This is a genomic window from Bacillus thuringiensis (assembly GCF_001182785.1).
GTDB classification, from domain to species: Bacteria; Bacillota; Bacilli; order Bacillales; family Bacillaceae_G; genus Bacillus_A; species Bacillus_A thuringiensis_S.
The window spans coordinates 1,720,720-1,836,062 of record NZ_CP012099.1; the positions used below are offsets into that span (position 1 = coordinate 1,720,720).

Below are 115,343 nucleotides of genomic sequence, written 5' to 3' on the forward strand. Positions count from 1 at the left end.
GTTAAGTTTTTAACAAAAATTTCACTTTCTTATTTAATAAAAAATCGGTGGAGTAACAGAAAATAAAACTACCGCATTTTTCTCAAAATGATTCACCCATTTATGCTTTAAATAAGCAGGTATTTTTACACTATCGCCAGTTTCTAATATGTATTCTTCCTCGTTTAAATATAATGTGATTTTCCCATCTAAGACAAATGCTAATTCTTCTCCTTTATGTTCTAGTACATTTTCTGATGAAGCTGTATTAGGCGGGATAGTCATAATTGCTGTTGCTAAATTTCCAGTAAAATCAGGTGAAAGCATTTCATATGATAAATTATCGATAATCATTTTCTTTCGTTTATGGGAACGTACAATTAAATCGTCTGTATTTGTTTCTTCCAGTAAAAAACTAAATGTTGGAACATCAAGAGCTTTAGCAAGTACTTTTAATGTTTGAATAGAAGGGTTAGCAGACCCGCGCTCAATTTGACTTAACATAGATGGTGTAATATCGGCCATCTTTGCTAGTTCTTTACTAGTTAAACCCTTTTCTTTTCTTTGTTTTTCAATCTTTTTACCAATATCTATATTTTCCATAATGAAAATCTCCTTAATGATTATTAAATTATATTTAAATAAATTAAACTAAAATTAATTTTTATGTTAAACTATATTAAAATTAATTTAATTATAATTTATTAAATCGCAAGCTACAAGGTGATGAGGAGGAAGAGGAATGAAGGAAATAGAGAAATTAAAAGAACAATATCCACTATTAAATAAGCTAATCGCAACGGAAGAAGTCTTTTGGATGAATCCGAATACGAAAAAGTATGAGACGGCAATAAAAGACTCGCCACTGAATGAAGGAAAGGTAAAAGACGCGGAAGAGAGATTAAAGCGTTTTGCACCATATATTGCGAAAGTTTTTCCTGAAACGAAAGAGACGAACGGCATAATTGAATCACCTTTAGTGAAAATACCTTCTATGAAAGAAGCTTTAGAGAAAAATTACGAGCAACCTATTTTAGGGGAATTATTATTAAAATGTGATAGTCATCTTCCGATATCAGGATCAATAAAAGCTAGGGGCGGCATTTATGAAGTATTGAAACATGCTGAACAACTAGCATTGCAGCATGGAATGTTAACAGAAGAAGATGATTATTCTATTTTAGATAGTGATACATGTAGGGAGTTTTTCGCGAAATATTCAATTGCGGTAGGTTCTACAGGTAATTTAGGATTGAGTATTGGGATTATGAGTGCAAAACTAGGTTTTAATGTCACTGTTCATATGTCAGCAGATGCGAAACAATGGAAAAAAGATTTATTAAGAAGTAAAGGTGTAAATGTTATTGAATATGAAGATGATTATAGTAAAGCTGTAGAAGAAGGAAGAAGGCAAGCTGATGCTGATCCTAGCTGTTATTTTGTAGATGATGAAAATTCACATGATTTATTTTTAGGATACGCAGTAGCGGCATCACGATTACAAAAGCAATTAGAAAAGTTAGAGATTGTAGTAGATGAAGAACATCCTCTATTCGTTTATTTACCATGTGGTGTCGGGGGCGGACCTGGCGGAGTAGCATTTGGTTTAAAGTTATTGTATAAAGACAACGTTCATTGTTTCTTTGCAGAGCCAACACATTCTCCATGTATGTTACTCGGCTTAATGACAGGCCTTCATGACAAAATTGCTGTTCAAGATATCGGAATTGATAATGTAACAGATGCGGATGGACTTGCGGTAGGAAGACCGTCTGGATTTGTTGGGAAAACGATGGAACCATTTTTAAGTGGAAATTATACAGTAAGCGATGAAGAGTTATATAGATTGTTAAAAGAACTGGCTGATACGGAGAATATTTATTTAGAGCCTTCTGCACTAGCAGGTATGATAGGGCCAGTGAAAGTATGTAAAGAAGATGAGTATTTACAAAAGCAACAGTTAACAGAGAAGGTGACAAAAGGTACTCATATTGTGTGGGGAACGGGTGGAAGTATGGTTCCACAAGATGTAATGAGTGATTATTATAAGAAAGGTTTAGAATTAACAATATAAGAAAAATGAGGCTAGTTGTAGCCTCATTTTTTTCATGTACATAAAAATCTTTGTTATTTTCATAATAGTTCTTTATAGTATATATAAAGGATAACTAATATTGAATAAATACAACAAAAAGCTTTATTTTACATAATAAGAGGATGTGTATACGATGTCATTACAGACTAAATATATAGCGGGTATTTCGCTTGGGGTTATGGGTGTCGGTTTTGCGGCTTCTATCCCTTTTCAAGGAACGGTAGCAGGGGAGATTATACAAGGGGGATTTGAAGCTGGATTGGTTGGTGGACTTGCGGATTGGTTCGCGGTTACAGCATTGTTCCGTCATCCGATGGGGATCCCAATTCCGCATACCGCATTGCTACCTAAAAATCGTAAACGGGTAACGAAAGGGCTTATTCATACGTTAGAAAATGAATGGCTGACGAAAGAAAGTATTACGAATAAAGTAAAAGAGATGCAGTTAGCACAAATGGTGCTGCAAATTGCTGAAAGAGAAATACAGTCTGATGCTGTGAAAAAAGGGATTGTAACGATTGCAGAGAAAGCGATTGTAACAATAGATACAGAAAAGCTAGCTGTTATTATTGAAAAAGAATTAAAAACATATTTACATACAATTAATACAAGTAACATTTTACAAGTGCTTGTTGATCAATTAGTTGTGCAAGAATATGATGAAAAGACACTTGATCACATATTAGTAAAAGTGAAAGATTGGACAGCGCAAGATGAAGCTCGTTACCAACTCGGAAGCTTAGGTATGAAGGCAATGGAAAATATAAAAGTAGATGGGTTCTTGCAGTTTACTTTGAAATCATTTATGAATATTGTAGATGAAGATAAAATTGGTGGCATTTTGCAGAAGTTTATCATTAGTAATATTAACAGCTTACAAGATGCGGATAATAGCACAAGACAACTTATATTGGCGAAGATTCGTCAAGAAATTATAAATGTAAAAGAAAATGAAGCTTTATTACAGGAATTAGAAAATTGGAAAGAAAAGTGGATTGCGAATTGGAATGCTACTGACAAAATAAAAGAGATGCTGGAGCAAGTGCAACAAAGAGCAGTTACTTTTGTAAAAAATGAAGAATTTGCTGATAAATATGTTATTCCATTTTTACAAAAACAAATGAATCAAATAAAAGAAGACGAAATGACTGTTCAAAAAATAGAAGATTGGTTACAAAAACAAGTTGTGAATCTTGTTGAGAAGAACCATTCGAAAATCGGTAAGCTTGTACAAGAAAACCTGGATAAGTTAGATGATAAAACATTAATCGAAATGATTGAAAATAATGTCGGTAAAGATTTGCAGTGGATCCGTGTGAACGGTGCTGTGTGTGGATTTATGATTGGATTAATTTTAGAAGGAATTAAAGCGATTATATAAGAAAAACCTTCCACAATTGTGGAAGGTTTTTCTTATTTTTCGATAACGCTCATATTCAAATTATAAGCTTTCTCAATATTTAACTTGTACGTCCCATTTCCAGTTTTAATCGAATTTTTATACCAATGTTCTTGCTCGTTTAATTCTGGATGTTCTTCTGAAGAATTATTTTCTTTTTTCGTTAAATCTTCTACTTGCTCCCAAGGTGTGTTTCCGTGTGTTTCTCTTTGATTTGTTATTGCTGTTAAAGAAACATCACTTTCTTTAGCTAAATGAACAGATACACTTGAGTTGTTTTGTACAAACCAATTATTTTGTAATTGGCCAGGATAAAGAGATAGCTCGTTATTTGAAGCGCGAATTTCCACATTTTTATTTTGCGGAAGAACAAGCGTTGGTTTCACCTGTGGTGCTGAGTTAAATAACGTATGCTGAACAGGTAATGATTTTAAAGTGATGTACATCGTTTCTCCAGCCGTTTGAACCGAAAGGAAATCATCTCGTTTTAAATTGAGTTTTTCATTTGCTTTCGTCGTCATTTCATAAGTTCCCAAAAGATGAATTTGATTTGTATTATTTCCCTCTATCGTTAGAGGTTGATGTCCCGCATCTACTACGATTTTTTTGATAGATTCAGGTATATCAAATTGTCCGTCTGGAATATTACTCGTTTGCCTCGTTGTGTTAATAGAATGACGAACTTCTTCTAGTAATCCAGTTGATAATAAACAGTAAAAAGCAATTCCGACACTTCCTAAAACACCGATAAAGAAAATACTAAAAATATCATATTTAATAAATGATTGTTCCTTCTTAGAAAATAGAAGGTATAGTAAAACTTCAGCTCCAAGTATGATAAGTAAAACTGGCCACCATGCAGTTAATGTATCTAATACTTGAATTCCTTTTACGACTGAAAATAGTAAAAAGCATCCTAACGATATAATAGAAAGCCCCATTGAGAATGTTCCAACACGCCAAGTCCTCATTCGCTTGTCCCACCTTTGTTTTCTTTATTTCCAAGTAACAATTTAAAGCCGCCGCCAATTAAAAGGAGCGCAACGATAGATGTCTGGAAATAGCGATAATATAGTTCACTAAGATGAATATTAAATATAGTTACAAAATAATCATTCAAAATAGGAAGGACTGTTTGATTTAATAAATAATAACCACCGAGCGTAATTAATCCGATACCAATCCATCTTTGATGATTTATAAAATAATCGATAATGGGTTCGTCTTGTACTCGTTCTTTTCCGTATTTTGCTGTTTGCTGTAACGCATCAAAAAAGCTATAGAACCAAATGATTGGTACTAAAAATAAAAACGCAGAAAGTCTTAATAAGTCGAGTAAATAAATAGATAGTAAAAAGGCTGCCATAAGTTGAAGACCACGGCGTTGTAAACCTAAATACATATGACCTGCTCCAGGGAACATCGCTAAAATAGAAGCAAATGTTTTACTTTTCTTTCCTTGCTCTCGATGTTCTTCAAAATCTTCGAAAATAGTACGGTCAATTAATTGCTCGTCGCGTTCTTTTTTCTGTAGTTGCTGAACAACGTCAAAGAAATTATAAATCCATAAAACAGGTAACGTAATAAGAAAGATAAGGAAACTTCCTTGAGATGTTAATAATGTTACAAATATAATCATGCTGCCTAAGCCAGCGCAAGCGACTAAAAACGTAAGGCCGCGTTGCATAAGTCCTAATTGGAAATGGCCAAGTCCAGGGATGATGGATAGGAGAATGATATAAAATCGTTCGCTCTCTTTAGAAGAATTTATCAATTCTCCAGCTTCTTGTTTTTTCGTTTGTTTTATAATGGTGATAACTAAATCTAGTAAGTTAATTACCCATAGAACAGCTAGTAAAAATAGAGAAAGAAAAGCAATATCACGTCCTCTTACTACTATGGTACAAAATACTGCAAAGGAGAATAGAAATAAAGATCCTCCGCTATATAGAATAAACCGTCCTAGCTTTTTTAAGTATAAATGTCCAAGCCCAGGAATTAGCCCTAATACAAGTGCTAAAAAGGGGTTTTTATTCATGCTTTAAACCTCCGTCCTTTTTTGATGTATCTACCGATTTGTTTACAATTTGTTGTGAGATAGAAGACTCGCTATGTTTTGAAGATTTCTCGAAATTTGATGTCGCTGTAAAAATATATTGGAATAAACCACTTACCATAAAAATAATTGTAGCTGCAGTCGCAATTATGTAGTGAATAATTGTGCGTTTTAGTGAGTTTGTTTTTATATTTTCATTAGGTTGTAGCGTTTCAAAATTAATTTGCGTCATAACTTCGTTCGTAAATGAATCATCATTTATCATTGGAAGGTTTTCATGTTGTTCATCAATACTTTCCATATAAAGTGCTAAACAATGATCACATTCATAAAGGTGTTCTTCCATAGATTCACGTTCATTGTTTTCTATAAAATCTAATGTATAATTGCGCCAATCTTCTTTTGAATAATGCATCATAGAAACTCTTCCTCCTTCCAATGTTTTTTTATCCATTTTCTTGCCCGATACAGTTTCATTTCTACTGTTTTCACTTCGATGTTTTCTTGGAAAGCAATTTCTTGATAACTTTTTTCCTCTAAGTAATGCGCGAGAACAACGTCACGGTAATTTTCCGGAAGTTCTCTCAGTTTTTGAGCAATGAGTAATTTTTGCTCTTTCGTCAATAGTAAAGCTTCAATGTTATGAGAGGATTTTATATTTTCCTCTGTTTCTTTACATAAGGAGAGTTCTTCGTGTTCTCTAGCTTTCTTTCTCTTATAATCAATAGCGTGATTGGTGGCAATACGTGCCATCCACGTTTTTAATCCGCGAAATTGATAATTTGGGAGAGAGGTATGAATTTTTACGAATACTTCTTGTGTAACATCTTTAGCATCTTCTTCATGTCTTAAAATAGAAAAGATAACTTGAAAAATATAATGACGATATGTTTGTACAAGGATACGAAAAGCATGCTCGCTTCCTTGCTGTGCTTTTTCAATTAATTGTTTTTCCTCAATCGGTCTCTCCCTCCTTTTTGACGCATTCTATTATATAGACGTAAAGAATGATAAGTCACCCTACACATTTTATAAAAAAAGAATAATATATTTTTTGCAGGAGAGCTAGATGAAAAAAGGTGTGAAAAAATGGTAAAGAGAAGTATATAATGAGCAAGTAGGAAATGTTACGGGAAGAAAGGATGTGAATGTTAGTAGGGATGGTCCATACTAACAAACATGAAAATTAAAATATTAATAGCAGATGATAACTCTTTTATTAGAGAAGGCATGAAAATTATTTTAAATACATATGAAGAGTTTGAAGTTGTAGATACAGTAAATGATGGGAAAGAAGCAGTGGAGTATTGCAAAAAGAACGACGTTGATATCGCTCTATTAGATGTTCGTATGCCAAATATGAACGGGGTAGAGGCGACGAAATTCATTTGTGAAGAGACGAAAACAAAACCGCTTATTTTAACGACGTTTGATGATGATGAATATATTTTGGATGCAGTAAAAAACGGAGCGAAAGGTTATTTATTAAAAAATAACGATCCGGAGCGGATTCGTGATGCGATAAAAGGAGTATATAACGGTCAAACTGTTATGCAAGATGTTGTCCTCGATAAAATTAAGTCTAATTTAATGGAAAGTAAAGGGGGAGAATGTAAAATTGATAAGAGCCTTTTCACAGAAAGGGAGCTTAGTATTATCGCATTAATTGCAAAAGGTTTCTCAAATAAAGAAATTTCGAAACAGCTTTTTATATCTGAAGGAACAATCGCAAATTATATTACATCAGTTTTAGGGAAAACTGGACTTGAACATCGCACACAAATTGCGATTTATTACTTAACAGGGAAAGTAGATTAATGATATGGAATTTTGGTTAACTGTAAGTAAATTAATTGTCTTTTTATATATTGTGTTTAGTTATATTTACGCAAATGTAGCAAATTTACCGTGGGTTATATTTACTTTACTTATTTACCTCTCTGTAAATGTAATGATTTCTATATTTAAAAAAGATACGTATAAAAAAATATTAATCTGTATGTCAATTGGTGTAGTTATGTTATTTACATGGAGGGTTCATCCATTTTTTATGTTGTTTTTACCGTTGAATTCATACGAAATTACATTCTATTACATAGAAAAGAATTGGCCACGCTTTGTCATTATGATGCTCCCAATTACGATTGCAGATGAAAGTATTCGAATGACTTATGGATTAATTGCTGCATTTTCTTTTCTCGTTTTAACTATTGCAGATCGATATATATCGCGTGTAGTAAAGCTTGAATCACAAAATGATAAGATGCGAAAAGATATGCAGCGATTGACGAAAAGCTTACATGAAAATAAAGAGTACATAAGACAATCAGAATACACGTTTAAGCTAGAAGAGAGAAATCGGTTATCACAAGAAATTCATGATAAAATTGGCCACTCGATGACGGGTGCATTAATTCAAATGGAAGCAGCAAAAAGGTTAATGGAAATAGATAAAGAAAAATCTGCGGAGTTATTACAAAATGCAATTCACATTTCAAAAGATGGAATTGAAAGTATTCGCATTACATTAAAAAATATGAAGCCACCAACTGAGCAAATTGGCATTCATCGTATGAAATTATTCATAGAGGAATTTGCCGGTAAGAATGATGTGAATATTCCTTTCGTGTACAAAGGGAACTTAGATATGATTTCTCCCATTCAGTGGAAAATTATCGGTGAGAATGTTACAGAAGCACTAACAAATGCAATGAAATATGCTGATGCGACAGTCATTTCTATAGATATTCATGTACTTAACAAGATGGTAAAGGTACAAGTGAAGGATAACGGAAAAGGGGTAGCTCTTGTTAAAAAAGGTCTCGGTATTATGGGGATGGAGGAGCGAACGGCGTCTGTAAACGGAAAAATTATTGTAGATGGGACAAGTGGTTTTTCAGTAACGATGTTGTTGCCAATATAAAGAGAATGGTACGAGGATGAACCATCTCATATGAAAAAAGTGAATATTCTCATGTGAAAAGAATGAACTTCTGCACTGAGCAGGTTCATTCTTTTTGTTTATACTAAAAGCAGAGAAACCGAAATAGGGGTGAAAATGATGAATACATTAGAAATTAAAAATTTAACGAAAAAATTTGGTGATTTCATCGCAGTTGATAATATGTCTTTATCTATTAAAGAAGGAGAAATATTTGGCTTTTTAGGATCAAATGGTGCTGGTAAGAGTACAACGATAAATATGATTGCTGGTTTGTTAAGAAGTAATGAAGGTGAAATTAGCATACTAGGAAAAAATATAAAGAAACATAATCGATTTGCGAAAATGAACATCGGCATTGTTCCGCAAGATATTGCGATTTATGAAGAGCTAACTGCCTATGAAAATGTGAAATTTTTTGCTGGATTGTACGGATTACGAGGAGCCGAATTAAAAGCTAGGGTAGAGGAAGCTCTTCAATTTGTAGGACTTAGTGATAAACAGAAAAGCTATCCGAAGAATTTTTCTGGTGGGATGAAGCGAAGACTGAATATCGCTTGTGCAATTGCTCATAGACCGAAGTTAATTATTATGGATGAGCCGACAGTTGGAATTGATCCGCAGTCAAGAAACTACATTTTGCAGTCAGTACGTAAATTGAATGAAATGGGAAGTACAATTATTTATACGAGTCACTACATGGAAGAGGTAGAAGAGATTTGTACGAAAATAGCAATAGTAGATCACGGTAAAGTAATTGCAGAAGGAACGAAAGAACAGTTAAAAGCGATTATTACTGATACGAAAGATATTTGGATTGAAGTGAAGTCAGTAGAAAATTTAGATGTAGAAAAGTTAAAAGAGATCAACGGTGTGAAAGCAGTTCAAATTGAAGAAAACGTAATTAAAGTGAATTCTGATGCGGGATTAAATAATTTAAATAAAATCATTCAACACTGTATCAATCATGATATTGAAATTCGTTCATTAGAGGAGCAGGCTCCCAACTTAGAAACAGTATTCCTTACATTGACGGGAAGAAACTTACGAGATAAATAAAAAGTAAATGAAGAAAAGGTAAAGGGAGGTTCATCAATTGAACATCTTCAATATTGCAATTATGCATATTAAAAGAGATTTCAGAGACGTAAGAACTTTAGTTTTTATGTTAGCATTTCCGATTGTACTTATGCTTGTGTTAGGAACAGCGTTAAGTAATGCATTTAATAGCGATAGTCAATCGATTAAGGATATACAAGTGCTATATAAAGATGAAGCGAGTAGCACGTTTTCTCAATCATTTGAAGCATTTACGAAAGAAGTGGATAAATCAGGTATTCATTTTAAAAAAGCTTCCAGCAGTATAGATGGGAAAGAAGAAGTGAAGCAAAATAAATATGCTGCTTATGTAGAGTTAAATAAAGATGGTGCAAAATTTTATGGAAGTGACAAAAGTAGTATTGAGGGAAGTATTGTGGAAGGAATGCTTACAACATTTGTTGATAAGTACAATGTAGCGGTCGAAGTTGCAAAAGTAAATCCTACTAAGGTTAGTACGGTTATTTCAAACGGAAATCATAATGATTATATAAAAGAAACATCCTTACAAGCTGCGAAAAAACCAGGTTCTATGGATTACTATGCGGTTGTAATGACAACGATGATTGCACTATATGCTGCGATGGGGGCGAGTTCTTTAATTCGAGGAGAACGAATACGTAAAACAGGAGATCGTCTCATTGCTGCACCTATAAGTAAAGCTGAAATATTCATTGGAAAAGTACTTGGTAGCCTAGTAGCAAATGCCCTGTGCATATTACTCGTCATGTTATTTAGTAAATTTGTTTTTCAAGCGAATTGGGGCGACCATCTTGGAATCATATTTCTTATTTTATTAACACAAGTTTTTCTAGCAATTAGCTTCGGTTTAGGAATCGGATATATTACGAAAACAGCTGAAGCGTCTAGGGCAATTATTATGGTTGTTGTGCAATTGGCTTCTATTTTTGGTGGTGCATATTTCGTAGTAGAAGAAAATTTCGTTACGAATTTATCACCATTAACGTGGGCAAATACAGCTGTTATGAAAATTATTTATGCGAATGATGTAGGGGCAGCGCTACCAGTCATTTCTTTAAACCTTGGAATATCAGCACTCTTTTTATTAATTGCAATTATTGCATTACGTAGACGGGAGGGGCTATAGTATGAAGGATATTTTATGGCTCATACAAAAAACGTTATCTGTGCTTTTGAAAAATAAAAAAAGTTTACTCATTATAATTAGCTTGCCGATAATAGGGACGCTCATTTCCTTCTCGATATACGGAAATGCAGGGCAAGGAACGTTAAATATTGGGATTGTAAATAAAGAAAATGAGCCGATAGCAAATGATACGATAAAGTTTTTAGAAGGATTAAATCATGTGAATGTGAGTAAGGTTAAGGAGTCTGAAGTAGAAGATAAACTCACTTCCAAAAAACTTGATGGAGTTATTACGTTAGATTCTGGGTTTTCAAAAAGTGTTCGAGAAGGGAAACCAGATCATATTGAAATTTCATCGATTAAAGGTGATCAAGTAACAGGATTTATAAAAACATATTTATATAATTATATTGATAATATAGCAGCTATTAGTAAAGTAGCAGGAACAGATCAAAGTATATTTGATAATATGTACGCAGGATATCAAAAAGGTTCATTTAAAATGAAAACTGAGACGCTAGAAGATACTTCGAAAAATAAAGATATGACAAATCAAACGATGGGTTACCTTATTATGTTTATGCTGTTTTCAGCAGCGAACTTATCAGGTCATATTTTAAAAGAAAAAGAGAATAGAACGTACTTTAGACTATTATCAACGCCGATAGATGGGAAGAAATTCATATTATCTAATGTCGGGGTAAATATGATAATACTAACAGTACAAATTTTGATTACAATCCTATTCCTAACGAATGTTTTTCATACGAATATCAATATGCCTTTCATAGTGATGATGGGCGTACTAATGCTATTTGCATTAATCGCAATTGGAATATCATTAGTCCTTGTAGCTTTTTCGAAAAACTCAGCATCGGCAAATGCGATGCAAAACATGGTCATTGTACCAACATGCTTACTTGCTGGATGTTATTTCCCATATGACATTATGCCAAATGCAGTACAAAAAGTAGCTAATTTTCTTCCGCAGCGCTGGTTGTTAGATACAGTATCAAAACTACAACAAGGAATGCCGTTCTCGGAGTTGTATTTAAACATTTTAATTTTATTTGCCTTTGCAATTGCGTTCTTCTTAATTGCGATTTATAAGTTTGGAAGAAATAATGATGCGAGGAATTTTGTTTAATGTGAAAAGGTGTGGCTTAATGCCATACCTTTTTTGTTTGTAATTTAGAGTATCTTTTGTAATATAGGAATGCTTTTGTAGAGCACTTCATTATGTGAAGCATGCACAACATATTTATTTCCCTCTAGAAGAAAAACGCTATGTAAAACAGCGTTACCGTCACCATGTTTTGTAAGTAAATCACCGACGACTTTGCCGTCTGTCCATTTCAGTTTGGAGTGTGAAGGGATAACTTGTAAATATTGAATTGTTTCCTCTTCATCTCCGGCAATGAGTGTAGTTTCAATATTTCTTTTTTGTATAATAAATCTATTTTCATTTAATGTATCGAGGAAAGGGTTTTTCGTTTGCATATTACTATAAGGAAGAAATATAAGAGAAGAGTCAGATCTTATAAATAAATAATTTCCGTAATCTTTACAAGGAATAACATCTTGTAATCCTGGAAAGTAAAGATGTATCGCCTCAACCTTATTCATTTTATGTAAGATGCTTAAGTAACGAATATATTGTTCCATATAAAAATGAACGATATTTATTTTAGAAGAGGCATGGATAGGGAGACTACCTCCAGTCCAATAACTATAATTTGGTGGAGATCCAGCGTTTGGTGTGCAGAGTATTATAAGTTGATTCACATCATTTTTATATGTTTCACTTTGAACGTAAGAACGTCCAAGAAGCCCGCCCATACTATGACACATTAGATTTAGTTTATCGCACCCTGTAATTTTTTTAGCATAGGCAATCGTTTGTAATAAATATTTTTGTGTAGAAAAAACAATGCGCTGCCGCCAGTCATAAAAACAGATGAACAAGTCTTTATTTCGTTCGTACCCCATACTTTCTAACATCATGATGAATGGTTCGTAAACAAATGCAGAAAGTCCAAAACTCCAATCACCAGTACCTGGAATAATAATATTACTCATTGAACCGAAAAGACCTGGGATAAAAACAATAGGGATTTTTCCTCTTTTCATATTTCTCTCTCCTTTAATCGTTTGGTATCAATAGAAATACATTTCGTATGAAAACATATTTAAATGAAACACTACAGAGTAGAAAGTAATTTGATCGGAAGGAAATCAAAATGATTAAAAAAATATTGCGAGTTACTTCTATTATTATTGCTATTTTTGTTTTTATTTTAATTTGGATGCATATCGATGTTACCTTAGGTAGGAAAATGGAAGCTGGGAAAAACATGCCGACAGAGTATGCATCTCACTATAGTGACTTTCAATTATATGTAGAAGGAAAATCATTATATGAGCAGCTATTTGAAGATATAAAAAAAGCGAAAAGCTCCATCTACACTTATTTCTTCATTTTGTCGGATGATAAAAGTAGCCATACTTTTTTAAACTTATTAAAAGAGAAGGCAAAAGAAGGAGTAAACGTTTATTTATCAGTTGATCGCATTAATGATTTATCATTTGAAAGGAAGATGATAAATGAATTGCGGGAAAGTGGTGTACATTTTACATATAGTAGAAAACCTGCATTGCCATTCGGATTTTATTCACTTCATCATCGGAATCATCGCCGTATTACGACAATTGATGGAGAAATTGGCTATACAGGCGGATTTAATATAGGAGATGAGTACTTAGGGAAAGATAAGCGATTTGGATATTGGCGTGATTATCATTTGCGGCTTAAAGGAGAAGGAGCAAAAGATTTAGAACAGCAATTCGCTTTAGATTGGAAACGAGATACGAAAGAAGAGATAAAGAGGAGTACGAATAACGCTAGTAAAGGGAATACATTACATACTATGACTAGTTACAATGGGCATTACGTCGCTGAAACATATATACAGTTAATAAAGCAAGCGAAGCATTCAATCGTCATTACAACACCTTATTTTATAGCGAAAAATAAAGAATTAATGAATGCTTTAATTGAAGCGCAAAAACGTGGTGTTACAGTAAAAATACTTTGGTCATATAAACCAGATATCCCCCTTATTAAAGAGGCGGCATATCCGTACATACGTCAAGCTGTTAATAACGGGATTACGGTATATGGTTATAAAAAAGGGATGTTTCATGGAAAGTTAATGCTAATTGATAATGAGTTAACTGTTATAGGTACAACAAACTTTACTGCCCGTAGCTTCTATATAAATGATGAGATGAATTTGTATATTCATGGCGGGACTATCGTATCGGACGTGAATAAGGCATTAACAGAGGATTTTCGTGATTCAAAAGAAATGACGAAAGAGTTTTTTGAGAAGTTATCTTTTTGGGAACGTTGTAAGGAAAAAGTGGCGGGATTGGTTGATTTTTATTTGTAACGATGAATTAGGAAAGGGTGCCTACAAAAGGCACCCTTTTTGGTGGGAAATCATTATTTCTCATGCACCAGCATCGTAACATCATCATTAATCAACGTCCCCACATGTTCGCCTAAACATATTTTCTTCATGACTCCAGGCTCATCAAAGTTAAAGACGTGTGCTGGTAAATTGTAGTCCCGGGCAAGCAGTAATGCCGCTTGATCCATAACTTGTATATTTTGTCTAACGACATCATTATAGTTTAGTTTGCTGTACATTTTTGCTGATTTATTATACTTTGGATCACTTGTAAAGACGCCATCGACACCTTGTTTTGCGACTAATATGGCATCACTATTCATCTCAATGGCTCTTTGTACGCTTGGATAATCTGTCGTCACGAACGGTTGCCCGTTTCCGCCTCCAAAGATAACGATATAACCGTTATCTAAATGGTGGACTGCACGCAAGCGAATGTATGGTTCAGCTACTGCATTAAATGGAATGGAAGTCATAACGCGTACTTCTCTATTTGTTTTACTTGTTAAAACACCGCGAAGCATTAAGCTGTTAATGATTGTACCTAACGTACCGATATTATCAGCTTCTACGCGATCGATTCCCCATTCTTCAGCTAGATGCCCCCTAAAAATGTTACCGCCACCGATGACGATGGATACTTCGATACCTAAATCAACAATGGATAAAATTTCGTTTGCGATATGTTCTAATCGTTTGGAGTTAAAGCTATTTCCAGTTTGATCGGCAAGTGCACCGCCGCTTAATTTAATTAAGACACGTTTATATGGTCTCATAACAATTCCCCCTATATAGATCGCAATAAAAAAGGAACAAAGGCGAATGCCTTTGTTCCTTTTTAAGAAAATGAAAAAGAAAAGAAGAAGATAGGACGAATTGCTTTGTATAGTTTTTCATAACATCCACTCCTTTTCATTTTGATTTGTTGTAAGTATATATCTTTTTGATTATACGAAACAATCTGATTACTTATCAAGTTTATTTTATCGTTTTTTAACAAAATGGTGTCAATGAAAAAAAGAAGAAAAATATTCGAATTTTTTGTGACAAACTTGTAGGTTTTTGTATGATTTTGTAGGTTCGCTTATAAGATGTGTGAGTAGCTTTTATAAATTCAAATTGAAAGCGTTCGCATGAAGGGGATGAACATAAATGAAAAAATTCGGATTGGCAACACAAATTTTTGTCGCGCTTGTTTTAGGGATTGTAGTAGGGGCAGTCTTTTATGGCAATAAAACGGCGATTTCTTATATCACACCAATTGGGGATATATTTATTCACTTAATTAAGATGATTGTAGTACCAATTGTTATTTCAGCATTAATTGTTGCAGTAGCTGGTGTAGGAGATATGAAAAAGCTTGGGAAACTGGGCGGTAAGACAATTCTTTATTTCGAAATTATTACGACGATTGCTATTTTAATGGGATTACTTGCAGCGAATATATTCCAACCAGGTACTGGTGTTGATATGAGTAATTTACAGCAAAGTGATATTTCTTCTTATAAACAAACAGCAGATGCAACGGAGAAGAAAGGTTTTGCTGAGACAATTGTTCACATTGTACCAAAAAACGTATTTGAATCGATTGCACAAGGTGACCTATTACCGATTATATTCTTCTCAGTATTATTCGGCTTAGGAGTTGCGGCAATTGGGGAAAAAGGAAAGCCTGTTTTTAACTTCTTTGAAGGTGTACTCGAAGCAATGTTTTGGGTTACAAATCAAGTTATGAAATTTGCACCATTTGGTGTATTCGCATTAATTGCCGTTACGGTTGCAAAATTTGGTGTAGCAACATTACTTCCGCTAGGAAAACTAGTGCTAGCTGTATACGTAACTGTTATACTATTCGTTGTGATTGTATTAGGTATTAATGCACGAATGGTTGGAGTAAACATTTTTACATTAATAAAAATTTTAAAAGAAGAACTGATTCTTTCGTTTACGACAGCAAGTTCAGAAGCTGTTTTACCTAATATAATGAGAAAAATGGAAGAGTTCGGTTGTCCAAAGGCAGTTGCCTCTTTCGTAATTCCGACAGGTTATACATTTAACTTGACTGGATCGGCTATTTATCAAGCGTTAGCGGCATTGTTTGTTGCACAAATGTACGGTGTGCACATGTCACTAACGGAGCAAATAACGTTATTATTCGTTCTCATGTTAACATCCAAAGGTATGGCGGGAGTTCCAGGTGCATCGTTCGTTGTTGTATTAGCAACGTTAGGTTCAATGGGGCTACCACTAGAAGGTATCGCATTAATTGCGGGAATTGACCGCATTTTAGATATGATTCGCTCATCTGTCAATGTATTAGGAAATGCATTAGCGGCCATTGTTATGTCGAAGTGGGAAGGCGAATTCGATAATGAGAAAGCAAAACAATATGTAGAAACAGTCAAAGAAACAAAAGCAGCATAAGAAATCGTTAAGGAGTGAATAATCATGGCAACATTAACTGAAGTTAAAAATGGTGTTCGAATTGAAAAAGATTTTTTAGGTGAAAAAGAAGTACCAAACTATGCATACTATGGCGTACAAACAATGCGTGCAGTTGAAAACTTCCCAATTACAGGATACAAAATCCATGAAGGTTTAATTAGAGCATTCGCAATTGTAAAAAAAGCAGCAGCACTTGCTAATACAGATGTAGGAAGATTGGAATTGAACAAGGGTGGCGTGATCGCAGAAGCTGCTCAAGAGATTCTTGATGGAAAATGGCATGATCATTTCATCGTAGATCCAATTCAAGGCGGAGCAGGTACTTCAATGAACATGAATGCAAATGAAGTCATTGCCAATCGTGCTCTTGAATTATTAGGAATGGAAAAGGGAGACTATCACTATATTAGTCCAAATAGTCATGTAAACATGGCGCAATCAACAAATGATGCATTCCCAACGGCGATTCATATCGCAACGTTAAATGCATTAGAAGGCTTATTACAAACGATGGGTTATATGCATGATGTATTTGAATTAAAAGCAGAACAATTTGACCATGTTATTAAAATGGGTCGTACACATTTACAAGATGCTGTGCCAATTCGTCTTGGACAAGAGTTTAAAGCATACTCTCGCGTACTTGAACGTGATATGAAACGAATTCAACAATCGCGTCAACATTTATATGAAGTAAATATGGGGGCAACTGCAGTTGGTACAGGCTTAAATGCAGATCCAGAATATATTGAAGCAGTTGTAAAACATTTAGCTGCAATCAGTGAATTACCGCTTGTTGGTGCAGAAGATTTAGTAGATGCGACACAAAATACGGATGCTTATACTGAAGTATCTGCAGCACTTAAAGTATGTATGATGAATATGTCTAAAATTGCGAATGACCTTCGCTTAATGGCATCAGGTCCACGTGTTGGTTTAGCAGAAATTATGTTACCAGCTCGTCAACCAGGTTCATCTATTATGCCAGGGAAAGTAAACCCTGTTATGCCAGAAGTTATTAATCAAATTGCGTTCCAAGTAATTGGTAATGACCATACAATTTGCCTTGCTTCAGAAGCAGGACAATTAGAATTAAACGTTATGGAACCAGTACTTGTTTTCAACTTACTGCAATCAATTAGCATTATGAATAACGGTTTCCGTGCCTTTACAGATAATTGCTTAAAAGGAATTGAAGCGAATGAAGATCGCTTAAAAGAGTATGTTGAGAAAAGTGTAGGAATTATTACAGCCGTGAACCCTCATATCGGTTATGAAGCTGCAGCTCGCGTTGCGAAAGAAGCAATCGCGACAGGGCAATCCGTTCGAGAACTTTGTGTTAAAAATGGTGTACTGTCACAAGAAGACTTAGAGTTAATTCTAGATCCATTCGAAATGACACATCCGGGGATTGCAGGAGCAACTCTTTTAAAGAAAAATTAAAAGAAGAGGGGGGACAAGCCCCTCTTTTTTGTTTACAATATAGAAATGCTATATATGAATAGAGGTAGGGATGTTATGAGCAAGTTTACAGTAGCTTCTAATGGTGCATTAGAAACAACATTAAGAGGAGCAGAAGTATTATCAACACCACTTTTAAATAAAGGGGTAGCTTTCACACAAAATGAAAGAGAAGAGTTAGGTTTAAAAGGGTTATTACCGCCAGCGGTTTTAACGTTAGAAGAACAGGAACGCCGAGCATACGAACAATTTAGTTCTCAGCCGGATGATTTATTAAAGAATGTATACTTAACTGCGTTACATGATCGAAATGAAGTATTATTTTATCGTATATTAACAGATCATTTACGTGAAATGTTACCGATTGTATATACACCAACTGTCGGTGTAGCAATTCAAAGATATAGTCATGAATATCGTAAACCACGTGGTGTTTATTTATCGATTAACGATCCATCAGGTATTGAAGAAGCATTCACCAATATTGGTGCAACAGCTGAGAACATTGATTTAGTCGTTGTAACAGATGGAGAAGGCATATTAGGAATTGGTGACTGGGGCGTTGGTGGTATTAACATTGCAATCGGAAAATTAGCTGTTTATACGGCAGCAGTTGGAATCGATCCTAGCCGCGTATTACCGGTAATTTTAGATGTAGGTACAAACCGTGAGGAACTATTAAACAATCCATTTTATATTGGAAATCGTCATCCTCGTATAACAGGTGAAGCTTACGATGAATTTATTGATACGTTTGTACAAGCAGTAAATAAACAATTCCCGAAAGCACTTTTACATTGGGAAGACTTTAGCTCTCGTAACGCACGAAAAATTTTAGATAAATACCGTCATGACGTTTGTACGTTTAATGATGATATTCAAGGTACAGGTGCAGTTTCACTTGCCGCAGTATTATCGGCAGTGAAAGCTTCTGGTGTACCATTAAGTGAACACCGCGTTGTTGTATTTGGTGCTGGTACGGCTGGAATCGGTATCGCAGATCAAGTTAGAGATGCGATGGTCCGCGTAGGCGTATCTGAAGAAGAATCATATAAGCGTTTCTGGTGTATTGATCGTAACGGGTTAGTTACAGATAATATGGAAGATCTTCTTGATTTCCAAATTCCGTACGCAAGACAAGAAGCGGAAGTAAGTGAGTGGAAGCAAAATGATGTGATCGGACTTGCTGAAGTTGTGAAACATGTAAAACCGACAATTTTAATTGGTACATCAACTGTTGCAGGCGCATTTAAAGAAGAGATTATTAAAGAAATGGCTTCTCACGTAGAAAGACCAATCATTTTACCAATGTCGAATCCAACACCGCTTGCTGAAGCAAAACCAGCAGATGTAATCGAGTGGACAGAAGGAAGAGCGTTAGTTGCAACAGGAAGTCCATTTGAACCAGTTACATATAACGGTGTAACGTATGTGATTGGACAATCAAATAATGCACTTATTTTCCCGGGGCTTGGTCTTGGAACAATTGTAGTACGTGCAAGCATTATGACAGATGGAATGTTCGCAGCAGCTGCTGAAGCAGTTGCAAGTATGGTAGATACAAGTCAGCCAGGAGCACCTATTTTACCAGAGGTCGAAGAATTACGTAATATCTCAGAAATGGTTGCAATTGAAGTAGCGAAAGTTGCAGTTGCAGAAGGTGTTGCAAGAGTGAACTTAAGTGATAACGATATCAAGATGGCAGTGAAAGAAGCAATGTGGAAGCCAGAGTATCGCCAAATAAAAGCGGTAGAAAAGGTTAGAATATAGAAACGAAGCCCGTTTATAACAATAAGCGGGCTTTCGCTTTTACTACTGAAAAAAGTATAGGAAGTGGCACCTTTGAATTGGAATCAATTATGGAAGAAAGATATGTCCCTTTTAATTATATTAATGGTCGTTGTTCCGATTGCTGGGGAGCTGAACTTTCATCCCTTTAATGATACGTTTCGAGTTAGCTTCGGTACACCGCTATTCTTCTTTTTATTATTATTTTTAAGAAGAGTACCAGCAGGAGTTGCAGGTATTCTTGTTGGTATATCTGTAGTCTTATTCCGAGTATGTCTTGACTGGATTATGCAAGGTTCATTTTATATGACAGAATCATTTTATTTGCGTTATCCTGTGTTCTTCTATTATTTTATTTATGGCAGTCTTTTTTCGCTTTGCAGGGTAAATAAGTTCCATCAGAAACCAATCATTATTGGATGCCTTGGAATTTCAATTGAAATTGTTGCAAGTATGTCAGAACTTGCGTTTTATCACATGTTAGTACTCGGTACAACAATAACGATTTCTGAAGTAAATAAACTTATTATTATTGCTATTTTTCGTAGTTTCTTTGCACTTGGTTTTTTAAATATGATGAATTTATATGAAACGAAATTAAAAGAATCGCAAGTTCGAAAAGAAAATGAAAATATGTTAATGCATCTTTCTAATTTATATGTGGAATCTGTTCATTTGAAAAAGACGTTACAAAATGCGGAGTTAATTACACAAGAAGCATATCAACTATATCGAAATTTACAAGTAAGCGCTGATTCAAATAGTAAAACAGCATTGAAAATAGCAGGGGAAGTGCATGAAATAAAAAAGGATAATCAAAGGATATTTGCAGGATTATCTAAACTGTTATTAGATAAAAATGTGGCTGAATATGTAGAAGGACATGAGTTAGCAGAGATGATTGTTAGAATAAATGAGAAGTATGCTGAAATGCTAGAAAAGGATATACGTTTTTCTAAACATATAGAAGGTGAGCATGCTGCATACCATGTGTATACAGTGCTATCAATTTTTAATAACTTAGTTGCGAATGCTGTTGAAGCAATTGAAGATAAAGGTTTCGTTATTATTAAGCTATATAAAAGAAATCAGCATATATTTTTTGAAGTAATTGACGATGGGCCTGGTATTACACAAAAGTATAAGAAATTAGTATTTAAGCCAGGATTTACTTCCAAGTATGATCAAACGGGAACACCGTCAACTGGTATTGGGCTTTCTTACATAAATGAAATGGTAACAGAGCTAGGCGGAGAAGTGAAATTAGAAGACCGAGAAAATAAAAGAGGATGTAAGTTTATCGTTTGTTTACCGGAGGATAGTTTAAAGCGGGAAGGGGAATAGATTTGTTTTATTATATCGTAGACGATGATGAAGTTTTTCGTTCGATGCTTTCGCAAATTATTGAAGATGGAGATCTTGGAGAAGTAATTGGTGAGGCGGATGACGGAGCTTTTATTGAAGCCGATCAACTAAATTTTAAAAAAGTAGATATTTTATTTATTGATTTGTTGATGCCGATGAGGGACGGAATTGAAACAGTTCGTCACATTGCATCAACTTTTACGGGGAAAATCATTATGATTTCTCAGGTGGAATCGAAGCAGCTTATAGGTGAGGCATATACACTTGGTGTAGAATATTATATTACAAAACCATTAAATAAAATCGAAGTTGTATCTGTTGTACGCAAAGTGATGGAGCGTATTAGATTGGAGCGTTCTATACATGATATTCAAAAATCATTGAATAACGTGTTTCAGTGGGAAACACCGCAATTGCGTACTGAATCAGTGCAAGAAGGAAAAAAGATAGGGGATTTAGGGCGCTTTTTACTATCAGAACTCGGTATTGCGGGAGAGAATGGAAGTAAAGATTTACTTAGTATGCTGGAATATTTATATGGTCAAGAAAAGGCACAGGCATTTGAGTTTGGCTTTCCTGCGTTAAAAGAAATTTTTCATCATATTACGATAAGGAAATTAGGGGATATAGCTTTAGATGCGGATATTGATAAAGAGAAAAAAGCGTCTGAACAAAGAGTACGTCGAGCTATTTATCAGTCGTTAAATCATTTGGCTTCTTTAGGATTAACAGACTTTTCAAATCCAAAATTTGAAAGCTATGCTCCAAAATTTTTCGATTTCACTGTAGTTAGAAAACGGATGACAGAAATGACGAAAGATGAACTCGCACCTTCTGGTCATACGCGAATTAATACGAAGAAGTTTATTCAAGTGTTGTATTTTGAGGCGAAGAGGTTGATGGAGATAGAGTGAAAAAGATGCTTATAAATAAGCATCTTTTTTGTTAAATCAACATTTTATATTTTCTCGTGGAGCATGTAAAATGTTAAGTAAGAGAAAATGGTTTTATATTAAGGAAGTGTCAAAGCGATGAGTTTCACATTGAATAAATCGATTATTAAAGAAGTGTGCGGAGAGACCTCATATAAAAGAGGTGAAGCCTATTATAAATCAAATAAAGTGATAATAAATCATTATGATGAAAATAAAGAAATTTGCGAGGCGACAGTAAAAGGGAACGAGGATTTCCATGTTACAGTAGAAAAAGCTAAAAAGGGTGATGTTGTTGCGAAATGTAGTTGTCCTTCATTAGCGTCTTTTCAAACGTACTGTCAACATGTTGCAGCAGTATTAATACAAATAAACTATAATCAACAAACAGGTGGAATGAGTTCCGCTAGTAACAGAAGCGATCAATTGACAAGTGGTATGTTTCAGCTGTTTGCGGACAAACCACTGAGGCCAAAAAGTAAACAACACCGTTTTGATACACGTGAAATATTAGATGTTGAGTTTATATGTACACCAGTAGCTACGAGAAGTGGTGGGGCTCTACTTGGAATTCAATTGAAACTTGCCAAAGTGTATTTCATAAATCATATTAGAGAATTTCTTTCTAAGGTGGAGAAAAGAGAGTTTTTTCATTGTTCAAATGAATTTACATATACACCAGATGTACATAGTTTTAAACAAGAAACGGATGCAATTATTCAGCAGCTCATTAAAATGTATCATAACGAAAAAATGTATGAGGATGCGCTAGAAGTACATGCGAAACAAGATGAAAGTATGATATTTATACCACCAGCTTCATGGAAAGATATGCTCTCTTCACTTTCTAAAGTTGAATATGTACAGCTGAAACAAAATGAACAACTGTTTCAGGGATTACAAGTTTCAAAAGGTTTGTTGCCGTTACACTTTGAATTTACGAAGGGAAATAATGGCGGATTTACACTTCATATAGATGGTCTAAATCGTGTGCAAGTTATGGATATGTATAACAATGCACTTTATGATGGGAAATTATATCACTTACACATTGAAGATTGTATGCGACTTATTGAATTACAAAAGATGATGAGTCGCTCAAATAGTAATCAGTTTTATATTCCAGAAAGTAAGATGGAACATTTCGTCGCGAAAGTTGTACCAGGATTAATGAAACTCGGAACTGTACACATTGATGAAGTAATATCGGATCGTGTTGAAACACCTTCGCTAAAAGCGAAATTGTATTTAGACCGCGTGAAAAATCGCTTATTAGCAGGCCTTGAATTTCACTATGGGAACGTCATGATTAATCCGCTAGAAGAGGATGGACAGCCGTCTGTTTTTAATCGTGATGAGAAAAAAGAAAAAGAGATTTTAGACATTATGAGTGAAAGTGCCTTTGCAAAAACAGAAGGCGGTTACTTTATGCATAATGAAGAAGCTGAGTATAACTTTTTATATCACGTCGTGCCAACATTAAAAGGTTTAGTTGATATTTATGCGACGACAGCAATCAAATTGCGAATTAGTAAAGGGGATGCAGTTCCTCTTATTAGAGTGAGAAGAAAAGAAAGAATTGATTGGTTGTCATTTCGTTTTGATATAAAAGGAATACCAGAAGCAGAAATTAAAGGTGTATTAGCGGCTCTTGAAGAGAAACGTAAATATTATCGATTGGCGAACGGTTCGTTTTTGTCGCTAGAGAGTAAAGAGTTTAATGAAATTAATCAGTTTATAAAAGAATCAGGTATTCGGAAAGAATTTTTACATGGAGAAGAGGTAAATGTTCCGCTTATTCGGAGTGTAAAATGGATGAACGGACTTCATGAAGGTAATGTTTTAAGTTTGGATGATTCAGTTCAAGAGTTAGTAGAAAACATTCAAAACCCGAAAAAATTAAAGTTTGCTGTGCCAAATACTTTAAATGCAGAAATGAGAAAGTATCAAGTATACGGGTTCGAATGGATGAAAACACTTGCTCATTACCGTTTTGGCGGTATTTTAGCAGATGATATGGGACTTGGAAAAACGTTGCAAAGCATTGCTTTTATAGATTCTGTTTTGACTGAGATTCGAGAAAAGAAACTGCCAATATTAGTCGTTTCACCATCATCTCTTGTTTATAATTGGTTTAGTGAATTGAAAAAATTCGCCCCGCATATTAGAGCAGTTATTGCAGATGGAAACCAAGCAGAGCGCCGGAAAATTTTGAAAGATATAACGGAATTTGATGTCGTAATCACGTCATATCCATTACTGAGAAGAGATATAAGATTATATGCAAGACCATTTCATACACTATTTCTTGATGAAGCACAGGCGTTTAAAAACCCTACAACGCAAACGGCAAGAGCTGTGAAAACAATTCAAGCTGAATACCGTTTCGGACTAACTGGTACACCTGTAGAAAATTCATTAGAAGAGCTATGGTCTATCTTCCATGTCATCTTCCCGGAATTATTACCAGGAAGAAAAGAGTTCGGTGATTTAAGGCGTGAAGATATAGCGAAGCGAGTGAAACCATTCGTATTAAGACGATTAAAAGGGGACGTATTAAATGAGTTGCCAGAGAAAATAGAGCACTTACAATCATCGGAGTTATTACCCGATCAAAAGAGTCTCTATGCTGCTTATTTAGCGAAGTTAAGGGAAGAAACGTTAAAGCATTTAGACAAAGACACGTTACGTAAAAATAAAATTAGAATTTTAGCTGGTTTAACGAGATTGCGACAAATTTGTTGTCATCCCGCTTTATTTGTTGATGATTACAAAGGAAGTTCAGCTAAATTTGAACAATTGTTAGAGATTTTAGAGGAATGTAGAAGTACAGGGAAGAGAATATTAATTTTTTCTCAATTTACGAAGATGCTTTCCATTATTGGTCGTGAGTTAAATCGACAAGCAATTCCATACTTTTATTTAGACGGGAGTACACCAGCGCAGGAACGTGTAGAGCTGTGCGATCGGTTTAACGAAGGAGAAGGAGATCTATTTCTCATTTCTTTAAAAGCTGGTGGTACCGGACTTAATTTAACTGGTGCAGATACAGTAATATTATATGATTTATGGTGGAATCCAGCTGTTGAACAACAAGCGGCCGATAGGGCGTATCGAATGGGACAAAAAAATACAGTGCAAGTTATAAAGCTAGTAGCTCAGGGAACAATTGAGGAGAAAATGCATGAACTGCAAGAAAGTAAGAAAAATTTAATCGCTGAAGTGATTGAGCCGGGAGAAGAGAAATTGTCCTCAATCACAGAGGAAGAAATTCGAGATATTTTAATGATTTAATATAAAAAAGCTATGCCTTCAAATTTATGAGGGCATAGCTTTTTTTGTTGTAATAATTATATTTTGTTTTGTACAAAGTAAAGAAATCAAATGTTATTTAAATTACTTCTTTGTACCTTTACTTTTGTATGGTTTGGCAGCTGCCTTTTTCTTTGCACTTGATTGCCAACGGTTCCATCCTTTACTTCCTGTACCTTGTCCTACACCTTTTTTCGGTTTTGCTTTCGTTTTACTCATATGATCACTCCGTTATATAAAAATCTTATTTGATAATAGTCAATGATTTAGAAAATACTCTTTATAAATGACTATGATTGCTTTAAGTAAAAATAAACTGCTTGAATGCTATAGTATATCATGAAATTGCAAGTAAACTGAAAGGAATTATAAAGAAAATGAAAATAATAAGAAATACTGCGGATTCTATATTCCGAACGATCACATTAATTGTTGTGTATACGTTAGTTTCGGTCAGTGAAACATTTTTTGGATTGACGAGGCAGAAAAAGTAAAGATGTTAAATTAACAACAATCAATAAAGCCGTAAAATAAAGAATTGAAAAACATTTTAAAACTTTTTGTTGACTTTCTTTATTTTTTGTATAGAATAATCATTAATAAAATGTTTCAGAGATGTGACAACAAAACGACTATGAAAGGACGAGTAGTAGTAGGACGTAGTTTAAGCGAGTCAGGGGTGGTGTGAGCCTGATACGAAGCCTATTATGAAGAACCTCCTGGAGTTGCTAACCGAAATCCTTTATAGGAAAGTAGACTTAGCCGGGAACTTCGCCGTTACAAGAAGAACAGTATCGAGATATTTCATCTCCGTATTGTATAAGTGAGCAACCTCTGTTGCTAATTTGGGTGGTACCGCGGAACCAAAGCCTTTCGTCCCAGTTTTTTGGGAAAGAAGGGCTTTTTTTGTTGGCTTCTTTTCACAACATCCAAACATTTTAGGAGGAAACCACCATGTATCAATCATTAATGACAGTAAGAGAGACTCAAATCGCAATTAAGGAAGTTAAAACATTTTTCGAGGACCAATTAGCAAAACGCCTTGAACTATTCCGCGTATCTGCACCATTATTCGTAACGAAAAAATCAGGATTAAACGATCACCTAAACGGTGTAGAACGCCCAATTGAATTTGATATGTTACATTCAGGAGAAGAATTAGAAATTGTTCATTCACTAGCGAAATGGAAACGATTTGCATTACATGAATACGGATACGAAGCTGGTGAAGGTTTATATACAAACATGAACGCGATTCGTCGTGATGAAGAACTTGATGCAACACATTCCATTTACGTTGACCAATGGGATTGGGAAAAAATCGTTCAAAAAGAATGGCGTACTGTCGATTACTTACAAAAAACAGTACAAACAATTTATGGAATATTCAAAGATTTAGAAGATCACTTATTTGAAAAATATCCGTTCCTTGGAAAGTATTTACCAGAAGAGATTGTTTTCATTACTTCTCAAGAACTAGAAGATAAATATCCAGAATTAACACCGAAAGATCGTGAACACGCAATTGCAAAAGAACACGGTGCAGTCTTTATTATCGGAATTGGTGATGCACTTCGTTCAGGTGAAAAGCATGACGGACGCGCGGCTGATTATGACGATTGGAAATTAAACGGTGATATTTTATTCTGGCACCCAGTACTACAATCTTCATTTGAATTATCATCAATGGGAATTCGTGTTGATAGTAAATCACTTGATGAGCAGTTAACGAAAACTGGTGAAGACTTCAAACGTGAGTATGATTTCCATAAAGGTATATTAGAAGACGTACTACCATTAACAATCGGCGGTGGCATTGGACAATCAAGAATGTGCATGTACTTCTTACGTAAAGCACATATCGGTGAAGTTCAATCTTCTGTATGGCCTGACGATTTACGTGCAGCTTGTAAAAAAGAAAACATTCATCTGTTTTAATAGAAGTGAGGGAATAGCTTAAATATAGAGCTATTCCCTCTTTTTTTAATTGTGTAAACGAATGGTTTACAGAGAGTTTTACTAATGGTTTCTTTCATTTATATCTCTTTTTATGTAATAATTTGTTAAAGGAGGGGACGTTATGAGCATAGGAGAACAGCTAAAAAAACTACGAGAATCAAAGGGGTTTTCGCAAGAGGATGTTGCTAAAAAGATTGGTGTGACAAGGCAAGCAGTATACAAATGGGAAAATGATAAAAGTTATCCTGATATTGATAATCTAATTTTACTAAGCGAAATGTACAATGTTACGCTTGATGAGTTAATAAAAGGGAAACAGAATATTAAAGAAAAAATACATATTGATGAAGAAGATGAGGATTTTGAAAAAGAGAATGAGTTTGGTTTTTATATTGGATTTGGTTTGTTAATTATGAGTGCGTTTATTGATTATGAAAAAGTACAGGTGGTTGTATTAGGAATGGCGTTATTCATGATGGTTTTTTACTCTGATGTTAAGAAAGTTATTTTGAATGAATATAGATCATTTTTTCAAGGGAAAGAGCGAAAAGATATATGTGATAAAAAGTGAGAAGAGTTAGTTATATTTCCTAGGAAAGGGTATAACGAATATTTTAATTGTTTTATAATGATTTTGGGATATTGGTAATATGAAAGCTATTTGGGTAGATCCTTGAAATCTATATGTAAAATGATAATAAAGTTATTTAATTTTAAAAGCTCAAACAAGCATAACCCCGTTCTAAAGTTAGGACGGGGTCAAAAATATAATAATAAAGTCGCTTAAGAGTCTACGTTTTATTCAATGATAGCGCCTTTTTACAAAACGTCACTTGCTTATTTATTACTGAGTTCTTCCGCTAAACCGATTAAAATTCCTTCGACTCCACGAATGTAGCAGAGACGATACGAGTCCTCGTACTGAATTACTTTGCCAACGAGCTCTGCACCATGCTTAGTGAGTCTGGATACCATTTCTTCAATATCTTGAACGGTGAACATGACGCGTAGATAACCGAGGGCGTTTACAGGAGCATTTCGGTGATCTGCTATAGTAGGAGGGGTGAGAAATCGCGAAAGTTCAATTCGACTGTGGCCATCTGGAGTGACCATCATAGCAATCTCTACGCACTGAGAGCCGAGTCCAGTTACGCGACCAGCCCATTCACCTTCGATAGTGGCTCGCCCTTCGAGGTTCAAGCCAATCTCCTCAAAGAAAGAGATTGCGTTATCAAGGGATTCTACAACGATGCTGACATTGTCCATTCGTAGTAATTTGTTTTTTGCCATATTCTTATCTCCTTATGTATAAAAGTTTATTATTTAATCATCCTCATAATTATACTACTAAGTAGTTACAAATTCCTTTCAGTCAAAAACACCTTGTCGTAGTATAGGAAAAGGTGACAAGGTGTTTTTTTATATGTCATATAGCATCTTGTTAACGAACAGCTTTTATTTAATAGGAAGGAAGTAGATTAATATGATTTTTTTATAAGTGTTACTGAGCATATCAAATTAGCTCATTTGCACTAAAGGCTCAATTTTCGCCATAAATGATTGATGCAGCGCCTCAACCCCTGTTACTAAATGAAGGCGGTCAATAACGACAGACACTTTAATTTCTGATGTACTTACCATTTTAATATGAATATCTTCTTCTTTTAAAGTAGTAAACATATTTGCAGCGACACCAGGGTTAGATACCATGCCAGATCCTACAATTGATACTTTTGCTAAGTGATTTTCATGTTCTACAGATTCGTAGTGAAGAGTTTCTTGATTTTGTTCCAAAACTTTTAAAGTTTCTCTTAAATCATTCGAGTGAATGGAGAAGGAGAGATGTACAGTTCCTTCATTTGTAATACTTTGAATGATGATATCTACATTAATGTGTGCTGCTGCTAATGTAGAGAAAACTGTTGAAAGCGATCCTTGTTCTAGTCCTTTAATTGTGACACGTGTAATGTTATCCTCAAATGCAATACCTTTAACGATTGATTGTTGTTCCATGTTACATTCTCCTTTTACAATTGTTCCGTTTTCTTGTTCCATACTTGAGCGAACTTCTAAAACTACGTTATGATTTTTAGCAAACTCAACAGCTCGCGGGTGTAATACGCCAGCACCAAGATTTGCAAGCTCTAACATTTCGTCATAAGAAATTTCGTCTAATTTGTAAGCATCTTTTACAACTCGTGGGTCCGTTGTATATACGCCTGTCACATCCGTATAAATATCACATTTTTTTGCTTTAAGTGCAGCGGCTAGTGCGACAGCAGTCGTATCAGAACCACCACGGCCAAGCGTTGTAATTTCATTTTCTACACTTATACCTTGGAAACCAGCTACGATAACAATCGTGCCTTCAGCAAGATAAGATTGAATACGATCTGTATGAATGTCAGTAATCCGTGCACTACTATGTACAGATTCTGTCGTAATACCAGCTTGCCACCCTGTTAATGAAATTGCATGATAGCCTTTTGCTTGCAGTGCCATTGTTAATAATGAAATAGTTACTTGTTCTCCTGTAGATAGAAGCATATCCATTTCACGTTTACTTGGATTTTCTGTAATAACGTTAGCGAGTGCGACAAGTTCATCCGTGCTTTTTCCCATTGCTGAAACGACAGAGACAACGCTATGACCTCGTTCATATTCTTCAATGATTAAATTTGCTACATGTTGAATGCGTTCGACGCTTCCGACAGAAGTGCCACCAAATTTTTGAACAATTGTTTCCATTACAAATTCCTTCTTTCGTCTATTTTTAAGAATAGATTAGGAAATATATAGATCCCAATACTCCTGTAGTTACCAGAAAGACAAACAAAAAACACCATCTCAAATAAGTGAGGATGGTGCTGTTACAGGAAAAGGGAAACAGAAAACGGAGCTAATAAAAAAACCGCCAAAAAAGGAATATCATAAAAAATGATATCTCTTTTTTGTAGATAGCTCTTCATACATACACGTCTGTACATATGACAGTTCTGTTTCTATTCGAAAACAGCCCCAATTGATAAATGCAGAGAAACTTATCAATTTCGGCAATACTTCCTTTCATCTAAGTTCATAGACATCTCTGTGTCTCCATTAGAATACTCATAAGTATCGCAACCTCTATCTCACGTTTTAGGCGAGAGTGTTTGATTTATGAAGTTGTTGGTAACATTTGTTTTATAATAATTTAAATTTTTCGGGGAATCAAGTGTTATATATATATTTTTAAAATTCTTTCTTTTTACAGGGAAGTTTGTGAAAAATGTAGCAAAATAAATTCATTGCATGTACATTAAACTTATAGTGCATAGGAGGTGGGAGAATGAAAAGGAAACAGCCTATTTATGTTGCGACAAAAATGAAAACGAAGATGGAAAAATTATGGGGATATACGCAAGAACCAGATATACATACAGAGTGGGATGCTCGCTTTACTGAAATTTCGTATTTAGAGAAAAAAGAAGGAGAACCACAGAAGTTTTTGTATAAAACAAAGATTGGATTTGGGCTTGAAATAGCTGGAGAAGGGGAATCAATAGGTGAAATAAGAAAAGAAACTGGTGAAAGAATTTCCTCTTTAAAATTTTGGACGGATAATACATTATCTCTTATTCAAATAGGACGTGGTTATTGGAAGTATACGCCGAATAAAGAATACATCCATTTTGAGACACAATATGATTATGATACAAGATTTGGTCGTATAGGAAATGTAATAGATTCCTATATTTTTCGTCCGTTATTAGGTTGGGCGACGGCTTGGAGTTTTGATGCCTTAAAATTATGGTTAGAAAAGGGGCTTCATCCTAGGTTACTAATTAGAAGAACAATGACGTATTGGCTCGTATGTTTTTTATTTGCTTTTGTATGGATATATCAAGGGATAGTGCCAAAACTACTGTTTACTCATTCAGAAGAAGTAAAGATGCTTTCTGTATTAATCGGTTCAAATGAAAATAGTGTATATATACTTAAAATAATTGGGGTGTTAGAAATAATTTTCGGTGTCGTATGGCTGTTGCCACTAACAAAACGAAAATTATTTATCCTGCATATTATTGTGTTATTGGTTCTAACGATAGCGGCAGGATTTACGAATATTGCAAGCTTTACAGGTCCGTTTAATCCGATTACATTAAATATTCTTCTAATGGGGTTATCAATTGTCGGTTATATAAATAGTTTCGATTTACCAAGCGCGAAAAATTGCAAGAGGACGAGAAAGGGATAAGTGTATGGCTAATATGTATGAACGATTATTAGGGGATATCTATAAAAATCTTCATCCTGAATTGCAGAAGCGTTATGCGATTACAGAAGAAAATAGTTTTACAGGGGAAGGAAAGATGGATGAAATTTACGGTGGTTCTTTTTTCGTAAAATTCATATTAAAAATTGCATCGAGGTTTCGAATGTTTTTCTCAGAACGAGGAGAGGAAATTCCATTTACGATACAAAATACAGCTGAGCGAGATGAATATGGACAAGAATTAGTAAGGTGGAATCGTACTTTTTATTTTCATAATAAGAAAAGATATTTTAATGCAGTTATGCAATTGGATGAAAAAGAAAATGAAATTGTAGATTATTTTGGCGAACCACATTTACTCGTTTCTACACTGCATTTTCATATCGATGAGTTAGGTGCAATGCATATTTCTTCAAAGAAACAATGGTTTTATATGTTTGGAAGAAAAATTCCGTTACCAAAATTTTGTATGGTGAAGCAAAAATTGTTGAAAGTTATGATGATGAACTACAATGTTTTCGAATTCATGTACAAGTACGAAACCCGTTAATTGGCTCGCTTTTTTCATATAAGGGAACATTTGTGGAAAGGAAATAAACGATATGAAAAATATAATATTTGGGCTTGCTTGTTATGTTGTTTTTCTATTATGTGAGCGGTCGAATACAAATCCTGTTGAAGCAATTATATTATTATCTGTTTTATTATTTATACCAATGTCGTTTTGTATTATTGATAAAAGAAAAAGAGATGGATCGTATTTATTATTTTATAAATTCGTATCGTTTTTATATCCAATCGCAGCAATTTGTGCAATGCTAGCTTTCGTCACAAATCACTATGTATTTGCGCTAGTTTGGTTTGTATATACAGGAATTGTTGCGTTATTTGGTGTAAGTAGATTGCTAGAAAGAGGATGGAAGCCGTTAGAAGAGACCGCCATAGATAGTGCGTTTATTTATTTGTTTTTAGGTGGTTTTTGGTTTTTTGCTTCAGTAGCAAAACTTTCAATTATGCATTTTAGCTCTGACATTGTTTTACTCACAGCTGCACATTTTCATTATTCGGCGTTTCTATTGCCATTATCAGCTGGTTTAATAGGGAGAAAAAGAGAAAAGAGAAGTAAAGTATATGATGCTATTATGTTTATCATCATGATTTCACCTATGACAGTTGCAATAGGAATTACATACTCGAGAATATTTGAATTTTTTGCAGTGTTTCTATATTTATGTGCGATTTATGGATATGGATTTTACGTTTGGAGAGCAAAATTTAATACTATCAGTGCAAAGATTCTTCTAATCATTTCGTCTAGTACGCTCATGGTTACAATTATGTTCTCACTCATATACTCATATGGGAATTTGAAGCATGTAATGACGATTACAATTACCCAAATGGTTTGGATTCACGGTGTTGTCAATGGAATTGGAGTAGCGTTACCAGCATTTGTTGGCTGGATGATCGAAAAGAGTGTTCCGAATTATAAATACTACGGAAAACCAATGAGTAAGTTAAGAGGAAATGTGGCAATTGGTGAAGCGTTTTTATATGGCAGAAATTTAGTAGACAGTAAGGAATACAATGGTTTAGTTGATAAAATGAATGATTTTCATAGTGAGGCATTTGAAGCAACGAAGATTCCTTTAACCATTATTCATTTTTATGAAAATACAACAGAGTATGAGTTGCAATCGAATATTAAATGGGCTCATTGGTTCCGCCCATTTGCATTTTGTTATGAGAAAATGAGCAAGCGTGTAGGACAAATACATTTAGGAATGGGCGACAAGTGGGAACCGATGCATGGCTCTATCATTGGTGTAATGGATGAGGAAGATGGAAGAGAGAATGTAAGAGCTTGGCTAAGGAAAAATGAAGCAGGTGAATCTATTTTTGTAGCTCTTTATTCAAAGCATACAAATAAGGATGAGACATATATGAATATCGCCTTGCCTTTACCTTATTCGAATATGACTGGTATTTTGAGGCTATGTAATGATAATCATGATTTAATCATTACTAGTAAGTTAAGAGAAAATGGCCAGGGAGATGAGGGGATTTATTTACATACTCGGTTCTTAACAATCCGTTTACCGTTAGCAGAGACTTTCATCATTACAGAGGGTAAGGATGAAATGTTAACAGCTCATCATAGCATGTGGCTATTTGGACTTGAATTTTTACATATTCATTATAAGATTGAAAGAATTGCACAGAGGTAAGAAAGGCTTGGATAGGTTTCCAAGCTTTTTTATGTATGGGTAATTGTCATAGAAACTTGTTTATTTAGCTCATCATCCCAAACGCGTTGAATTTCAAAAGTGCCTTTTTCAAAAAATAATGGGAATCTTTCTTTAAACCAAGTTTGCATAGGTAGCTTTAGTGCTGTATCGATTGGTATCCATAAGAAAGAATAAGCCCTAAAGAAATTAGGACTTATTCTTCATTAAATACAAATGTTTGTTTCATTTTTTTACCTTCATTTAACGGATGGCCGTTATAAGAGAAATTCTTTTCTTCCCAAGTGATCACAACTTTAAAATTATGACTATTAAAGTCTAATGGGAATACCATGTAGTCAAAGCTTGTATGACTTTTAGAAATATTTTCATTAGGTGTAGTAGGTTTAAAGGTAGCCTTAGAGGTAGGATTGTTATCAAGTATTTCCACGGATACGTTTGATACATCATGACCGATGTTTTTTACGAGTAAACTATACGTATCAAATACACCTTGTTTCGGCTGGATTGCTTGCTTGTTTGAGTTATGAGATTTATCAATTTCGACATACCATTGTTTAGACTTTGACGCAATCGGTAGTGACTGAAATGTGTAAGCACTAGCTTGCATTGGTAGTGCTAAACATATAAGCGTAAAGAGAGTTAATATTTTTCGTTTCATTTTTTGAGAGCTCCCATTCTTTAATGGATTTACTTGTTATTATCTTCTTTTTACGAGCGAATATACCATATAATGTAAAACGGGTATTGTGAGTAGTGAATTAATATCTTATTCACTACTCTTATAGCTGGCATAATTACGTATGTAGTAAGAAAGAATAAATTTATTTTTTCTATACTTAGATTGCCGCCCTTTTTAAAAGGGCTATTTTTACGTTTTAATAAAAAGAATATACTAAGAGTTCCGTATAAATTATTTATTTTAATGTAGTTAAATGTGCTTATATATGTGAAATTAGAGAAGGAAGCTGTGTAGAGATGTTTCTACACAGCTTTTTAGGATATGAAAGAATTTCCAAAAATATGTTAAAATAACATTGTCATACAACAAGGGGGATTTGTTTTATGGAAAATGGACATCTTGCTAAAGTAGACTTAACGAAAAAAATTGAATCAAAATCTAAGTACAATAAGAAACTCGAAAAATATCAAAGGCGCTTATTAGCATTACAACAAATTTTGAAAGAAGAAAAAATTGCGGTTATGCTTGTTATGGAAGGATGGGATGCGGCTGGTAAAGGTGGGGCAATTAAGCGGGTGACGGAACATCTTGACCCACGTGGGTTCCAAGTAAATCCAATTGGAGCGCCTGCACCTCATGAAAAACGTTACCATTATTTGCAACGTTTCTGGCGCAAAATTCCACAGTACGGGCAAATTACTATTTTTGATCGCTCATGGTACGGTCGTGTGTTAGTTGAGCGTGTTGAAGGTTTTGCTACAAAGGAAGAGTGGATGAGAGCATATGATGAGATTAATGATTTTGAAAAACTACTAACAGATGACCATTACATAATAGGGAAGTTCTTCTATCATATAAGTAAAGAGAAACAGTTAAAGAGATTTAAAGATAGAGAGAAAAATCCTTTGAAAAGATGGAAAATTACAGACGAAGATTGGCGTAATCGTGAAAAATGGGATGAGTATGTTGAAGCGATGGAAGACATGTTTGAAAGAACAAGTAAGCCAAATGCGAAGTGGCATATTATTGAAAGTAACGATAAATTGTATGCCCGTGTGAAAACGTTAAAAATCATTATTTCATTCATAGAAGATTATTTCTTAGAACATGGTATAGAATTGCCTTCTTATTATTATGAAATGAAAGAGGATATTGAAGTTTTGCAAGATGTAGGTGTTAAAGAGTAAATAAGAAAATGGCCCTGTGAATTGGTGAAACCAAATTATGGGGCTTTTTTATTTAGAAACATTTTACAATTAACAGAATAAGGTGTATAATCAATAATCATATTAACATTGTTAATATGATTATTGATTATATAATATGTGGGGGTTTTACTTTGAAGGGAAGAGATGTTGTTTTAGGTTTATTAATGGAAAAGGAATTGTCTGGTTACGATATTAAAATTGTGTTTGAAGACGTATTTACTCATTTTTTTGATGGAAGTTTTGGAATGATTTATCCAACGTTACGACAATTGGAGAATGAGGGGAAAATAAAAAAAGAGGTTGTCATGCAAGAGGGAAAACCGAATAAGAAAATGTACTTTATTACAGATGAGGGGCGTGAAGAATTTTATCAATACATGCAGACACCTGTAGAGAAGGATGTTTTACGTTCGGATTTTTTAATGAGAATGTATTTTGGTAACTATAGTGATGATGTAACAATAAAAAAATGGATTAAAGATGAAATTGAAAGAAAAGAAGCGTACATTGCAGATCTTCGATTGAAATATGAAAAGTGGAGAGTAGGTATTACTTTCGTCGAAGAAATTTCACTAGACGTAGGTATTGCATCGTATAGTGCACAAGTGGAGACTTTGAAGAAAAAATTAGAAGAGTTAGAGGCGAAAGAAAACAATAAAACAGAAGAATGAAAAACGCGTTCACAATAAATAAAGGGGTATATAAAGATGGAGCAATCAAAGGGTATTAAGATTGTCTTTTTAATGTGTCTAGGTATCTTTCTTTGTATGATTGATACGACAATTATGAATATAGCTTTACCGGCAATACAATCGAGTGTAAATACTTCATTAGAAAAGATGTCTTGGGTATTAAATGTTTATACAATGACGATTGCAGTACTTGCCATTCCGTTAGGGCGGATAGCTGATATCTTTGGAAAAGCAAAGATGTATATTCTTGGTCTGGTGATTTTTGGTGGTGGATCGGTACTTTGCGCTTTTGCTAATACAGGCGATTTTCTTATTTTTTCTCGTTTTATACAAAGTATTGGGGCAGCGATTTTATTTCCAACAAGTATGGTAATTGGTGTATCAGCTATGCCATTAGCTAAAAGGCATGTTGCGCTTGCGATTTTAGGAGTAACACAAGGATTGTCAGCTGCTATGGGACCAGTAATAGGTGGAATTATTACGCAAAATTTAGGATGGAGATGGGTGTTCTTCGTTAATGTTCCGGTTTGTATAATAGGAATCGTGTTATGTTGCATCATGCTACAAATAAAAAATGAAGAACGTATTATCTCAAAAATAGATTGGATAGGACTACTATTAAGTAGCACAGCAATTTTTTCATTTACTCTCATATTAGTAAAAGGTAATACATGGGGATGGCAAAGTAATATTGCTTTGTCTTGTTATACAATTAGTACTATTTCTCTTATTCTATTTGTTTTAGTAGAACGAAAGATTCATAACCCAATGGTGAATTTAAAGTTATTTCAAGATCGAATGTTTGTCGGAGCGTCGATCGTTGTTATATTAAGTAATTTATTTTTAATTGGAGTTACTGTATTGCTTCCGACGTTCTTGACGAAACTACAAGGTCGAACGGAAATTGAAGCGGCTTTTTTAGTGACACCTATTTCAGCAATGATATTTTTTGTCTCACCAGTTGCAGCAACTTTAATTAAAAAACTCGGAAAAGTAACTATTATTTTGTCAGGATTTCTTATTATGGGGCTAGCCTACTATTGGTTGCAAATGATCGATGTTCATTCAACAAATATAGAAATTATTATTCCATGTATGATATTAGGTGTTGGATATGGTTTAGTAGTGGGGCCAATTACAGTTTTAAGTGCGTCTTCATTTGAAGGAGAATTACTAACTGCTTCTCAAAGTGTTGTATCAATGTTACGACAAGTTGGAATTGTATTGGCGGTCGCAATATTTGTCTCTAACTTAACTCACAATTTAACTGTAAATAAAGAAAAGGTATATCGTTATGCAGAAGAAAAGGTGCGGAATATTCATGTGAATAGTGCTGAGCAAGCTGAAATTTTACAAATGACTAAAGAGAAAATAGAGAATCAAAGTTTAGAGTCTAATATAAATAAGAAACAAAATGCAATGGCAATGGGATTAAGTAAAGAGAAAAAGGAAGAATTGATTCGCGACAAGACGGCTGAAATATTAAGAGAAGTTCCAGTAGAATATAGAGATGTAAAAAGAGAAGAAGTTATGAGGCAAGTGACAAAAGAAGTTGAAAAACAAGAGGAAAGTATAAAGAAAGAGGTACTCACATTTTCGAATGATGTGAATCATTATGCCAAGAATCAGATGGCTATGAGTTTTACAGATTTATATAAAGCAAGTGTGCCAATTATTTTAATTTGTGCTTTCGTAAGCTTGTTGTTTTGGGAAGGGAAAGCTTTGAGTAAAAAGAGAAGGGGACGGATAGTAGAAGAAGCGTAAAGGAAAACAGGCTGCTATTAGCCTGTTTTCCTTACGTTAGTATGAAAAATCTGGATTTAATTCTTTAAATTTATGACTATAATGCCTTTTATTATTAAAACCAACAAAATCAATTCCGACGCAAGATTCTAAATTTCCGTCTACAATCGTAGAATCCACGAAGCTTAAATGTTTTAATTTTTGTAGTTCTTTAATGAATTGTAGATTTCGTATGTTACCACAACTTGATAAGATGAGAGTTTCTAATTCCGTTAAATAGCGCAAATATTCGTGGTTTTTAAGTTTACTGCAATGGTCGAATTCGATGTATTTTAAAGTTGAAGCATTGTTTTCAATTTCATCAATATGCTCTAAATTTCTTAAATAATTGAGTTCTAAATGCTTTAATTTAGGTAATGACCTACATCCTTTTAATGAATTAATGTTCCCTTGTGTAATGCTTAGTTTTTCAATTTTTTGTAAAGACATTAATTCTTCAAGGTTCTTTTGTTTCGGTTTGTATTTCCAAATGTATAGTTCTTTTAGGTTAGGACAAGATTCGAAGCCTTTAATGTTTTTATTACACTGTATGTGAAGTTCCTCTAAATTTGTAAAGCTTTCTAGCTCTGTTAAGTTTAGTGGAACTTGTGGTTCTTCTAGTGATAAAGATTTTAAGTTTTTTAATTTATATAGGGCTGAATAATCAGTAATATATATACTACTAATGTGTAAGCTTTCAATTTGCGGGCAGTGTTCAAGAAAATTAATATGGTGCAAACTATACCTAAGATCATTAATGTAAACATCAGTAAAGTTGTTTGTATTAATGAAGTATACGTATTCATCCAGTCTGTTTTCATGGATTTGTACTGTGCCATCCATAACTAAAAAGTTTTGTGGTTTCTTTTTGATAGATATTTGTAAAGGATTCATGTATTGAAATATTTCTGTCTTGTTTTCTAAAATAGTTTCAACACTTCTTTTGACAGTTGGAACATTGTCTCTTTGTTTGTAAGCTATTAAGGTTGACTTTATTTCTGACGGATCTGCTAATAAAATTTTTGGATCCATTTCATGTAGTACATCTTCATTTGCAGGTATACAGCTAACCATTGCATCAAGTGCTATTAAACTTAAGGGGTGTCCTTTTGTTAGCCAAGATTTAATTCGTCTCCAAGTTAGTTGTGATACTGCAGCTAATTGCGCCCAATCGTTATGAAATGATACTGCATGTTCCTCTATCCAATCTAATGTTTCTGAGGATTGAAAAGAATGCAGACAAATGAAGGAAGTGGTCGGAAGCTCACTTTTTAATACTGTTTTTAGCCTTTGTATTACTAAAGAAAAGGCTTCTTCAAATGGTAAACAATAAGCTGCAGCGTGAGAAAGAGGTGCAAGTAAATCTTCATCAAATGCCTTCCATAGTTTTCTTATCCAATCTGAGGCGACTTCTCCTAGTACACATATAACAATCTCAAGTAATCTAGTTTTAATTACACCATTCATTGTGTTTGAAAAGCGTTTTATAACAGCATCTAATACTTCGTTTTGATCGTACCAATTAAGAGCTTCAATTTCTGCTTCTTGAAGAAACCATCTAGTCATGGTGTAATCAAGTAATTCCTCTAAACTAGAGCGAACTTCTTCTAAAGTGGGCACGGGTGTAAGTTTGTGCTCATTCATCTCTAATTTTGGTTGCTTCGCTTTGCCATCTTCTTCATAAAAACTATCATGCAAATAATATTTATAAGGTGAGTGAATCATTACAAGGTGGTACCATTCTTTAGGATGTAAAGATAACGAAATAAGACGCTCATGACATTGATTACATAATTTATAAGGTTGATTTGCTTCATCGGATTCTTCTATTTTATATACTGGATCATGTTTGCAAGCTTCACATAATTCTACTGTTTTTTTCATTGTTTTCTCCTTGCATATTGTGAATAGTAGTATTTTTAATATAGCATGGGATAAGTCGAGTATGATTAGAAAGTTTTTTAGAATGAAAGGGATGAATGGAAAATGCCATTGAATATGTAACGTTATACATAGTACATTAACAAGAGGGATTAATTTTAAAAGGAGGATGGGGAATTGCTAGATAAGGCAGGGGCTTTAATAGATGATCATGTGTACACAGAAGAAGAGCAACAAAAACTATACAAACGAACGTTAATAATCGTCAGCATTTCACAAATGTTTGGCGGTGCAGGACTAGCTGCTGGTATTGCAGTAGGTGCACTTCTTGCGCAGCAAATGCTTGGAACAGATGCATTTGCAGGATTACCAACTGCTATGTTTACATTAGGATCGGCATTAGCAGCTTTCATAGTAGGGAAGCTTTCGCAACGATATGGACGCCGGATAGGTCTTGCAACAGGGTTTATAGTAGGTGGATTTGGAGCAATTGGTGTTGTAATGGCAGCTTTAACAAATAGCATTATTCTTTTACTTATTTCTTTACTCATATATGGTGCCGGTACAGCTACGAATTTACAAGCTCGTTATGCAGGTACAGATTTAGCAGATAAGAAGCAGAGAGCAACGGCTGTTAGTATTACGATGGTAATGACGACTTTTGGTGCAGTTGCAGGACCAAATTTAGTAGGAGTAATGGGTAGTTTTGCTCAATCAATTGGAGTTCCTAAACTTGCAGGTCCGTTCATATTATCGGCAGCAGCATTTATACTGGCGGGTCTAGTTCTTTTTGTTATGCTTCGTCCAGATCCTTTGATTATTGCTAACATAATAGAAAGATATAAACAGGAACATACATATAAAGGACAACCAATAACAGAAGAAGCGAAAGAAAATAAACGAGGTATTACAGTTGGAGCAATCGTAATGATACTTACGCAAATAGTGATGGTTGCGATTATGACGATGACGCCAGTTCATATGGGACACCACGGTCACGGTTTAAGTGCAGTAGGACTTGTGATAGGTTTTCATGTAGGTGCAATGTATCTTCCATCTCTCGTTACAGGAATGTTAATTGATAAAATTGGCCGAACTACAATGAGCATAGCTGGTGGAGTGATTTTACTTGCAGCGGGTGTCATAGCTGCGATAGCGCCAAGTGATTCTTTATTATTATTAATCGTTGCTCTGTCTTTACTTGGGCTAGGGTGGAACCTCGGATTGATAAGTGGTACAGCACAAATCGTTGATTCCACAACACCGTCTACACGTGCTAAAACACAAGGGAAAATAGATGTTTTTATTGCGTTAGCTGGAGCTTCTGGTGGAGCAATGTCAGGTATGGTAGTAGCGAATTCAAGTTATGCGGCATTGTCATTGGCTGGAGGCGTGTTAGCGTTATTACTTATTCCTGTTGTGATATGGTCTCGAAAAGGGGCAAGAAATTAAATGAAAAAGAGGTTCTAGTTACTGACTAGAACCTCTTTTTATACACTTAAATTAAATTCCACTCTACAATAAGTCCTAAATGCGTAAGTCCGCCACCAAATCCGTATAGTAAAAGTGTGTCTCCGTTATTTAACTTTCCTTCTTTTATAGCTAAATTTAAAGCGAGTGGAATGGTGACTGAAGAGGTATTCCCCAAATATTCCACGCTCGTTAATGTTTTTTGTATTGGAATTTGAGATTTTTCGCAAATAGATTCGATCATTCGTAAGTTAGCGCTGTGAGGTATGAACCAGTCTATATCATCTACTTGCATATTTGCGTTATGTAATAAATTTTTTATGCTTTTTGGCACTGTTCGTGTTGCCCATTTATATACTTCTCTTCCATTTTGAACGATTTTTTCATTTGTTTGCAGTGGTGTGCCATTCATAGTAGTAGATAAGTTTGTTCTATATAGATGAATGCCGCCATCACCATTTGTTCCCATGTGAGCAGCGATAAAGCTTTGGGTGTCTTCATCTCTTTCTAATAAAATAGCTCCAGCACCATCACCGAATAAAATACAGGTCGTTCTATCGGTGTAATCAGTAACTTTAGATAATGTCTCTGTCGCTACGACAAGTACTTTTTCATGTGATCCAGAAGTGATTAAGCTATTACCGACGTGTAGTCCATATGTAAAACCAGCACAAGTTGCATTTAAATCAAAAGCTAGTGTATGAGGTATGTTGAAGTATTGTTGTATTTGGCAAGCAACACTAGGGAAAACGTAATCAGCAGTAGTAGTAGCGACAATGATACAGTCGACATCTTCTAAGTTTTTCTTGTATGTTGTACATAAATTTTCAATTGCTTTAATGGCTAAGTTTGAGGAGTATTCTTCATCGCTAGCGATTCTTCTTTCCTTCATTCCTGTTCTTTGTACAATCCATTCATCATTCGTATGGACCATCTTTTCTAAATCGTTATTAGACAATATTTGATCTGGAACATAAGTACCAATTGCAGTAATACGAGATTTAGAATGCATAGGAACATCTCCTAACTTTTATTTTTATAACCTGATACTAATATCAGGTTATAAAAATGTCAATAAAGATTTTTGTTGTATTAAAACGATAATGATTAACTTGCTATGAAGGAATTTGGCGAGTGCTGTAAAAATAATATACGAGAAGTTTCTAAAATTGATAATGAAGGGAGTTCAGCTCCTTGAAAAGAATTTTACACATGTTTCCTATCATCATCATTTGTAGCTTTATTCTTATTATTTTTCCTGAGAAATCTTATGCTTGTGATTGTATTAAAGTATCAACAGAAGATGCATTTCAAAAAAACGATGTAGTGTTTGAGGGGAAAGTAATTGAGGTTGGAAGGAAAGAAGAGGTCGGAACTGAAGTGTTATTTGAGGTGAAGAAAATTTGGAAAGGGACAACTTCTTCGCAAATTATCGTATATACAAAGGGTGGTGATTGTATGTTTCGCTTTGTAGAAGGAGGAGAGTACTTAGTATTTTCTACTCAAAGAGGATCAGAAAAACAATTACATACACATAGTTGTAGTGGATCGAAGAGATTGGATGAGGCAGGGGCGGACAAATCGGTTTTAAGTCAAATTGCAAAAGAGTCTGTTCCGACGAAGAAAGTGGATTTAAAGGGTGAGATGGTGAGCGGTTTGAGTTTGTGGCAAGTGGCTATTATTTCCATGGGGCTTTTATGGATAATTGCTTTTGTTATTTTTATTGTGAGAAAAACTCGCAAAAAATGACGATTAAAGTAAAAATATAACGATTTTCTTTAGTGTGATATAGGTTGTTAAACCTTGTGAAAGCGAATTACTTATGCTACACTTTATGTAACTTAAAATGAACGGAGGGGCTTCCTTTGATCTTAATCAGATTACGTCTCAATACTTTGTGCCAATAATTGAATAGCGCTCAAAGGCTCTGTCTGTGTACAGAGTGAACGGGATTGGTCTGCCTATTTTAAAGGAACCCTTTATTAAGCTTATATGTGAAAAAGAGGGAGGGACGAATACGCCCTCTTTTTGTTTTGCCTTTATAAATAGAATGGGATTGTATAAGTGAACACTTATTGTGGATACGTATACAATCTTGGGACTTTTTGACTATAAAATAGGATGAAAGCATAGCTTTCTTCTATTTCTTCGGTGAACCCTTATCCGTTTACGAAAACACAGGCAGCGCGACCTGTGTTTTTTATTTTACGTAATCGAAATGGAGGAATAAATATATGGAAGAAGTATTACAAAGAGCAGTTTTAGTTGGAGTAAATGTAGGTAATGAAGATGATTTTGCATATTCGATGGAAGAATTAACAAATCTTGCGGAAGCTTGTGATGTAGAGGTAATTGGGCAAGTAACGCAAAATTTACAACGAGTAAATCCATCGCATTATATCGGAAAAGGAAAGATTGAAGAAGTAGCAGCGTATGTACAAGAAATAGATGCGAATATGGTCATCTTTAATGATGAATTATCTCCTTCACAAATTCGAAATTTAGAAGAGGATTTAGATTGTAAGGTAATTGATCGTACCATTTTAATTTTAGATATTTTTGCGCAACGTGCGAAAACGAAAGAAGCACAGCTACAAGTAGAAGTAGCACACCTTCAGTATATGATGCCTCGTTTAATCGGCCTTCGTGAATCGTTAGGGAGACAGAGTGGCGGCGTTGGTACGAAAAATAAAGGTGTCGGTGAGAAGAAGTTAGAGTTAGACCGTCGTAAAATTGAAGAACAAATTTCAGTTTTGAATAAAGATTTAGAAGCGCTCGTTGCCCAGCGTCAAACGCAGCGAAAGCAGCGTAAGAAAAATGAAATACCTGTTGTAGCATTAGTAGGTTATACGAATGCAGGAAAGTCAACGACGATGAATGCAATGCTTGAAATTTATAATGGTACAGAAGAAAAGCAAGTATTTGAAAAAGATATGTTATTCGCGACGTTAGAAACATCTGTACGAAATATTGATTTACCAGATAATAAATCATTCTTATTAACAGATACAGTTGGATTTGTAAGTAAATTACCACATCATCTTGTGAAAGCGTTCCGTTCAACGTTAGAAGAAGTAGCGGAAGCGGATTTACTTATTCACGTCGTAGATTACGCAAATCCAAATTATGAACAATTAATTGATATTACAAATGAAACGTTAAAGAAAATTGGAGTAGAAAATATTCCAACGATCTATGCTTATAACAAATCAGATATGGTGGATGTTGAAATTCCGAAAGTACAAGAAGATCGCGTGTATTTATCTGCGAAGAAACATGTTGGCATTGAAGAGCTGGTAGAAATGATTCGCTCCCATATTTATAAAGAATATACGAAGTGTGAAATGTTAATTCCATATGATCAAGGACAGGTAGTTTCGTATTTCAATAATCATGCACACGTTTTATCTACGAGTTACGAAAACGAAGGTACGAAATTAGAGGTAGAATGTAAGACGAGCGATTACGAGAAGTATAAGCGTTTTGCAATTTAATGTAAGAGGCAACCCAGTATGTGATTGGGTTGTCTTTTTTTGTAATGTTTTATCGCTGAAAGTTACAAGGATGCAAGCCAATGACGGGAGTTAAGTTATATTTCTGGAAAAAGAAATGAAAGCAGTATAGAATAGAAATGTTTCAAAACTCAGAATTTATTACACCTACTGTAATAAATATATATTTTGTACAGAAAGGGGAGATTCATATATGCAGGCAGTTTCACAAAAAAACACTGTAGAAACACCGACAATATATCGAATTTTATTTGCGATTAGCTTTGGACATTTTTTAAATGATTCGATGCAAGCAGTTGTGCCGGCGTTGTTTCCTATTTTGGAAAAAACAATGAATTTATCCTATATGCAAGTAGGATGGATTGCGTTTGCGTTAAATATGACGTCATCGATTATGCAACCGGTGTTTGGAATGTATTCAGATAAGAAGCCGTCACCATTTTTATTACCACTCGGGATGTTTTCAAGTATGCTTGGAATGATTGGACTCGCGTTTGCACCAAACTTTATTATTGTTATTATTTCTGTTTTATTTATTGGTTTAGGTTCCGCAGTCTTTCATCCAGAAGGCGCTCGTGTTGCGTATATGGCGGCAGGTGCAAAACGAGGTTTAGCGCAAGCGATTTATCAAGTTGGGGGAAACACGGGGAATTCTTTAGCTCCAATTTTTACAGCGCTAATTTTCGTTCCGCTCGGTCAAATTGGTTCATTAGGTTTTACAGCATTTGCAGCAGTAGGAATTGTATTATTAATTTTCGTATCGAATTGGTACAAAAATGAATTAGCAACCGGCGCTATAAGAAGGAAAAAGAGAGCTGCGCTTGAGGCGGAAAATGCAATTGTAAGTACACACATTAAATTCGTTATTATACTTCTTGTTTTTCTTACTTTTGTACGTTCTTGGTACGGTGCTGGTATCGGTAATTTCTATCAATTTTACTTAATAGAGCATTACGGTTTATCTATAAAAAATGCACAGTATTTCGTATTCGCATTTATGATTGCTGGTGTGTTAGGAGCTTTCTTCGGAGGACCGTTAGCAGATCGATTCGGTAAGAAAAAGATAATTGTATTTTCAATGCTTGGCTCAGCTCCACTTGCACTTTTATTACCTCACGTTTCGCTCGTGTGGGTTGTACCGTTATTTTTATGTATTGGTTTTATTAGTTCAAGTAGTTTTAGTGTAATTGTTGTATATGCACAAGAGCTTGTACCTGGAAAAGTGGGAATGGTGTCAGGATTAATCGTAGGTCTTGCATTTGGACTTGGAGCATTAGGTGCAGTAGTTCTTGGGAAATTAGCAGATATATATAGCCTGCAATTTATTATGCTATTATGTAGTTGTCTACCATTAATTGGACTCACTTCATGGTTACTGCCAAGTGATAAGAAAACGATAGAATAGGGGATGCGCTATGAAATTGTGTGAAAACGTTACGGAATTAATAGGAGATACACCTGTCGTCCGATTATCTAAATTTATTCCGGAAGACGCAGCAGATGTGTATGTGAAACTAGAAATGTTTAATCCATCGCGCAGTGTGAAAGACCGTGCTGCTTATAATTTACTTCACGTTGCAGAAGAAAATGGTCTCATCAAACCAGGAGATACAATTATTGAACCGACAAGCGGGAATACAGGGATTGGTTTAGCGATGAATGCAGCAGCTAAAGGGTATAAAGCGATTTTAATTATGCCAGATAATATGTCAAAAGAGCGTATTAATTTATTGAAAGCATACGGAGCAGAAGTAGTTTTAACACCAGCAGAACAAAGAATGCCAGGAGCAATTGCGAAGGCGTTAGAACTGCAAAAACAAATACCGAATAGTTTTATCCCGCAACAATTTGAAAATCCAGCTAATCCGAATATTCACCGTTATACGACTGCGCTTGAAATTTACGAACAAATGGATGGAGAGCTGGACGCTTTTGTTGCAACGGCAGGAACAGGCGGAACGATTACAGGGACTGGTGAAACGTTAAAAGAGAAATTACCAAACTTATATATTGCAGTAGTGGAACCGAAAGGATCACCCGTTTTATCAGGTGGTGTGCCAGGTCCTCATAAACTAGTAGGAACAAGCCCAGGGTTTATCCCGAAAAACTTAAATATAGAAGTGTATAACGAAATTATTCAAATTGCAGACGAAGAGGCTTTAACGACAATGAGAAACTTAGCTAGACAAGAGGGATTATTAGTTGGGCCATCTTCTGGAGCATCTGTTTACGCTGCAATCATGATAGCGAAACGTCTAGGCGTTGGTAAAAAAGTTTTATGTATTGCGCCTGATACAGGTGAACGTTATTTGAGCATGGGGTTATTTGAATAAAAAGGATAGAAACACCTTAATAGTGAATAGCTACTATTAAGGTGTTTGTTTTATGGAATGAAGAGGGGAGAAGAACAATGAAACTATTAAAACCAACCCATGAATATAGTGAGCATATTACAGCGTATAGACACGCATTTTTACACTCAGGGGAACAACCACATGGAAGTAGTTCTTTACAAAACTTTGATTCTCTTGATGAATGGTTTGAAAAAGTGAGTAAACAAGAACTAGGAGAAAATTTACTAGCTAATCGAGTGCCATCTAGTCAGTTTTTAAGTTTTGAAAAAGGGGAACTTATAGGTTTTGTGAATATTAGACATAGATTAAATCCAGAATTATTACGGGAAAGCGGTCATATTGGATATAGTGTCCATCCAAATAAACGTCGCCACGGTTACGCTACGAAACAACTACAACTTGCATTAGCTGAAGCGCAAAAATTAGGATTACAGAAAGTGTTAATAACTTGTGATGAATCCAATATCGGTTCTGCTAAAACGATTCAAAAGGTTGGCGGTGTGTTAGAAAATGAAGTAGTTTCTTCTCGTACTGGTGAAGTTATTCAGCGCTTTTGGATAGAAATATGATGTAGTAGGAATTTGAAAAGGTAATGCAAGCTATAATATCGAAATAGATAAATGCAGTATAGGGGATTACTGCAATTTTAGGGGGAAATGAAATGGGATTAAAAGAGAAAGCAATAGAGATGTCAGGGATTTATAGGCAAAATCCGAAAGTAGAAGCTATTATTTTAGCAGGTTCAGTAGCTAGAAAGCTAGAAGATGAACATTCAGATATAGAATTACATATTTTATGGTCAACACCGCCAGAAGATGAGGACCGTAGGGCTCCTATTCATCATATTGATGGGACAATATTATCGTATCATCCGTATGAGGAAGAAGAATGGTCGGAAACGTATTTAACGAAAGAGGGAATCAAATTAGAGATTAGTAACTTTTTAACAGAGACAGTAGAGAAAGTGATTTCGGATGTGGTGAATCAATATGATATAAGTTATGAAAAACAATGTATTGTATCATCCGTTCATGATGGTGTTAGTTTGTATGGAGAAGGGAAAGTGAATGAATTAAAAGATAGAGTAGCGGCATATCCAGATGAACTAGCAAAACGAATGATTTCAGAAAATCTATGGTTAAGTAATCGTTGGCACAATCGAAAGGCGCTTTTAAAACGGAAAGATTGGCTTATGCTTTATGACGTTATTTGCGAAGTACAAAGGAACGTATTCGGTGTTTTATTTGGTTTGAATAAAATGTACGTACACCATCCGGCGTTTAAATGGATGCCTAATAATGTGGAACGAATGACTATTAAACCTGAAAAATTATATGAACGTATGGCGGATACATTAATAGGGAATCCAGAAAATAGTGTGCAGGAGTTAGAGTTGCTAATAGAAGAAGTGTTGCAACAAGTTCATACATACGCGCCAGGAGTAAATGTGGATGAGCAAGAAAAATCTATTTTTTATTTTGTGAAATAGAAAATAGTAATAAGGGGGAAGTTATGGGTTTTTTTAATAGGTTTTTTAAAAAAGTTGAAAAAGTAAATGAGCAAGAAGCCACTCTTCATGAATTAAGTGAAGAATTGTATGTTGAATCACCGGTAGAGGAAGCGACTAGTTACTGGGTATCAATGGCACAAAATATAATTGTTAATGCTGTAAAGGCGGCTGACAATGATGTGGAACGTGCCTTCGTATTATTGAATTTGAAGAAAGGTGGGGCTTCATTTGATATTTTTTATCAAATAAATGGACAATTGTATTTCTGGGATCAGCTAGAAAATGAGACGATAAGAATTAGAATTCAGAACGAGTTGTTACCGCAAGCCCTAGAAGTTTCAAAGGCAGTAAATGAGCAATTTCGTGAAGCTGATCACCCTATAATTTCGTTCGCACAATTGCAGTTTGAATGGGAAACGAAAGCCTGGTTCTCACATATAATTTGGGAAGATAGCCTTGCTGCTCAATTGTCCAAAACTCAAATTCTAAATGAATGGTTTTGTGTAATTAAAGAAGAAACGAAAAATAGGCCACTGGATAGTGATGCAAAATTTTCTTGGTATCCATCAAACTCTTAAAAAACTAATACAGATAGAGGCAGGTTATGTTTCTAGGTCAGTTGTATTATTGAATAAGTATCAATAATACGTAATTCTTTTTCTATTGCCTGTTAGAATTCGTTATGTACTAATCCACTTGTTTTCTAAACTAAAACTCACATTTCGAATTTTTAAATAGATTGTAATACATAAAAATTCAAAATATAAGTTGACACTATTTTTAATGTGTGATAAAAATGATAGTAATCAATTCGGAAAATAATATTTGGGCAATGAAAGGGTATAGTAGTGAATATCTCCCTATTTCAGAGAGCTGATGGTTGGTGTGAATCAGTATATAGATTATTCATGAAGTTCGTCCTGGAGCATCTTTCATAAATCTCACATTATGAGGAAATGAAAGACGGTAGTTTATACCGTTATCAAATAAAGTGGTGAAGATCTTTTCACAACTAGGGTGGTACCGCGATATTTATCGTCCCTACGTATTTACGTAGGGACGTTTTTTATTTAGGTCCTAACTTTGGTGTGGCTTCATAACTAGGGTGGTACCGCGATATTTTATCGTCCCTACGTTTTTGCGTAGGGGCGTTTTTATTTAGGTTGCTTCTTAGTGTTCTTCACAACTAGGGTGGTACCGCGATATTTTTGTCGTCCCTACGTATTTACGTAGGGACGTTTTTTTATTAGGGAGGAAGTGAACGTATTAGAAAAGAGTATTGATAGAACAATATAAATACCGAATTGTAACAAAGAAAAAGAGACAGAGAGGAGATTAACAAATGAATTCACAGCAATGGACATCGAAATTAGGTTTCGTATTAGCTGCAGCAGGTTCAGCAATTGGTCTAGGGGCGATTTGGAAGTTCCCGTATATGGCTGGAATTGGAGGGGGCGGCGCATTCTTTCTTATTTTCATCGGTTTCACATTACTAATTGGTTTACCGCTATTATTAGCTGAATTTGTTATTGGAAGAAGTACACAAAAAGAGGCTGTGGATGCGTATAGAGAGATTGCTCCTAAAACGTTATGGCCTTGGTTAGGTAAATTAGGAATTGTAACATGTTTCATATTACTTTCTTTCTACAGTGTTGTAGGAGGCTGGATTATATTATATTTATGGAATGCAATTACAGGTAGACTATGGGAAGGAAATGGAGCATACGAAGCTACGTTTGGTGAAATCATTTCCAATCCATATTTAGCAGTTGGATCACAGCTATTATTCATCCTTATTACTATTTTTATCGTAAGTAAAGGTGTACAAAATGGTGTTGAAAAAGTAAATAAATATTTCATGCCAGCGCTATTCGTTTTATTCTTTGTATTAATCGTTCGTGCACTTACGTTAGATGGTGCTGGAGAAGGCGTTCGTTTCTTCTTACAACCTGATTTCTCACATGTAACATCAGAAGTTATTTTATATGCAATGGGTCAATCGTTCTTCTCGTTATCAGTCGGTGTAGCTGTAATGGTAACGTATAGTTCATACTTACCGAAAGAAGAAAGTTTACCACGTTCGGCATTTTCTATCGTAGCTTTAACTCTTGTTATTACATTACTTGCAGGACTTGCAATTTTCCCAGTTGTGTTCGCATTTGGAATGGAACCATCTCAAGGGCCGGGACTATTATTTATCGTATTGCCAGCTATTTTCAGTAAAATGGCGTTCGGAAAATTATTCTTCATCGTTTTCTTATTACTATTCTTCTTCGCTACGATTACATCAGCAATTTCGATGTTAGAAATTAGTGTTGCATCTTTAACTGCAAAAGGTAAAGGGAAACGTGAAAAAATGGCCTTAATCGTAGGGTTATTAATCTTCGTTGTTGGGGTACCATCAGCATTATCATTCGGTATATTAAGTGATCTGAAGATTTTTGGAAAGACAGTCTTTGATTTAGCGGACTATGCAGTTAGTAACGTACTAATGCCACTTGGTGTATTATTAGTTTCTATCTTTGTTCCTTTAAAAATGAAGAAAGATGTATTAATGAAAGAGCTTGGTGTAAGTAAAAATAAGGGTTATAAACTGTTCGTATTATGGTTATTCTTACTTCGCTTTATCGCACCAATTGCGATTATTATCGTATTCTTAAATGTACTTGGCATTATTTAAAAAGAAAGGTAGCGTATCGTTATATGATACGCTACCTTTTTATTTCCCCCTTTTTTGTAATTCGTTTACTGTTACGAACTGATAGCCCTTCTTAGATAAAGAGTCTAAAATACCTTCAATTGTTTGTAAATTTTTATTAGACTCATCATACATAGAGTGCAGTAAAATGATAGAACCTGGTTTTACATTTTTATTAACGTATTCAATTTTATCAGCCGCAGATTTATAAAAAGTATCGGGCTCAAGATCCCATATAATTGTTTCGATATTATTTTTATTTAAATAATAGGGTAGTCCAATTAATTTTTTTCCGTTAGGGGGCCTAAAATCAATTTCGTTTGTAAATCCTGTTTGGCGGATTAATGAATTCGTTTTTTCTATTTCATCTTTAATAAAAGAAGGTGTTTTGAAAACCATTCTATTATGAGAATATGTATGGTTTCCAAGTTGGTGCCCAGATTGCGCGATAGCTTCTCCTAACGATAGATTTTTCTCTAATTCATTTCCAATTAAAAAGAAAGTAGCTTTAGCGTTGTATGTATCTAGTAGCGGTAATATTTGTTTTACATTGTTAGTAGGGCCATCATCAAAAGTTAAAGCGATCACTTTTTCATTTGTTTCTACGCGTTGTGTTAAATCTCCAAATAATTGAAAGCTTCTTGCGTTCATCAATTTGTATGTTCCGAATAATGCGGTGATAATAAAGAATAGTATAACGATTGTAATGATAATTTTTTTCTTCATAATGTAACCTCACAATGATTTTTGATTCAATTAAAAAGTATTATATCAAACTAAGTAATTTCGTGCTTTAAGAAGAGTGTGGATGCAAGGGGAAGGAATTTATCATATAATAAAATGCAAAAGGTATATTAGGAGGTGTTTATATGGCGATTATAATTCAATTGCCAGACACTGCAACGTCTCATGCAAAGCCAAGTATGGAAATGGCGATACTTTGCGTGAGGTAGACAAGTAATATACAATCGCCTATATGAGCTCGTATCATTTTTTATATTTGGCTTTGCACCTTATTGAAATGAACCATAAAAAATAAGGGGCGAGCAGAAATGAAATACGTAAAAGCTAATGCTGTTTTACCAGAGAGTTTAATTACTGAAATTCAAAAGTATATACAAGGTGAAACAATTTACATTCCGAAACAAGAAACGAAACATTATAAATGGGGTACACGATCTGGCGGAAGAAAACAACTAGATGAAAGAAATAAAGCGATTAAAGAAGCGTTTAAAAGTGGGATTGCTATTCATCAACTTGCAGAAGAATATTTTCTTTCTGGGGAAACGATTAAAAAGATTGTGTATTCTAAATAAGAGGAAAAGAGTCTGATTCATATATTACTTTGAATCAGACTCTTTTTGTTTTATATGTATTGGATATATGAAGTGTGAACGGGCATGATAATAGAAAAAATGTGCCGTTTTTTTATTAAATGGTATACAGAGCACTTGAAGAGTAGAAAGGTGAACATATATGAATCATATTGGACAAATAACGATAGAGCTTTTAATTGGTTTTTTTGTTCTATTAATTGCTACAAAAATATTAGGGAAAACACAAATATCTCAGCTAACGCCCTTTGATTTTATTTCTGCAATCGTCCTAGGTGAGCTCGTTGGAAATTCAATATATGATCCTAAAATTAAAGTATGGTCTATTTTATATTCAGTATTTGTTTGGGTCATTTTAATTTATACTATTGAAGTGATAACACAAAAAGTAAGAGGAACAAGAAGGTTTTTTGAAGGATATCCTTCAATTATTATTCGTAATGGAAAGATTGATCGTGAACAATTAAGCGTAAATCATTTGGATATAAATCAATTACAACAAATGCTTAGGCAACAAAAAGATATATTTTCAATCCGAGAAGTTGAATATATGATATTGGAACCTAACGGAAACATAAGCGTTTTGAAAAAAAGTAAATACGAATCTCCTACTGTAAATGATTTAAGTTTAAAACATAAGCCTGTATACTTACCAATTTCATTAATTAGTGATGGAAAAGTAGTTAAGGATAATTTGAGGGAAGCCGGATTTGATGAAGGGTGGCTTTATAAACAAATAAAGCAAAAAGGAATTACTAAATTTGAAGACGTATTATATGCGGAATGGAAAACAGATGATGGCTTCTTTTGTCAGGAAATGCAGCGGTAGAGAATAAGTGATATATGTAATGTTTGTTTCTAAGTTATCTTTTACATATCAAAAAACGTAATCATTGTATACAATAAAACTAGATCAACAATTTGTATGGAGTGATAAAGATGGAAGCGTTTATTAGAAGTGATCAATATAATTTTATAAAATCACAAGCTTATATTTTAGCAAACGGGCATGCGACGGCAAATGATAGAGGTGTAATTCAAGCGTTAAAATCGCTTGCGATTGAAAAGATAATACATGTATTTGAAAATTTAACGGATGAACAGAAAGAGTTAATTGATACGGTATTAACAGTTCAGAATAGAGAAGATGCAGAATCATTTTTAATGAAAATAAATCCGTATGTAATTCCGTTTCAAGAAGTTACAGCACAAACATTAAAAAAATTATTTCCAAAAGCGAAAAAGTTAAAACTTCCTGATATGGAAGAAATGGATATGAAAGAAATATCTTATTTAAGCTGGATTGATAAGGGGTCAAGCAGGAAATTTATTATAGCGAAAAATGATAAAAATAAATTTGTTGGTCTGCAAGGAACGTTCCAAAGTTTAAATAAAAAAAGCATTTGTTCGTTATGTCATGGACATGAAGAAGTAGGAATGTTTTTAGTTGAAATTAAAGGTGATGTACCAGGAACTTTCGTTAAAAAGGGAAACTACATTTGCAAAGATGGTGTAGCTTGCAATCAGAATATGAAATCGCTAGATAAATTGACCGATTTTATTGACCGCTTGAAAAAATAACGAGAAAACCTCTAGTATTTAAACTGGAGGTTTTTATTTTTGGAAGAAGTAAAATAAGTTTTCTTTGTAAATGTAGATTTATAATGAAATTTGATAAAAATATCTATTATGATACAGTTGCTTATATGCAAGGAGGTAAAACATGGGTTACCTTTTATCGAAAGAAAAAGTGAAACGCTGGCCTAAAGATACGATAGCGGCGGGGCGTTGTCATACTGTTGGCCTTAAATCGGATGGTACAGTAGTAGCGGTGGGCCGAAATAAAGAAGGAGAATGCAATGTAAGCAGTTGGCAAGGTATTGTGGCAGTCACAGCGGGTGACTGGCATACAGTCGGTCTTAAATTGGATGGTACAGTAACGACTGTGGGGAATGATCGATATGGTCAATGCAATGTAAGTAGCTGGCGAGGTATTGTATCGGTCAAGGCTGGTTATCTTCATACTGTTGGTCTTAAACGAGACGGCACGGTGACGGCAGTGGGGAATGATAAACATAACCAGTGTGATGTAAGTGGCTGGAGAGACATTGTAGCAATAGCGGCTGGTACGAATCATACAATCGGACTTAAATCAAACGGTACCGTGGTGGCAGTGGGCTGGAATGAGTATGGTCAATGTAACGTAAGCGATTGGCGCGATATTGTAGCGATAGCGGCTGGTTGTGCACATACAGTCGGTCTTAAATCAAACGGCACGGTGGTCGCGGTAGGTAATAATGAATTTGGCCAATGCGATGTAGATAGCTGGCGCGACATTCGGTTGCCTGGCGAATAGTCAATTTACAATAAATAATTAGTAATATTATTCTATTTTAGGAGTAATTATGGAATAGGATATGTACAAAATAATTAAACTTAAATCTACTGAATAAGAATCTCTTTTGAAAAGGAATTCTTATTATTTTTCATAAAATGAGGGTCTAAATGGAATTTTTGAACAAACTATATTTCAAAATTACAGTAGAAGATATAAATAAAGTATAGAGGAGATAAAGGAATGCTTAAAAGGTTTTTACTTTCTTTACCGGATGTTTTACTTATATGTATCGTTCTCTACATAACGTACACAAATTCTTTTAGTTTTGGACAGATGTTAGTAATTTCAATTGCAATCGGAATTATTGGTGGTCTTGCTATTAGAATTTGTAAGGATGTATTCACGTATATAAGGTGGTCAATTAAACAAAGAACAACTTGAATATGTTCAATAGTTTTTAGGAGGGAATGAAATGAATAAGAAAAAGAATAGAGTGAAAAACGAGATAGTACTTTGGTCACTAACAGCAATTGTTCTATTAATTGTATGGTACTTTTATCAAAAATAAAAACGCATCGTACTAAAAAAGCACGATGCATTTTTATTATTTTTTTTGCCAATTTTCTTTTATAAAGTCTTCACGCCCAGATTTTTTTTGCTCAGTAGCATATTTCTCTGGATTCTTTTTATAGAAATGTTGGTGGTATTCCTCTGCTTCGTAAAAAGGTGCAGCAGGACGAATTTCAGTCACGATTGGATCTTTAAACATACCGCTTTCTGCAAGAGCTTGTTTTGATTTTTCAGCAAGCCCTTTTTGTGTTTCGTTATGATAAAAAATAGCGGTACGATAAGATGGACCACGGTCAAAAAATTGTCCGCCATCATCAGTTGGATCGATTTGTGGCCAATATAAGTCTAGTAATTTTTGATAAGGAAAAATAGAAGGATCGAATGTAATTTGAACAACTTCTAAATGTCCAGATGTTCCAGCTTTTACTTGTTCATATGTTGGGTTTTCTACATGACCTCCTGCATAGCCAGAAAGTACTTTATGAATACCAGGAAGTTCATCAAATGGTTTTACCATGCACCAAAAGCAACCACCTGCGAAGGTTGCGAGTTCGTATGTTTTTTCGGACATTGCTGTAATCCTCCTAAATGTATATGTTTTATATAGTATTATATAAATTGTTTTATTGCGCAATAAAAAAGATTTGAAAATATATGTTTTTTATAAACAAGATCCTCCGCTCACGTCAATTAATTGTCCAGTAACCCAGCGGCTGTCTGGAGAAGCAAGGAATGCAGCAGTATCGGCAATGTCTTCTACTTCACCTAAGCGATTGAAAGCGGAAATAGTAGTAGCGTACTGCTTCATCATCGGGTCGCTCAAGAGTTCTGCATTCATATCTGTTTTAATAAATCCTGGAAGTATTGCATTCACCGTTATTCCTCGTGCTCCAAGCTGTTTTGCTAGCGTAAAAGTCATTGTATTAATAGCGCCTTTCGTCATACTATATGCAACAAAATCAGGTAAAGAAATGCGGGTGGCAGCGGATGAAATATTAATAATTCGGCTATTGTCACGTAAACGTGGCAGTGCTTGTTGAATGATAAAGAATGGTGCTTTTGCATTTACTGAAAACATTCTATCAAAAAATTGTTCAGTCGTTTCTTCAATAAAAGCACCAGGACCAATGCCAGCATTGTTTATTAAAATATCAAATTGTGTTTCACCAGTGCGCATTTGTAATTCAGTATCTAAAGCGTTATAAAGGTTTTCTACACCGTGTAAGGATTCTAAATTTGCGCCGATAGAAAAAGCTTGGCCACCATCTGATCGAATTTCATGAACAGTTTCTTCAGCGTCATCTTTTCGATTACCGTAATGAACAGCAACCAATGCACCGTCATTTGCTAAACGTTTAGCGATCGCTCGTCCAATTCCTCGGCTTGCTCCTGTAACTAACGCTACTTTCCCTTTTAACATAGTTTCCTCATCTCCTCATAAATTTTTCTTTATGTAGTAGTGCAAACATACTTAAGCAATATATGAGTGTATGTAAGTAATTCATTCCAATTTTGATTTGAGAAAAAATAAATAGAATGAATTTCGATTTTTTTGAAAAAACATGTTGACAAGGAAAAGAACAACGTCCTATAATACGTGTAACAAATAAAAGTTAATTAAGAATTTTCTAACTTTATATGTTGTATATGCAAAGAAGAGGAAAGTAGATGATTATGATCGTTTCAGAGAGCTACTCCAAGGCTGTGAGGGTAGTAACAATCGAATCATTGAAGATCGCCTCGGAGCATCGCTTGCGAAAGGGAAACTGAGTAGTGGGCGGCGGCATCGTCTCCGGTAAAAGGACGGGGGTCTAATTGGACCTACAAAGCTTATATTTCGTGAGAAGTATAAGGAAGCTGAGTGGTACCGCGAAACTCTCGCCTCAGCAATCAAAGCTACTAAATTGTAGTAGTTGATTGCTGAGGCGAGAGTTTTTATTTTTAAAATAGAATACGATAATGCGTAGAAGAGGAGAGTAAATGATAAAAATTGTTTCAGAGAGCTGCCCAGAAGCTGTGAGGGTGGTAACAATTTCATCATTGAAGATCACCTCGGAGCACTACTTTTGAAAACTAGTAAAAAGCAGCGGAGTTGTTTCCGATAGAAAAACAAAAAGTCTAATTGGACTTGCAGAGCTTATATTTCGTGAGGAGTATAAGGAAGCTGAGTGGTACCACGATTCCCTCGTCTCAGCAATGGATTGCTACAAGTATGTAAGTAATCGATTGTTGAGACGAGTATATTTTTAAGGGTTATATACTGAATATTCTGTTAAAAATACTCATCTCAGCAATCGATGTAGAAATAGATTGCAAAAAATAGAGAAAAAAGAGGAGCGATGTGAGATGGGAAACCAGTACATTTACATGAATGGGGAATTTGTAGAAAAAGAAAAGGCAGTTGTTTCAGTATATGATCACGGTTTTTTATACGGAGACGGTGTATTTGAAGGGATTCGTAGTTACGGAGGAAATGTATTTTGTTTAAAAGAACATGTGAAACGATTGTATGAATCAGCGAAATCTATTTTACTAACAATTCCGATGACGGTAGAAGAAATGGAAGAAGCAGTTTTACATACACTTCAAAAAAATGAATATACTGATGCTTACATTCGCTTAATTGTCTCAAGAGGAAAAGGTGACTTAGGGCTCGATCCGAGAAGTTGTGTGAAGCCGAGCGTAATTATCATTGCAGAACAATTAAAGTTATTCCCACAAGAATTTTATGATAATGGGCTAAGCGTTGTATCTGTTGCATCGAGACGTAATACACCAGACGCGTTAGATCCACGTATTAAGTCAATGAATTATTTAAATAACGTACTTGTAAAAATTGAAGCGGCGCAAGCAGGAGTGTTAGAGGCTCTTATGTTAAATCAACAAGGATATGTTTGTGAAGGTTCTGGTGATAATGTTTTCGTTGTGAAAGATGGAAAAGTATTAACCCCGCCATCCTATTTAGGAGCATTAGAAGGTATTACGAGAAATAGTGTTATCGAGCTATGTGAGCGACTGAGTATTCCGTGTGAGGAAAGACCGTTCACTCGCCATGATGTATATGTAGCAGATGAAGTATTTTTAACAGGAACAGCAGCGGAGTTAATTCCAGTTGTAAAAGTTGATTCGAGAGAAATTGGAGATGGGAAACCAGGAAGTGTAACGAAACAATTGACCGAAGAATTTAAAAAATTAACGAGAGAAAGAGGAGTACGTGTTCCCGGGCTGACGGAAAGCTTAGCGTAAATAAGGAGAGGAGTTAATGGAAATGAAGCAGCAGTATACAGCGTATGAGAAATTACAGTATGAAGAAATGACAGGCGCTGGGCATGTGATTCAATGTTTAAAGAGATTAGGTGTAACGACCGTTTTCGGCTATCCGGGCGGAGCAATCTTGCCAATATACGATGCTTTATACGAAAGTGGTTTGAAACATGTTTTAACTCGTCATGAACAAGCTGCCATTCATGCGGCTGAAGGATATGCGAGAGCTTCTGGAAAGGTCGGGGTAGTCTTTGCTACCTCTGGCCCAGGGGCGACAAATTTAGTTACGGGTTTAGCAGACGCTTATATGGATTCGATTCCTTTAGTTGTCATTACCGGGCAAGTTGCAACGCCTTTAATTGGTAAAGATGGATTTCAAGAAGCAGATGTTGTTGGAATTACAGTACCTGTTACGAAGCATAATTACCAAGTTCGTGATGTAAATCATGTATTACGAATTGTGCAAGAAGCTTTTTACATCGCCGAAAGCGGACGACCCGGACCAGTATTAATTGATATTCCAAAAGATGTTCAAAATGCAAAAGTCACCAGTTTCTTTAATGAAGAAGTTGATATTCCGGGGTACAAACCAGAACTTGTACCAGACAGCATGAAACTTAGAGAGGTGGCTAAAGCAATTTCAAAATCTAAGCGTCCACTTCTTTATATTGGAGGAGGTGTCATTCATTCAGGTGGATCCGATGAACTCTTCGAATTCGCAAGGGAGAACCGTATTCCAGTCGTTTCAACTTTAATGGGACTTGGTGCATATCCACCGGATGATCCATTGTTTCTAGGGATGCTTGGTATGCATGGGACATACGCTGCTAATATGGCGGTAACAGAATGTGATTTACTACTTGCATTAGGTGTTCGCTTCGATGATCGTGTAACAGGAAAATTAGAACTTTTTTCTCCAAACTCGAAAAAAGTACATATTGATATTGATTCTTCTGAGTTTCATAAAAATGTAACTGTAGAACATCCGATTGTTGGTGATGTAAAAAAAGCGTTACACATGCTGTTACATATGTCTATTTATACACAAACAGACGAATGGCTTCAGAAAGTAAAGACATGGAAAGAAGAATATCCACTTTCTTATAAGCAAAAAGAATCTGAGTTAAAACCACAGCATGTGATCAACTTAGTAAGTGAATTAACGAATGGTGAAGCGATTGTCACAACAGAAGTAGGTCAGCATCAAATGTGGGCTGCTCACTTCTATAAAGCAAGAAAACCTCGGACGTTCCTTACCTCTGGAGGATTAGGAACAATGGGGTTTGGTTTTCCAGCAGCAATTGGTGCTCAGCTAGCTAAAAAAGAAGAACTTGTCATTTGTATTGCAGGTGACGCTTCTTTTCAAATGAACATTCAAGAACTACAAACAATTGCTGAAAATAACATCCCTGTAAAAGTATTTATCATAAATAACAAATTTTTAGGGATGGTAAGGCAATGGCAAGAAATGTTTTATGAAAATCGTTTATCAGAATCAAAAATTGGATCACCAGATTTTGTGAAAGTAGCAGAAGCTTATGGAGTAAAGGGATTAAGAGCAACAAATTCAACCGAGGCAAAACAAGTGATGTTAGAAGCATTTGCTCACGAAGGTCCTGTCGTAGTTGATTTTTGTGTAGAAGAAGGTGAAAACGTATTTCCGATGGTTCCGCCAAACAAAGGGAATAACGAAATGATTATGAAGAGGTGGGAAGAATGAGTCATACTTTTTCACTCGTTATTCATAACGAGCCAAGCGTCTTATTACGTATAAGTGGGATTTTTGCTCGGCGTGGTTATTATATTTCTTCTTTACATTTAAACGAAAGAGATACTAGTGGTGTTTCTGAAATGAAACTCACAGCAGTTTGTACTGAAAATGAAGCGATATTACTTGTTAGTCAGTTGAAAAAATTAATTGATGTTCTGCAAGTAAATAAATTATAAGGGGTGTATGGAATATGAAAACATATTATGAAAAAGATGCAAATGTAGAGTTATTACAAGGAAAAACTGTTGCAGTAGTTGGTTATGGATCACAAGGTCATGCGCAAGCACAAAATTTACGTGATTCTGGTGTAGAAGTTGTAGTTGGTGTTCGTCCTGGTAAGTCGTATGAAGTAGCGAAAGCTGATGGATTTGAAGTAATGTCTGTTTCAGAAGCGGTTCGAACCGCACAAGTTGTACAAATGTTATTGCCAGATGAACAGCAAGCTCATGTGTATAAAGCAGAGGTAGAAGAGAATCTTCGTGAAGGACAAATGTTACTTTTCTCGCATGGATTTAACATTCACTTCGGACAAATTAATCCGCCAAGTTACGTAGATGTAGCGATGGTCGCGCCAAAAAGTCCAGGTCATCTCGTTCGCCGTGTATTTCACGAAGGAAATGGTGTTCCAGCATTAGTCGCAGTGCATCAAGATGCGACGGGAACAGCGCTACATGTAGCACTGGCGTATGCAAAAGGTGTAGGGTGTACACGTGCGGGGGTAATTGAAACGACATTCCAAGAAGAAACCGAAACGGACTTATTTGGAGAGCAAGCTGTACTTTGCGGCGGGGTAACTGCACTTGTGAAGGCTGGATTCGAAACGTTAACGGAAGGTGGGTATCGTCCTGAAATTGCATACTTTGAATGTTTGCATGAATTAAAGCTAATTGTCGATTTAATGTACGAAGGTGGATTAACGACTATGCGCCATTCTATTTCAGATACGGCAGAGTTTGGAGATTATGTAACAGGATCGAGAATTGTTACAGATGAAACGAAGAAGGAAATGAAGCGTGTTCTTACGGAAATTCAGCAAGGTGAATTTGCGAAGAAATGGATTTTAGAAAATCAAGCAGGGCGTCCGACGTATAATGCAATGAAAAAAGCAGAGCAAAATCATCAGTTAGAAAAAGTAGGAGCAGAGCTTCGTGAAATGATGAGCTGGATTCATGCACCGAAAGAATTAGTAAAGAAATAGAGTAAGAGAGTATAAATGAAAAATATGTAAGAGGGGATTTGACAAGATGAGAAGTGACATGATTAAAAAAGGTTTTGATAAAGCACCGCATCGTAGTTTATTAAAAGCAACTGGTTTGAAAGATGAAGATTTTGATAAACCTTTCATAGCGATTTGTAATTCTTTTATTGAAATTATTCCAGGGCATAAACACTTGAACGAGTTTGGGAAACTTGTAAAAGAGGCAGTTCGCGCGGCAGGTATGGTACCATTCGAATTCAATACAATTGGAGTTGACGATGGTATTGCGATGGGACATATCGGTATGCGTTATTCTCTTCCGAGTCGTGAAATTATTGCAGATTCAGTAGAAACGGTTGTAAATGCACACTGGTTTGACGGCATGATTTGTATCCCAAACTGTGACAAAATTACACCAGGTATGATGATGGCTGCACTACGTATTAATATTCCGACTGTGTTTGTTTCAGGCGGCCCGATGGCAGCAGGAAAAACATCTAAAGGAGAAGTTGTTGACCTGAGTTCCGTTTTTGAAGGAGTAGGAGCTTATCAATCTGGGAAAATTTCAGAAGAAGAATTAAAAGATATTGAAGATCATGGCTGTCCATCTTGTGGCTCTTGTTCGGGTATGTTTACCGCGAACTCTATGAATTGTTTATGTGAAGTGTTAGGTTTAGCTCTTCCTGGTAACGGGAGTATTTTAGCAATTGATCCAAGACGCGAAGAGTTAATTAAACAAGCAGCAGAGAAATTGAAAATTTTAATTGAAAGAGATATTAAGCCGCGTGATATTGTAACAGAAGAAGCGATTGACGATGCTTTTGCACTTGATATGGCGATGGGTGGATCAACGAATACAGTATTACATACGCTAGCACTCGCACAAGAGGCAGGACTAGATTATGATATGAATCGTATTGATGCAGTTTCAAGACGTGTACCCCATTTATGTAAAGTAAGTCCAGCCTCAAATTGGCATATGGAAGATATTGATCGTGCGGGCGGGATTAGTGCAATTTTGAAAGAGATGAGCCGGAAAGAAGGAGTACTTCATCTTGATCGAATAACTGCTACGGGGCAAACATTAAGAGAAAATATTGCTGAGGCAGAGATTAAAGATAAGGAAGTTATTCACTCTCTCGAAAACCCTCATAGTGAGGAAGGAGGATTGCGTATATTAAAAGGCAACCTTGCGAAAGATGGAGCGGTTATTAAAAGCGGTGCAACAGAGGTAAAGCGTTTTGAAGGACCTTGCGTTATTTTTAATTCACAAGATGAGGCACTTGCTGGCATTATGCTTGGGAAAGTGAAAAAAGGAGATGTAGTTGTCATTCGTTATGAAGGACCAAGAGGTGGCCCTGGTATGCCAGAAATGTTAGCCCCAACATCAGCAATTGCTGGAATGGGATTAGGTGCTGAGGTTGCATTATTAACGGATGGACGTTTCTCTGGAGCTTCACGTGGAATTTCAGTAGGACATATTTCACCAGAAGCAGCAGCTGGCGGGATGATTGCACTTCTTGAACAAGGGGATATTGTATGTATTGATGTTGAAGAACGCTTACTAGAAGTAAGAGTGAGTGATGAAGAATTAGATAAGCGTAAAAAAGAATGGAAACGACCAGAACCGAAAGTAAAAACTGGCTGGCTTGGACGTTATGCACAAATGGTAACATCGGCGAATACAGGGGCTGTTCTGAAAATCCCACATTTTGATTGAGCCAATTTAAAAGAGATAAGGATGATATATAATGGTGCAAAAGGTAAAGGAGAGAGTGAAAATTGAAGATATCTTAATGGCGCATAATTGCCTGAAAGATATCGTTATTAAAACACCGTTACAACGTGATACAGTTTTATCTGAGAAATATGATTGTGACGTTTATGTAAAACGAGAAGACTTACAATTAATTCGCTCTTTCAAAATTCGTGGTGCGTACAATTTAATTCAAAGCTTACCGAAAGAAAAATTACAAAACGGTGTTGTTTGCGCAAGTGCTGGTAATCATGCGCAAGGAGTTGCTTATACGTGTAATTTATTGAAGATTACGTCAAAAATATTTATGCCCACAACAACACCGAAACAAAAAGTATCACAAGTACAATTTTTCGGTGGTGATTTCGCAGAGATTGTATTAGTTGGTGATACATTCGATAGCTCTTTCCAAGAAGCACAGCGCTATTGTGAAGAAAATAAGATGACATTTGTTCATCCGTTTGATGATCCGTATGTCGTTGCAGGTCAAGGGACAGTGGCAGTTGAAATTATGCATGATATGGAGAAATCAGTTGATTATATCTTTACAGCAATTGGCGGTGGTGGATTAGCATCAGGAGTTGGTACATATGTAAAAGGTGTTAGTCCTACTACAAAGGTTATTGGTGTAGAGCCAATGGGAGCTGCATCTATGAAAGAGGCTTTTCTTCAAAATGAAAATGTCGCATTGGAGAAAATAGATAGTTTTGTTGATGGGGCAGCTGTTAAAAAAGTAGGAAAGTTAACATTTGAAACTTGTAAAGATGTAATTGACGATATTATTTTAGTACCAGAGGGGAAAGTTTGTACGACGATTTTAGAACTGTATAAGAAAAATGCGATTGTAGCTGAACCGGCTGGTGCACTCTCTATTGCAGCGCTTGATTTATATAGAGATGAAATAAAAGGTAAAACAGTTGTATGTACGCTAAGTGGTGGAAATAATGATATTGATAGAATGCAAGAAATGAAAGAACGTTCTCTCATTTATGAAGGGTTAAAGCATTATTTCATCATTGAATTTCCGCAGCGTTCAGGTGCGCTAAGAGAATTTCTTGATAAAGGATTAGGACCAGAAGATGACATTACGCGCTTTGAGTATATTAAGAAACATAATAAAGAAAATGGTCCAGCATTAGTCGGCGTAGAATTAAAACATAAAGAAGATTATGAGCAATTAATTACTCGCTTTAAAGAAAATAATATTCAATTTATGGAGCTTAATAAAAACCCTGTTTTGTTTGATTTACTTATTTAATAGAAGGAAAGAGTTAGCACCCAAATAAAAAAGATAGATACAAGCGGGGAAAAATAATGCTTGTTCTATCTTTTTTATAGTTAAACTAGATACTCATTAAATTCAAGAAGAATAAAGCTAGCTAACCAAAAAAATATCGCAATGCGAATAATTACATACATTGTAAATTCAAAGGGAGTAAGATTTCTCTCTCGCTTTATTTTTTTTAATAGTCTCACAGAATAAAAGGAACATAAAAGCAGGATTGCTATAGACATTTTATAGATGTTTTCTAAGAGGTTTATATTTTCTAATAACTCTTTCAGCATGTTTATCACCTATTCTGTAAAGTATATTACAGAGAAATAGATCTTGAGCTGTCTAGTTTCGTTTGTTTTTTATTTTCCCTGTATCATCAATTTCTACATCAGTTGAAATTGTTTGTAAATATTGAAGAGCTTTTTTCTTTTCTCCTTCATTTACAGGGGAAACTTGGTTGTTGCGAATGATATAAGGATTGAATGACATTTGGACATCCTTTCCTTTAAAAGTTAAAGTTAATACGCCAGTTTCAGCGCTTTTCCCATTCACATAACTCGGGAATAAAAAGTTACCTAATGAGTAAGCGATAGGAACTTTATTATAATAATCAAACCCTTGTAACCAATGTGGATGGCTTCCGACAATTGCATTAGCTCCTGCTTCAACCATTTTAGGTACATATTGCTTTTGGTATTCTACCGGACGATTTGATTTTTCAACGCCCCAATGCATATAGACGATTAAATAGTCTGCATCTTTCTTTTGTTCTTTAATTGTTTTTGTTACAAGATTTAAATCATAGCCATTCGCAACGCCAGGTTTATTCTCACCAGCTACCCAATTAGAATCAGGCATAAATCGAACGAAGGAAAGAAATTTGAACTTTTTCCCTTTTACGGTCATTTCTCGTGCTGTATATGCATCTTTCGCATTTTTTCCGGCTCCAATGTAAGGGAACTTTAATTTTTCTACGTGAGAAATCGTATCTAATAATCCATCTTGCCCATAATCAAGTGTGTGGTTATTCCCAATATTTACGATGTCATATCCAGTGTTTTTAATAGCTTGTAGTGTAGATGGATCACTTTTAATCCAAAACAATTGCCCAGGTGCTTTCTTTTCTTTCGTTGTAAATGCCGACTCTAAATTCACAAAAGAAATATCAGCTTTTTTTATTTCTTCTTTTACATGTTGGAATGGGTAATCAGCCCCATTCTTTTCGATTATAGGACGTAATTGCCAATCAAACATTGTATCACCAGAGAAGGTGAGTGTGATTTCTTGGTCTTCTATTTTCTTTTCGCTTTTTGAAGCGGTTTTACTAGATTTGTTTTGCAAATCGGGTTTGTCTTTTGCTTTTGAAATAAAAGAGTAATTGATTAATAAAACAATCGGTGTAATGAAAAAGGCTATTAACAAAAATCGTTTTAGTAAAGTTTTCATATATACCTTCCCTTTTAATATTATCCCGCAATTAAATTAACACTGAATCTATTAAAGGTAATTAAAGTTACAAAAAATAGCGGGTTATGTAGTGGAAAACATTTGTTAATATTCTCAATATTAAGTTAACATATAGATAACCTGTAAATCAATGTATAAACCAAAATATAGAAATAAAGAATTCGAAGGGTGAAGAATGAGAAATGGTTATATTAGGAGCAGTTGTAAATGGGATTTGTATTATATTTGGTACTTTACTTGGTAAATTATTTAGTAGGATTCCAGAAAGTATGAAAGGGACGATAATGCACGTAATCGGTTTAGCGGTTACTGTGCTTGGTCTTCAAATGGCATTAAAAAGTGAAAACTTTCTTGTTGTCATACTGAGTTTAGTGATTGGTACGGTAATTGGAGAATGGTTACAATTAGAAGAAAAGTTAAAACATTTAGGGGATTGGCTAGAAAATAAAGTTGGATCGAAAGGGAAAGGTAGCATATCAGAAGGTTTTGTAACAGCTACTTTAATTTTTGCAATTGGCGCGATGGGGATACTTGGTGCACTTGACAGTGGGATTCGCGGAAATCATGATATTTTATTTACAAAGGCGATTATCGATGGATTTATTTCTATTATATTAACGACAACTCTAGGAATTGGCGTAGTATTTTCGGCGATTCCAGTTGTTTTATATGAAGGTGGTATTGCAGTTTTTGCAACACAAATTAATAGTTTTGTCCCGAAAGAATTAATGAACCAATTTATAGTGGAGATGACGGCTACGGGCGGCATTATGATATCTGCTATTGGATTGAACTTGCTTAGTATTATTAAAATCAAGGTGGCAAATTTACTTCCAGGTATATTGGTAGTGGGTGTAATTGTTTCAATTATTTATGGTTACGGTTTGTTAGTAAATTAGTAGAGGATGGAAATACATATGGAGGAATTTCAATTTACAAAACGTGTGCATAAAATATTGGAGATTGCAGCAAAAGAGAGTGAGTGTAACATAATTCACCCGGTCCATCTGTTTATAGGTATGTGTAAAGAAGGTACAGGAGTTTGCGCTGAGTTATTTATGTATTTGTTTCATAAAGTGGGTCCAGATTTTTTAGAAAAACTTTCGTTACGAAAACGATTCGAGTTACATAATCAAGAATATAAAAAAATAGGGCAATATAAACTATCTTATAAAGCGATAGAAATTTTACAAATAGCGAAGAAACGTATGGAACGCTTTCAGCAAGTAGTAATTAATGAAGGACATATTATGTATGCATTATTTCGTATAGATACAGATATTGGTGAATTTATACATACACAAATGCAAGAAGATATATTACGTATTACAGCTGTCCCGAGAGACTTAGTGGTAGATTTAAATCGTTTTAAATCTATTTATAATACATTATTTTGTCATATAAGAAGAGCTAGTCCTTCTGATTTTGATAAGTTATCACGATTTGTAGCGGATGAATTTGGTGAACGGTGGTTACAGTCGGTTGTTTATGGATTTCGGACATATAACGAAAAGTTACCTATCTATATTGCACAGCAGGAGGAAGTAATAATTGGTTTCGCTTGTTACGATGTAGTGAGAGGAAAGAAAGGATTGTTTGGTCCGATGGGCATAGCGAAACAAAATCGTGTGAAAGGTGTAGGAAAAGAATTATTGCATCATTGTTTATATAATATGAAGCAAGATGGATATGAATATGCGATTATTGGACAAGCTGGTCCCATTGAGTTTTACGAGAGAAATTGTAATGCTCGTTTAATACCGATAGATAATAATTAACCAACTTCATTTAGGGGAGTTGGTTTTATTATGAAAATGATGTAGAGATGTAGTGGTTTTTACTGGAAAATAGCGGGTTTTGTAGTAAATCTTGCATATAAAGCAAATTACTAAACTTTTTACAAGAAAGGGTGTAGAATGGGTATCTAAAGAAAGAAGGTGTGAAAATGGCCAGCTGGAAACGGAATTTAATGATTTGTTGGCTAGGTTGTTTTACCACTGCAGCCGGTATGAGTTTAGTAATTCCTTTCTTATCTTTTTATATTGAGGAATTAGGAGTAACTGGCACTTCAAGCATTGCACAGTGGTCGGGACTTGCATTTGGTGTAACATTTTTAATGGGTGCGATCGTATCGCCAATATGGGGAAAGCTTGGTGATATACATGGACGGAAATTGATGCTTATTCGTGCTAGCCTCGGTATGGCGATTATTATGACGCTTATGGGGTTTGTAACGGATGTGTATCAACTAGTCGCACTAAGATTTTTAATGGGAGCAGTATCTGGTTTCCTTTCAACAGCGATGACATTTATTGCAGCAGAAACTCCGAAAGAACATTCAGGTTGGGCGATTTCCACAATTTCAACTGGTGGTGTGAGCGGTTCGTTACTTGGCCCGTTACTTGGAGGTTATTTGTCTGAGTTAATTGGAATGCGTCATGTCTTTCTTGTTACAGGAGCTTTTTTATTCCTTTCCTTTCTCATCGTTTTTTTCTTCCTGCATGAAGAAAATCACTCTGCTCAAGCAAAAAAAACACAGCCGAAAAAAGTATGGACGATGGTCCCAGCGAAGCATTTAATTATTAGTTTATTTGTAACAACATTTATTATTCAACTTGCTAATATGTCAGTTCAACCCATTGTTACATTGTACGTGAAAAATTTAGTAGGTCCTCATACTGCACATATTGAAACAATTGCGGGAGCAGTTATGTCAGCGACAGGATTAGCAGTTATTTTGGCAGCACCAAGACTAGGAAGATTATCAGATCATATCGGTCCTCAAAAAACGTTAGTTGTAGCGTTATTTGCAGCAGGAATTATTTTTATCCCGCAAGCATTTGTAACCTCAGCTTGGCAACTATTAATTCTTCGATTTTTATTAGGTATCGCCCAAGCAGGATTATTGCCTTCCGTACAAACTCTACTAAAACAACATACACCAACCCATGTTACGGGACGAATATTTGGATATAATCAGTCGTTTCAGTTTTTAGGAAATATGATTGGTCCAGTGCTCGGGGGACAAATTGCAGCGCATGCAGGCTTCCAATATGTTTTCCTCTCTACATCATCACTATTATTTATTGCGTGTATTTGGGTTTATTTTCATAATAAGAACAAAGAAGTATCAGAGACACAACGTTTGGAAGTTAGTTAACTAAGTGAATGAAAAAGAAAAAGGATGAAGCAACATGTGCTTCATCCTTTTTCTTTAAAATCGAAGACAGAGATAACTTAATGTACCAAGCTCATAACTACGGTGAATGACTTCACCGCTATTCTCGCCACTTCCCATTGCAATAAACAAAGGAACAAAATGCTCTGCTCTTGGTACTGCTAATTGTGCATGAGGAGCATTATTCTCCCAATTAAACAATGCATCTTTATCGTTATTCTGTATATGTTTAATAATCCAATCATCAAATTCAATTGCCCATTTTTCAGGAGTAGTTTGATTCCATTTCAGTGCTCGTAAATTATGAACGGTAACGCCACTACCGATTACTAAAATATCTTCTTGTCCGAGTCCTTTAAGTGCTTCTCCAATTTCAAATTGTTCTTTTGCAGAAAGGAATGGATTTACTGATATTTGCACGACAGGAATATTTGCTTCTGGATACATGCGGTGCAGGAGTGTCCATGAACCATGATCTAAACCTCTCGTCATATTATGATGGACTGGAATACCTTTGTTTCTAAATTTTGTTTCTAACATAGATGCAATGCTAGAAGAGCCTTTCGCACGATATTTGATTTCGTATAACTCAGGGGGGAAACCTCCAAAATCATAAATTGTTTCATACTCGTTATCTGATGAGGAAATCGTTAATACTTCACTTTCCCAGTGAGCAGTGAAAATAACAATTGCTTTCGGTTTATATGTTTCTCCAAGTGTTTTTAAAAATCGTGTATAGTCTGTATCTTGAATAGCGAGCATAGGTGAACCATGTGCTAAAAATAGTGATGGCATCATAATAGTAGAAACCTCCTAAAAATTATATAATTACTTTATGTAAGTAACTATATAATTTTATTTTTGATTCGTCAAGAGATTAGTTTGAAAGCAAGTCTGAAAAATACATCATTTGTCATAATGAAAGCAATTACATATAATATAAAATAAGAAAAGTGAATGGATATTCATTTTTCTTAAAGGTATACATAATAAATTTGGGGGCTGACGAAATGAATGTACAGGAAAGTTTCGTTACGGCATTGGATGGATCGGAAATTTATTTGCGTAAATGGTTACCAGAAGGAGATCCGAGAGGAATTATTCAAATTGCACATGGCATGACAGAGCATGCAGGGGTGTATACAGAATTTGTAGATGCTTTATTGGAAGCAGGGTATGGTGTTTATGCGCATGATCATAAAGGACATGGGAAAACAGTAAAAAAAGAAGAAGATTATGGTCATTTTGAACCAAATATAGGGTGGAATCAAGTTGTATCGGATGTTATCTTTGTTTCAGAAAGGATAAAAGAAGAGCAGTCAAGTCCTTTGTTTTTACTTGGACATAGTATGGGTTCTTTTTTATCAAGACGTGCTGTACAACTTAGGGGTGAACTATACGATGGATTTCTGATTTCAGGAACAGGTGGAAATCCAGGGCTTTTAGGAGCTATTGGTCATAAAGTAGCAACAATCGAAATGAAATTGCGCGGGGCAAAAACGAAAAGTCCAATGTTAAACTTTTTATCTTTCGGAAACTTCAATTCGAACTTTAAGCCAAATCGTACAAAATTTGATTGGTTATCTTCAGATAATAATCAAGTTGATAAATATATTGCGGATCCGTTATGTGGTTTCATTTGTACGACGAGTTTTTACCGAGAATTATTTTCTGGAGTATTAGAAGTAAATAAACTAGAAGAATACAAGAAGACGCCAAAGAATCTTCCAATACATATATTCTCTGGTGATCGTGATCCTGTTGGCGATATGGGGAAAGGTGTAAAAGAAGTATATGAAAACTATAAAAAATGTGGTGTGAAAGACGTGACACTACGTTTATATGAAAATGGTAGACATGAAATGTTTCATGAAGTAAATAAGGATGAAGTATTTAAAGATTTAATTTCGTGGTTAGATGCGCATAATAAATGAGAAAGATAATCCCAAACTGTTTGTAGTTTGGGATTATTTATTATACAGAAATAGGGGCAATAAATTCTTAAATTCACTTTACTTAATAAAAAATAAATCTTATTCTATATAATTAAACAGATAGCAAGCTCTGTGTAAGTAAGGAGATGAATGTATGAGATTTGGAATTATCGGTCCATCAGAAGATGAAATTACGCCTTTTATTGAAGAAATGTCTAATAAGGAAATAACGAATCTTGCGATGTTAACATTTCACAGTGGGAAATATGAGAATGTAGAAGTTGTTGCCTTATATTGTGGTGTATGTAAAGTTAATGCAGCTATTGCAACTCAAATATTAATCGATAAATTCAATGTAACGCATATTATTGTCACAGGTGTTGCAGGAGCAATCGACAAAGTATTGAAAATTGGAGATACAGTAATTTCAACAGAAATAGCATATCATGATGTTGATGAAGGGATATTAACTGAATATCATCCTTGGATGGAAAGTGTATATTTTAGAACGGATAGAAACCTGCTTGAATTAAGCAGAGAAGTGGTTGAGAACAATCAATTCGCTCAAAATGTTTATTTTGGAAAAGTTGTTACTGGAGAAGCGTTTATTAGTGAGAGTGGTCGTACAGAAATAATCTCTAAATACAATCCACTTTGTGTAGATATGGAAACTGCAAGTATAGCCCACGTCTGCTATGCAAATACGATTCCGTTTTTAGCAGTGAGATCAATAACAGATACAGAAGAAGCGTCTGGCATAGAAGTGTTCGAAGATAATTGTGTATCTGCTTCGCATAATTCAATTTATTTTGTTAAAAAGTTACTAGAGTCTTTAAAAAAATAAAGAAATATTGTATGAGAGGAAACCTCACTTTTCTGAAGTGAGGTTTTTTGTAGTAACGAAGTAATTGTGAATAAAACTAATTTTAAAAGTAACTTAAAATCAAACTTTTTATAAAGCAACAGATGCCTGTTCATAATAGTAGTATAATAGTGAATGAGGTGTTAATAGAATGGAAGATAGAACGTTAGGTTTATTACTAGATGTTGTTGGTGAATTATTTTCAGATGAAATTTCAATTGCTGTTTCGAATACGAAAGAATATATTTACTACCGGCCAAGTAAACGAATTGATTTAAAGATTAGTGTCGGGGATCCTATAAAGGAAGGAACGATTGCTCATAAATCGATGGTGATGAATCAAAAAACATCTGAGTTTATTAATCGGGATGTTTTTGGTATTCCTTATCATGGAATGGCTGTACCATTTTCAAACAATGGAAAGCTTGAAGGGTGCGTAACGGCAATTTATCCAGCTTTAACGGATGGAAAGTCAGTCGTTACTTTAAAAACAACAGACGGCTGGATTCCGGTTCCTTTTTCAAAGGTTATGTATTTAGAGGCTAAAGATAAAAAGACGTATGTGAATTCAGAAGAGTTATCAGGAACACATAAATACTCTCTACAAGAATTCGAATACTTGCTTCCGAAAGATTCATTTATTAGATGTCACCGTTCGTTTATTGTAAATGTTAATCATATTAAAGCGATTTATCCTGATACCCATTCTACTTTTGTACTTTCGATGGATAATGGTGAGAGGGTACCAGTTAGTCAATCATACGCTAGTTATTTCCGTAAGCTTCTAGGATTCTAAATTTTTCTGCTTTAGAACCTAGATTTGCTGTTCTGTCTGAATTTTCGGCATTGTATACTAAAATCCCTATTTTGATAGTGTTAATGTGTAAAATAATTATGAATATTCAATGAGAGAGGGATTACATATGGAGAACAATTTAGATAGAATCAGAGATCAACGCCTAAAAGATCGGGTAGTTACACCTGAAGAAGCAGCTTCCTGGATTCAAAGTGGAATGACTTTAGGCTTAAGTGGGTTTACACGTGCAGGTGATGTGAAAGCAGTCCCATTTGCGCTTGTAAACCGAGTTAAGAATGATGAATCTTTTAACGTAAATGTTTATACTGGGGCTTCTTTAGGCTCGGATGTAGACAAATTATTTGCTGAGGCAGGAATTTTAGGGAAACGATTGCCTTTCCAAGCTGATGCGACAATGCGAAAAGGAATTAATAACGGAGACTTTTTATTTGTAGATCAGCACTTATCTCATACAGCAGAGTTACTTCGTGCTGACGTTCTAGATATAGATTTCGCTATTTTGGAAGCGGTTGCGATTACAGAGGACGGAATGATTATTCCAACCACTTCAATTGGAAATTCCTTAGCGTTTTCCTTAAATGCTAAGTCTATTATTATTGAAATGAATATGGCTCAATCCGCGCAATTAGAGGGGCTACATGATCTATATGAACCAGGTAAACAAGGGGAGAGGCTTCCAATTCCGCTTGTGAAAACAGATGACCGAATTGGAACAATCGGTATTCCAATTGATCCTGAAAAAGTAAAGGGAATTGTGTTTACGAATCAATTGGATTCGCCATCGACAATTGTTCCTCCGGATGAAGAAACTGTTATTATGGCACAGCATTTAATAGAATTCCTTCGAGAAGAAGTCAAAGTAGGCCGATTAACAAATCGTTTAGCGCCGTTACAATCAGGAATTGGTTCAGTGGCTAACGCCGTATTGCATGGAATGTTAGATTCAGAATTTGAAGATTTAGAAGTATATTCCGAGGTTTTACAAGATGCAGTTTTTGATCTTATGGATGCTGGAAAAGTCAATTTTGCTTCTTGTTGTTCTATCACGCTTTCTGAAGAGAAAATGCAACAAGTATTTTCTAACTTTGAAAAATATCGTGACAAATTAATGATGCGTCCACAAGAGATTTCCAATCATCCTGAAATTATTCGTCGCCTTGGATTAATCTCAATTAATACTGCATTAGAATTAGATATATATGGTAATGTTAACTCTACTCACGTTTTAGGTACAAAAATGATGAATGGTATTGGTGGGTCTGGCGATTTTGCAAGAAATGCCCGCCTAGCTATCTTTGTTACTAAATCGATTGCGAAAGGTGGTAACATTTCAAGTATCGTTCCTTTCGTTTCTCATGTAGACCATACTGAACATGATGTAGATGTTATCGTCACTGAACAGGGATATGCCGACTTAAGGGGACTTGCGCCAAGAGAAAGAGTGGAACTTATTATTGAGAATTGCGCACATCCAATGTATCGTGAACAGCTACGAGCTTATTACGAAGAAGCAAAAATAAGAGGTGGACAAACTCCTCATATTTTAGAAAAAGCTTTTTCTTGGCATACGAACTATGCTGAAAATGGAACAATGCTTGAAGCGGTAGTAGAAACTGTATAGGTTTGTATCGTACGAAATAGTAAAACGAATGAGTGAGCTTGAAGATTAAATTTTAGAAAAAGAGAACGCCAACTTTTAGGGATGGCGTTCTTTTTCTTTAAAAAATTTGTTAAAAATCGTACTGATTATAATAAAGAATTATAAAAGTAAGCTCTAATTTATGAAAATAAAAGGTTTTTTGAAGTGCTTTCCGAATCAATTTAGTAGTTTACATATTGAAAGTGAGGAAAAAGAATCATGAAGATAAGAGAAGCATTATTAAGTGAAGCAAATGAATTAAGTGAACTCGCACTACATTCAAAAGCAACGTGGAATTATAGTGAAGAATTCATACTTGCTTGTAAGGAAGATTTAACAATTACAGAAGAATACATAAAAAATAATTTTGTATATGTTTTAGAAAACGATAATGCGAAGATTTGTTTTTTCTCATTTTTACGTAATGATAAAGCTCTCGATTTCTTGTACATTCATCCTGATTACAAAGGAAAAGGTTACGGGAAAATACTTTGGGAGTATGTAATAGAAAAAGCCAATGAGCTAGGATTAAAAAGTTTTACAATTGATAGTGATCCGAATGCAAAAGGATATTACTTGAAAATGGGAGCACAGTTAATAGGAGAGATACCATCAACTGTCTTTAAGGGTCGTTTACTGCCTCTTTTGAAATATGATGTGTAAAACTATTAATAGTAGGGGAAGATTAGAATGGATGATGTAAAGGAAAAAAGAATATATGAAGCACTAATAAAATCGTGGTCAATTGAAACAAGTTCAAAGTGGACAATTGAAAATCCAGCAAAGGGACAATGTGGTGTTACAGCTCTTGTCGTTCAAGACATATACGGAGGAGAAATTAAAAAGACAAAAGTAAGAGAGGTATGGCACTTTTATAACTTTATAGATGGGCAGAGATTTGATTTTACAGAGACTCAATTCAATGGGAAATTGAATTATATGGATGAAAAGTCAAATCGGGAAGAAGCATTTGCAGATACAAATGAAAAGCAATATAACATTTTGAAGGAAAAAATAACGAAAGAATTCAAATTATCTTTTGACTCTTAATCTTTAATAAGTTACTATAATGGTGGTAACTTATTAAAGGGAACTTCATAGAGTTGAAAGGGGAAATACTTTTGAAAACAACTTATGTAAACGCTACAATTGTAACGATGAATGAACAAAATGAAGTGATAGAAAATGGATATATCATTGTAGAGAATGATCAAATTATAGATGTAAAGAGCGGAGAATTCGCTAATGATTTTGAAGTAGATGAAGTAATTGACATGAAAGGAAAGTGGGTTTTACCAGGGCTTGTAAATACACATACACACGTTGTAATGAGTCTTCTAAGAGGTATTGGAGATGATATGTTATTACAGCCATGGCTTGAGACGAGAATTTGGCCACTGGAAAGTCAATTTACTCCAGAGCTTGCGGTCGCTAGTACGGAATTAGGATTACTTGAAATGGTGAAAAGTGGTACAACATCATTCTCTGACATGTTTAATCCAATTGGAGTAGATCAAGACGCAATTATGGAAACGGTATCAAGGAGCGGGATGCGAGCTGCTGTTTCAAGAACTTTATTTAGCTTCGGAACGAAAGACGATGAAAAGAAAGCGATTGAAGAAGCTGAGAAATATGTGAAGCGTTATTATAAAGAAAGTGGCATGTTAACTACGATGGTTGCACCACATAGTCCATATACATGTAGTACAGAATTGTTAGAAGAGTGTGCTCGTATTGCAGTAGAGAATCAAACAATGGTTCATATCCACCTTTCTGAAACAGAGCGTGAAGTACGTGATATTGAAGCACAGTACGGAAAACGTCCAGTAGAATATGCAGCGAGCTGCGGATTGTTTAAACGCCCAACAGTTATTGCACACGGTGTAGTATTAAATGATGATGAGCGTGCATTTTTAGCAGAACATGACGTTCGAGTAGCTCATAATCCGAATAGTAATTTAAAACTAGGTTCTGGTATAGCGAATGTAAAAGCGATGCTAGAAGCCGGAATAAAAGTAGGGATTGCAACAGATAGTGTTGCGTCTAACAATAATTTAGACATGTTTGAAGAACTGCGTATAGCAACTTTATTGCAAAAAGGTATACACCAAGATGCAACAGCATTACCAGTTGAAACAGCTCTTTCTCTTGCGACAAAAGGAGCTGCGGAAGTAATCGGGATGAAACAAACAGGGTCACTAGAAGCTGGTAAGTGTGCTGATTTTATTACGATTGACCCGTCTAATAAGCCGCATTTACAACCAGCGGATGAAGTGTTATCACACCTTGTATATGCTGCTAGTGGAAAAGATATAAGCGATGTAATTATTAACGGAAAACGTGTCGTTTGGAATGGCGAATGTAAAACGTTAGATGAAGAGCGTATTATATTTGAAGCAAGTCGTTATAAACGAGGTTTACAAAGATAACTTTTTTAGGCTGTGGAGAGAATCTTCTCCACAGCCTATTTCTAATTTGTAAACCTCACTATATTTTTTAAAACTTTGCAACAGAAGTGATAATGCTAACACTACCCAAAAAATTAGATGTTGACGCTAGTTTTAGAGTACATTGATAGTTAGGACATGTATTTATTTTTGGTTTTTAATAAACTTATTGTATTATTGTGTATTAAATGAACTATTAAGGAGATTAAAGGTAAAGCAGCTCCAATGAGTAAAGTTACTTCACTATTAAATTTATAGTAAGTATAACTTCCAATCCATGAACCAAAGGCTCCTCCCAAAAAGAAAATAGTCATATATAATCCATTAAGTCTGTTTCTTATCTCGGGATTCAAACCAAAGATAATTTTTTGACCTAATAATAAATTTCCTGCTACACCAATATCAATGCAGATACCTGAGATAAGAATTAAAATTATGCTAAATAGTGAATGATCTTGAACAAAGAATAATAGTACGATCGATAATAGTACGAGTGCCATTGATACATTAGTCATTGTAAAAATATAACCTTTATCTGCTATTTTACCAATAGTAGGAGTTAATAAAGCTCCAGCAATTGCAACAAAGCCAAATAATGCAATTTCATTATTTGAAAAATGTAATGGCTCTGATCTTAATAAAATTGGAATAGCTGTCCAATAAAGGCTAAATGCAGCAAATAAACATGCGTGATAAAAAGCTCTTTGTTGTAAAGGAGAAGTATTTATTAGTAGCTTTACCATAGAAGTTATTAAATTTGGATATGTCATGTTACTAGTTGAGATAACTTCATAGTTGGGTAAAAATTTTAGAATTAACAGTAATACGGTAACTAGGGTTATTAATGAAAAAAGAAATACCATTCTCCAGCCAAACCACTCTGTTATTCCGATAGATAATGGGCGAGCAATCATAATCCCAATCAATAAACCACTCATCACTTTACCCACATATTTACCTGCCTCTTCAATTGGCACGATTCTCATTGTTAGTGGAACTAACATTTGAGCTGCACAGGCCCCAATGCCAATTATAGTTGTTAATAGTAAAAAAATAATTCCGTTTGTCGAAATTAGCGTACCAATTAATGAAAAAATAGTTAGCCCGATAAGAATTCCTATTATTTTCTTACTTTTCAATAAGTCAGCGATCGGTACGATAAAAAATAACCCCAATCCATACCCAATTTGTGTCAAAGTAGTGAGCAATCCAGATAAATCAGAAGAAATGTTCAGATCTTTTGCAATGAATTGTACAATTGGTTGTGCATAATAAATATTTGCAGCAAGTGAACCACAACTAATTGCTAAAATAAATATTAGAAAATTTGTCTTTTTAGTCAATTTTATCATTCCTTTCTTTTTGGAACGTTCATTCCGAAATCATTAAAAAAGAAAGACTATAGGTCTGCAATAGTCTTATCTACTAGATGATAGGCTGAATTTTTCTCTTTTTTATATTTAGACATTACATTCAAACTATGATTTAAACTTAATAAAGAATATGCAACTAATTCAGTATCAACCTCTTGTGAAATTTCTCCTTTCTTTTTTCCTTCTTCGATAACTTGCTTAAATACTTTTTCAAGTTCATTAAAATCATTTATGAGTATTTCTTCTATGGCAGGGTCAATTTGTCCAATAAGCAGTGAAGAATTAGTTATCATACAACCTTTTGGAATCTCACCTGAATAACATTTTTCAATATGTTGATAAAAAAAGGATTTAAGTGATGCTTTTGTGTTTATACCACTAAAAAGTAAATTTCTCTTTTGAGAACCATAATTTTTATAATGTTCCAAAACTAGTTTAAATAGTGCATCCTTATCTCCAAAGCTATCGTAGAGAGTAGATCGACTTATACCCATCGTTTCAATAAGATCTGATATATATGTAGCATCATAACCTTTTTCCCAGAATAAATGCATAGCTTTATTTAACGCGTGTTCTTTGTTAAAACTAATACTTCTACCCAATTTATAACACCTCCATTCATGTAACTTAGTATAAATATTCCGGAACGATAAGTCCAGAATATTCGTCTTAATTTCCGAAAGTTTCGTAAAATATCCGTAAATGTTAATTTGGTATTGTGGTATTTAGATGCTATAAAATAGAAAGTATGTATTGAAACGACAATTAAATTCGATTTTATTGAGGAAAAGTTAAGCTCCTATTAGTTTATATGTTTTTTTCGTTAAAAATCGAAAAGATTCCAAGGTAATCCATATCCTTTTAAAAGGATAGTTTTTTTCTTGAACGAATAAATATTCAAAAGAATGTCGCGTCTTTCTGTTAGTATTTCTGCTATAATATATTACGCTTTATAATATTTTATATTTAAGGAGAACAACTCATGAAGCGAAAAAAGAGTCATTTAATGGTAATGGCACTTGTTACATCTTTATTATTAACAGCTTGTAATAATAAAGCGGATAAAAGTGACACAGAGGTTAAAAAACAAGTGTTAAATGTAACAGTATCAGAAGAAATTCCTTCTCTGGACACTGTGAAAACAACAGATGGTACATCAGCACACATTATGCAGAATATATTTGAAGGGTTATATGTATTAAACGATCAAGATCAGCCTACTCCAGCCATAGCAAAATCGTTTAAAAGAAGTGAAGATGGTAAGAAATATACATTTGACTTGCGTAAAGATGCAAAATGGTCAAATGGGGATAATGTAACAGCAAATGATTTTATATTTGCTTGGAAACGTGCAATTAACCCTGAAACAGCCTCTCAATATGCGTCCATGCTCTTTTATGTAAAAAATGCGAAAGAGATCAATAAGGGAACAATGCCTCTTGATGCACTTGGGGTTAAAGCGATAAATAATTATACGTTAGAAGTTGAACTCGAACAGTCAATTCCGTATTTTTTACAGTTGTTAGCACTACCTATATACTTACCACAGCATGAATCATTTTTGAAAGAACAAGGAAACAATTATGCATTGGAACCTAGTAATCTCATATATAACGGTCCATTTGTATTAGAAAAATGGAAGCATGAACAAGAGTTTCAATTAAAGAAGAATGCTACATATTGGGATCGAAAGAAAGTGAAATTAGACGAAATAAACTTTCATATCGTAAAGGATACAATGACAGCTGTAAATTTATATGAAGCCGGAGATTTAGATCGAGTACCTATTAATTCGCAAGTTGTAGACAAGTATAAAGGGAATAAGGAATTACATATGTCGAGTGATCCTGGAATTGCTATGCTTCGTTTTAATGAAAAAAATAACGCGTTAGCAAATAAAAAGGTGCGTCAATCTATTTCATTAGCGTTAAATAAAGATGATTTCGTTGCTCACTTTATTAATAACGGAGCAAAACCTGCAAGTGGACTTGTACCAGTTGGTCATGTAAATGAAGTGACTGGTAAAGATTTTAGAAAAGAAAATGGAGATATTTCCTCATATGATTTGCAAAATGCGAAAAAACTTTGGGAAGAAGCGAAAAAAGAGCTTGGGGTAGAACAAGTAAACCTAGGGTTCTTAACGTTCGAACAAGATAACGCAATACGTATGGCAGAATATATAAAAGGTGATTTAGAGAAGAATTTGCAAGGGTTAACGATACAAATTAAACAACAGCCATTTAAGCAAAAATTACAGTTAGAACAAATAGGTGATTACGATATAACTATGGCAAATTGGGGACCTGACTATAAAGACCCAATTAGTTATTTAGAGTTATTTACGACAGGGAATCCGAATAATAAAATGAATTATTCTAATGTTCGTTACGATGAATTAATAAAGAAAGCGAAAACGGATTTTGTACTAGATACGGAAAAACGATGGGAAGCGTTGCGAGAAGCCGAGCAGGTATTATTAGAAGATGCTGCGGTGGCGCCGCTTTATCATATTGGCTCAGCATATGTACAAAAGGATTATGTAAAAGGAATTGAAAAGCATCAATTTGGTGGTATTTATACTTATAAGAATGCTTATATTGCTAATGAATAAATACAAAAAACCTTACTTTTTAAAAGTAAGGTTTTTTACACATAAATTCTATTAAACTGATTTTAATAAAGCGTAAAAATTCGTATCATATGGGATATCATCTTGATACATATAATTTTTTAGAACGCCTTCTTTTTCAAAACCTAATTTTAATAGTACTTTATTGGAAGCTTCATTTTCAAGAAATACAATTGCTCCAATCCGCTTTAAATGAATCGTATGGAAACCGTATGATATAACCTCAGAAACAGCTTCAGTCGCATATCCTTTTCCCCAGTGTTCAGGCAAAAAGGCATAACTTATATTGGCTCGTTTATGCTCAGAAGACCAATCGTGAAAACCAATGGTACCGATGAGTTCTTTCTTGTCTTTTAATTCGATCCCCCATTTTATACCGCTTCTTGCATTGTAACTCAACTTAAAGTTATGAATGATTTGTTTCACTTGATCAACATCTTGTAACGGTTTTTGACCATAATAGCGCAGTACATTAGTATTAGAAAAGCATTGTAGTATACGTGGTGCATCTTCTTCGGTAAGTTCTCTTAAAATAAGTCTTTCAGTTTTTAATAAAGGAAACATATTTTCGCTCCTTTTCACATGAAAATAGAATGTATTTGTTATTATATAATTTAATCTGAAAATAAAGATTATTCAAGGTGTAATGGTAGATTTGATTTATGATAAACTTAGATGTGGAATATATTTCAAAAAAGAGGTTTGGAAATGGAAAAAAATTCGATATTAATTGTAGATGACGATAAAGATATTATTCAATTTATTAATGTGAATTTAAAACAAGAAGGTTTTAAAGTTTTTAGTGCTCATAACGGAGAAGAGGCTTTAGAAATAATAAATAATAACAGTATTCAACTTGCTATTTTGGATATTATGATGCCTCAAATGGATGGTATAGAACTTTGTAGAAGGATTAGAGAGAAACATAGTTTACCAATTATGTTTTTAAGCGCGAAATCATCGGATGTAGATAAGGTAATTGGATTTAGTACTGGGGCAGATGATTATATTGTGAAGCCGTTCAGTACAATTGAATTTATAGCAAGAGTGAAAGCCCAATTAAGAAGGTATACATATTTCAATCAAAATGCTCCCCAAGTAATGGAAAAGAAAATAAACATTAGAGGTTTAGAAATAGATGAAGTGTCGAGAACAGTAATGTTATATGGAGAAACAATGAATCTTACGAAAACTGAATATGAAATTTTACACTTAATGGCAGTTGCAAGGAACCGTGTGTTCACGATTGAAGAAATATATGAGAGCGTTTGGAACGAAAGAGCCTATGAAAGTAATAATACAGTAATGGTTCATATTGCAAGATTGAGAAATAAAATTGAAGAGAATCCAAAAGAACCGAAGTTTATACAAAATGTTTGGGGAGTCGGATATAAAATTGAAGATTAGATTTTTACAGGGTATTAGGGCGAAATTTTTTATTGCTTTCATATGTAGCATCTTGTTAGCGACTGTAAGTATAATAGTGTTTCAAATTTTGGCTGGAAATATATATAGTCAGGTTAATGTTTTAGAGGAAAAATATTCATTTTTATATTTTATAGTTTTTTTGATTTTTACTACAACATACTTTGCGTTAATGACAAAAACGCTGATGAAAAGGTTGTCTCAAATTAACAAGAACGTGAAGGAAATAAGTGACGGTAATTTTGAAATACATATACCTATTTCGAAAAGCGATGAGATTGGTGAACTAGCGGCAAATGTTAATAGAATGGCGAAAAGCTTAAAAGAGTCTATTGAGAATGAAAAAAAATCACAGGAAATGAAAAATGAAATGATTAGTAATATTTCTCATGACTTACGAACGCCAGTAACATCTTTAATCGGTTATGCGGACCTGTTAGGAAATAAACTCCATTCGAATGGAGAAGAATGTGAACAGTATGTAAGTATATTAAAGCGAAAAAGTTATGAATTAAAACATCAAGTAGATGATTTATTAGAATACTGTCAAATAAATTATAGAGAGATTGAATTACATAAAGATGAAGTAGATATGAAAGCATTAATTGAACAAATCATGATTGACTTTGTACCACAATTAGATGATGCCAATATGAACTTTTATATTAAAAATGATGAAGTGCTACATGTAGAAGTTGATGTGACACTTATAGTGAGACTATTTGAAAATATAATAGGCAATAGTATTATGTACGGGAGAGATGGAAAGGAAATTGCAATTGAAATTTTCAATAAAACAATGAATGTTGAAGTAGAAATTAAAAATTTTGGACAATGCATTCCGAAAGAGGACCTTCCTTACATTTTTGAGAAGTTTTATCGTAGTGAAAAATCACGTAGTTCTCATACGGGCGGGAAAGGAATAGGACTTGCAATTTCAAAAAGTATAGCCGAGCTCCATCAAGGGGATATCACTGTACGTAGTAACGATAAAGAAACAGTTTTTACTGTGAAATTACCGCAGTATAAAAAAGTAAGAAAGTCGTAAGTATTTCTTTCATATGCTGTAATTTTTACTTTGTATCATTGAGGAAAAGGATATGAGAGTAGGGATGCGACATGTGGAAGAAATTTTTATTAGTAATTATAGTTTCTTTTTTAATTATAAGTTGGATCTTAGTTTATGTAGCTAATGATGTTACATCAGTTTTTGTTTGGTGGAGTATACAGGCTTTTAGTTTTATTTCAGTTTTCCTCTTGATAGGATCAGTAATAATATTTTTTTTGAAAGGCATTTTTAGAAAGCGGATAGATAGAACGCTATTTTTAATCATTCTGTTTTCTATCATTGGAGCTTGGCCTGTCGGTTGGTTTGCTAATATAGGTAGAATTGCTTACTCAGCAGATATACAATCTATGAGTCCTAAAGCAGTAGTTCGTTTTCCTTTGAATGAACGAGCATTAATAGGTTGGGGTGGTGATCGGTTAGAAACGAACTATCACGTTATAAAACCAAATGAAAGGTGGGCATATGATATTCTCATTCCACCTGCTGAAGTGAAAAGTAGTAAGTTAGAGGATTACGGAATATATGGAGCGAAAGTAATGGCACCAGCTTCTGGGACGGTTGTATCAATTAATAATAATGAACAAGATTTAGTTCCGGGATCGGATAATTTTCAGTCAATGGCTGGGAATCATATTTATTTACGACTAGATGAAACAGGCACATTTTTAATTCTTGCCCATTTAAAGAAAGGATCAATTAATGTGAGAGAAGGACAACGTGTAAATGAAGGAGAGTTTCTTGCTCAAGTCGGTAACTCAGGAAGTTCAAGTGAGCCGCATTTACATATTCATCATCAAAGGCAAGATCCGTCCAAGGTAAGTATGTTTTTTGCGGAAGGATTGCCACTTTACTTTCGAACTGAAAATGGTTTCATGATGCCGGAAAAAGGAGAATATATAAAAGGGAATTAGGGGGGAAGCGCTAATGTGGGAGAAGTATTATGTTGAAACTGATAGAGGGAGATTTGAGTATTTTCAAAAGGGTGAAGGAAAACCACTGTGTGTAACGCATTTATACAGTGAGTTTAATGGCAAGGGTAACTTATTTGCTTCGGCATTTACGAATCATTACACAGTGTATCTTATAAACTTAAGAGGGTGCGGAAACTCTACACATGACACCACTAAATATAATCTAGGAATGGTAGATGCAGTACGTGATTTAGAGGCGATACGTAAAGCATTAAATATTGAAGATTGGACGTATGCAGGTCATTCGACTGGTGGAATGCTTGCTTTACAGTATGCGATAATGTGTCCGGAGAAGCTTGTGAAAATTATAGCTGGCGGATTATGTGCATCAGCTGAGTATATAAATCACAAAAATAGTATTTATTGTAGAGATAATAATCAAAATGCTCGTTTAAGAGAAATATTTGCAGTACTTAGGGACACGGCTTCTACAATTGATGAGAGGCGTGCCGTAAACAAAGAATGGACAATGATGTCTTTATATAATGAATCAGCTTATGATGAAATGATTACTAGACCGAACAGCGGTAAAACAGTTTCAAAACGTCTTGATTATTTTTCTTATAAGGAGTTACCTACATTTGATGTGCGTTTACAATTAGAGAATGTAAATATACAAGCCCGTATTTACGCTGGAATTTATGATGCACAGTGTCCTCATGAATTTGCAGTAGAAGTAGCCGAACTTATGCCAAATGCAATAATGTCGACATTTGAATACAGTAATCATTTTCCATTTATTGAGGAGGAAGAAGAGTTTGAAAAATTTGTTGAAAGCACGGTGTGACATGTGAATAGATGATGAAAATTTATAATTCAAAAGAGAAGGCTGTCTCCAAATAATCTTGGGACAGCCTTCTTTTTTCATTACCCTACAAATGTTTGATACAATAAGAAAATATTTAAAATGATAACAAGTGCAGCAATGATCCAAGCGATAAAGGTTGTTATGCGGTGATTAACGAGCGCACCCATAATTTTTTTATTGCTTGTAAACATAATAAGTGGTACTAATGCAAAAGCAATACCGAATGATAAGACGACTTGGCTCATGACTAGAGCGTAAGTTGGATTTACACCTAAAGCGATAATTACTAGTGGTGGAATCATTGTAATAAATCGGCGTAAGTATAACGGAATATGCATTCGAATGAAACCTTGCATAATAATATCACCTGACATTGTACCGACAGAAGAGCTAGATAGTCCTGCTGATAAGAGCCCAATTCCAAATAACGCAGCTGATACAGGACCGACTAAGTTACTAAACTGAGTGTATGCCACATCTAAATCTTCAACGTGCATACCATTTTTAAAGAATAGTGCAGCAGCAACAATTAACATACTCGCATTAATTGCTCCAGCGATAACCATTGCGATAATGATATCAATAAATTCGAAACGGAAAATCTTTTTCTTTTGTTCATCAGTTGTTCCAACCACGCGGCGTTGTGTTAATGCAGAATGCAAGTATATTGCATGCGGCATAACTGTTGCACCTAAAATCCCTGCTGCAAGTAATATACTGTCTACACCTTGGAATTTTGGAATAAATAGTCCTGAAAGAAGGGGACTTAATTCTGGTTTTGCATAAAAAACTTGAATCCCAAAAGCGATTACTACAATGAAAATCATTCCTGTAATAATAGCTTCTAGTGGACGAAATCCTCTACGTTGAAATTCAAGGATAATAAATGATCCGGCTGCTGTAATTAAAGCGGCAGGTAGCATCGGGATTCCAAATAGTAAGTAAAGCCCCAATGCAGCTCCAATAAATTCCGCTAAATCTGTAGCCATAATAACTAGTTCACCTTGTATCCATAAGCCGATAGACACAGGCTTTGGAAAGTTTTCACGAGCTATTTCGGGTAAATTGTTTCCTGTAGCAATTCCTAATTTAGCTGATAAAGTTTGGATTAATACAGCCATTAAGTTAGAAGCGAGTATAACCCATAATAGTAAATATCCATATTGTGAACCAGCTGCGATATTTGTAGCAAAGTTGCCAGGATCAATATAAGCAACGGACGCGATAAAAGCGGGTCCTAAAAATGGTAACAGTCTTTTCCAACCTTTTGTTTCTCCACTTAAAGCTAAGTGGGCTGATTGTACAGTTGTACTTTCAGAAGGGAGATGTTCATCTTTTGTTATATCTTTATTCATAGTAGTTTTCCCCTTTAAAATGTTAACTTGATGAAATTATTGTATTTATTCTTACTCATTATTTCAATACATTTAAATATGTTATGTGATAATTTCATTTGAACACGAAAGTTTCCTTAATGCAAATTATATGCCTTTATGCAATGGATGGTGTGATAATGTAAAATGAATTGGGAGTTTATGGTGTGATGACATGGGGAAACATAGTGAATTAAAGGGCTGTTTTTGAAATTTATGTGAACATAAAGCCGATAATACAGCATATTAATTGATGGAATTGCAATTGTATGATATATAATATATTGGGATTACAACATAACCATAGTGTTATGATGTGTAATCTTGTTTTTTATTTTTGTTAACTGATAGAAAATAGTATAAAGAAAAGAAAATGGGATTCATTTTCTTATTATATATGTTTTGATATGAACGTTAACTTATACATGATTTTAAAAATTAGATAGGTGGTAGAAATACATTGGCAACTACAAAACCATACAGAGTATTACTATATTACATGTACACAACAATTGAAAACCCAGAAGAATTTGCTGCAGAGCATTTAGAATTTTGTAATTCACTTGAATTAAAAGGAAGAATTCTTGTAGCAAAAGAAGGTATTAACGGAACTTGTTCTGGAACTGTAGAGCAAACAGAGAAATACATGGAAGCAATGAATAATGATCCACGTTTTGATGGTATCGTATTTAAAATAGATGAAGAAGAAGGGCATGCATTCAAGAAAATGCACGTACGTCCTCGTCCAGAGTTAGTTACACTTCGTCTAGAAGATGACATTAACCCACACGAAATAACTGGGAAGTATTTAGAGCCAAAAGATTTTTATGAGGCAATGAAACAAGAAGATACAGTTATCATTGATGCACGAAATGATTATGAGTTTGATTTAGGACACTTCAAAGGTGCGATTAAACCTGATATTGAATCATTCCGTGAATTACCAGATTGGATTAGAGAAAACAAAGAAACACTTGAAGGTAAAAAGATTTTAACGTACTGTACAGGTGGAATTCGTTGTGAGAAATTCTCAGGTTGGTTAGTTCGTGAAGGTTATGAAGATGTAAGTCAGCTTCACGGCGGAATTGTAACGTACGGAAAAGATCCAGAAGTACAAGGTGAGCTTTGGGATGGACAATGTTACGTGTTTGATGAGCGTATCGCTGTGCCAGTAAACCAAAAAGAACATGTTATCGTTGGTAAAGATCACTTTACAGGTGAACCTTGTGAGCGCTATGTAAACTGTTCAAATCCAGAATGTAATAAGAAAATTTTATGTTCGGAAGAAAACGAAGCGAAACATTTACGTGCATGCTCTCATGAATGTCGTGTAAGCCCACGTAACCGCTATGTAATACAACATGAATTAACTGAAGAACAAGTAGCTGCTGCATTAGAGAAAATCGAAGCAGGGAAGTAAGCTGAATTCGTATAATAAAAAGGGTACTCCAAGTTTTATTTTGGAGCACCCTTTTTTTATTATACAGTCCTGTCATTTGTCGTTTTTTGTCGGTAAGTCGATATATTTAAAAAAATCGCTGATATATTTTGAGTTGCGCTGATATAATCGGAAAATCGCTGATAAAAATTTCATTTACTGCAGCATACCATGTATTTGAAAATAACCTTCTTTAATTTTTATCCTCTTTTTCTTTTACAGCAGACAGTACCGTTTGTTTTACCCAAGCTTTTCTTTGTTTATGCTGTAGACCCCATTGATATAAACTTTGGGCTCCTAAAATAAGTGAAATGACAATGCCGCTAATCGCAATTAATAGAGCGAAAAATTCAAGAGGTGAAGATATTTTGTTTGAATCGGTGTTTCTTAAAAGGTCGATCATAGTAAACCCTAACATTTGGCCCACTACAGAGTAGAGCGTTAAAATTAATAATAAAAGGCTATCTTTTTTAGAGGCGACATTTTCTTGATATTTAAACAAACTATCAAGATTTTGTTTCGCGTTCGAGTATAAAACCTCAATATTAAAAAGTTTTCTTAAGCGGAAGAAAATATCTTCACTTTGTGATTGGGATACTAATTCTAAAGAAAAATAATTAGCAGTGAACGAATTGATCGAATAAATTAATTTCTCTATTTCATTAGTATCTTGTTCAATATTTAGCTCAGCATAGGCGTTTGCCATTTTTAATAAAACAATTTTATGGAATAGGTTTAATAATAAAGCGTAATAAAATTCCCCGTACATTTGACTAGCAAGTTTAGAGATTTCGCGTTCTCCTTCATTTGTTACACATGTAAAAATATGTTCTTCCATTATGAAATAACGATTTGGAGCCCATCTCTGATAAGCATGTTTTTTTAAATATTCATGAATGTAAGGAAGGTTATTTGCGCTTACATATGGTTTACCATCACTTGTTAATCCGGAAAGACTGGAAGTACGATAAACATCCACTTCATTAAGTTCCATACCTTCTTTTAGTGACAATAAAGTTTGAACGTACATTCTTTGGTCTTCAAAGAAAGGGAAGGTTTGAAAGTATGAACTTCTTAATCTCTTCTTTTCAAAGAAATCAGTTACGCCATGAAATAAATAACCAAAAATGAATTTTTCAACTTGGGAATACTTTTTTCCGTTACATTCAATACAAATAGACTCATTTGTATCAGTTTTAGTTTCAAGTACACGGAAGCGAGCAGCGAATTCGATTGCTTCAGATAAAGTCATATTTGGAGCAGTGTTTACTTTTGTTCGAATTGTTAAGAAGCCAAGTTCATAAGGACAAAGTGTTACATCAATAGAGTGTATCTTGAATGGAATTGAAATAAGGTTTGTTGTTAAATGTCCAGTTAAGTTAAGATCCTTTGAATAACGTTGCAAGCCCTTTTGATGCTCTGAGTGAGGAAAGAGAATTTTATTTGTAAATGAAAGATAGTATGCTTCCATATTTTGATGTGAAACTTTAAACTCCCCATAATATGTATTTTCATCATCGAGATGATCGAGCCGAAAAGGACGAAAATCGTTTTTTTGTAAGAAAGGGAACATATCTTGTTCATATCCAGCTTTAAACGAAAACGGGAATATAAATTGAAATATAGCTGTTGCTACACCTTTTTCCTCAATTGCTTGTATTGCCTCCATCTACATTGTTTCCTTTCCATATATGCTATAGAAACAACATGCCCAAATTTATTTGAAAATAACCACTGTTTTATACTTGTTTAAGAGTGAAAATTCAGCTTATTTAGCAGGGAACATGTATAATGTTATGTATACTAAAAGTTATAAAATTGTATTTTAAAAAGGGGGATGCTGTATGCGGATTTTAGTATTAGGCGCTGGTGGAGTCGGAGGATTTTTTGGTGGCAGGTTAGTCGAGAAGGGAGAAGATGTCACGTTTCTTGTTCGTAGTAAACGGAAAAAACAATTAGAGGAAAGAGGACTTGTAATCCGAAGTGTTAACGGGGATTTTTCCTTCCAACCGAAATTAATAACGAAAGAAGAGAGAACTTTTCAATTTGATGTTATTTTATTTTCAACAAAAGCGTATCACTTAAACGAGGCTATTCAAGATTTGAAGCCGTTTGTTGGCGATAATACTGTAATCATTCCATTGTTAAATGGTATCGCTCATTTATCACTACTACAAAAAGAATTCGGCGAAGAAAAAGTAATTGGCGGTTTATGCTTTATCGAGACGACGTTAAACGATCAAGGAGAAATTGTACAAACTAGCGCTGCCAACAGACTTGTGTTTGGAGAAATTAAGTCTCAAAATTCAGAGAGAGTAAAGCATATTTCTAAAGCATTTTCAGGTACGAAATCTAGTTTTGTTTTAAGTGAAAATATTACGCAAGATATGTGGCATAAATATTTATTTATTACTGTAATGTCAGGTGTGACAACGTTAATGCGTGCACCAATTGGACCAATCCGTGAAAGTGAAGGCGGCCGTGATTTTATCCGTAATGTGTTTGAGGAATCTGTACAAATCATGAGAGTATTAGGAGCTCCAGTAAAGGCTAATATTGCCCAGGAACATATGAAAACGATTGATAAAATTTCATATGATATGAAGTCATCGATGCAGCGTGATATGGAAAAGGGTTCGTTTATTGAAGGGAAGCACTTGCAAGGATATTTACTGGATGTAGCAGAGCAATTTTCTATAGCGGCACCATTATTAGGAACTATATATCAAAATTTAAAGGTGTATGAAGAGATGACCTTTAACAAATCTGTAATAGAATTAGATGTATGAAAAAATAAAAAAGATAGCAATATATAAGTGTATTGCTATCTTTTTTATTTTTTTGTATGACAAATTATTTATTTCTTTTCGTTCTATCTGTCAAATTTATTTCCTGTTCACGTTTACCATATAACTGATTAATTTCATTTGCTACTGCATCTAAATATGAATCGGAAAAAATAGGCTTCTTTTCTTTAGACATATGGGTCTCCTTTGCGGATTTTTAATATTCATTATGTATATTTCTCAGCGGATTATGCGCAATCATTTTAATTTTTTTCTTATTAAAAATTTTTGTTTACTTTTTGAAAATAAAGGAGTATTATAATCCACAGTTTCAATTTTCTAAATCGCTGAAACCGCATGGTACGGGGGACCCGTTTTTACGGATTAGTACATAATCCGATGGGGTGAATCCTTGAAAAAGGTAGGGCTACTCATAGGCCCGAATCCGACAGCTAACCTCGTAAGCGTTATATTGAGAAGGAAGGTGGAGCTTGTGCGACAAAAAAAATAATGTCTACAAGTCTATTTCGCTATGGCTTGTAGACATTTTTTGTTTTCTGAAGAAATCGTTTACTTGCTGTAACAAGCAGAAAAGTTCGTACAAAATTATTGGAGAGTGGACAGCATTGGTTTCATCTATTAAAAGATTTTTAATTGGAAGACCGTTAAAATCAACAGAGCTTGGAGAACAAAAGCTTAATAAAACGAAAGCTTTAGCTATTTTATCTTCTGACGCATTGTCATCAGTTGCTTACGGTCCAGAACAAATTTTAATTGCTTTAGCAGGTGTGGGAGCGATCGCTTATTGGTATTCCATTCCGATCGCTGTTGGGGTATTAGTATTATTGACAGCCCTTATTTTATCTTATCGTCAAATTATTTTTGCTTATCCGCATGGCGGGGGAGCGTATGTTGTATCAAAAGAAAATTTAGGGATGAATCCAGGCTTAATTGCTGGAGGATCTTTATTAGTCGACTATATTTTAACTGTTGCGGTAAGTGTATCTGCAGGTACAGATGCGCTAACATCTGCTTTTCCTAGTTTACATGCACATAATGTAATCATTGCGATTATATTTGTTATATTTATTACCATCTTAAATTTAAGAGGAGTAACGGAATCAGCTTCCGTTTTAGCATATCCTGTTTATTTATTTGTTTTAGCACTATTTATATTAATTGGTGTAGGCATATATAATATTTTGACTGGTCACGTTTCGCAGGCTTTACACACGCCGATCGGAACGCCGGTTGCGGGCATTAGTTTGTTTTTACTGTTAAGAGCATTTGCATCAGGTAGTTCTGCTTTAACAGGTGTTGAAGCAATTTCAAATGCAATTCCGAACTTTAAAGATCCTGCGCCAAACAATGCTGCAAAAACATTGCTTGCAATGGGTGCATTACTTGCTGTGTTATTTTCAGGAATTGTATTTTTAGCTTATTATTACGGAGTGACGCCGAGTAAAGAAGTAACAGTTGTTTCTCAAATTGCTGAACAAACATTTGGACGTAATTTCATGTACTATTTCATACAAGGTACAACAGCTTTAATATTAATTCTCGCAGCTAATACAGGCTATTCTGCATTTCCTTTATTAGCGGTTAACCTCGCAAAAGATAAATTCATACCGAGAATGTTTACGATTAGAGGAGACCGTCTAGGTTACTCAAACGGTATTATAATACTTGGAGTTGCTTCAATTATTTTAATTGTAGCTTTCCAAGGACAAACAGAACATTTAATTCCGTTATATGCAGTAGGTGTATTTATTCCATTTACACTTTCTCAAACAGGGATGGTATTAAAGTGGCTTCGTGAAAAACCTGAAGGATGGGCTTTAAAATTAACGGTTAATTTAATTGGTGCAGTTATTAGTTTTATCGTAATGAGCATGTTCTTTTTAACTAAATTTGCACAAGTTTGGTCGATTCTTATTTTCTTACCTGCTATTATCTTCTTGTTTCATCGAATTAAGAAGCATTATGATGCAGTGGGTGATCAATTAAGTTTAAAAACTTGTGAACCTCTTATTCCAATTGAGGGGAATGTAATTGTCGTTCCTGTAGCAGGTATGACGCATGTAGTAGAAAATTCATTGAACTATGCGAAATCTCTTTCTGCAGATCAAGTTATCGCTGTATATGTTGCTTTTGACAGAGAAGAGGAAAAGAAATTTGAAGAGAAATGGAAGGTGTGGCAACCTGAAGTAAGGCTTGTTACATTACATTCTCATTATAGAAGTATTATTCAGCCGCTAACGAAATTCATTGATACAGTGCAGTATAAGGCAAGTGAATCGAATTACCGCGTTACGGTCGTTATACCACAGTTCATTCCGAAAAAAGGTTGGCATAACATTCTTCATAATCAATCCAGTTTACTCATACGTGCGTATTTACTTTATAAAAGAAATGTTGTTATTACGACAGTTCCATATCATTTGAAAAAATAAGAAGATTTTTGAAGGATAGCTTCGTGAAAATGAAGCTATCCTTTTTGTGTATATCCTATGCATAATTGCATATGGGTTTAAAAATTATATCGATATAATTTTATCGGTTATTTGCAAGTAGTGTTTTCTGTGGTGATATGTAGATATTTCAATCGATAAAGTGAATCGGATTATATTTTGAAATAAGGACATGAAAGCTTGAAAATAAAGGGAATGAAAATACTTCTTTACGTTATATAAACAGCTGTGTTTAAATGACCTTACAGTACAAAACATATATGAAAACAAAACGAAATTTCATATTTACGCATGTTGTTTAGTTTAAAATGAATAATATTTTTACGTAATATATTCACTATGTGAATGTGGGAATTTCGATGAAATAGAAAATTTATACAATGTTATTCATACTAAACACATATGAAAAATAATAAAATGTTTTGTGACGATAAGTAAGTACTGTAGCAATACGAGAGAGGTGGTTCATACATGGATCGCGGTGAGAACGTTCTCTATTTTAACCATCTCAAATTATGGGCAAGAAAATAGAATAATAAAATGCGATAGTAATAGTTGCTAATACATAGGAGGAGTTAAAGTGAAAAAGACTTTAATTACAGGGTTATTGGTTACAGCAGTATCTACGAGTTGCTTCATTCCTGTAAGCGCTTACGCCAAGGAGGGGCAAACAGAAGTGAAAACAGTATATGTGCAAAATGTAATTGCTCCAAATACATTATCCAATTCAATTAGAATGTTAGGATCACAATCACCGCTTATTCAAGCATACGGATTAATTATTTTGCAACAGCCAGACATTAAGGTAAATGCGATGAGTAGCTTAACGAATCATCAAAAGTTTGCAAAGGCGAATGTACGAGAATGGATTGATGAATATAATCCGAAGCTAATTGACTTAAATCAAGAAATGATGAGATACAGCACTAGATTTAATAGCTATTATAGTAAGCTCTATGAACTAGCAGGAAACGTAAATGAAGATCAGCAAGCAAAAGCAGATTTTATGAGTGCATATGGAAAATTACAATTGCAAGTACAAAGCATCCAAGAGAGTATGGAGCAAGATTTATTAGAGTTAAATCGATTTAAAACAGTATTAGACAAAGATAGTAACAACTTATCAATTAAAGCCGATGAAGCAATAAAAACACTGCAAGGATCAAGTGGAGATATTGTGAAATTAAGAGAAGATATTAAAAGAATTCAAGGGGAAATTCAAGCTGAACTAACTACTATTTTGAATAGACCTCAAGAAATCATTAAAGGTTCTATTAATATCGGTAAACAAGTATTTACAATCACAAATCAAACTGCACAAACGAAAACAATCGATTTTGTTTCTATCGGTACTTTAAGTAATGAAATTGTAAATGCTGCAGATAGTCAAACGAGAGAAGCAGCTCTTCGCATTCAGCAAAAGCAAAAAGAGCTACTACCACTTATTCAAAAGTTATCACAAACTGAAGCAGAGGCGACACAAATTACATTCGTTGAAGACCAAGTAAGTAGCTTTACAGAACTAATCAATCGTCAAATTACAACTTTAGAAACGTTATTAACGGACTGGAAAGTTTTAAACAATAATATGATCCAAATTCAAAAGAATGTTGAAGAAGGCACGTATACAGACAGTAGTTTACTTCAAAAACATTTCAATCAAATTAAAAAAGTAAGTGATGAAATGAATAAACAAACAAATCAATTTGAAGATTACGTTACAAACGTTGAAGTACATTAAGCAGAAAAATAATTAGCGATATAGGGAGAGAAGAAAAATGACAAAAAAACCATATAAAGTAATGGCTCTATCAGCACTTATGGCAGTATTTGCAGCAGGAAACATTATGCCAGCCCATACGTATGCAGCTGAAAGCACAGTGAAACAAGCTCCAGTTCATGCGGTAGCAAAAGCTTATAATGACTATGAAGAATATTCATTAGGACCAGAAGGCTTAAAAGATGCAATGGAAAGAACAGGTTCAAATGCTTTAGTAATGGATCTGTATGCTTTAACAATTATTAAACAAGGTAATGTTAACTTTGGAAATGTATCGTCTGTTGATGCGGCTTTAAAAGGAAAAGTCATTCAGCATCAAGATACAGCGAGAGGAAATGCGAAGCAATGGTTAGATGTATTAAAACCACAGCTTATTTCAACGAATCAAAATATCATTAACTACAATACGAAATTCCAAAACTATTATGATACTTTAGTTGCTGCAGTTGATGCAAAGGATAAAGCGACTCTTACGAAAGGCTTAACTAGATTATCAAGTAGTATTAATGAAAATAAAGCGCAAGTGGATCAGTTAGTAGAAGACTTGAAGAAATTCCGAAATAAAATGACTTCGGATACGCAAAACTTCAAGGGTGATGCAAATCAAATTACATCTATATTAGCTAGTCAAGATGCAGGAATTCCGCTTCTGCAAAATCAAATTACAACGTACAATGAAGCAATTAGTAAATATAATGCAATTATTATCGGTTCATCTGTCGCGACAGCTCTAGGACCAATTGCAATTATCGGTGGTGCAGTAGTTATTGCTACGGGCGCAGGAACACCGCTAGGAGTAGCATTAATTGCAGGTGGTGCAGCAGCTGTAGGCGGTGGTACAGCTGGAATCGTATTAGCGAAGAAAGAGCTTGATAATGCACAAGCAGAAATTCAAAAGATAACAGGACAAGTTACAACTGCGCAATTAGAAGTAGCAGGATTAACGAACATTAAAACACAAACAGAGTATTTAACAAATACAATTGATACTGCAATTACAGCGTTACAAAATATTTCAAACCAATGGTACACAATGGGATCAAAATACAATTCTTTACTTCAAAATGTAGATTCTATTAGTCCAAACGACCTAGTTTTCATTAAAGAAGATTTAAACATTGCGAAAGATAGCTGGAAAAACATTAAAGACTATGCAGAAAAGATTTATGCGGAAGATATTAAAGTAGTAGATACGAAAAAAGCATAATCGAATACGAATTGTTAGAGCGTTAAGTGTTGATGAATGATTTGAAGCTCCTGTTCAGTTGTGAGCAGGAGCTTTTGATATCCTTATAAGGAGAATAGGTGAAAAATATGCAGAAAAGTTTTTATGAAAAATGCCTTTTAACGTTAATGATTGCTGGGGTGGCAACGAGTAACGCATTTCCTTTACATCCTTTTGCAGCAGAACAAAACGTAAAAACATTGCAAGAAAGTGCGCAAAATTATTCTCTAGGGCCAGCTGGATTCCAAGACGTTATGGCGCAAACGACATCGAGCATATTTGCAATGGATTCATATGCAAAATTAATTCAAAATCAGCAAGAGACAGATTTAAGTAAAATAAGTTCGATTAATAGTGAATTTAAAGGGAATATGATTCAGCATCAAAGAGATGCAAAAGTTAATGCAGCATATTGGTTAAATAATATGAAGCCTCAAATTATGAAAACGGATCAAAATATTATAAATTACAATAATACTTTTCAATCGTATTATAATGACATGTTAATAGCGATTGATCAAAAGGATAGCGGAAAATTAAAAGCGGATTTAGAAAAGTTGTATGCGGATATTGTAAAGAATCAAAATGAGGTAGATGGATTATTAGGAAATTTGAAAGCTTTTCGCGATAGAATGGCGAAAGATACAAATAGTTTCAAAGAGGATACAAATCAGTTAACAGCGATATTGGCAAGTACGAATGCTGGTATTCCAGCTCTAGAGCAACAAATAAATACATATAACGATTCGATTAAAAAGAGTAATGATATGGTCATTGCTGGTGGCGTACTTTGCGTAGCTCTAATAACATGTCTTGCTGGCGGGCCGATGATTGCGGTTGCGAAAAAAGATATCGCAAATGCAGAAAGAGAAATCGCTAATTTAAAAGATAGAATTTCAGGAGCACAAGCAGAAGTCTTAATTTTGACTGATGTAAAAAATAAAACAACAAACATGACAGAAACAATTGATGCAGCAATTACAGCACTACAAAACATATCAAATCAATGGTATACAGTAGGTGCAAAATATAATAATTTACTACAAAACGTAAAAGGAATTACTCCAGAAGAGTTTACGTTTATAAAAGAAGATTTACATACAGCGAAAGATAGCTGGAAAGATGTAAAGGATTATACAGAAAAATTACATGAAGGTGTGGCAAAGTAAACAGTGGACTAGTTCTGCTGTTTATTTTTTTATCCTGTTTTTTGTGAGAGTTGAACTTGCAATTATATATAAGTTTGTCATGTGTTTTATCCATGTGTGTATAAAAATCTTTTTGTTATCGCTCCCTTTGATAGAATCCATTTTTATATGGGTTTTTTACCGAATTTTTTAAAAATTAAATTTTATAGCTTGATAATTCGTTTGAAATGATTTAATCTTATGTCAAATGATATGTTTATCTATCAAAAATGTTTTTGTAAAGATAAAGGAGTGATTGAGAATGTTAAACGCCCTATTGATGGTAAGTCTTTAGGTACAGCAGCATTGAAAAGATTGGGAAGAAATGAGTGAGCTTTCACAATAAAGAACTCTATAACTTTATGTAGTGTTTGATACCCTTCGATTAGATTTTTTGAAAAACAAATCAATATTAATTGAATCAAAGTTTAAAAATTAAATATATGAGTAGTAGAAAAAATCCATTAGTTGTTATCATGTTCTAATAAAAAACGGGAAATGGAAATTCTGAGAAAACCTGTTCAGAAAGTAAGTTAGTGAGGGGAATTCAAAACCAATTTAATAAAAGCGAGGTAAATAATATGACTTTTGAAGAAAAATTACAAGCATATGCAGAACTTACGGTGAAAATCGGTGTCAATATTCAACCAGGGCAATACTTATTAGTCAATACATCAGTGGATGCATTGGATTTCGCCCGTATAATTGTGAAAGAGGCTTATAAGGCTGGGGCAGGGCGTGTTCATGTTAATTTTTCGGATGAAGAAATGGAACGTGCTTACTTTGATTATGCCTCAGATGAAGAATTTAATCGCTTCCCAGAGTGGATAGTCAAAATGAATGATGAGCTGATCGAACGTAAAGGAGCACTATTAATGATAGATGCTACAGATCCTGATAAATTTACAGGTATTTCATCTGATCGCCTAGCTACCTATCAAAAGGTAGCAGGAGCTGCTCTGAGAAACAATCGCAACGCCGTAATGAAGGATTCAATAGCTTGGTCGATGGTAGCAGTTCCTTCACCAAAGTGGGCATCGAAGGTGTTCCCAGGTTTAGCAACTGAGGATCAAGTACCAGCATTATGGGAGGCTATTTTTAAAGCTGTTCGTATTGGTGACGGCAGTGCTATTGAAAAATGGCGTGAACATGTAACAAATTTAGAATCTCGTGCGGTCCTACTGAACGATAAAAAATATATGAAGCTTCACTATACAGCGCCAGGTACTGATTTAACAATTGCATTAGCACCACAGCATAAATGGGTTACTGGAGGTGGTAAAACTCCTGATGATACTATCTTTATGGCTAATATGCCGACAGAAGAGGTTTATACGTTACCGATGAAACAAGGTGTAAATGGCTATGTAAGCAATACAAAACCATTAGTTTATCAAGGGAATATTATCGATGGCTTTAAACTGACATTTGAAGAAGGAAAAATTGTTAAAGCTGAAGCACAGGTAGGACATGATTTATTACAGGAGCTTATTAATGTGGATGAAGGCTCTTGCTATTTAGGTGAAGTAGCACTTGTACCACATGAATCACCGATTTCAGCATCGGGAATTTTATATTTTAATACATTGTTTGATGAAAATGCATCGAACCATTTAGCGATTGGTAAAGCTTATCCAACTTGCTTAGAGGATGGAAGAGATTTAGAAAACGATCAGCTTGAAACGTTAGGGGCAAATATTTCAATAACACATGAGGACTTTATGATTGGCAGCAGTGAGATGGATATCGATGGTATTCTACCAGATGGAACTGTAGAACCAATTTTCCGTAAAGGTAGCTGGGCATTTTAAGTTTTTAATTTGAATAAAGGAGTAGAGTGGATGCAACGGTTACTAAGCATAATTGGTGCAACTATATAGGTGTTTCACCTGCTTTTGCTTAGGCTGAAAACTACCTCTTTAATTAGAAGTAAAATGCATGCAAAGGAGATAGGCCAATGAATTTCTGGGAAGTTGTTTTGATAGTAGTGAATTTTAGTCTATTGAGTTGGATACTGTTAATAGGCAGAGAAACGAAAAAGTGGTCTAAATTAGCTACTTTGATTGCCGTTGTAATGGTTACAGTTCAGTTATTGGCAGAAGGTTTTAGGTGGCAGATGATTCCGGCATATGTATCCCCAGTTATCTTAATTTTATGCTATTTATTAACTAGGCGGAAAAAGGGATTTAGAAGTTCGGGTATATTCATAGTTAAGACTTCGTTACTATGTATCTATTTGTCTGTAGCAGTTGCGCTACCCTTACTTATGCCAGTATTTTCATTTGAAGAACCAACTGGTCCACATAGGGTCGGTACGAAGCTATATCATTGGGTTGATCATCAGAGAAATGAACCATATTCGAAAAATCCAAACGATCGGCGCGAACTGATGGTGCAAATTTGGTATCCTGCAGCTGAAAAAAGCAAGGGGGATCCAGAACCTTATATTCGTAACATAAATGAGCTCTCCAAGGGATTGGAAAAAACATTGTCTATTCCTGCATTTGCATTCAGCCACATGGAATTGGTAAAGTCTCATTCGTTTATGGATTTACAACTCTCAGACTCAGAGAATCACTATCCCATATTACTCTTCTCTCATGGTTTTAATGGTTTTCGTAATCAAAACACGTTTCAAGTTGAGGAGTTGGCTAGTCAAGGATATATTGTTCTAAGTATCGATCATACCTTTGATGCTGCAGCTACCGTCTTTCCAGGTGGTCGAACTGCTTACGTACAGCCCATCAATTTAACTGATGAAGGAGATAGCCACATAAAATTATGGGAGGAAGATGTCAGCTTTGTCCTTAATCAGATAGAGAAACTTAACGAAAACGATGAGACTGGTTTCTTTACAGGAAGACTGAATACCTCGCGAATTGGAATGTTTGGCCACTCTTACGGTGGAGCTACCGCAGCACAAATACTTGCAAAAGATTCTCGTGTCAAAGCAGCTATCAATATGGATGGTACATTGTATGGTGAAATTTTGCCTGAAAGTGGCATTGGAAAACCATTTCTGCTCATGAGTGCAGAAGAGCCTGATGAAGCAGATCCCTTTGAAGTGAGGGAGCGATACGGACGTGGGTTAGCTGGTGGTGGTATGTCAATGGTCATTCCTCATACGGATCATACAAGCTTTACCGATTTACATTTGTTCTCACCTCTGTTGCAGAGCCCAGGTGAAAATCCAAAGGAAGTTCATCGTATTATTAACGAATTCAGCCTGGCATTTTTTGACCAGTATGTAAAACAGAAGGATGACGGCTCAACCCTTAAAAGGCTGATGACCAAATACCCGGAAGTGAATTTTAAAGTAAACCGATAACTTTATGCAGAAAGTAACTTCATTATAAAATATTCAATAATTAAATGAAGTGCAAACGGATTTAATAAAAGTAGAAAAATTACTGTAATTATTAATTCGTCATAAAAATAGTTAAAAAAACCAGATAAGGTAATCATTTTTTCTACTAAGAAAGCGATTCGTACCATTTCCTTTGGCTCTTGTATTTATTACATTAAAGAATTTAATTTCTTCATTGTTATCTAAATAATGAAATGCTAAGAATGAAACATTCAAAGTGCTATCAGTTTCAGGAATATAATTCTTTTTGAAAAGCTACATTCAGCAGCTGGACACTTTATTTGAGATTGTTTATTATAATATCAAATGATATATTCATCTATCAAAAATGACGACTTTATACAGAAAAAGGGAGAGATTGACGATGAAGAAAGACTTGTCAGCGTTGAAGGAAGCGAGATTTAATGCAATTCTTGATTCAGCTACTATATTGCTTGTTGAAAATCCTACTGCTTCGATGAATGAAATTGCGGAATATGCGAGAATTGGAATTGCTACACTCCATCGCTACGTCGAAAGCAGGGAGAAATTGATGCTGTTCTTGGGCCATCGGGCTATACAAATGGTAAGTGATACTGTAAACCAGATTCCACTGGATGAGGAAAGAAGTGAAAACTATATCCCGGAACTCATTGAAGCGTTAATCCCTTTAGGTGACAAAATCTATTTTCTAGGTCATGATGCATCTGTATTTAACAACAAAGAATTAGGTGAAGCAGAAGAGAAGCTGAGGGAACCCTTAAGACGCGTTATTGAATTGCTACAACAAAGAGGTTACTTTCAGCAAACAGTTAGCAGCGAATGGATTTTGAATACGCTTTATGCTCTGCTTTTCCATACCTGGGAACAGGTACATGAAGGAAATGTGGCTAAAAAATCTGCTGCAGAGCTTGTTTTAAATACATTTTATTATGGTTTCAAAGCTAAGGATGAATTGAGAGGGAAGTGAACTGAACTGATTCAAATCCATGATAATTAATATTAATAATATAGAAAGTGAAAAGGAGCAATAGGATAATGAATAAAATCTCTATTGTAAAGGCTGTTCATCAATCCATGGTCGGCGCCCAGCTAAATGTAATGGCATTGGAATACATGGCGTTTCCACTTGCAGGATCTGAGGAGAAGAACACAGTCGATTGGACATTTTGTAAGCTATGGCGGCAGGAGAACAACCGTTTCAGTCATCAATACGCTTATGAAGCTCAAATGGATGGGAAAACTTTAGGGATGATTACTTGCTATCCCATACCCGTTTTAAATCGTCTTGCCTGGCCCACTTTTAAACAGCTGCTTTCGTTCCGAAAGCTGGGTTTTGTTGTTTATAACATACTGAATATCAAAATGCTTTATTCCATGTTTACCTTGAAGGAGGGAGAAGATGACGAGTTTCACATCGGAACAATTGCCTTACTGCCCGAAAGTCGAGGACTAGGGATAGGTACCAGACTAATTGAGTTTGCTGAGGAACAAGCTTCGCTGCAAGGCTTTGCCAAATGCTCTCTGACGGTAAAGAAAGAGAACCAACTTGCCATTAAATTGTATCAGAGGATAGGATACCAGATTACAGGTGAAATCAATAAACCAAAGTTATCGTTGTACAGAATGGTCAAAAACGTAGAACCTTACAACCATTTATAAAAAATTTGTACAGTATTAGAGGGTACCACCACATGCCCATAAACTTAAGGATTCAAAATTACCCCAAAGTAAAAAATGTAAATTTTGTACAAGTTAACACAAAATTTTAGCTTGATAGTGATGGGATGGGGCCTCTATATAAAAAAACACAGTTTACACTCAAACTGTGTTTTTTCGACGTATAATGATTTATCAACATTTCTTTTTATTCTTTAAAATCAGCAACAGAACCAGGCCTCTCCTCAAAGTATAAATTCCAAGGGAGGAACCGTTTTTTTATTTACTTATATACGTACAGCTGTACCACTTACAGCAACCATTAACATTCCATCACGTACAACCTCGTAATCTACGTCAATACCAACGATAGCGTTCGCACCTTTTTGTTTTGCAAGTTCTTTCATTTCGTCCATCGCAATATCACGAGCGTCTTTTAGCTTACTTTCATAAGCACCAGCACGGCCACCGACAACATCACGGACTGAAGCGAATAAATCACGGACAATGTTTGCACCCATAATAGCTTCACCATTTACAATATCAATATACTCAATAATTTCTTTACCTTGAATTCCAGAAGTTGTTGTTACAATCATGACTGACACTCTCCTAATAAGTTGTAGTTTTGATAAGATTTCTTATGCCTTAGAAAAAGTGGTTCTGGTGCCAAAAATACTCGATAGAAACATAGAGTATTTTTGCATCAAAACCTGCAATTGTTTAACATATGTATCGCTATGACATATGCAATTGAATGAAAGTGATGCAATTGTTTAACATATGTATCGCTATGACATATGCAATTGAATGAAAGTGATGCAATTGTTTAACATATGTATCGCCATAACATATGCAATGGATCTCTTAGAAATAAGATAAGCCGCAGTAAGTATCACTGAGCCAGGTAAATAAATAGCAATATCTGAAAGCTGGTTCGTATGAAGAACTGTAAAAATTATAATTGAGATGATAGATGCAATAGCAGTACCAATATAATGTGAAAAACGATTTAATATTATATGACGAAACACAATTTCTTCAAGCAATGGCCCTAGAATACCAAATACTAGCAATGTAAAAATAAGAGGTATCCCCGTACCTGTTTCAAGGAGCTGTTCTTGGTTCTCTGGCTGGGCAGTTGCTAGAAAACGCATAACAGATTGTTCTACAATTACCGTAAATAAAACCACCAGAGGAACACTTACTATTTTCAAAATTGTTTTCTCTTTAAAATAAGTAAAACTTTCAATAATTTCTTTCCTAAAGAAAATTATTCCTACAATAGCAGGTACAGTCAAACCGATGGCACTAAGAGCAAATTCTGATTCAACTAAATTGCTGTTAGTTAAAAGTGATAGGCCAAATAATATGAACAAGCCAATTTGAAGTAGTGCAAACATTGTATAAACTATTAGCATAATAATTTCTTTTTTATTCATTTTTATAAAGTTCACTTTATTGCCCCCGTAATTAAATTACCTACAATCTTTGATTTTTCTTTCTGCATAAAGTTCTCCTTATAAATATATTTATATAAAGATTTCAAACCGGACGGTTCGGTCTGAATCGAAATCTAATAATACTACAAGTTTCTAGTTTTTTAAACCTTTTTTACAAAGTATTAACAAAATCAAAATGGAAAAAAGCAAATATATTTATATCTCAGTTGCTTTGTTACAATTTAATTCCAGTAATCATTAATGATTAATCTTTTATAGAATGAAGTGAAAGTGGGGGAGTTCGAACACTTTAGCTAAACATATTAATAAAAATTATATATAATAATCATATGTCTATACGTTAAAATTAACTATATATTTTTACCCCTGCTACGAAGTTAGGTGAAAGTAGTTGTATAACATGACTGAATTGAATAATTGGTCATGTTAATTTTGACAGAAAATTCATTTGAGTGATATAGATAATACAATTTGATTAACCTCTTTTCAAACCGTATTGTTTGAGGTTCAGATAATATAGGGGTTGATAAGATATTTTTGTTCCAAACTTCTTTATACTTACAAAAAAATTCAAGAAAATAGATGGTAAATATCACCTGAAATATTAAGCTCGTTTTTATTAGGAGGATTACAAAGCATGACTAAAGTTGATAAGGTTAAAGAAAAAATTATTGAAACATCTTTATATTTATTTAATACTAATGGGATAACTCGCACATCCATCCAGGATATAATGACAGCTACTGAATTACCTAAAGGATCTATTTATCGTAGATTCAAAAGTAAAGAAGAAATTGTCCTTGCTGCCTACGACAAAAGTGGTGAGATTATGTGGAGTCATTTTCATAAAGCAATGGAAAATAAAAAGACAGCAATTGATAAAATCCTTGCAATTTTCCTTGTATATCAAGATGCAGCTAATAATCCTCCTATTGCTGGAGGCTGTCCATTACTTAATAGCGCAATTGAAAGTACTGGAGTATTTCCAGAATTACAAAAAGCAGCAGCAAAAGGTTATGATGATACAGTAATGTTAATGGCTTCTCTCATAAAAGAAGGAATAGAGAAACAAGAACTTAAAGAAGATACAGATATTATATCGCTCGCTTCTTTTCTTGCATCTTCAATGGAGGGAGCTATTATGGCAAGTCGCGTATCTAACGATAATATACACCATCATTATTTTATTGAACAAATAAAACATCATCTTTTCTCTTATTCTAAATAAGTGAGAACTTGCAGTGTTTTCATCCGATTTTTATAAACTTAAATTGAATACATACCCCTTATGAACAGTATCTTTTGTTTATGAGGGGTATTTGAATAGCTTTTAGACGATGTTTCATGTTTCTTATTGAACGTCTTTGTTATCGTTACTACAGGAAAAGCAATAAAGAATGAATTACATATAAACTGATTTATATGTTGTAAGTGTTTCTATATTGAGTTTGTAAATCTACACAATAAGGTTTCATTGTATATAATACGTAGAATAGAAGTTCAGTTAGATAAAATTCGGTAGTCGAATTTTTTTGCGTAAAGCTGTATAATGCTTGTAACGAAAGGGAAATACAGGAAGGGATTTGTAATGAGTTACTATGGAAAAAGATAAACAACAATTAAGCGTTGAAGTTGCAAGATTATATTATCAATCAGATTATAGTCAGCAAGAAATTGCTAACAAATTAAATATTTCAAGACCGACGATTTCTAGATTGTTAAAGTACGCGAAAGAAAAAGGGTTTGTTCAAATTAGCATCGCCGATCCATTTGCGGATTTAGATAACGTTGGGAATTTACTGAAAGAAAAGTACAACTTGTTAGAGGCACATGTTGTGTTTTCTCCAGTACCGGAATATGCAACGATTACAGAGTATATAAGTAAATATGCTGCTGAGTATATGGAAAAGACGGTTAAAAACGGTGATATTGTTGGTGTAAGCTGGGGAATGACGATGTATGAAATCGCTAGAAAAATCGTACCGCAACATGTAAAAGGGGTAGAGGTTGTCCAGTTAAAAGGCGGTATTAGTCATTCGAGTGTAAATACATATGCGAATGAGACGATAGCTTTATTTGCAGATGCTTTTCAAACGACGCCAAGAAATCTACCTCTTCCAGTTATATTTGATAATGCAGTGACAAAAGAATTAGTAGAGCAGGATCGACATATTCATCACATTATTGAAATGGGGAAACAAGCGAATATTGCAGTTTTCACTGTAGGAACAGTGCGAGACGAAGCGCTATTATTCCGATTAGGTTATTTCGATAAGGATGAAACAAGTTTACTCAAAAAACAATCGGTCGGTGACATTTGTTCACGTTTCTTTGATGGAGACGGAAATATTAGTAGCGAAGAGATTAATCAGCGTACAATTGGAATTGAGTTAGAGGAACTGAAATTAAAGAAACGCTCTATTTTAGTTGCAGGTGGTAATAGAAAAATAAAAGCAATTGATGGTGCGTTACGTGGCGGGTATGCAAATGTATTAATTATCGATCAGCATACAGCAAAAGAACTGTTACATTATGAAAAAGGTTAGAAATAAAAGGAGTTCTCAAAATGTTAATTTTGAGAACTCCTTTTATTTTGTTATGTATGAATGATAGGAGTCTTTTTTGAACACAAATTGCCTTTTTAAAAATAATTATGGATATGGAGATACATACTACCATTGTTAACATAGAAAATTTGATTATATATGAAGTGTTCTTTGTTAGAATGCGCTTTATTTACTACAAGAAAATTCCTTTTAAAAAAGAATGAACAAAATTTCAAAAGTGTATTTACATTTGTTCAACTAAGAGTTAGAATGAAGTTGTTAAAAGATATGAGGAGTGAAGATAATGAACATTGCAAAGTTAATTGACCATACAATTTTAAAAGCTAATACTACTAAAGAAGATGTTATGAAAGTAATCGAAGAAGCAAAGGAATATAAATTTGCTTCTGTTTGTATTAACCCAACGTGGGTAAAATTAGCGGCTGATGAACTAGCTGGACATGATGTAGACGTTTGTACTGTAATCGGTTTCCCATTAGGAGCAAGCACTACTGAAACAAAAGCATTTGAAACAAAAGATGCTATTGCAAAAGGTGCAACTGAAGTTGATATGGTAATCAACGTAGGCGCTTTGAAAGATGGCGACAACGAACTTGTTGAAAAAGACATTTATGAAGTAGTACAAGCAGCAAAAGGAAAAGCTCTTGTAAAAGTAATCATTGAAACTTGCCTATTAACAGATGAAGAGAAAGTACGCGCTTGTGAATTATCAGTAAAAGCTGGTGCTGATTTCGTAAAAACGTCAACTGGATTCTCAACTGGCGGAGCAACTGCTGAAGATATCGCATTAATGCGTAAAACAGTAGGACCAAACGTTGGTGTAAAAGCATCTGGCGGTGTTCGTACACGTGAAGATGCAGACAAAATGGTAGCTGCTGGAGCTTCTCGCGTTGGAGCAAGTGCTAGTGTTGCAATCGTATTAAATGATGCAAAAGGTGCTACAGATAACTACTAATCGATAAAAGCTTAAAGCAATAGATATACGTTTAAAGTATATCTATTGCTTTAATAATTGAAAAAAATGTAAGCGGATACGAATGGGAGGAAACGGCTTATGAAATACTTAATCGGTGTTTTTGGCCTCGTATTGATTTTAGGTATCGCTTGGCTTGCTAGTAATGATAGAAAGAAAGTCAAATATCGTCCAATCATAACGATGGTTATATTACAATTCATTTTGGGGTTTCTATTATTAAATACAAGTGTAGGGAATATATTAATTAGCGGAATAGCAGATGGTTTTGGAGAGCTATTAAAATATGCCGCTGACGGTGTGAATTTCGTATTTGGTGGATTAGTAAATCAAAAAGAGTTTTCGTTCTTTTTAAGTGTATTAATGCCAATCGTATTTATATCAGCCTTAATAGGTATTTTGCAACATATTAAAGTATTACCTATTATTGTGAAATCTATCGGTCTAGCATTAAGTAAAGTAAATGGAATGGGGAAACTAGAATCATATAACGCTGTGGCATCGGCGATTTTAGGACAATCGGAAGTATTTATTTCGGTTAAGAAACAACTAGGGTTATTGCCAGAGAAAAGAATGTATACATTATGTGCATCAGCAATGTCTACAGTTTCTATGTCTATCGTTGGATCATATATGGTTTTATTAAAACCACAATATGTTGTAACCGCTTTAGTGCTTAACTTATTCGGTGGCTTCATCATTGCTTCTATCATTAACCCGTATGAAGTTACTGAGGAAGAAGATATGTTAGAAGTACAAGAAGAAGAGAAAAAGACTTTCTTTGAAGTATTAGGGGAATACATTATTGATGGATTTAAAGTTGCGATTACAGTAGCAGCTATGTTAATTGGTTTCGTAGCTCTTATCGCATTCATTAATGCAGTATTTAAAGGTGTAATCGGTATTTCATTCCAAGAAATTCTTGGTTATGCATTTGCACCATTTGCATTTATTATGGGTGTACCTTGGCATGAAGCAGTTAATGCCGGAAATATTATGGCAACAAAATTAGTATCAAATGAATTTGTCGCTATGACAGATTTAGCACAAGGAAACTTTAATTTCTCAGATAGAACGACAGCGATTATCTCTGTATTCTTAGTTTCATTTGCAAACTTCTCTTCAATTGGGATTATTGCAGGAGCAGTTAAGAGCTTAAATGAAAAGCAAGGGAATGTAGTCGCAAGATTTGGTTTGAAATTACTATTCGGTGCAACATTAGTAAGTTTCTTATCAGCAACAATCGTTGGTTTATTATTTTAATAGATTTATATAATATAAAAAGGAATGGTGATTGTAATGAGAATGGTAGATATTATCGCAAAAAAACGTGACGGCAAAGAATTAACGACTGAAGAAATCAAATTCTTTATTAATGGATATACAGACGGAAGTATTCCTGATTATCAAGTGAGTGCACTTGCAATGGCAATCTTCTTTAAAGATATGACAGATCGCGAACGTGCAGATTTAACGATGGCGATGGTTGAGTCTGGAGAAACGATCGACTTATCAGCAATTGAAGGAATTAAAGTAGACAAACATTCAACTGGCGGTGTTGGTGATACAACAACATTAGTATTAGGACCATTAGTAGCTGCTTTAGATGTACCAGTAGCAAAAATGTCTGGTCGTGGTTTAGGGCATACAGGCGGAACAATTGATAAATTAGAAGCGGTAGAAGGATTCCACGTTGAAATTACGAAAGAACAATTCATTGATATTGTAAACCGTGACAAAGTAGCTGTTATTGGACAAACAGGAAACTTAACACCTGCAGATAAAAAGATTTATGCATTACGCGACGTAACAGGAACTGTTAACTCAATTCCTTTAATCGCAAGTTCAATTATGAGTAAAAAAATTGCAGCTGGTGCTGACGCAATCGTACTTGATGTAAAAACAGGTGCTGGTGCATTTATGAAAACAGAAGAAGATGCAAAAGAATTAGCACATGCAATGGTACGTATCGGAAATAACGTAGGACGTCAAACAATGGCAGTTATTTCAGATATGTCACAACCTCTTGGATTTGCGATTGGTAATGCTCTAGAAGTGAAAGAAGCAATTGATACGTTAAAAGGTGAAGGTCCAGAAGATTTAACAGAATTAGTACTTGTATTAGGAAGTCAAATGGTCGTACTTGCGAAAAAAGCAAATACGTTAGAAGAAGCTCGTGAAATGCTAATTGAAGTGATGAAAAACGGAAAAGCAACTGAGAAATTTAAAGAGTTCTTAAGCAATCAAGGCGGAGATAGCTCAATTGTAGACAATCCAGAAAAAATGCCACAAGCGAAGTATGTAATTGATGTACCTGCAAAAACTTCAGGTGTTATTTCTAACATTGTTGCAGATGAAATCGGTATCGCAGCTATGTTACTTGGTGCTGGCCGCGCAACAAAAGAAGATGAAATTGATTTAGCAGTAGGTTTAATGTTACGCAAAAAAGTTGGCGATGCAGTAAAAGAAGGCGAGCCGTTCGTAACAATCTACGCAAATCGTGAAAATGTAGAAGATGTAAAAGCAAAAATTTATGAGAACATCTCTATCGCTGAAACAGCAGTGGCTCCTAAATTAGTTCATACAGTTATTACTGACTAATCATTATTTCATTTACTTTGAGGGGGAAATAATATGGATAAGAAAAAATATATTGAAGAAGCAAACAAGATGTTATCGAAAGCGTATATTCCGTATTCTAAATTTCCTGTTGGCGCAGCGTTAGTTACGAAAGAAGGGAAAATCTATACTGGTTGTAATATAGAAAATGCTTCTTACGGTTTATGTAACTGTGCAGAAAGAACAGCAATATTTAAAGCAGTATCAGAAGGTGAGCGCGATTTTAGTTACTTAGTTATTACAGGAGAAACTGATGGACCGATTTCACCATGTGGTGCGTGTAGACAAGTAATTGTTGAATTCTGTGATCCGAAAATGCCTGTATTACTAACGAATGTAAAAGGTGATGAAAAAGAAGTGACTGTTGAGCAATTACTTCCAGGTGCTTTCACAATTGACGATTTAAAATAAGTTAAAAAGCCATTTTTCAATTATTAATTGCAGAATGGCTTTTTTGTTCATATTCCGTTCATAAACTTTGCGTAAAATGATTGCAGCGAATATGGAAAGTTTACAGCAGGAGGAATATAATGAAGAAATTCTATAATGCGGCATGTAGTTACTTATTGGTTTATGATTTTGCTAAAAAAGTCATTTAAATAGATAGGAGTGGAAAGTATGATAGCACTTTTATCAAGTGTCATAGCGGTTTGTATGGCTGTTGGGGTAATGTTTCTACGTTTTAAAGCAGCGAAAAAGCCGGTAACGAAAAAGAAAATTATATTACCACCAATTTTTATGAGTACAGGCGCGATGATGTACTTTTTACCAGAGTTTCGATTAACATCGTTAGAAATAGTCGAGGCAATTAGTATAGGGCTTATTTTCTCTATTTTTCTTATTAAAACAACTAAGTTCGAAATAAAGGGCGAACATATATTTATGAAACCGTCAAAAGCATTCATATTCATTTTAGTAGGCTTATTAGCTGTACGCGTGGCATTAAAGTCATATTTAAGCCAATCAATTGATTTGGCAGAGTTAAGCAGCATGTTTTTCTTACTTGCATTTGCGATGATTGTGTCGTGGAGAATTGCGATGTATCGCTCGTTTACTAAATTAGAAAAGACAATAAACAGAGCTGGAATTTCTATATAGGAAATCCAGCTCTGTTTATGTTTTATTGAAATTCTTTAGCGTGGAACTCATTTGCTTAATTTTAAACGTATTTGAGCATCTTGTAATGCAACTGGTGTAACGTTAAGACCATTCGAATCAACAATTTTTGTATTTAATAAAATGGAATCTAGGCTTCCACGAAATGTTTCTGTATAGTTTTGACGTAACATTTGTTGTTCTTGTTTTTCATCAACTGTTAATCCAGATGTTCTTTCTTTTTTTGATAATTCATTAATACGGAATAAAATATTTTGCATTTTGTTCACCTCTTGTTTTAAATTAAATTAGCAACTTACTAATTTATAGTTATTGTAACTTGTTTAGTTGTTTGTGTCAATACTATCTAAAAATAAGTTAAAAATTGACGAAAAATTATAACAATAATAGAATAAAGTGTATTGAATAATTAGTTTCACAATTATACATAAAACGCTAGGGGGATTATTATGAAATCAACATTTTTTGCTCAAAATAGAGAAAGACTAACGAAAACATTACCTGATGAATCCGTTACGATTTTATTTGCGGGACAAGCACCGCATATGTCAGCTGATGCACATTATAAATTTGTACCGAATCGTAATTTTTACTACTTAACGGGAATCGATGAACCAAATGTTATTTTTATGCTAAAAAAGTTTGGGAATAGTGTAGAAGAGACACTTTTTATTGAAAAATCAGATCCAGTAATGGAAAAATGGGTTGGGAAAACAGTTTCTAGCGAAGAAGCAGAGGGAATTTCAGGTATAAAGAAAGTTGTATATTTAGATAGCTTTGAAAAGACAATGTCAAATATACTTTTTACAGAAAATGCGAAGCATCTATATTTAGATATAGAACGTCGTGAGTGGAATGGTACGGAGACAAAAACATTAGCATTTGCTAAACATGTAAGAGAACAATACCCACACGTAACAATTGGTAATGTATATCCGAACATTTGTGAATTACGAGTATTTAAAACAGAGGAAGAAATTGAAATTATTAAAGAAGCGATTGCTATAACGCAAGACGGTATTTACAACGCACTTAAGCATGCAAAAGCAGGTATGATGGAGTATGAATTAGAAGCTCAATTTGATTTTACACTGAAATCATCTGGCATTAAGCACCATGCGTTCAATACAATTTTGGCAAGTGGTAAAAATGCTACAGTTCTTCATTATGAAGATAATGATGCACAAATTCAAAATGGTGATTTAGTATTGCTAGATTTAGGTGCTCAAAAAGACTACTATAACGCTGATATTAGTTATACATTCCCGGCAAATGGAACATTCTCTAGTCGTCAAAAACAAATTTATAATATTGTATTAAAGGCATTAAAAGAAACAACAGAGATTATTAAGCCAGGATTAAAGTTCGCTGCATTAATTGAGCATACAAAAAAGGTGCTGGCAGAAGAGTGTAAAGCAATTGGTTTAATTCAAGAAGATGAAGAGTTATCAAAATACTATTATCATGGTGTCAGCCATTTCCTTGGTTTAGATACACATGATGTAGGAACATATAAAGATAGAGTGTTAGAAGAAGGTATGGTTATAACAATTGAACCTGGTCTTTATATTGAGGAAGAGTCGATCGGTATTCGAATAGAAGATGATATTCTTGTAACGAAAGACGGGTATGAAAACTTATCAAAAGATATCATTAGAGAAGTTGAAGAAATTGAAGAATTTATGAGTGTAAATAATGAACATGTAAAAGGAAACCAAGCTGTAGTTAAATAATAAAAAAGTCATCACTAATTTATTTGAACTTTATCTCGAATCGTGGACAATTAAAAAATCCAGGATTCGGGATAGGGTTCTTTTTATCTTCGAAATACTAATCTTTAATTATTAATCCTAATAAAGTTGCAAACTGAACAGCTTGATATGTTGATACTTTACATCCTTTTAAATCGTTCACTGAAACTGTAAGTGTATCAAAGTTAGAAGAACTAATATCTATCCCCTTCAGTGATGTCTGATCAAAATTAGCTTCGTCAAGACTACATAATTGGAATTCAACTTTTTTTAGTTTACAGTCAAAAAAATCTGCATTATTTAATGAAGTTTCATTAAATATAATTTTTTCTAGTTTAGAATTTCCAAATGCTGCTAAATTCAAAATTGAATTCTCAAATTTAACATTTCCTAAGCTAGATTCTGCAAAATTAACCCCGATTAATTTACTGTTTTTAAATTCGACTCTATGAACAGAAGAATTGCTTAAATTAACATTTGATAAATCGCAGTTTTCAAAACAAACATCTGTAATATCAATATTGCTAAAGTCTGTATTAGTGAATTTACAATTCTTTATCACTGCATCATACAATCGCACTCTATCTACAGATTCATTTTCGAAAGTGGAGTCTATAATTTCACACACTTCTAATGTTGGATCTTCTTCATAAAAAATATCTTGAAAATTCTTTGAAGATAACTCTGGTGAAATTTTTGGTCTATCAATTTTCATCGTATATCAATCCTCTTCTATTTGATATATTTGTGTAATTTGAGTCTATTGTCTTCTTGTAAGGAACATTAGTTCTTATTATACAAAAATGTAAGTTCTTTTGTGAAGAGCATTTTAGCTACATTTTTCTTATTTAATAATAGCAGTGTTATTGTTTCTTAAGAAATAACGTCAAAACAAATACGAGAACGGCTAGTATAGTCGCTACAAGGAAAATATTTTGTATTTCTAAAATATTCGCCTCTTGTAATGTCTCCGCTTTTAGTAATCTTCCAATTAGCTTACGTAAGATCTAATTACATCTCCTTATTTTCTTGAAAATCAACTTCTATAATGATTTTGAAAAAGAAAAAGGAGGGATTTTCCATGAAGCGATTTGTATTAGCAGCCGTTACAGTCTCTGTAATATTTTTAATTGCTGCCTGTTCTGTGACGACAAATACAACAAATGATCATAAAAATATGAATGATAAAAAAACACTACAGACTGAAACAGCTACAACACCATTGAAGGTTGAAAAAGGACCAGAAGTTACTTTAATTGCGAAAGAAGAAAAGCAAAAATTAAGTAACGGTGTTATTGTTCCAGTCTGGACATTTAATGGCTCATCTCCTGGTCCAGAAATTCGGGTGAAAAAAGGTGAAAAGGTGAAAGTGACATTAAAAAATGAATTATCTGCACCAGTATCTATTCATTGGCATGGATATCCTGTCCCAAATAACATGGATGGAATTCCAGGCGTGACACAAGATGCGGTTGAACCAGGAAAAAGTTTCACTTACGAATTTGAAGCGAACGTACAAGGAACGTACTGGTATCACTCGCATCAAGATTCTGTAAATCAATTAGATAGAGGTTTGTATGGAGCGCTCATTGTAGAAGATACAAAGGAAAAATATGATAAAGATTACACATTAATGTTGGATGAATGGGTTACAGATAAAGAAGAAATTAATAAGCAGTTAAAAGAAATGATAAAAGGGCAAATAGGTAATAAATCTAAAGGTAATGAAAATGGGGAAAAGAATGATGATATGGACATGGAC

General features: G+C 34.5%; 105 protein-coding genes, 3 pseudogenes, 2 riboswitches and 4 other annotated features (1 of these 114 running past the window's edge). Of the genes and pseudogenes, 77 read left to right on the forward strand and 31 right to left on the reverse strand.

All coding sequences use genetic code 11. The annotated features are described in order from the left end of the window. Nucleotides 1–33 precede the first annotated feature (33 nt). Nucleotides 34–582: a helix-turn-helix domain-containing protein gene (locus AC241_RS09100; protein ID WP_050843212.1), complete on the reverse strand. Its 549-nt coding sequence runs from the start codon at nucleotides 580–582 to the stop codon at nucleotides 34–36. A gap of 139 nt (nucleotides 583–721) precedes the next feature. Here AC241_RS09100 and AC241_RS09105 point away from each other — a divergent pair, with 139 nt between their 5' ends. Together AC241_RS09105 and AC241_RS09110 are read left to right on the forward strand one after the other, a co-directional pair. Further along, nucleotides 722–2,053, forward strand: coding sequence for a D-serine ammonia-lyase (locus AC241_RS09105; RefSeq protein WP_043936885.1), 1,332 nt, complete (start codon nucleotides 722–724; stop codon nucleotides 2,051–2,053). Nucleotides 2,054–2,207: 154 nt separating this feature from the next. Then, nucleotides 2,208–3,455, forward strand: coding sequence for a DUF445 domain-containing protein (locus tag AC241_RS09110; protein ID WP_050843214.1), 1,248 nt, complete (start codon nucleotides 2,208–2,210; stop codon nucleotides 3,453–3,455). A 32-nt stretch (nucleotides 3,456–3,487) separates the two neighbouring features. On the opposite strand, the gene exsE is transcribed toward AC241_RS09110, so the two are convergent. Genes exsE through AC241_RS09130 form a run of 4 tightly spaced genes read right to left on the reverse strand, consistent with a single transcriptional unit; the run spans nucleotide 3,488 to nucleotide 6,489 of the window. Further along, nucleotides 3,488–4,444 (reverse strand): exosporium protein ExsE, encoded by a 957-nt coding sequence (gene exsE / locus AC241_RS09115; protein WP_050843216.1) that lies wholly within the window; start codon nucleotides 4,442–4,444, stop codon nucleotides 3,488–3,490. Next, nucleotides 4,441–5,511: a hypothetical protein gene (locus tag AC241_RS09120; RefSeq protein WP_016082117.1), complete on the reverse strand. Its 1,071-nt coding sequence runs from the start codon at nucleotides 5,509–5,511 to the stop codon at nucleotides 4,441–4,443. Before AC241_RS09120 ends, exsE begins: the two co-directional genes overlap by 4 nt. Further along, the gene (locus AC241_RS09125) at nucleotides 5,504–5,947 is read right to left on the reverse strand and encodes a hypothetical protein (RefSeq protein WP_050843218.1); all 444 of its coding nucleotides are present in this window, start codon (nucleotides 5,945–5,947) and stop codon (nucleotides 5,504–5,506) included. Before AC241_RS09125 ends, AC241_RS09120 begins: the two co-directional genes overlap by 8 nt. Further along, nucleotides 5,944–6,489 (reverse strand): RNA polymerase sigma factor, encoded by a 546-nt coding sequence (locus tag AC241_RS09130; RefSeq protein ID WP_306236426.1) that lies wholly within the window; start codon nucleotides 6,487–6,489, stop codon nucleotides 5,944–5,946. The genes AC241_RS09125 and AC241_RS09130 overlap by 4 nt, the downstream gene beginning before the upstream one ends. 219 nt (nucleotides 6,490–6,708) lie before the next feature. On the opposite strand from AC241_RS09130, the gene AC241_RS09135 reads away from it, so the two are divergent. From AC241_RS09135 to AC241_RS09155, 5 genes are all read left to right on the forward strand, one after another. Next, the gene (locus tag AC241_RS09135; RefSeq protein ID WP_050843220.1) at nucleotides 6,709–7,347 is read left to right on the forward strand and encodes a response regulator transcription factor; all 639 of its coding nucleotides are present in this window, start codon (nucleotides 6,709–6,711) and stop codon (nucleotides 7,345–7,347) included. A 4-nt stretch (nucleotides 7,348–7,351) separates the two neighbouring features. Then, nucleotides 7,352–8,452 carry a sensor histidine kinase gene (locus AC241_RS09140; protein WP_050843222.1) on the forward strand — a complete coding sequence of 367 codons (1,101 nt, stop codon included), beginning with the start codon at nucleotides 7,352–7,354 and terminating at the stop codon, nucleotides 8,450–8,452. A gap of 138 nt (nucleotides 8,453–8,590) precedes the next feature. Beyond that, nucleotides 8,591–9,529, forward strand: coding sequence for an ABC transporter ATP-binding protein (locus tag AC241_RS09145; RefSeq protein ID WP_001093818.1), 939 nt, complete (start codon nucleotides 8,591–8,593; stop codon nucleotides 9,527–9,529). A gap of 37 nt (nucleotides 9,530–9,566) precedes the next feature. After that, complete coding sequence (locus AC241_RS09150) at nucleotides 9,567–10,676, forward strand: ABC transporter permease (protein WP_050843224.1); 1,110 nt, start codon at nucleotides 9,567–9,569, stop codon at nucleotides 10,674–10,676. A 1-nt stretch (nucleotide 10,677) separates the two neighbouring features. Then, nucleotides 10,678–11,823: an ABC transporter permease gene (locus tag AC241_RS09155; RefSeq protein WP_029441954.1), complete on the forward strand. Its 1,146-nt coding sequence runs from the start codon at nucleotides 10,678–10,680 to the stop codon at nucleotides 11,821–11,823. A gap of 44 nt (nucleotides 11,824–11,867) precedes the next feature. Here AC241_RS09155 and AC241_RS09160 read toward each other — a convergent pair whose 3' ends face one another. Continuing rightward, the gene (locus AC241_RS09160; protein WP_029441955.1) at nucleotides 11,868–12,806 is read right to left on the reverse strand and encodes an esterase/lipase family protein; all 939 of its coding nucleotides are present in this window, start codon (nucleotides 12,804–12,806) and stop codon (nucleotides 11,868–11,870) included. Between the two features lie 110 nt (nucleotides 12,807–12,916). On the opposite strand from AC241_RS09160, the gene cls reads away from it, so the two are divergent. Next, nucleotides 12,917–14,128, forward strand: a complete 1,212-nt coding sequence (gene cls / locus AC241_RS09165) for a cardiolipin synthase (RefSeq protein ID WP_029441956.1) — start codon at nucleotides 12,917–12,919, stop codon at nucleotides 14,126–14,128. 53 nt (nucleotides 14,129–14,181) lie between these two features. Here the strand turns inward: cls and pyrH are convergent, their stop codons facing one another. Then, the gene (gene pyrH, locus AC241_RS09170; protein ID WP_029441957.1) at nucleotides 14,182–14,925 is read right to left on the reverse strand and encodes a UMP kinase; all 744 of its coding nucleotides are present in this window, start codon (nucleotides 14,923–14,925) and stop codon (nucleotides 14,182–14,184) included. Nucleotides 14,926–15,301: 376 nt separating this feature from the next. On the opposite strand from pyrH, the gene AC241_RS09175 reads away from it, so the two are divergent. The 6 genes from AC241_RS09175 to AC241_RS09200 all read left to right on the forward strand — a co-directional run bounded on the left by AC241_RS09175 (nucleotide 15,302) and on the right by AC241_RS09200 (nucleotide 25,434). After that, on the forward strand, nucleotides 15,302–16,573 hold the full coding sequence (locus AC241_RS09175; protein ID WP_000713291.1) for a cation:dicarboxylate symporter family transporter: 1,272 nt from the start codon (nucleotides 15,302–15,304) through the stop codon (nucleotides 16,571–16,573). Between the two features lie 24 nt (nucleotides 16,574–16,597). Further along, entirely contained in the window at nucleotides 16,598–18,037 is a 1,440-nt protein-coding gene (aspA, locus tag AC241_RS09180; RefSeq protein ID WP_000224200.1) for an aspartate ammonia-lyase, read from the forward strand. A gap of 75 nt (nucleotides 18,038–18,112) precedes the next feature. Then, complete coding sequence (malS, locus tag AC241_RS09185) at nucleotides 18,113–19,825, forward strand: oxaloacetate-decarboxylating malate dehydrogenase (protein ID WP_050844822.1); 1,713 nt, start codon at nucleotides 18,113–18,115, stop codon at nucleotides 19,823–19,825. A 63-nt stretch (nucleotides 19,826–19,888) separates the two neighbouring features. Further along, on the forward strand, nucleotides 19,889–21,187 hold the full coding sequence (locus AC241_RS09190) for a sensor histidine kinase (protein ID WP_080681731.1): 1,299 nt from the start codon (nucleotides 19,889–19,891) through the stop codon (nucleotides 21,185–21,187). Nucleotides 21,188–21,189: 2 nt separating this feature from the next. Continuing rightward, a complete protein-coding gene (locus AC241_RS09195; protein ID WP_016082107.1) occupies nucleotides 21,190–22,122 on the forward strand; it encodes a response regulator in 933 nt (310 codons plus the stop codon). 117 nt (nucleotides 22,123–22,239) lie between these two features. Next, nucleotides 22,240–25,434 (forward strand): DEAD/DEAH box helicase, encoded by a 3,195-nt coding sequence (locus tag AC241_RS09200; RefSeq protein WP_016082106.1) that lies wholly within the window; start codon nucleotides 22,240–22,242, stop codon nucleotides 25,432–25,434. 102 nt (nucleotides 25,435–25,536) lie between these two features. Here the strand turns inward: AC241_RS09200 and AC241_RS09205 are convergent, their stop codons facing one another. Beyond that, entirely contained in the window at nucleotides 25,537–25,671 is a 135-nt protein-coding gene (locus AC241_RS09205) for a DUF3934 domain-containing protein (protein ID WP_000047588.1), read from the reverse strand. Nucleotides 25,672–26,077: 406 nt separating this feature from the next. Further along, nucleotides 26,078–26,336 (forward strand) — a binding site (T-box leader). Nucleotides 26,337–26,406: 70 nt separating this feature from the next. On the opposite strand from AC241_RS09205, the gene asnA reads away from it, so the two are divergent. Next, nucleotides 26,407–27,390: an aspartate--ammonia ligase gene (asnA, locus tag AC241_RS09215; RefSeq protein ID WP_000284912.1), complete on the forward strand. Its 984-nt coding sequence runs from the start codon at nucleotides 26,407–26,409 to the stop codon at nucleotides 27,388–27,390. A gap of 142 nt (nucleotides 27,391–27,532) precedes the next feature. Then, nucleotides 27,533–27,982 carry a helix-turn-helix domain-containing protein gene (locus AC241_RS09220; protein ID WP_016082105.1) on the forward strand — a complete coding sequence of 150 codons (450 nt, stop codon included), beginning with the start codon at nucleotides 27,533–27,535 and terminating at the stop codon, nucleotides 27,980–27,982. A gap of 266 nt (nucleotides 27,983–28,248) precedes the next feature. On the opposite strand, the gene AC241_RS09225 is transcribed toward AC241_RS09220, so the two are convergent. Further along, on the reverse strand, nucleotides 28,249–28,701 hold the full coding sequence (locus AC241_RS09225) for a VOC family protein (protein WP_050843226.1): 453 nt from the start codon (nucleotides 28,699–28,701) through the stop codon (nucleotides 28,249–28,251). 228 nt (nucleotides 28,702–28,929) lie between these two features. Then, nucleotides 28,930–30,159, reverse strand: coding sequence for an aspartate kinase (locus AC241_RS09230; RefSeq protein ID WP_029441960.1), 1,230 nt, complete (start codon nucleotides 30,157–30,159; stop codon nucleotides 28,930–28,932). A 202-nt stretch (nucleotides 30,160–30,361) separates the two neighbouring features. Then, nucleotides 30,362–30,548: riboswitch (Lysine riboswitch) on the reverse strand. A gap of 191 nt (nucleotides 30,549–30,739) precedes the next feature. On the opposite strand from AC241_RS09230, the gene AC241_RS09240 reads away from it, so the two are divergent. The 3 genes and pseudogenes from AC241_RS09240 to AC241_RS09250 all read left to right on the forward strand — a co-directional run bounded on the left by AC241_RS09240 (nucleotide 30,740) and on the right by AC241_RS09250 (nucleotide 33,894). Then, nucleotides 30,740–31,648, forward strand: coding sequence for a DoxX-like family protein (locus AC241_RS09240; protein WP_029441961.1), 909 nt, complete (start codon nucleotides 30,740–30,742; stop codon nucleotides 31,646–31,648). A gap of 79 nt (nucleotides 31,649–31,727) precedes the next feature. Then, nucleotides 31,728–32,263, forward strand: a pseudogene (locus tag AC241_RS09245) (DUF4166 domain-containing protein). 5 nt (nucleotides 32,264–32,268) lie between these two features. Then, entirely contained in the window at nucleotides 32,269–33,894 is a 1,626-nt protein-coding gene (locus tag AC241_RS09250; protein WP_029441963.1) for a YndJ family protein, read from the forward strand. A 29-nt stretch (nucleotides 33,895–33,923) separates the two neighbouring features. On the opposite strand, the pseudogene AC241_RS09255 reads toward AC241_RS09250, so the two are convergent. After that, nucleotides 33,924–34,079, reverse strand: a pseudogene (locus tag AC241_RS09255) (DNA mismatch repair protein MutT); the annotation flags it as partial. 29 nt (nucleotides 34,080–34,108) lie between these two features. After that, nucleotides 34,109–34,573 carry a hypothetical protein gene (locus tag AC241_RS09260; protein WP_050843228.1) on the reverse strand — a complete coding sequence of 155 codons (465 nt, stop codon included), beginning with the start codon at nucleotides 34,571–34,573 and terminating at the stop codon, nucleotides 34,109–34,111. Between the two features lie 404 nt (nucleotides 34,574–34,977). On the opposite strand from AC241_RS09260, the gene AC241_RS09265 reads away from it, so the two are divergent. The 3 genes from AC241_RS09265 (at nucleotide 34,978) to AC241_RS09275 (ending at nucleotide 38,258) form a co-directional block, all read left to right on the forward strand. Further along, nucleotides 34,978–35,781: a polyphosphate kinase 2 family protein gene (locus AC241_RS09265; protein ID WP_029441964.1), complete on the forward strand. Its 804-nt coding sequence runs from the start codon at nucleotides 34,978–34,980 to the stop codon at nucleotides 35,779–35,781. Between the two features lie 152 nt (nucleotides 35,782–35,933). Continuing rightward, nucleotides 35,934–36,473, forward strand: a complete 540-nt coding sequence (locus AC241_RS09270; RefSeq protein ID WP_000678333.1) for a PadR family transcriptional regulator — start codon at nucleotides 35,934–35,936, stop codon at nucleotides 36,471–36,473. Nucleotides 36,474–36,509: 36 nt separating this feature from the next. Continuing rightward, nucleotides 36,510–38,258: an MDR family MFS transporter gene (locus AC241_RS09275; protein ID WP_016082096.1), complete on the forward strand. Its 1,749-nt coding sequence runs from the start codon at nucleotides 36,510–36,512 to the stop codon at nucleotides 38,256–38,258. Between the two features lie 36 nt (nucleotides 38,259–38,294). On the opposite strand, the gene AC241_RS09280 is transcribed toward AC241_RS09275, so the two are convergent. After that, the gene (locus AC241_RS09280; protein ID WP_043936863.1) at nucleotides 38,295–40,160 is read right to left on the reverse strand and encodes a leucine-rich repeat domain-containing protein; all 1,866 of its coding nucleotides are present in this window, start codon (nucleotides 40,158–40,160) and stop codon (nucleotides 38,295–38,297) included. 174 nt (nucleotides 40,161–40,334) lie between these two features. Here AC241_RS09280 and AC241_RS09285 point away from each other — a divergent pair, with 174 nt between their 5' ends. Then, nucleotides 40,335–41,609: an MFS transporter gene (locus AC241_RS09285; protein WP_050843230.1), complete on the forward strand. Its 1,275-nt coding sequence runs from the start codon at nucleotides 40,335–40,337 to the stop codon at nucleotides 41,607–41,609. A gap of 46 nt (nucleotides 41,610–41,655) precedes the next feature. Here AC241_RS09285 and AC241_RS09290 read toward each other — a convergent pair whose 3' ends face one another. Continuing rightward, a complete protein-coding gene (locus AC241_RS09290; protein WP_016082094.1) occupies nucleotides 41,656–42,639 on the reverse strand; it encodes a ketoacyl-ACP synthase III in 984 nt (327 codons plus the stop codon). A gap of 200 nt (nucleotides 42,640–42,839) precedes the next feature. On the opposite strand from AC241_RS09290, the gene AC241_RS09295 reads away from it, so the two are divergent. From AC241_RS09295 to AC241_RS09330, 8 genes are all read left to right on the forward strand, one after another. Then, nucleotides 42,840–43,376 (forward strand): cobalamin biosynthesis protein CbiN, encoded by a 537-nt coding sequence (locus tag AC241_RS09295; RefSeq protein WP_103574571.1) that lies wholly within the window; start codon nucleotides 42,840–42,842, stop codon nucleotides 43,374–43,376. Between the two features lie 485 nt (nucleotides 43,377–43,861). Then, the gene (gene hflX, locus AC241_RS09300; RefSeq protein ID WP_000393282.1) at nucleotides 43,862–45,121 is read left to right on the forward strand and encodes a GTPase HflX; all 1,260 of its coding nucleotides are present in this window, start codon (nucleotides 43,862–43,864) and stop codon (nucleotides 45,119–45,121) included. Nucleotides 45,122–45,332: 211 nt separating this feature from the next. Further along, entirely contained in the window at nucleotides 45,333–46,544 is a 1,212-nt protein-coding gene (locus AC241_RS09305) for an MFS transporter (protein ID WP_050843233.1), read from the forward strand. 10 nt (nucleotides 46,545–46,554) lie between these two features. Continuing rightward, complete coding sequence (gene cysK, locus AC241_RS09310; protein ID WP_048565301.1) at nucleotides 46,555–47,472, forward strand: cysteine synthase A; 918 nt, start codon at nucleotides 46,555–46,557, stop codon at nucleotides 47,470–47,472. 77 nt (nucleotides 47,473–47,549) lie between these two features. Next, complete coding sequence (locus AC241_RS09315; protein ID WP_050843235.1) at nucleotides 47,550–48,062, forward strand: GNAT family N-acetyltransferase; 513 nt, start codon at nucleotides 47,550–47,552, stop codon at nucleotides 48,060–48,062. Between the two features lie 92 nt (nucleotides 48,063–48,154). Continuing rightward, nucleotides 48,155–48,982, forward strand: a complete 828-nt coding sequence (locus AC241_RS09320; protein WP_016082090.1) for a DUF4037 domain-containing protein — start codon at nucleotides 48,155–48,157, stop codon at nucleotides 48,980–48,982. A 23-nt stretch (nucleotides 48,983–49,005) separates the two neighbouring features. Then, nucleotides 49,006–49,581 carry a hypothetical protein gene (locus tag AC241_RS09325; RefSeq protein ID WP_050843237.1) on the forward strand — a complete coding sequence of 192 codons (576 nt, stop codon included), beginning with the start codon at nucleotides 49,006–49,008 and terminating at the stop codon, nucleotides 49,579–49,581. Between the two features lie 245 nt (nucleotides 49,582–49,826). After that, nucleotides 49,827–50,049: a binding site (T-box leader), on the forward strand. Nucleotides 50,050–50,345: 296 nt separating this feature from the next. After that, nucleotides 50,346–51,683 carry a sodium-dependent transporter gene (locus AC241_RS09330; protein ID WP_029441970.1) on the forward strand — a complete coding sequence of 446 codons (1,338 nt, stop codon included), beginning with the start codon at nucleotides 50,346–50,348 and terminating at the stop codon, nucleotides 51,681–51,683. 39 nt (nucleotides 51,684–51,722) lie between these two features. On the opposite strand, the gene AC241_RS09335 is transcribed toward AC241_RS09330, so the two are convergent. Continuing rightward, complete coding sequence (locus AC241_RS09335) at nucleotides 51,723–52,427, reverse strand: polysaccharide deacetylase family protein (protein ID WP_029441971.1); 705 nt, start codon at nucleotides 52,425–52,427, stop codon at nucleotides 51,723–51,725. A 326-nt stretch (nucleotides 52,428–52,753) separates the two neighbouring features. Here AC241_RS09335 and AC241_RS09340 point away from each other — a divergent pair, with 326 nt between their 5' ends. From AC241_RS09340 to AC241_RS09360, 5 genes and pseudogenes are all read left to right on the forward strand, one after another. Then, nucleotides 52,754–53,017, forward strand: coding sequence for a CD3324 family protein (locus tag AC241_RS09340; RefSeq protein ID WP_000878325.1), 264 nt, complete (start codon nucleotides 52,754–52,756; stop codon nucleotides 53,015–53,017). Between the two features lie 160 nt (nucleotides 53,018–53,177). After that, nucleotides 53,178–53,864, forward strand: coding sequence for a DUF421 domain-containing protein (locus AC241_RS09345; RefSeq protein WP_001015535.1), 687 nt, complete (start codon nucleotides 53,178–53,180; stop codon nucleotides 53,862–53,864). Between the two features lie 110 nt (nucleotides 53,865–53,974). Then, a complete protein-coding gene (locus tag AC241_RS09350; protein ID WP_029441972.1) occupies nucleotides 53,975–54,616 on the forward strand; it encodes a FusB/FusC family EF-G-binding protein in 642 nt (213 codons plus the stop codon). 193 nt (nucleotides 54,617–54,809) lie between these two features. Then, nucleotides 54,810–55,391: pseudogene (locus tag AC241_RS09355) on the forward strand (RCC1 domain-containing protein); the annotation flags it as partial. 222 nt (nucleotides 55,392–55,613) lie between these two features. Continuing rightward, nucleotides 55,614–55,814, forward strand: a complete 201-nt coding sequence (locus tag AC241_RS09360; protein ID WP_029441974.1) for a hypothetical protein — start codon at nucleotides 55,614–55,616, stop codon at nucleotides 55,812–55,814. Between the two features lie 163 nt (nucleotides 55,815–55,977). On the opposite strand, the gene msrA is transcribed toward AC241_RS09360, so the two are convergent. After that, a complete protein-coding gene (msrA, locus tag AC241_RS09365; RefSeq protein ID WP_029441975.1) occupies nucleotides 55,978–56,514 on the reverse strand; it encodes a peptide-methionine (S)-S-oxide reductase MsrA in 537 nt (178 codons plus the stop codon). Nucleotides 56,515–56,604: 90 nt separating this feature from the next. Next, nucleotides 56,605–57,363 carry an SDR family oxidoreductase gene (locus AC241_RS09370; RefSeq protein WP_050843241.1) on the reverse strand — a complete coding sequence of 253 codons (759 nt, stop codon included), beginning with the start codon at nucleotides 57,361–57,363 and terminating at the stop codon, nucleotides 56,605–56,607. 223 nt (nucleotides 57,364–57,586) lie between these two features. Beyond that, nucleotides 57,587–57,832 (forward strand) — a binding site (T-box leader). A 66-nt stretch (nucleotides 57,833–57,898) separates the two neighbouring features. Beyond that, nucleotides 57,899–58,139: a binding site (T-box leader), on the forward strand. Nucleotides 58,140–58,289: 150 nt separating this feature from the next. On the opposite strand from AC241_RS09370, the gene ilvE reads away from it, so the two are divergent. The 6 genes from ilvE to ilvA are packed head-to-tail and all read left to right on the forward strand — an operon-like array spanning nucleotide 58,290 to nucleotide 65,190. Next, nucleotides 58,290–59,189 (forward strand): branched-chain-amino-acid transaminase, encoded by a 900-nt coding sequence (ilvE, locus tag AC241_RS09375; protein WP_000528161.1) that lies wholly within the window; start codon nucleotides 58,290–58,292, stop codon nucleotides 59,187–59,189. Between the two features lie 22 nt (nucleotides 59,190–59,211). Next, the gene (gene ilvB / locus AC241_RS09380; RefSeq protein WP_050844823.1) at nucleotides 59,212–60,927 is read left to right on the forward strand and encodes an acetolactate synthase large subunit; all 1,716 of its coding nucleotides are present in this window, start codon (nucleotides 59,212–59,214) and stop codon (nucleotides 60,925–60,927) included. Continuing rightward, nucleotides 60,924–61,154, forward strand: coding sequence for an ACT domain-containing protein (locus AC241_RS09385; protein ID WP_016082082.1), 231 nt, complete (start codon nucleotides 60,924–60,926; stop codon nucleotides 61,152–61,154). The genes ilvB and AC241_RS09385 overlap by 4 nt, the downstream gene beginning before the upstream one ends. A gap of 14 nt (nucleotides 61,155–61,168) precedes the next feature. Beyond that, on the forward strand, nucleotides 61,169–62,176 hold the full coding sequence (ilvC, locus tag AC241_RS09390; RefSeq protein WP_050843243.1) for a ketol-acid reductoisomerase: 1,008 nt from the start codon (nucleotides 61,169–61,171) through the stop codon (nucleotides 62,174–62,176). Nucleotides 62,177–62,222: 46 nt separating this feature from the next. Continuing rightward, entirely contained in the window at nucleotides 62,223–63,896 is a 1,674-nt protein-coding gene (gene ilvD / locus AC241_RS09395; RefSeq protein WP_001255813.1) for a dihydroxy-acid dehydratase, read from the forward strand. A 31-nt stretch (nucleotides 63,897–63,927) separates the two neighbouring features. Then, entirely contained in the window at nucleotides 63,928–65,190 is a 1,263-nt protein-coding gene (ilvA, locus tag AC241_RS09400; RefSeq protein ID WP_000250319.1) for a threonine ammonia-lyase IlvA, read from the forward strand. An 80-nt stretch (nucleotides 65,191–65,270) separates the two neighbouring features. Here the strand turns inward: ilvA and AC241_RS09405 are convergent, their stop codons facing one another. Together AC241_RS09405 and AC241_RS09410 are read right to left on the reverse strand one after the other, a co-directional pair. Further along, nucleotides 65,271–65,498, reverse strand: coding sequence for a hypothetical protein (locus AC241_RS09405; RefSeq protein ID WP_000910605.1), 228 nt, complete (start codon nucleotides 65,496–65,498; stop codon nucleotides 65,271–65,273). 52 nt (nucleotides 65,499–65,550) lie between these two features. Further along, nucleotides 65,551–66,654, reverse strand: a complete 1,104-nt coding sequence (locus AC241_RS09410; protein WP_050843244.1) for a CapA family protein — start codon at nucleotides 66,652–66,654, stop codon at nucleotides 65,551–65,553. A gap of 203 nt (nucleotides 66,655–66,857) precedes the next feature. Here AC241_RS09410 and AC241_RS09415 point away from each other — a divergent pair, with 203 nt between their 5' ends. The 3 genes from AC241_RS09415 to AC241_RS09425 all read left to right on the forward strand — a co-directional run bounded on the left by AC241_RS09415 (nucleotide 66,858) and on the right by AC241_RS09425 (nucleotide 69,835). Then, the gene (locus AC241_RS09415; RefSeq protein ID WP_016082079.1) at nucleotides 66,858–67,574 is read left to right on the forward strand and encodes a DUF554 domain-containing protein; all 717 of its coding nucleotides are present in this window, start codon (nucleotides 66,858–66,860) and stop codon (nucleotides 67,572–67,574) included. An 18-nt stretch (nucleotides 67,575–67,592) separates the two neighbouring features. Beyond that, the gene (locus AC241_RS09420; RefSeq protein WP_029441980.1) at nucleotides 67,593–68,453 is read left to right on the forward strand and encodes a GNAT family N-acetyltransferase; all 861 of its coding nucleotides are present in this window, start codon (nucleotides 67,593–67,595) and stop codon (nucleotides 68,451–68,453) included. A gap of 167 nt (nucleotides 68,454–68,620) precedes the next feature. After that, nucleotides 68,621–69,835, forward strand: a complete 1,215-nt coding sequence (locus AC241_RS09425; RefSeq protein ID WP_050843247.1) for a multidrug efflux MFS transporter — start codon at nucleotides 68,621–68,623, stop codon at nucleotides 69,833–69,835. A gap of 54 nt (nucleotides 69,836–69,889) precedes the next feature. Here the strand turns inward: AC241_RS09425 and AC241_RS09430 are convergent, their stop codons facing one another. Next, nucleotides 69,890–70,651 (reverse strand): DODA-type extradiol aromatic ring-opening family dioxygenase, encoded by a 762-nt coding sequence (locus AC241_RS09430; protein WP_050843250.1) that lies wholly within the window; start codon nucleotides 70,649–70,651, stop codon nucleotides 69,890–69,892. A 212-nt stretch (nucleotides 70,652–70,863) separates the two neighbouring features. Here AC241_RS09430 and AC241_RS09435 point away from each other — a divergent pair, with 212 nt between their 5' ends. From AC241_RS09435 to AC241_RS09465, 7 genes are all read left to right on the forward strand, one after another. Continuing rightward, nucleotides 70,864–71,787: an alpha/beta hydrolase gene (locus tag AC241_RS09435; protein ID WP_001102583.1), complete on the forward strand. Its 924-nt coding sequence runs from the start codon at nucleotides 70,864–70,866 to the stop codon at nucleotides 71,785–71,787. A gap of 154 nt (nucleotides 71,788–71,941) precedes the next feature. Continuing rightward, nucleotides 71,942–72,631 carry a 5'-methylthioadenosine/adenosylhomocysteine nucleosidase gene (locus tag AC241_RS09440; RefSeq protein ID WP_016082075.1) on the forward strand — a complete coding sequence of 230 codons (690 nt, stop codon included), beginning with the start codon at nucleotides 71,942–71,944 and terminating at the stop codon, nucleotides 72,629–72,631. A 169-nt stretch (nucleotides 72,632–72,800) separates the two neighbouring features. Beyond that, a complete protein-coding gene (locus tag AC241_RS09445) occupies nucleotides 72,801–73,445 on the forward strand; it encodes a LytTR family DNA-binding domain-containing protein (protein ID WP_029441983.1) in 645 nt (214 codons plus the stop codon). Between the two features lie 127 nt (nucleotides 73,446–73,572). Next, complete coding sequence (locus tag AC241_RS09450) at nucleotides 73,573–75,087, forward strand: succinyl-CoA:acetate CoA-transferase ScpC (protein ID WP_050843252.1); 1,515 nt, start codon at nucleotides 73,573–73,575, stop codon at nucleotides 75,085–75,087. A 237-nt stretch (nucleotides 75,088–75,324) separates the two neighbouring features. Beyond that, on the forward strand, nucleotides 75,325–75,768 hold the full coding sequence (locus tag AC241_RS09455; RefSeq protein WP_050843254.1) for a GNAT family N-acetyltransferase: 444 nt from the start codon (nucleotides 75,325–75,327) through the stop codon (nucleotides 75,766–75,768). A 27-nt stretch (nucleotides 75,769–75,795) separates the two neighbouring features. Continuing rightward, the gene (locus AC241_RS09460; protein ID WP_048565312.1) at nucleotides 75,796–76,155 is read left to right on the forward strand and encodes a YunG family protein; all 360 of its coding nucleotides are present in this window, start codon (nucleotides 75,796–75,798) and stop codon (nucleotides 76,153–76,155) included. Between the two features lie 53 nt (nucleotides 76,156–76,208). Further along, nucleotides 76,209–77,534 carry a bifunctional S-methyl-5'-thioadenosine deaminase/S-adenosylhomocysteine deaminase gene (locus tag AC241_RS09465; RefSeq protein WP_141541720.1) on the forward strand — a complete coding sequence of 442 codons (1,326 nt, stop codon included), beginning with the start codon at nucleotides 76,209–76,211 and terminating at the stop codon, nucleotides 77,532–77,534. 149 nt (nucleotides 77,535–77,683) lie between these two features. Here the strand turns inward: AC241_RS09465 and AC241_RS09470 are convergent, their stop codons facing one another. Both AC241_RS09470 and AC241_RS09475 read right to left on the reverse strand, forming a co-directional pair. Further along, a complete protein-coding gene (locus AC241_RS09470; RefSeq protein WP_080681733.1) occupies nucleotides 77,684–78,904 on the reverse strand; it encodes an MFS transporter in 1,221 nt (406 codons plus the stop codon). A gap of 47 nt (nucleotides 78,905–78,951) precedes the next feature. Next, entirely contained in the window at nucleotides 78,952–79,527 is a 576-nt protein-coding gene (locus tag AC241_RS09475) for a TetR/AcrR family transcriptional regulator (protein ID WP_000533752.1), read from the reverse strand. A gap of 380 nt (nucleotides 79,528–79,907) precedes the next feature. On the opposite strand from AC241_RS09475, the gene AC241_RS09480 reads away from it, so the two are divergent. Then, complete coding sequence (locus AC241_RS09480) at nucleotides 79,908–81,536, forward strand: peptide ABC transporter substrate-binding protein (RefSeq protein ID WP_050843256.1); 1,629 nt, start codon at nucleotides 79,908–79,910, stop codon at nucleotides 81,534–81,536. A gap of 51 nt (nucleotides 81,537–81,587) precedes the next feature. Here the strand turns inward: AC241_RS09480 and AC241_RS09485 are convergent, their stop codons facing one another. Continuing rightward, nucleotides 81,588–82,118, reverse strand: coding sequence for a GNAT family N-acetyltransferase (locus AC241_RS09485; protein ID WP_000484225.1), 531 nt, complete (start codon nucleotides 82,116–82,118; stop codon nucleotides 81,588–81,590). Nucleotides 82,119–82,262: 144 nt separating this feature from the next. Between AC241_RS09485 and AC241_RS09490 the strand changes: the two genes are divergently transcribed. The 4 genes from AC241_RS09490 to AC241_RS09505 all read left to right on the forward strand — a co-directional run bounded on the left by AC241_RS09490 (nucleotide 82,263) and on the right by AC241_RS09505 (nucleotide 85,806). Beyond that, nucleotides 82,263–82,961: a response regulator transcription factor gene (locus AC241_RS09490; protein WP_016082070.1), complete on the forward strand. Its 699-nt coding sequence runs from the start codon at nucleotides 82,263–82,265 to the stop codon at nucleotides 82,959–82,961. After that, a complete protein-coding gene (locus AC241_RS09495; protein ID WP_173927838.1) occupies nucleotides 82,927–84,027 on the forward strand; it encodes a sensor histidine kinase in 1,101 nt (366 codons plus the stop codon). Before AC241_RS09490 ends, AC241_RS09495 begins: the two co-directional genes overlap by 35 nt. Nucleotides 84,028–84,098: 71 nt before the next feature. Then, on the forward strand, nucleotides 84,099–84,959 hold the full coding sequence (locus AC241_RS09500) for a M23 family metallopeptidase (protein ID WP_050843258.1): 861 nt from the start codon (nucleotides 84,099–84,101) through the stop codon (nucleotides 84,957–84,959). A gap of 13 nt (nucleotides 84,960–84,972) precedes the next feature. Then, nucleotides 84,973–85,806, forward strand: a complete 834-nt coding sequence (locus tag AC241_RS09505) for an alpha/beta fold hydrolase (RefSeq protein WP_000263707.1) — start codon at nucleotides 84,973–84,975, stop codon at nucleotides 85,804–85,806. Nucleotides 85,807–85,886: 80 nt separating this feature from the next. On the opposite strand, the gene AC241_RS09510 is transcribed toward AC241_RS09505, so the two are convergent. Next, complete coding sequence (locus AC241_RS09510) at nucleotides 85,887–87,182, reverse strand: Nramp family divalent metal transporter (RefSeq protein ID WP_029441990.1); 1,296 nt, start codon at nucleotides 87,180–87,182, stop codon at nucleotides 85,887–85,889. 478 nt (nucleotides 87,183–87,660) lie between these two features. Between AC241_RS09510 and trhO the strand changes: the two genes are divergently transcribed. Continuing rightward, nucleotides 87,661–88,620 carry an oxygen-dependent tRNA uridine(34) hydroxylase TrhO gene (gene trhO / locus AC241_RS09515; RefSeq protein WP_029441991.1) on the forward strand — a complete coding sequence of 320 codons (960 nt, stop codon included), beginning with the start codon at nucleotides 87,661–87,663 and terminating at the stop codon, nucleotides 88,618–88,620. A gap of 211 nt (nucleotides 88,621–88,831) precedes the next feature. Here the strand turns inward: trhO and AC241_RS09520 are convergent, their stop codons facing one another. Then, the gene (locus AC241_RS09520) at nucleotides 88,832–90,307 is read right to left on the reverse strand and encodes a hypothetical protein (RefSeq protein WP_029441992.1); all 1,476 of its coding nucleotides are present in this window, start codon (nucleotides 90,305–90,307) and stop codon (nucleotides 88,832–88,834) included. 175 nt (nucleotides 90,308–90,482) lie between these two features. Between AC241_RS09520 and panE the strand changes: the two genes are divergently transcribed. Continuing rightward, a complete protein-coding gene (gene panE, locus AC241_RS09525; RefSeq protein WP_050843260.1) occupies nucleotides 90,483–91,427 on the forward strand; it encodes a 2-dehydropantoate 2-reductase in 945 nt (314 codons plus the stop codon). A gap of 64 nt (nucleotides 91,428–91,491) precedes the next feature. Here panE and AC241_RS35675 read toward each other — a convergent pair whose 3' ends face one another. Continuing rightward, complete coding sequence (locus tag AC241_RS35675; protein WP_000031873.1) at nucleotides 91,492–91,620, reverse strand: hypothetical protein; 129 nt, start codon at nucleotides 91,618–91,620, stop codon at nucleotides 91,492–91,494. Nucleotides 91,621–91,759: 139 nt separating this feature from the next. Beyond that, nucleotides 91,760–91,906, forward strand: a riboswitch (cyclic di-AMP (ydaO/yuaA leader). Nucleotides 91,907–92,050: 144 nt separating this feature from the next. Here AC241_RS35675 and AC241_RS09535 point away from each other — a divergent pair. The 7 genes from AC241_RS09535 (at nucleotide 92,051) to AC241_RS09560 (ending at nucleotide 101,415) form a co-directional block, all read left to right on the forward strand. Then, complete coding sequence (locus AC241_RS09535; protein WP_016082062.1) at nucleotides 92,051–93,877, forward strand: APC family permease; 1,827 nt, start codon at nucleotides 92,051–92,053, stop codon at nucleotides 93,875–93,877. A gap of 598 nt (nucleotides 93,878–94,475) precedes the next feature. Further along, entirely contained in the window at nucleotides 94,476–95,636 is a 1,161-nt protein-coding gene (nheA, locus tag AC241_RS09540; protein WP_050843262.1) for a non-hemolytic enterotoxin NHE subunit A, read from the forward strand. 37 nt (nucleotides 95,637–95,673) lie between these two features. Next, nucleotides 95,674–96,882 carry a non-hemolytic enterotoxin NHE subunit B gene (gene nheB, locus AC241_RS09545; RefSeq protein WP_000162968.1) on the forward strand — a complete coding sequence of 403 codons (1,209 nt, stop codon included), beginning with the start codon at nucleotides 95,674–95,676 and terminating at the stop codon, nucleotides 96,880–96,882. A gap of 107 nt (nucleotides 96,883–96,989) precedes the next feature. Continuing rightward, nucleotides 96,990–98,069: a non-hemolytic enterotoxin NHE subunit C gene (gene nheC, locus AC241_RS09550; RefSeq protein WP_029441996.1), complete on the forward strand. Its 1,080-nt coding sequence runs from the start codon at nucleotides 96,990–96,992 to the stop codon at nucleotides 98,067–98,069. Nucleotides 98,070–98,288: 219 nt separating this feature from the next. Next, entirely contained in the window at nucleotides 98,289–98,420 is a 132-nt protein-coding gene (locus AC241_RS35680; RefSeq protein ID WP_257151172.1) for a hypothetical protein, read from the forward strand. A gap of 248 nt (nucleotides 98,421–98,668) precedes the next feature. Continuing rightward, nucleotides 98,669–99,898, forward strand: coding sequence for an aminopeptidase (locus AC241_RS09555; protein ID WP_048565318.1), 1,230 nt, complete (start codon nucleotides 98,669–98,671; stop codon nucleotides 99,896–99,898). Nucleotides 99,899–100,044: 146 nt separating this feature from the next. Further along, entirely contained in the window at nucleotides 100,045–101,415 is a 1,371-nt protein-coding gene (locus AC241_RS09560; RefSeq protein ID WP_050843264.1) for an alpha/beta hydrolase family protein, read from the forward strand. 2 nt (nucleotides 101,416–101,417) lie between these two features. Here the strand turns inward: AC241_RS09560 and AC241_RS34745 are convergent, their stop codons facing one another. Beyond that, nucleotides 101,418–101,582: a hypothetical protein gene (locus tag AC241_RS34745; RefSeq protein WP_016082058.1), complete on the reverse strand. Its 165-nt coding sequence runs from the start codon at nucleotides 101,580–101,582 to the stop codon at nucleotides 101,418–101,420. 236 nt (nucleotides 101,583–101,818) lie between these two features. On the opposite strand from AC241_RS34745, the gene AC241_RS09565 reads away from it, so the two are divergent. Together AC241_RS09565 and AC241_RS09570 are read left to right on the forward strand one after the other, a co-directional pair. Then, entirely contained in the window at nucleotides 101,819–102,403 is a 585-nt protein-coding gene (locus tag AC241_RS09565; protein ID WP_050843266.1) for a TetR/AcrR family transcriptional regulator, read from the forward strand. Between the two features lie 68 nt (nucleotides 102,404–102,471). Next, nucleotides 102,472–103,095 (forward strand): GNAT family N-acetyltransferase, encoded by a 624-nt coding sequence (locus AC241_RS09570; protein WP_001033856.1) that lies wholly within the window; start codon nucleotides 102,472–102,474, stop codon nucleotides 103,093–103,095. A gap of 284 nt (nucleotides 103,096–103,379) precedes the next feature. On the opposite strand, the gene AC241_RS09575 is transcribed toward AC241_RS09570, so the two are convergent. Further along, on the reverse strand, nucleotides 103,380–103,691 hold the full coding sequence (locus AC241_RS09575; protein ID WP_000637505.1) for a heavy metal-binding domain-containing protein: 312 nt from the start codon (nucleotides 103,689–103,691) through the stop codon (nucleotides 103,380–103,382). A gap of 192 nt (nucleotides 103,692–103,883) precedes the next feature. Then, nucleotides 103,884–104,549: a CPBP family intramembrane glutamic endopeptidase gene (locus AC241_RS09580; protein ID WP_050843268.1), complete on the reverse strand. Its 666-nt coding sequence runs from the start codon at nucleotides 104,547–104,549 to the stop codon at nucleotides 103,884–103,886. 643 nt (nucleotides 104,550–105,192) lie between these two features. Between AC241_RS09580 and AC241_RS09585 the strand changes: the two genes are divergently transcribed. From AC241_RS09585 to AC241_RS09615, 7 genes are all read left to right on the forward strand, one after another. Beyond that, complete coding sequence (locus AC241_RS09585; protein WP_048565321.1) at nucleotides 105,193–105,783, forward strand: TetR/AcrR family transcriptional regulator; 591 nt, start codon at nucleotides 105,193–105,195, stop codon at nucleotides 105,781–105,783. 370 nt (nucleotides 105,784–106,153) lie between these two features. Then, nucleotides 106,154–107,101 (forward strand): DNA-binding transcriptional repressor DeoR, encoded by a 948-nt coding sequence (locus tag AC241_RS09590; protein WP_016082054.1) that lies wholly within the window; start codon nucleotides 106,154–106,156, stop codon nucleotides 107,099–107,101. A 304-nt stretch (nucleotides 107,102–107,405) separates the two neighbouring features. Beyond that, nucleotides 107,406–108,077, forward strand: a complete 672-nt coding sequence (gene deoC, locus AC241_RS09595) for a deoxyribose-phosphate aldolase (protein WP_001017441.1) — start codon at nucleotides 107,406–107,408, stop codon at nucleotides 108,075–108,077. Nucleotides 108,078–108,176: 99 nt separating this feature from the next. Next, nucleotides 108,177–109,358, forward strand: coding sequence for a NupC/NupG family nucleoside CNT transporter (locus AC241_RS09600; protein WP_016082053.1), 1,182 nt, complete (start codon nucleotides 108,177–108,179; stop codon nucleotides 109,356–109,358). A gap of 36 nt (nucleotides 109,359–109,394) precedes the next feature. Next, the gene (locus AC241_RS09605; RefSeq protein WP_001983022.1) at nucleotides 109,395–110,696 is read left to right on the forward strand and encodes a pyrimidine-nucleoside phosphorylase; all 1,302 of its coding nucleotides are present in this window, start codon (nucleotides 109,395–109,397) and stop codon (nucleotides 110,694–110,696) included. A gap of 33 nt (nucleotides 110,697–110,729) precedes the next feature. Beyond that, complete coding sequence (locus AC241_RS09610) at nucleotides 110,730–111,125, forward strand: cytidine deaminase (RefSeq protein ID WP_043935005.1); 396 nt, start codon at nucleotides 110,730–110,732, stop codon at nucleotides 111,123–111,125. Between the two features lie 207 nt (nucleotides 111,126–111,332). Next, nucleotides 111,333–111,812, forward strand: coding sequence for a CcdC family protein (locus AC241_RS09615; RefSeq protein WP_043935006.1), 480 nt, complete (start codon nucleotides 111,333–111,335; stop codon nucleotides 111,810–111,812). A gap of 47 nt (nucleotides 111,813–111,859) precedes the next feature. Here the strand turns inward: AC241_RS09615 and AC241_RS09620 are convergent, their stop codons facing one another. Beyond that, entirely contained in the window at nucleotides 111,860–112,090 is a 231-nt protein-coding gene (locus tag AC241_RS09620) for a DUF896 domain-containing protein (protein WP_001179618.1), read from the reverse strand. A 189-nt stretch (nucleotides 112,091–112,279) separates the two neighbouring features. Between AC241_RS09620 and AC241_RS09625 the strand changes: the two genes are divergently transcribed. Continuing rightward, nucleotides 112,280–113,563: an aminopeptidase P family protein gene (locus AC241_RS09625; RefSeq protein ID WP_050843271.1), complete on the forward strand. Its 1,284-nt coding sequence runs from the start codon at nucleotides 112,280–112,282 to the stop codon at nucleotides 113,561–113,563. 97 nt (nucleotides 113,564–113,660) lie between these two features. Here the strand turns inward: AC241_RS09625 and AC241_RS09630 are convergent, their stop codons facing one another. Then, nucleotides 113,661–114,296, reverse strand: a complete 636-nt coding sequence (locus AC241_RS09630; RefSeq protein WP_050843273.1) for a pentapeptide repeat-containing protein — start codon at nucleotides 114,294–114,296, stop codon at nucleotides 113,661–113,663. A 366-nt stretch (nucleotides 114,297–114,662) separates the two neighbouring features. On the opposite strand from AC241_RS09630, the gene AC241_RS09635 reads away from it, so the two are divergent. Beyond that, nucleotides 114,663–115,343, forward strand: the 5' end (the start) of a protein-coding gene (locus tag AC241_RS09635; RefSeq protein WP_050843274.1) for a multicopper oxidase family protein. Its footprint extends 936 nt past the window's final position; only the first 681 of its 1,617 coding nucleotides appear in the window; the start codon lies at nucleotides 114,663–114,665; the stop codon falls past the right edge of the window.

What these genes read in the sequence shown, in the direction of transcription:
- AC241_RS09100 (WP_050843212.1), bottom strand. Translation starts at nt 582, where the DNA reads ATGGAAAATATAGATATTGGTAAAAAGATTGAAAAACAAAGAAAAGAA.
- AC241_RS09105 (WP_043936885.1), top strand. Translation starts at nt 722, where the DNA reads ATGAAGGAAATAGAGAAATTAAAAGAACAATATCCACTATTAAATAAG.
- AC241_RS09110 (WP_050843214.1), top strand. Translation starts at nt 2,208, where the DNA reads ATGTCATTACAGACTAAATATATAGCGGGTATTTCGCTTGGGGTTATG.
- exsE (WP_050843216.1), bottom strand. Translation starts at nt 4,444, where the DNA reads ATGAGGACTTGGCGTGTTGGAACATTCTCAATGGGGCTTTCTATTATA.
- AC241_RS09120 (WP_016082117.1), bottom strand. Translation starts at nt 5,511, where the DNA reads ATGAATAAAAACCCCTTTTTAGCACTTGTATTAGGGCTAATTCCTGGG.
- AC241_RS09125 (WP_050843218.1), bottom strand. Translation starts at nt 5,947, where the DNA reads ATGATGCATTATTCAAAAGAAGATTGGCGCAATTATACATTAGATTTT.
- AC241_RS09135 (WP_050843220.1), top strand. Translation starts at nt 6,709, where the DNA reads ATGAAAATTAAAATATTAATAGCAGATGATAACTCTTTTATTAGAGAA.
- AC241_RS09140 (WP_050843222.1), top strand. Translation starts at nt 7,352, where the DNA reads ATGGAATTTTGGTTAACTGTAAGTAAATTAATTGTCTTTTTATATATT.
- AC241_RS09145 (WP_001093818.1), top strand. Translation starts at nt 8,591, where the DNA reads ATGAATACATTAGAAATTAAAAATTTAACGAAAAAATTTGGTGATTTC.
- AC241_RS09155 (WP_029441954.1), top strand. Translation starts at nt 10,678, where the DNA reads ATGAAGGATATTTTATGGCTCATACAAAAAACGTTATCTGTGCTTTTG.
- AC241_RS09160 (WP_029441955.1), bottom strand. Translation starts at nt 12,806, where the DNA reads ATGAAAAGAGGAAAAATCCCTATTGTTTTTATCCCAGGTCTTTTCGGT.
- cls (WP_029441956.1), top strand. Translation starts at nt 12,917, where the DNA reads ATGATTAAAAAAATATTGCGAGTTACTTCTATTATTATTGCTATTTTT.
- pyrH (WP_029441957.1), bottom strand. Translation starts at nt 14,925, where the DNA reads ATGAGACCATATAAACGTGTCTTAATTAAATTAAGCGGCGGTGCACTT.
- AC241_RS09175 (WP_000713291.1), top strand. Translation starts at nt 15,302, where the DNA reads ATGAAAAAATTCGGATTGGCAACACAAATTTTTGTCGCGCTTGTTTTA.
- aspA (WP_000224200.1), top strand. Translation starts at nt 16,598, where the DNA reads ATGGCAACATTAACTGAAGTTAAAAATGGTGTTCGAATTGAAAAAGAT.
- malS (WP_050844822.1), top strand. Translation starts at nt 18,113, where the DNA reads ATGAGCAAGTTTACAGTAGCTTCTAATGGTGCATTAGAAACAACATTA.
- AC241_RS09200 (WP_016082106.1), top strand. Translation starts at nt 22,240, where the DNA reads ATGAGTTTCACATTGAATAAATCGATTATTAAAGAAGTGTGCGGAGAG.
- AC241_RS09205 (WP_000047588.1), bottom strand. Translation starts at nt 25,671, where the DNA reads ATGAGTAAAACGAAAGCAAAACCGAAAAAAGGTGTAGGACAAGGTACA.
- asnA (WP_000284912.1), top strand. Translation starts at nt 26,407, where the DNA reads ATGTATCAATCATTAATGACAGTAAGAGAGACTCAAATCGCAATTAAG.
- AC241_RS09220 (WP_016082105.1), top strand. Translation starts at nt 27,533, where the DNA reads ATGAGCATAGGAGAACAGCTAAAAAAACTACGAGAATCAAAGGGGTTT.
- AC241_RS09225 (WP_050843226.1), bottom strand. Translation starts at nt 28,701, where the DNA reads ATGGCAAAAAACAAATTACTACGAATGGACAATGTCAGCATCGTTGTA.
- AC241_RS09230 (WP_029441960.1), bottom strand. Translation starts at nt 30,159, where the DNA reads ATGGAAACAATTGTTCAAAAATTTGGTGGCACTTCTGTCGGAAGCGTC.
- AC241_RS09240 (WP_029441961.1), top strand. Translation starts at nt 30,740, where the DNA reads ATGAAAAGGAAACAGCCTATTTATGTTGCGACAAAAATGAAAACGAAG.
- AC241_RS09250 (WP_029441963.1), top strand. Translation starts at nt 32,269, where the DNA reads ATGAAAAATATAATATTTGGGCTTGCTTGTTATGTTGTTTTTCTATTA.
- AC241_RS09260 (WP_050843228.1), bottom strand. Translation starts at nt 34,573, where the DNA reads ATGAAACGAAAAATATTAACTCTCTTTACGCTTATATGTTTAGCACTA.
- AC241_RS09265 (WP_029441964.1), top strand. Translation starts at nt 34,978, where the DNA reads ATGGAAAATGGACATCTTGCTAAAGTAGACTTAACGAAAAAAATTGAA.
- AC241_RS09275 (WP_016082096.1), top strand. Translation starts at nt 36,510, where the DNA reads ATGGAGCAATCAAAGGGTATTAAGATTGTCTTTTTAATGTGTCTAGGT.
- AC241_RS09280 (WP_043936863.1), bottom strand. Translation starts at nt 40,160, where the DNA reads ATGAAAAAAACAGTAGAATTATGTGAAGCTTGCAAACATGATCCAGTA.
- AC241_RS09290 (WP_016082094.1), bottom strand. Translation starts at nt 42,639, where the DNA reads ATGCATTCTAAATCTCGTATTACTGCAATTGGTACTTATGTTCCAGAT.
- AC241_RS09295 (WP_103574571.1), top strand. Translation starts at nt 42,840, where the DNA reads ATGTTTCCTATCATCATCATTTGTAGCTTTATTCTTATTATTTTTCCT.
- hflX (WP_000393282.1), top strand. Translation starts at nt 43,862, where the DNA reads ATGGAAGAAGTATTACAAAGAGCAGTTTTAGTTGGAGTAAATGTAGGT.
- AC241_RS09305 (WP_050843233.1), top strand. Translation starts at nt 45,333, where the DNA reads ATGCAGGCAGTTTCACAAAAAAACACTGTAGAAACACCGACAATATAT.
- cysK (WP_048565301.1), top strand. Translation starts at nt 46,555, where the DNA reads ATGAAATTGTGTGAAAACGTTACGGAATTAATAGGAGATACACCTGTC.
- AC241_RS09315 (WP_050843235.1), top strand. Translation starts at nt 47,550, where the DNA reads ATGAAACTATTAAAACCAACCCATGAATATAGTGAGCATATTACAGCG.
- AC241_RS09320 (WP_016082090.1), top strand. Translation starts at nt 48,155, where the DNA reads ATGGGATTAAAAGAGAAAGCAATAGAGATGTCAGGGATTTATAGGCAA.
- AC241_RS09325 (WP_050843237.1), top strand. Translation starts at nt 49,006, where the DNA reads ATGGGTTTTTTTAATAGGTTTTTTAAAAAAGTTGAAAAAGTAAATGAG.
- AC241_RS09330 (WP_029441970.1), top strand. Translation starts at nt 50,346, where the DNA reads ATGAATTCACAGCAATGGACATCGAAATTAGGTTTCGTATTAGCTGCA.
- AC241_RS09335 (WP_029441971.1), bottom strand. Translation starts at nt 52,427, where the DNA reads ATGAAGAAAAAAATTATCATTACAATCGTTATACTATTCTTTATTATC.
- AC241_RS09340 (WP_000878325.1), top strand. Translation starts at nt 52,754, where the DNA reads ATGAAATACGTAAAAGCTAATGCTGTTTTACCAGAGAGTTTAATTACT.
- AC241_RS09345 (WP_001015535.1), top strand. Translation starts at nt 53,178, where the DNA reads ATGAATCATATTGGACAAATAACGATAGAGCTTTTAATTGGTTTTTTT.
- AC241_RS09350 (WP_029441972.1), top strand. Translation starts at nt 53,975, where the DNA reads ATGGAAGCGTTTATTAGAAGTGATCAATATAATTTTATAAAATCACAA.
- AC241_RS09360 (WP_029441974.1), top strand. Translation starts at nt 55,614, where the DNA reads ATGCTTAAAAGGTTTTTACTTTCTTTACCGGATGTTTTACTTATATGT.
- msrA (WP_029441975.1), bottom strand. Translation starts at nt 56,514, where the DNA reads ATGTCCGAAAAAACATACGAACTCGCAACCTTCGCAGGTGGTTGCTTT.
- AC241_RS09370 (WP_050843241.1), bottom strand. Translation starts at nt 57,363, where the DNA reads ATGTTAAAAGGGAAAGTAGCGTTAGTTACAGGAGCAAGCCGAGGAATT.
- ilvE (WP_000528161.1), top strand. Translation starts at nt 58,290, where the DNA reads ATGGGAAACCAGTACATTTACATGAATGGGGAATTTGTAGAAAAAGAA.
- ilvB (WP_050844823.1), top strand. Translation starts at nt 59,212, where the DNA reads ATGAAGCAGCAGTATACAGCGTATGAGAAATTACAGTATGAAGAAATG.
- AC241_RS09385 (WP_016082082.1), top strand. Translation starts at nt 60,924, where the DNA reads ATGAGTCATACTTTTTCACTCGTTATTCATAACGAGCCAAGCGTCTTA.
- ilvC (WP_050843243.1), top strand. Translation starts at nt 61,169, where the DNA reads ATGAAAACATATTATGAAAAAGATGCAAATGTAGAGTTATTACAAGGA.
- ilvD (WP_001255813.1), top strand. Translation starts at nt 62,223, where the DNA reads ATGAGAAGTGACATGATTAAAAAAGGTTTTGATAAAGCACCGCATCGT.
- ilvA (WP_000250319.1), top strand. Translation starts at nt 63,928, where the DNA reads ATGGTGCAAAAGGTAAAGGAGAGAGTGAAAATTGAAGATATCTTAATG.
- AC241_RS09405 (WP_000910605.1), bottom strand. Translation starts at nt 65,498, where the DNA reads ATGCTGAAAGAGTTATTAGAAAATATAAACCTCTTAGAAAACATCTAT.
- AC241_RS09410 (WP_050843244.1), bottom strand. Translation starts at nt 66,654, where the DNA reads ATGAAAACTTTACTAAAACGATTTTTGTTAATAGCCTTTTTCATTACA.
- AC241_RS09415 (WP_016082079.1), top strand. Translation starts at nt 66,858, where the DNA reads ATGGTTATATTAGGAGCAGTTGTAAATGGGATTTGTATTATATTTGGT.
- AC241_RS09420 (WP_029441980.1), top strand. Translation starts at nt 67,593, where the DNA reads ATGGAGGAATTTCAATTTACAAAACGTGTGCATAAAATATTGGAGATT.
- AC241_RS09425 (WP_050843247.1), top strand. Translation starts at nt 68,621, where the DNA reads ATGGCCAGCTGGAAACGGAATTTAATGATTTGTTGGCTAGGTTGTTTT.
- AC241_RS09430 (WP_050843250.1), bottom strand. Translation starts at nt 70,651, where the DNA reads ATGATGCCATCACTATTTTTAGCACATGGTTCACCTATGCTCGCTATT.
- AC241_RS09435 (WP_001102583.1), top strand. Translation starts at nt 70,864, where the DNA reads ATGAATGTACAGGAAAGTTTCGTTACGGCATTGGATGGATCGGAAATT.
- AC241_RS09440 (WP_016082075.1), top strand. Translation starts at nt 71,942, where the DNA reads ATGAGATTTGGAATTATCGGTCCATCAGAAGATGAAATTACGCCTTTT.
- AC241_RS09445 (WP_029441983.1), top strand. Translation starts at nt 72,801, where the DNA reads ATGGAAGATAGAACGTTAGGTTTATTACTAGATGTTGTTGGTGAATTA.
- AC241_RS09450 (WP_050843252.1), top strand. Translation starts at nt 73,573, where the DNA reads ATGGAGAACAATTTAGATAGAATCAGAGATCAACGCCTAAAAGATCGG.
- AC241_RS09455 (WP_050843254.1), top strand. Translation starts at nt 75,325, where the DNA reads ATGAAGATAAGAGAAGCATTATTAAGTGAAGCAAATGAATTAAGTGAA.
- AC241_RS09460 (WP_048565312.1), top strand. Translation starts at nt 75,796, where the DNA reads ATGGATGATGTAAAGGAAAAAAGAATATATGAAGCACTAATAAAATCG.
- AC241_RS09470 (WP_080681733.1), bottom strand. Translation starts at nt 78,904, where the DNA reads ATGATAAAATTGACTAAAAAGACAAATTTTCTAATATTTATTTTAGCA.
- AC241_RS09480 (WP_050843256.1), top strand. Translation starts at nt 79,908, where the DNA reads ATGAAGCGAAAAAAGAGTCATTTAATGGTAATGGCACTTGTTACATCT.
- AC241_RS09485 (WP_000484225.1), bottom strand. Translation starts at nt 82,118, where the DNA reads ATGTTTCCTTTATTAAAAACTGAAAGACTTATTTTAAGAGAACTTACC.
- AC241_RS09490 (WP_016082070.1), top strand. Translation starts at nt 82,263, where the DNA reads ATGGAAAAAAATTCGATATTAATTGTAGATGACGATAAAGATATTATT.
- AC241_RS09495 (WP_173927838.1), top strand. Translation starts at nt 82,927, where the DNA reads ATGTTTGGGGAGTCGGATATAAAATTGAAGATTAGATTTTTACAGGGT.
- AC241_RS09500 (WP_050843258.1), top strand. Translation starts at nt 84,099, where the DNA reads ATGTGGAAGAAATTTTTATTAGTAATTATAGTTTCTTTTTTAATTATA.
- AC241_RS09505 (WP_000263707.1), top strand. Translation starts at nt 84,973, where the DNA reads ATGTGGGAGAAGTATTATGTTGAAACTGATAGAGGGAGATTTGAGTAT.
- AC241_RS09510 (WP_029441990.1), bottom strand. Translation starts at nt 87,182, where the DNA reads ATGAATAAAGATATAACAAAAGATGAACATCTCCCTTCTGAAAGTACA.
- AC241_RS09520 (WP_029441992.1), bottom strand. Translation starts at nt 90,307, where the DNA reads ATGGAGGCAATACAAGCAATTGAGGAAAAAGGTGTAGCAACAGCTATA.
- panE (WP_050843260.1), top strand. Translation starts at nt 90,483, where the DNA reads ATGCGGATTTTAGTATTAGGCGCTGGTGGAGTCGGAGGATTTTTTGGT.
- AC241_RS35675 (WP_000031873.1), bottom strand. Translation starts at nt 91,620, where the DNA reads ATGTCTAAAGAAAAGAAGCCTATTTTTTCCGATTCATATTTAGATGCA.
- nheB (WP_000162968.1), top strand. Translation starts at nt 95,674, where the DNA reads ATGACAAAAAAACCATATAAAGTAATGGCTCTATCAGCACTTATGGCA.
- nheC (WP_029441996.1), top strand. Translation starts at nt 96,990, where the DNA reads ATGCAGAAAAGTTTTTATGAAAAATGCCTTTTAACGTTAATGATTGCT.
- AC241_RS35680 (WP_257151172.1), top strand. Translation starts at nt 98,289, where the DNA reads ATGTCAAATGATATGTTTATCTATCAAAAATGTTTTTGTAAAGATAAA.
- AC241_RS09555 (WP_048565318.1), top strand. Translation starts at nt 98,669, where the DNA reads ATGACTTTTGAAGAAAAATTACAAGCATATGCAGAACTTACGGTGAAA.
- AC241_RS09560 (WP_050843264.1), top strand. Translation starts at nt 100,045, where the DNA reads ATGAATTTCTGGGAAGTTGTTTTGATAGTAGTGAATTTTAGTCTATTG.
- AC241_RS34745 (WP_016082058.1), bottom strand. Translation starts at nt 101,582, where the DNA reads ATGGTACGAATCGCTTTCTTAGTAGAAAAAATGATTACCTTATCTGGT.
- AC241_RS09565 (WP_050843266.1), top strand. Translation starts at nt 101,819, where the DNA reads ATGAAGAAAGACTTGTCAGCGTTGAAGGAAGCGAGATTTAATGCAATT.
- AC241_RS09570 (WP_001033856.1), top strand. Translation starts at nt 102,472, where the DNA reads ATGAATAAAATCTCTATTGTAAAGGCTGTTCATCAATCCATGGTCGGC.
- AC241_RS09575 (WP_000637505.1), bottom strand. Translation starts at nt 103,691, where the DNA reads ATGATTGTAACAACAACTTCTGGAATTCAAGGTAAAGAAATTATTGAG.
- AC241_RS09585 (WP_048565321.1), top strand. Translation starts at nt 105,193, where the DNA reads ATGACTAAAGTTGATAAGGTTAAAGAAAAAATTATTGAAACATCTTTA.
- AC241_RS09590 (WP_016082054.1), top strand. Translation starts at nt 106,154, where the DNA reads ATGGAAAAAGATAAACAACAATTAAGCGTTGAAGTTGCAAGATTATAT.
- deoC (WP_001017441.1), top strand. Translation starts at nt 107,406, where the DNA reads ATGAACATTGCAAAGTTAATTGACCATACAATTTTAAAAGCTAATACT.
- AC241_RS09600 (WP_016082053.1), top strand. Translation starts at nt 108,177, where the DNA reads ATGAAATACTTAATCGGTGTTTTTGGCCTCGTATTGATTTTAGGTATC.
- AC241_RS09605 (WP_001983022.1), top strand. Translation starts at nt 109,395, where the DNA reads ATGAGAATGGTAGATATTATCGCAAAAAAACGTGACGGCAAAGAATTA.
- AC241_RS09610 (WP_043935005.1), top strand. Translation starts at nt 110,730, where the DNA reads ATGGATAAGAAAAAATATATTGAAGAAGCAAACAAGATGTTATCGAAA.
- AC241_RS09615 (WP_043935006.1), top strand. Translation starts at nt 111,333, where the DNA reads ATGATAGCACTTTTATCAAGTGTCATAGCGGTTTGTATGGCTGTTGGG.
- AC241_RS09620 (WP_001179618.1), bottom strand. Translation starts at nt 112,090, where the DNA reads ATGCAAAATATTTTATTCCGTATTAATGAATTATCAAAAAAAGAAAGA.
- AC241_RS09625 (WP_050843271.1), top strand. Translation starts at nt 112,280, where the DNA reads ATGAAATCAACATTTTTTGCTCAAAATAGAGAAAGACTAACGAAAACA.
- AC241_RS09630 (WP_050843273.1), bottom strand. Translation starts at nt 114,296, where the DNA reads ATGAAAATTGATAGACCAAAAATTTCACCAGAGTTATCTTCAAAGAAT.